At 72.7% G+C, this 114,169-nt stretch carries 99 protein-coding genes, 1 pseudogene and 1 riboswitch (1 of these 101 running past the window's edge); of the genes and pseudogenes, 59 read left to right on the forward strand and 41 right to left on the reverse strand.

What is annotated here, in order from left to right:
* Together ACZ51I_RS24015 and ACZ51I_RS24020 are read left to right on the forward strand one after the other, a co-directional pair.
* Nucleotides 1-360 carry the 3' portion of an RNA polymerase sigma factor gene (locus ACZ51I_RS24015; RefSeq protein WP_468879650.1) on the forward strand. Its footprint begins 855 nt before the window's first position, so the window shows 360 of its 1,215 coding nt (coding positions 856-1,215); its start codon lies off the left edge, out of view; its stop codon occupies nt 358-360.
* Nucleotides 361-369: 9 nt separating this feature from the next.
* The gene (locus ACZ51I_RS24020; protein WP_468879269.1) at nt 370-1,035 is read left to right on the forward strand and encodes a hypothetical protein; all 666 of its coding nucleotides are present in this window, start codon (nt 370-372) and stop codon (nt 1,033-1,035) included.
* Here the strand turns inward: ACZ51I_RS24020 and ACZ51I_RS24025 are convergent.
* Complete coding sequence (locus tag ACZ51I_RS24025; RefSeq protein ID WP_468879271.1) at nt 977-2,164, reverse strand: THUMP-like domain-containing protein; 1,188 nt, start codon at nt 2,162-2,164, stop codon at nt 977-979. The genes ACZ51I_RS24020 and ACZ51I_RS24025 overlap by 59 nt on opposite strands.
* A 129-nt stretch (nt 2,165-2,293) precedes the next feature.
* Between ACZ51I_RS24025 and ACZ51I_RS24030 the strand changes: the two genes are divergently transcribed.
* The 4 genes from ACZ51I_RS24030 to groL all read left to right on the forward strand — a co-directional run bounded on the left by ACZ51I_RS24030 (nt 2,294) and on the right by groL (nt 5,672).
* Nucleotides 2,294-3,208: a polysaccharide deacetylase family protein gene (locus ACZ51I_RS24030; protein ID WP_468879273.1), complete on the forward strand. Its 915-nt coding sequence runs from the start codon at nt 2,294-2,296 to the stop codon at nt 3,206-3,208.
* Nucleotides 3,209-3,237: 29 nt separating this feature from the next.
* Entirely contained in the window at nt 3,238-3,471 is a 234-nt protein-coding gene (locus ACZ51I_RS24035; RefSeq protein ID WP_468879275.1) for a hypothetical protein, read from the forward strand.
* Between the two features lie 146 nt (nt 3,472-3,617).
* Nucleotides 3,618-3,926 (forward strand): co-chaperone GroES, encoded by a 309-nt coding sequence (gene groES, locus ACZ51I_RS24040; RefSeq protein WP_010471835.1) that lies wholly within the window; start codon nt 3,618-3,620, stop codon nt 3,924-3,926.
* A 117-nt stretch (nt 3,927-4,043) separates the two neighbouring features.
* Nucleotides 4,044-5,672 (forward strand): chaperonin GroEL, encoded by a 1,629-nt coding sequence (gene groL / locus ACZ51I_RS24045; protein ID WP_468879278.1) that lies wholly within the window; start codon nt 4,044-4,046, stop codon nt 5,670-5,672.
* 64 nt (nt 5,673-5,736) lie between these two features.
* Here groL and ACZ51I_RS24050 read toward each other — a convergent pair whose 3' ends face one another.
* Complete coding sequence (locus ACZ51I_RS24050; protein WP_468879281.1) at nt 5,737-6,435, reverse strand: ester cyclase; 699 nt, start codon at nt 6,433-6,435, stop codon at nt 5,737-5,739.
* An 82-nt stretch (nt 6,436-6,517) separates the two neighbouring features.
* On the opposite strand from ACZ51I_RS24050, the gene ACZ51I_RS24055 reads away from it, so the two are divergent.
* Nucleotides 6,518-6,661 carry a hypothetical protein gene (locus tag ACZ51I_RS24055; RefSeq protein ID WP_468879284.1) on the forward strand — a complete coding sequence of 48 codons (144 nt, stop codon included), beginning with the start codon at nt 6,518-6,520 and terminating at the stop codon, nt 6,659-6,661.
* Here the strand turns inward: ACZ51I_RS24055 and ACZ51I_RS24060 are convergent.
* The 5 genes from ACZ51I_RS24060 to ACZ51I_RS24080 form a co-directional block, all read right to left on the reverse strand.
* Nucleotides 6,638-7,657 (reverse strand): hydroxyacid dehydrogenase, encoded by a 1,020-nt coding sequence (locus ACZ51I_RS24060; RefSeq protein WP_468879287.1) that lies wholly within the window; start codon nt 7,655-7,657, stop codon nt 6,638-6,640. The two genes, ACZ51I_RS24055 and ACZ51I_RS24060, sit on opposite strands and share 24 nt — an antisense overlap.
* A gap of 17 nt (nt 7,658-7,674) precedes the next feature.
* Entirely contained in the window at nt 7,675-8,529 is an 855-nt protein-coding gene (locus ACZ51I_RS24065; protein WP_468879289.1) for a carbohydrate ABC transporter permease, read from the reverse strand.
* Nucleotides 8,526-9,413 carry a carbohydrate ABC transporter permease gene (locus ACZ51I_RS24070; protein WP_468879292.1) on the reverse strand — a complete coding sequence of 296 codons (888 nt, stop codon included), beginning with the start codon at nt 9,411-9,413 and terminating at the stop codon, nt 8,526-8,528. Before ACZ51I_RS24070 ends, ACZ51I_RS24065 begins: the two co-directional genes overlap by 4 nt.
* Before the next feature lie 4 nt (nt 9,414-9,417).
* Nucleotides 9,418-10,734: an ABC transporter substrate-binding protein gene (locus ACZ51I_RS24075; RefSeq protein ID WP_468879295.1), complete on the reverse strand. Its 1,317-nt coding sequence runs from the start codon at nt 10,732-10,734 to the stop codon at nt 9,418-9,420.
* Between the two features lie 101 nt (nt 10,735-10,835).
* Nucleotides 10,836-11,945, reverse strand: a complete 1,110-nt coding sequence (locus tag ACZ51I_RS24080; protein ID WP_468879298.1) for a substrate-binding domain-containing protein — start codon at nt 11,943-11,945, stop codon at nt 10,836-10,838.
* A 165-nt stretch (nt 11,946-12,110) separates the two neighbouring features.
* Here ACZ51I_RS24080 and ACZ51I_RS24085 point away from each other — a divergent pair, with 165 nt between their 5' ends.
* On the forward strand, nt 12,111-13,940 hold the full coding sequence (locus ACZ51I_RS24085) for a DUF2264 domain-containing protein (protein ID WP_468879300.1): 1,830 nt from the start codon (nt 12,111-12,113) through the stop codon (nt 13,938-13,940).
* A gap of 41 nt (nt 13,941-13,981) precedes the next feature.
* On the opposite strand, the gene ACZ51I_RS24090 is transcribed toward ACZ51I_RS24085, so the two are convergent.
* Together ACZ51I_RS24090 and ACZ51I_RS24095 are read right to left on the reverse strand one after the other, a co-directional pair.
* Complete coding sequence (locus tag ACZ51I_RS24090) at nt 13,982-14,755, reverse strand: SDR family NAD(P)-dependent oxidoreductase (RefSeq protein ID WP_468879302.1); 774 nt, start codon at nt 14,753-14,755, stop codon at nt 13,982-13,984.
* A gap of 28 nt (nt 14,756-14,783) precedes the next feature.
* Nucleotides 14,784-15,458 carry an MOSC domain-containing protein gene (locus ACZ51I_RS24095; RefSeq protein ID WP_468879305.1) on the reverse strand — a complete coding sequence of 225 codons (675 nt, stop codon included), beginning with the start codon at nt 15,456-15,458 and terminating at the stop codon, nt 14,784-14,786.
* 80 nt (nt 15,459-15,538) lie between these two features.
* Here ACZ51I_RS24095 and ACZ51I_RS24100 point away from each other — a divergent pair, with 80 nt between their 5' ends.
* Nucleotides 15,539-16,432 (forward strand): LysR family transcriptional regulator, encoded by an 894-nt coding sequence (locus tag ACZ51I_RS24100; protein WP_468879308.1) that lies wholly within the window; start codon nt 15,539-15,541, stop codon nt 16,430-16,432.
* A gap of 82 nt (nt 16,433-16,514) precedes the next feature.
* On the opposite strand, the gene ACZ51I_RS24105 is transcribed toward ACZ51I_RS24100, so the two are convergent.
* Nucleotides 16,515-16,853: a WhiB family transcriptional regulator gene (locus tag ACZ51I_RS24105; protein WP_468879310.1), complete on the reverse strand. Its 339-nt coding sequence runs from the start codon at nt 16,851-16,853 to the stop codon at nt 16,515-16,517.
* Nucleotides 16,854-17,284: 431 nt separating this feature from the next.
* On the opposite strand from ACZ51I_RS24105, the gene ACZ51I_RS24110 reads away from it, so the two are divergent.
* The 4 genes from ACZ51I_RS24110 to ACZ51I_RS24125 all read left to right on the forward strand — a co-directional run bounded on the left by ACZ51I_RS24110 (nt 17,285) and on the right by ACZ51I_RS24125 (nt 21,616).
* Complete coding sequence (locus ACZ51I_RS24110; RefSeq protein WP_003948568.1) at nt 17,285-17,896, forward strand: response regulator transcription factor; 612 nt, start codon at nt 17,285-17,287, stop codon at nt 17,894-17,896.
* A 243-nt stretch (nt 17,897-18,139) separates the two neighbouring features.
* The gene (locus ACZ51I_RS24115) at nt 18,140-18,742 is read left to right on the forward strand and encodes a sigma-70 family RNA polymerase sigma factor (protein WP_308433031.1); all 603 of its coding nucleotides are present in this window, start codon (nt 18,140-18,142) and stop codon (nt 18,740-18,742) included.
* Nucleotides 18,743-18,882: 140 nt separating this feature from the next.
* The gene (guaB, locus tag ACZ51I_RS24120; RefSeq protein ID WP_468879313.1) at nt 18,883-20,385 is read left to right on the forward strand and encodes an IMP dehydrogenase; all 1,503 of its coding nucleotides are present in this window, start codon (nt 18,883-18,885) and stop codon (nt 20,383-20,385) included.
* Between the two features lie 106 nt (nt 20,386-20,491).
* Nucleotides 20,492-21,616, forward strand: a complete 1,125-nt coding sequence (locus ACZ51I_RS24125; protein WP_467386311.1) for a GuaB3 family IMP dehydrogenase-related protein — start codon at nt 20,492-20,494, stop codon at nt 21,614-21,616.
* A 71-nt stretch (nt 21,617-21,687) separates the two neighbouring features.
* Here the strand turns inward: ACZ51I_RS24125 and ACZ51I_RS24130 are convergent, their stop codons facing one another.
* The 3 genes from ACZ51I_RS24130 to ACZ51I_RS24140 all read right to left on the reverse strand — a co-directional run bounded on the left by ACZ51I_RS24130 (nt 21,688) and on the right by ACZ51I_RS24140 (nt 23,849).
* Complete coding sequence (locus ACZ51I_RS24130) at nt 21,688-22,179, reverse strand: hypothetical protein (RefSeq protein ID WP_468879315.1); 492 nt, start codon at nt 22,177-22,179, stop codon at nt 21,688-21,690.
* Between the two features lie 59 nt (nt 22,180-22,238).
* Nucleotides 22,239-22,505: a hypothetical protein gene (locus ACZ51I_RS24135; RefSeq protein ID WP_468879318.1), complete on the reverse strand. Its 267-nt coding sequence runs from the start codon at nt 22,503-22,505 to the stop codon at nt 22,239-22,241.
* Between the two features lie 102 nt (nt 22,506-22,607).
* Nucleotides 22,608-23,849: a nucleotide sugar dehydrogenase gene (locus ACZ51I_RS24140; RefSeq protein ID WP_468879321.1), complete on the reverse strand. Its 1,242-nt coding sequence runs from the start codon at nt 23,847-23,849 to the stop codon at nt 22,608-22,610.
* Nucleotides 23,850-24,152: 303 nt separating this feature from the next.
* On the opposite strand from ACZ51I_RS24140, the gene ACZ51I_RS24145 reads away from it, so the two are divergent.
* From ACZ51I_RS24145 to ACZ51I_RS24170, 6 genes are all read left to right on the forward strand, one after another.
* Nucleotides 24,153-25,859, forward strand: a complete 1,707-nt coding sequence (locus tag ACZ51I_RS24145) for a glycerol-3-phosphate dehydrogenase/oxidase (protein WP_468879324.1) — start codon at nt 24,153-24,155, stop codon at nt 25,857-25,859.
* Between the two features lie 361 nt (nt 25,860-26,220).
* Nucleotides 26,221-28,635 carry a serine/threonine-protein kinase gene (locus tag ACZ51I_RS24150; RefSeq protein WP_468879327.1) on the forward strand — a complete coding sequence of 805 codons (2,415 nt, stop codon included), beginning with the start codon at nt 26,221-26,223 and terminating at the stop codon, nt 28,633-28,635.
* A 157-nt stretch (nt 28,636-28,792) separates the two neighbouring features.
* Nucleotides 28,793-31,831: a protein kinase gene (locus tag ACZ51I_RS24155; protein ID WP_468879330.1), complete on the forward strand. Its 3,039-nt coding sequence runs from the start codon at nt 28,793-28,795 to the stop codon at nt 31,829-31,831.
* A gap of 112 nt (nt 31,832-31,943) precedes the next feature.
* On the forward strand, nt 31,944-33,683 hold the full coding sequence (locus ACZ51I_RS24160; RefSeq protein WP_468879333.1) for a serine/threonine-protein kinase: 1,740 nt from the start codon (nt 31,944-31,946) through the stop codon (nt 33,681-33,683).
* Nucleotides 33,684-33,836: 153 nt separating this feature from the next.
* Nucleotides 33,837-35,510, forward strand: coding sequence for a succinic semialdehyde dehydrogenase (locus ACZ51I_RS24165; protein WP_468879336.1), 1,674 nt, complete (start codon nt 33,837-33,839; stop codon nt 35,508-35,510).
* Nucleotides 35,511-35,550: 40 nt separating this feature from the next.
* Nucleotides 35,551-37,371: a GMC family oxidoreductase N-terminal domain-containing protein gene (locus ACZ51I_RS24170; protein ID WP_468879338.1), complete on the forward strand. Its 1,821-nt coding sequence runs from the start codon at nt 35,551-35,553 to the stop codon at nt 37,369-37,371.
* 780 nt (nt 37,372-38,151) lie between these two features.
* Here the strand turns inward: ACZ51I_RS24170 and ACZ51I_RS24175 are convergent.
* Nucleotides 38,152-38,445 carry a chorismate mutase gene (locus ACZ51I_RS24175; RefSeq protein ID WP_468879340.1) on the reverse strand — a complete coding sequence of 98 codons (294 nt, stop codon included), beginning with the start codon at nt 38,443-38,445 and terminating at the stop codon, nt 38,152-38,154.
* A 323-nt stretch (nt 38,446-38,768) separates the two neighbouring features.
* On the opposite strand from ACZ51I_RS24175, the gene guaA reads away from it, so the two are divergent.
* The 4 genes from guaA to ACZ51I_RS24195 all read left to right on the forward strand — a co-directional run bounded on the left by guaA (nt 38,769) and on the right by ACZ51I_RS24195 (nt 43,450).
* Nucleotides 38,769-40,370, forward strand: a complete 1,602-nt coding sequence (gene guaA / locus ACZ51I_RS24180; protein WP_468879342.1) for a glutamine-hydrolyzing GMP synthase — start codon at nt 38,769-38,771, stop codon at nt 40,368-40,370.
* A gap of 111 nt (nt 40,371-40,481) precedes the next feature.
* Nucleotides 40,482-41,270 (forward strand): class II aldolase/adducin family protein, encoded by a 789-nt coding sequence (locus ACZ51I_RS24185; protein ID WP_468879345.1) that lies wholly within the window; start codon nt 40,482-40,484, stop codon nt 41,268-41,270.
* Nucleotides 41,271-41,476: 206 nt separating this feature from the next.
* The gene (locus ACZ51I_RS24190; protein WP_468879347.1) at nt 41,477-42,709 is read left to right on the forward strand and encodes a hypothetical protein; all 1,233 of its coding nucleotides are present in this window, start codon (nt 41,477-41,479) and stop codon (nt 42,707-42,709) included.
* 90 nt (nt 42,710-42,799) lie between these two features.
* On the forward strand, nt 42,800-43,450 hold the full coding sequence (locus ACZ51I_RS24195; RefSeq protein ID WP_468879349.1) for a DoxX family protein: 651 nt from the start codon (nt 42,800-42,802) through the stop codon (nt 43,448-43,450).
* Between the two features lie 156 nt (nt 43,451-43,606).
* Here the strand turns inward: ACZ51I_RS24195 and ACZ51I_RS24200 are convergent, their stop codons facing one another.
* Nucleotides 43,607-44,947, reverse strand: a complete 1,341-nt coding sequence (locus ACZ51I_RS24200; protein ID WP_468879351.1) for a PspC domain-containing protein — start codon at nt 44,945-44,947, stop codon at nt 43,607-43,609.
* Between the two features lie 156 nt (nt 44,948-45,103).
* Here ACZ51I_RS24200 and ACZ51I_RS24205 point away from each other — a divergent pair, with 156 nt between their 5' ends.
* Together ACZ51I_RS24205 and ACZ51I_RS24210 are read left to right on the forward strand one after the other, a co-directional pair.
* Entirely contained in the window at nt 45,104-46,366 is a 1,263-nt protein-coding gene (locus ACZ51I_RS24205) for a PspC domain-containing protein (RefSeq protein WP_468879353.1), read from the forward strand.
* Nucleotides 46,363-47,079: a LuxR C-terminal-related transcriptional regulator gene (locus ACZ51I_RS24210; RefSeq protein ID WP_468879356.1), complete on the forward strand. Its 717-nt coding sequence runs from the start codon at nt 46,363-46,365 to the stop codon at nt 47,077-47,079. Before ACZ51I_RS24205 ends, ACZ51I_RS24210 begins: the two co-directional genes overlap by 4 nt.
* A gap of 250 nt (nt 47,080-47,329) precedes the next feature.
* Here the strand turns inward: ACZ51I_RS24210 and ACZ51I_RS24215 are convergent, their stop codons facing one another.
* On the reverse strand, nt 47,330-48,445 hold the full coding sequence (locus ACZ51I_RS24215) for a C40 family peptidase (RefSeq protein WP_468879357.1): 1,116 nt from the start codon (nt 48,443-48,445) through the stop codon (nt 47,330-47,332).
* A 342-nt stretch (nt 48,446-48,787) separates the two neighbouring features.
* On the opposite strand from ACZ51I_RS24215, the gene ACZ51I_RS24220 reads away from it, so the two are divergent.
* Nucleotides 48,788-49,141: a hypothetical protein gene (locus ACZ51I_RS24220; protein WP_468879360.1), complete on the forward strand. Its 354-nt coding sequence runs from the start codon at nt 48,788-48,790 to the stop codon at nt 49,139-49,141.
* Between the two features lie 101 nt (nt 49,142-49,242).
* Nucleotides 49,243-51,693 carry a DNA helicase PcrA gene (gene pcrA / locus ACZ51I_RS24225; RefSeq protein WP_468879363.1) on the forward strand — a complete coding sequence of 817 codons (2,451 nt, stop codon included), beginning with the start codon at nt 49,243-49,245 and terminating at the stop codon, nt 51,691-51,693.
* A 69-nt stretch (nt 51,694-51,762) separates the two neighbouring features.
* On the opposite strand, the gene ACZ51I_RS24230 is transcribed toward pcrA, so the two are convergent.
* Together ACZ51I_RS24230 and ACZ51I_RS24235 are read right to left on the reverse strand one after the other, a co-directional pair.
* Nucleotides 51,763-53,310, reverse strand: coding sequence for a M23 family metallopeptidase (locus ACZ51I_RS24230; RefSeq protein WP_468879365.1), 1,548 nt, complete (start codon nt 53,308-53,310; stop codon nt 51,763-51,765).
* 221 nt (nt 53,311-53,531) lie between these two features.
* Nucleotides 53,532-54,332 carry an esterase/lipase family protein gene (locus ACZ51I_RS24235; protein WP_468879368.1) on the reverse strand — a complete coding sequence of 267 codons (801 nt, stop codon included), beginning with the start codon at nt 54,330-54,332 and terminating at the stop codon, nt 53,532-53,534.
* A gap of 302 nt (nt 54,333-54,634) precedes the next feature.
* Between ACZ51I_RS24235 and ACZ51I_RS24240 the strand changes: the two genes are divergently transcribed.
* A complete protein-coding gene (locus tag ACZ51I_RS24240) occupies nt 54,635-55,042 on the forward strand; it encodes a cobalamin B12-binding domain-containing protein (RefSeq protein WP_384108187.1) in 408 nt (135 codons plus the stop codon).
* 525 nt (nt 55,043-55,567) lie between these two features.
* On the opposite strand, the gene ACZ51I_RS24245 is transcribed toward ACZ51I_RS24240, so the two are convergent.
* Entirely contained in the window at nt 55,568-57,217 is a 1,650-nt protein-coding gene (locus ACZ51I_RS24245; RefSeq protein WP_468879372.1) for a DUF5691 domain-containing protein, read from the reverse strand.
* Between the two features lie 38 nt (nt 57,218-57,255).
* Nucleotides 57,256-58,599, reverse strand: a complete 1,344-nt coding sequence (locus tag ACZ51I_RS24250) for an SWIM zinc finger family protein (protein ID WP_468879374.1) — start codon at nt 58,597-58,599, stop codon at nt 57,256-57,258.
* 221 nt (nt 58,600-58,820) lie between these two features.
* Between ACZ51I_RS24250 and ACZ51I_RS24255 the strand changes: the two genes are divergently transcribed.
* The 5 genes from ACZ51I_RS24255 (at nt 58,821) to sucD (ending at nt 66,076) form a co-directional block, all read left to right on the forward strand.
* Entirely contained in the window at nt 58,821-59,978 is a 1,158-nt protein-coding gene (locus tag ACZ51I_RS24255; protein ID WP_468879377.1) for an ATP-binding protein, read from the forward strand.
* Between the two features lie 86 nt (nt 59,979-60,064).
* Nucleotides 60,065-62,449 (forward strand): DUF5682 family protein, encoded by a 2,385-nt coding sequence (locus tag ACZ51I_RS24260; RefSeq protein WP_468879653.1) that lies wholly within the window; start codon nt 60,065-60,067, stop codon nt 62,447-62,449.
* A complete protein-coding gene (locus ACZ51I_RS24265; RefSeq protein ID WP_468879380.1) occupies nt 62,446-63,597 on the forward strand; it encodes a VWA domain-containing protein in 1,152 nt (383 codons plus the stop codon). The genes ACZ51I_RS24260 and ACZ51I_RS24265 overlap by 4 nt, the downstream gene beginning before the upstream one ends.
* Nucleotides 63,598-63,991: 394 nt before the next feature.
* A complete protein-coding gene (sucC, locus tag ACZ51I_RS24270) occupies nt 63,992-65,170 on the forward strand; it encodes an ADP-forming succinate--CoA ligase subunit beta (protein WP_468879383.1) in 1,179 nt (392 codons plus the stop codon).
* Between the two features lie 21 nt (nt 65,171-65,191).
* Nucleotides 65,192-66,076: a succinate--CoA ligase subunit alpha gene (gene sucD / locus ACZ51I_RS24275; RefSeq protein ID WP_468879386.1), complete on the forward strand. Its 885-nt coding sequence runs from the start codon at nt 65,192-65,194 to the stop codon at nt 66,074-66,076.
* A 102-nt stretch (nt 66,077-66,178) separates the two neighbouring features.
* On the opposite strand, the gene ACZ51I_RS24280 is transcribed toward sucD, so the two are convergent.
* On the reverse strand, nt 66,179-67,561 hold the full coding sequence (locus tag ACZ51I_RS24280) for a sigma factor-like helix-turn-helix DNA-binding protein (protein WP_468879388.1): 1,383 nt from the start codon (nt 67,559-67,561) through the stop codon (nt 66,179-66,181).
* Nucleotides 67,562-67,680: 119 nt separating this feature from the next.
* Here ACZ51I_RS24280 and ACZ51I_RS24285 point away from each other — a divergent pair, with 119 nt between their 5' ends.
* On the forward strand, nt 67,681-69,198 hold the full coding sequence (locus ACZ51I_RS24285) for a cell division protein PerM (protein ID WP_468879391.1): 1,518 nt from the start codon (nt 67,681-67,683) through the stop codon (nt 69,196-69,198).
* A 10-nt stretch (nt 69,199-69,208) separates the two neighbouring features.
* Here the strand turns inward: ACZ51I_RS24285 and ACZ51I_RS24290 are convergent, their stop codons facing one another.
* Nucleotides 69,209-69,991: a hypothetical protein gene (locus ACZ51I_RS24290; RefSeq protein WP_468879394.1), complete on the reverse strand. Its 783-nt coding sequence runs from the start codon at nt 69,989-69,991 to the stop codon at nt 69,209-69,211.
* A gap of 321 nt (nt 69,992-70,312) precedes the next feature.
* Here ACZ51I_RS24290 and purN point away from each other — a divergent pair, with 321 nt between their 5' ends.
* The 3 genes from purN (at nt 70,313) to ACZ51I_RS24305 (ending at nt 74,101) form a co-directional block, all read left to right on the forward strand.
* Complete coding sequence (gene purN, locus ACZ51I_RS24295) at nt 70,313-70,942, forward strand: phosphoribosylglycinamide formyltransferase (protein ID WP_468879396.1); 630 nt, start codon at nt 70,313-70,315, stop codon at nt 70,940-70,942.
* Entirely contained in the window at nt 70,917-72,500 is a 1,584-nt protein-coding gene (purH, locus tag ACZ51I_RS24300) for a bifunctional phosphoribosylaminoimidazolecarboxamide formyltransferase/IMP cyclohydrolase (RefSeq protein ID WP_468879399.1), read from the forward strand. The genes purN and purH overlap by 26 nt, the downstream gene beginning before the upstream one ends.
* A gap of 167 nt (nt 72,501-72,667) precedes the next feature.
* Complete coding sequence (locus ACZ51I_RS24305) at nt 72,668-74,101, forward strand: DUF2079 domain-containing protein (RefSeq protein ID WP_468879401.1); 1,434 nt, start codon at nt 72,668-72,670, stop codon at nt 74,099-74,101.
* Nucleotides 74,102-74,156: 55 nt separating this feature from the next.
* On the opposite strand, the gene ACZ51I_RS24310 is transcribed toward ACZ51I_RS24305, so the two are convergent.
* A complete protein-coding gene (locus ACZ51I_RS24310) occupies nt 74,157-74,759 on the reverse strand; it encodes a hypothetical protein (protein ID WP_468879403.1) in 603 nt (200 codons plus the stop codon).
* A gap of 249 nt (nt 74,760-75,008) precedes the next feature.
* Here ACZ51I_RS24310 and ACZ51I_RS24315 point away from each other — a divergent pair, with 249 nt between their 5' ends.
* The 6 genes from ACZ51I_RS24315 to ACZ51I_RS24340 all read left to right on the forward strand — a co-directional run bounded on the left by ACZ51I_RS24315 (nt 75,009) and on the right by ACZ51I_RS24340 (nt 81,234).
* The gene (locus ACZ51I_RS24315) at nt 75,009-75,869 is read left to right on the forward strand and encodes a bifunctional methylenetetrahydrofolate dehydrogenase/methenyltetrahydrofolate cyclohydrolase (RefSeq protein WP_468879405.1); all 861 of its coding nucleotides are present in this window, start codon (nt 75,009-75,011) and stop codon (nt 75,867-75,869) included.
* A 1-nt stretch (nt 75,870) separates the two neighbouring features.
* Entirely contained in the window at nt 75,871-76,377 is a 507-nt protein-coding gene (locus ACZ51I_RS24320; RefSeq protein ID WP_468879408.1) for a DUF3017 domain-containing protein, read from the forward strand.
* A 630-nt stretch (nt 76,378-77,007) separates the two neighbouring features.
* A complete protein-coding gene (locus ACZ51I_RS24325) occupies nt 77,008-77,997 on the forward strand; it encodes a malate dehydrogenase (RefSeq protein WP_468879411.1) in 990 nt (329 codons plus the stop codon).
* Between the two features lie 193 nt (nt 77,998-78,190).
* Complete coding sequence (locus ACZ51I_RS24330) at nt 78,191-79,933, forward strand: hypothetical protein (protein WP_468879413.1); 1,743 nt, start codon at nt 78,191-78,193, stop codon at nt 79,931-79,933.
* A complete protein-coding gene (locus ACZ51I_RS24335) occupies nt 79,926-80,306 on the forward strand; it encodes a hypothetical protein (RefSeq protein WP_468879415.1) in 381 nt (126 codons plus the stop codon). Before ACZ51I_RS24330 ends, ACZ51I_RS24335 begins: the two co-directional genes overlap by 8 nt.
* Before the next feature lies 1 nt (nt 80,307).
* The gene (locus ACZ51I_RS24340; protein ID WP_468879417.1) at nt 80,308-81,234 is read left to right on the forward strand and encodes a serine/arginine repetitive matrix protein 2; all 927 of its coding nucleotides are present in this window, start codon (nt 80,308-80,310) and stop codon (nt 81,232-81,234) included.
* 366 nt (nt 81,235-81,600) lie between these two features.
* Here ACZ51I_RS24340 and ACZ51I_RS24345 read toward each other — a convergent pair whose 3' ends face one another.
* Entirely contained in the window at nt 81,601-82,329 is a 729-nt protein-coding gene (locus tag ACZ51I_RS24345; protein WP_468879419.1) for an isocitrate lyase/PEP mutase family protein, read from the reverse strand.
* Entirely contained in the window at nt 82,326-82,865 is a 540-nt protein-coding gene (locus ACZ51I_RS24350; protein WP_468879422.1) for a carboxymuconolactone decarboxylase family protein, read from the reverse strand. Before ACZ51I_RS24350 ends, ACZ51I_RS24345 begins: the two co-directional genes overlap by 4 nt.
* Before the next feature lie 47 nt (nt 82,866-82,912).
* Here ACZ51I_RS24350 and pdxR point away from each other — a divergent pair, with 47 nt between their 5' ends.
* Nucleotides 82,913-84,331: a MocR-like pyridoxine biosynthesis transcription factor PdxR gene (gene pdxR, locus ACZ51I_RS24355; RefSeq protein ID WP_468879424.1), complete on the forward strand. Its 1,419-nt coding sequence runs from the start codon at nt 82,913-82,915 to the stop codon at nt 84,329-84,331.
* A 9-nt stretch (nt 84,332-84,340) separates the two neighbouring features.
* On the opposite strand, the gene ACZ51I_RS24360 is transcribed toward pdxR, so the two are convergent.
* Nucleotides 84,341-85,192, reverse strand: coding sequence for a hypothetical protein (locus tag ACZ51I_RS24360; protein WP_468879654.1), 852 nt, complete (start codon nt 85,190-85,192; stop codon nt 84,341-84,343).
* 129 nt (nt 85,193-85,321) lie between these two features.
* On the opposite strand from ACZ51I_RS24360, the gene ACZ51I_RS24365 reads away from it, so the two are divergent.
* The gene (locus tag ACZ51I_RS24365) at nt 85,322-85,612 is read left to right on the forward strand and encodes a hypothetical protein (RefSeq protein ID WP_468879427.1); all 291 of its coding nucleotides are present in this window, start codon (nt 85,322-85,324) and stop codon (nt 85,610-85,612) included.
* Nucleotides 85,613-85,627: 15 nt separating this feature from the next.
* Nucleotides 85,628-86,812, forward strand: coding sequence for a glutathionylspermidine synthase family protein (locus ACZ51I_RS24370; RefSeq protein WP_468879430.1), 1,185 nt, complete (start codon nt 85,628-85,630; stop codon nt 86,810-86,812).
* Between the two features lie 31 nt (nt 86,813-86,843).
* Here the strand turns inward: ACZ51I_RS24370 and rocD are convergent, their stop codons facing one another.
* Nucleotides 86,844-88,049, reverse strand: coding sequence for an ornithine--oxo-acid transaminase (gene rocD / locus ACZ51I_RS24375; protein ID WP_468879433.1), 1,206 nt, complete (start codon nt 88,047-88,049; stop codon nt 86,844-86,846).
* 108 nt (nt 88,050-88,157) lie between these two features.
* Nucleotides 88,158-88,248, forward strand: a riboswitch (ZMP/ZTP riboswitch).
* A gap of 64 nt (nt 88,249-88,312) precedes the next feature.
* On the opposite strand from rocD, the gene ACZ51I_RS24380 reads away from it, so the two are divergent.
* From ACZ51I_RS24380 to ACZ51I_RS24390, 3 genes are all read left to right on the forward strand, one after another.
* Entirely contained in the window at nt 88,313-89,596 is a 1,284-nt protein-coding gene (locus tag ACZ51I_RS24380; protein ID WP_468879436.1) for a serine hydroxymethyltransferase, read from the forward strand.
* Nucleotides 89,597-89,812: 216 nt separating this feature from the next.
* Nucleotides 89,813-90,826: a tryptophan--tRNA ligase gene (trpS, locus tag ACZ51I_RS24385; RefSeq protein WP_468879438.1), complete on the forward strand. Its 1,014-nt coding sequence runs from the start codon at nt 89,813-89,815 to the stop codon at nt 90,824-90,826.
* A 95-nt stretch (nt 90,827-90,921) separates the two neighbouring features.
* Entirely contained in the window at nt 90,922-91,512 is a 591-nt protein-coding gene (locus tag ACZ51I_RS24390; protein ID WP_468879440.1) for a 2'-5' RNA ligase family protein, read from the forward strand.
* Nucleotides 91,513-91,567: 55 nt separating this feature from the next.
* On the opposite strand, the gene ACZ51I_RS24395 is transcribed toward ACZ51I_RS24390, so the two are convergent.
* Both ACZ51I_RS24395 and ACZ51I_RS24400 read right to left on the reverse strand, forming a co-directional pair.
* Nucleotides 91,568-92,323, reverse strand: a complete 756-nt coding sequence (locus ACZ51I_RS24395) for a decaprenylphospho-beta-D-erythro-pentofuranosid-2-ulose 2-reductase (protein WP_468879442.1) — start codon at nt 92,321-92,323, stop codon at nt 91,568-91,570.
* Nucleotides 92,324-92,331: 8 nt separating this feature from the next.
* Nucleotides 92,332-93,708, reverse strand: coding sequence for an FAD-binding protein (locus ACZ51I_RS24400; protein WP_468879445.1), 1,377 nt, complete (start codon nt 93,706-93,708; stop codon nt 92,332-92,334).
* Nucleotides 93,709-94,046: 338 nt separating this feature from the next.
* Here ACZ51I_RS24400 and ACZ51I_RS24405 point away from each other — a divergent pair, with 338 nt between their 5' ends.
* From ACZ51I_RS24405 to ACZ51I_RS24415, 3 genes are read left to right on the forward strand one after another with little or no spacing between them, the layout of a single operon-like run.
* Nucleotides 94,047-94,577 (forward strand): phosphatase PAP2 family protein, encoded by a 531-nt coding sequence (locus tag ACZ51I_RS24405; protein ID WP_468879656.1) that lies wholly within the window; start codon nt 94,047-94,049, stop codon nt 94,575-94,577.
* Nucleotides 94,574-95,524: a decaprenyl-phosphate phosphoribosyltransferase gene (locus ACZ51I_RS24410; RefSeq protein WP_468879448.1), complete on the forward strand. Its 951-nt coding sequence runs from the start codon at nt 94,574-94,576 to the stop codon at nt 95,522-95,524. Before ACZ51I_RS24405 ends, ACZ51I_RS24410 begins: the two co-directional genes overlap by 4 nt.
* Nucleotides 95,525-95,584: 60 nt before the next feature.
* Complete coding sequence (locus ACZ51I_RS24415; RefSeq protein WP_468879451.1) at nt 95,585-96,580, forward strand: YihY/virulence factor BrkB family protein; 996 nt, start codon at nt 95,585-95,587, stop codon at nt 96,578-96,580.
* Nucleotides 96,581-96,926: 346 nt separating this feature from the next.
* Here ACZ51I_RS24415 and ACZ51I_RS24420 read toward each other — a convergent pair.
* Nucleotides 96,927-97,961: pseudogene (locus ACZ51I_RS24420) on the reverse strand (D-alanyl-D-alanine carboxypeptidase); the annotation flags it as partial.
* Here ACZ51I_RS24420 and ACZ51I_RS24425 point away from each other — a divergent pair.
* The 3 genes from ACZ51I_RS24425 to ACZ51I_RS24435 all read left to right on the forward strand — a co-directional run bounded on the left by ACZ51I_RS24425 (nt 97,900) and on the right by ACZ51I_RS24435 (nt 101,173).
* The gene (locus tag ACZ51I_RS24425; RefSeq protein ID WP_359589775.1) at nt 97,900-98,145 is read left to right on the forward strand and encodes an SCO4848 family membrane protein; all 246 of its coding nucleotides are present in this window, start codon (nt 97,900-97,902) and stop codon (nt 98,143-98,145) included. The pseudogene ACZ51I_RS24420 and the gene ACZ51I_RS24425 overlap by 62 nt on opposite strands.
* Nucleotides 98,146-98,181: 36 nt before the next feature.
* A complete protein-coding gene (locus ACZ51I_RS24430; protein ID WP_468879658.1) occupies nt 98,182-99,414 on the forward strand; it encodes a metallophosphoesterase in 1,233 nt (410 codons plus the stop codon).
* Between the two features lie 205 nt (nt 99,415-99,619).
* Nucleotides 99,620-101,173 carry an ABC transporter substrate-binding protein gene (locus ACZ51I_RS24435; RefSeq protein ID WP_468879454.1) on the forward strand — a complete coding sequence of 518 codons (1,554 nt, stop codon included), beginning with the start codon at nt 99,620-99,622 and terminating at the stop codon, nt 101,171-101,173.
* Between the two features lie 9 nt (nt 101,174-101,182).
* On the opposite strand, the gene ACZ51I_RS24440 is transcribed toward ACZ51I_RS24435, so the two are convergent.
* The 4 genes from ACZ51I_RS24440 to ACZ51I_RS24455 all read right to left on the reverse strand — a co-directional run bounded on the left by ACZ51I_RS24440 (nt 101,183) and on the right by ACZ51I_RS24455 (nt 104,190).
* Nucleotides 101,183-101,938, reverse strand: coding sequence for a TetR/AcrR family transcriptional regulator (locus ACZ51I_RS24440; protein ID WP_468879457.1), 756 nt, complete (start codon nt 101,936-101,938; stop codon nt 101,183-101,185).
* 10 nt (nt 101,939-101,948) lie between these two features.
* Nucleotides 101,949-102,374 (reverse strand): thiol-disulfide oxidoreductase DCC family protein, encoded by a 426-nt coding sequence (locus tag ACZ51I_RS24445; RefSeq protein ID WP_468879460.1) that lies wholly within the window; start codon nt 102,372-102,374, stop codon nt 101,949-101,951.
* A gap of 17 nt (nt 102,375-102,391) precedes the next feature.
* Nucleotides 102,392-102,826, reverse strand: a complete 435-nt coding sequence (locus ACZ51I_RS24450) for a hypothetical protein (protein WP_468879462.1) — start codon at nt 102,824-102,826, stop codon at nt 102,392-102,394.
* A 140-nt stretch (nt 102,827-102,966) separates the two neighbouring features.
* Nucleotides 102,967-104,190 (reverse strand): MFS transporter, encoded by a 1,224-nt coding sequence (locus tag ACZ51I_RS24455; protein ID WP_468879465.1) that lies wholly within the window; start codon nt 104,188-104,190, stop codon nt 102,967-102,969.
* A gap of 87 nt (nt 104,191-104,277) precedes the next feature.
* On the opposite strand from ACZ51I_RS24455, the gene ACZ51I_RS24460 reads away from it, so the two are divergent.
* Complete coding sequence (locus tag ACZ51I_RS24460; protein WP_468879468.1) at nt 104,278-104,823, forward strand: MarR family winged helix-turn-helix transcriptional regulator; 546 nt, start codon at nt 104,278-104,280, stop codon at nt 104,821-104,823.
* Between the two features lie 41 nt (nt 104,824-104,864).
* Here ACZ51I_RS24460 and ACZ51I_RS24465 read toward each other — a convergent pair whose 3' ends face one another.
* The 6 genes from ACZ51I_RS24465 to ACZ51I_RS24490 form a co-directional block, all read right to left on the reverse strand.
* Nucleotides 104,865-105,407 carry a hypothetical protein gene (locus ACZ51I_RS24465; RefSeq protein ID WP_468879470.1) on the reverse strand — a complete coding sequence of 181 codons (543 nt, stop codon included), beginning with the start codon at nt 105,405-105,407 and terminating at the stop codon, nt 104,865-104,867.
* An 84-nt stretch (nt 105,408-105,491) separates the two neighbouring features.
* Nucleotides 105,492-106,250: a succinate dehydrogenase iron-sulfur subunit gene (locus ACZ51I_RS24470; protein ID WP_468879472.1), complete on the reverse strand. Its 759-nt coding sequence runs from the start codon at nt 106,248-106,250 to the stop codon at nt 105,492-105,494.
* On the reverse strand, nt 106,250-108,004 hold the full coding sequence (gene sdhA, locus ACZ51I_RS24475) for a succinate dehydrogenase flavoprotein subunit (protein WP_468879475.1): 1,755 nt from the start codon (nt 108,002-108,004) through the stop codon (nt 106,250-106,252). Before sdhA ends, ACZ51I_RS24470 begins: the two co-directional genes overlap by 1 nt.
* A gap of 25 nt (nt 108,005-108,029) precedes the next feature.
* Nucleotides 108,030-108,509 carry a succinate dehydrogenase hydrophobic membrane anchor subunit gene (locus ACZ51I_RS24480; protein WP_468879477.1) on the reverse strand — a complete coding sequence of 160 codons (480 nt, stop codon included), beginning with the start codon at nt 108,507-108,509 and terminating at the stop codon, nt 108,030-108,032.
* Between the two features lie 8 nt (nt 108,510-108,517).
* Nucleotides 108,518-108,898: a succinate dehydrogenase, cytochrome b556 subunit gene (gene sdhC / locus ACZ51I_RS24485; protein ID WP_376589507.1), complete on the reverse strand. Its 381-nt coding sequence runs from the start codon at nt 108,896-108,898 to the stop codon at nt 108,518-108,520.
* Nucleotides 108,899-109,090: 192 nt separating this feature from the next.
* Entirely contained in the window at nt 109,091-109,708 is a 618-nt protein-coding gene (locus ACZ51I_RS24490) for a 2-oxo-4-hydroxy-4-carboxy-5-ureidoimidazoline decarboxylase (RefSeq protein ID WP_468879479.1), read from the reverse strand.
* A 219-nt stretch (nt 109,709-109,927) separates the two neighbouring features.
* Between ACZ51I_RS24490 and ACZ51I_RS24495 the strand changes: the two genes are divergently transcribed.
* From ACZ51I_RS24495 to ACZ51I_RS24505, 3 genes are all read left to right on the forward strand, one after another.
* On the forward strand, nt 109,928-111,553 hold the full coding sequence (locus ACZ51I_RS24495; protein ID WP_468879481.1) for a beta-N-acetylhexosaminidase: 1,626 nt from the start codon (nt 109,928-109,930) through the stop codon (nt 111,551-111,553).
* A 269-nt stretch (nt 111,554-111,822) separates the two neighbouring features.
* Complete coding sequence (locus tag ACZ51I_RS24500) at nt 111,823-112,467, forward strand: DUF4328 domain-containing protein (protein WP_468879483.1); 645 nt, start codon at nt 111,823-111,825, stop codon at nt 112,465-112,467.
* Between the two features lie 66 nt (nt 112,468-112,533).
* Nucleotides 112,534-113,064, forward strand: coding sequence for a hypothetical protein (locus ACZ51I_RS24505; protein ID WP_468879486.1), 531 nt, complete (start codon nt 112,534-112,536; stop codon nt 113,062-113,064).
* 6 nt (nt 113,065-113,070) lie between these two features.
* On the opposite strand, the gene ACZ51I_RS24510 is transcribed toward ACZ51I_RS24505, so the two are convergent.
* Complete coding sequence (locus tag ACZ51I_RS24510; RefSeq protein ID WP_468879489.1) at nt 113,071-113,811, reverse strand: Clp protease N-terminal domain-containing protein; 741 nt, start codon at nt 113,809-113,811, stop codon at nt 113,071-113,073.
* Between the last annotated feature and the right edge of the window lie 358 nt (nt 113,812-114,169).

Genomic DNA, 114,169 nt, shown 5'->3' on the forward strand with positions numbered 1-114,169 from the left:
GCCTGCCACGCACGGGCCGGTTCGTACGAGGCCACGGACTGGGCGACCATCGCCGCGCTGTACGGACGGCTCGGCACCCTGACCCCGTCCCCGGTGGTGCAACTGAACCGCGCGGTCGCCGTGTCGATGACCGAGGGCCCCGCGGCCGCCCTCCGCATCGTCGACGCCCTGGCCGCCGAACCGGCCCTGGCCCGGTACCACTTGCTGCCGAGCGTCCGGGGCGACCTCCTCACCCGCCTCGGCCGTCCCTCGGAGGCCCGGACGGAGTTCGAGCGCGCGGCGGAGCTCACGCGCAACGAGCGCGAACGGGCGCTGCTGCGGGAACGGGCCGGCGAACTCGGGCCGGAGGAGGGGACTTAGGGTTCTCGCATGTCCCCGCGTACGCCGCTGCCTCCGTCGCCCCCGCCCGCCGAGATCCGGAACTGGCCCGACCGGGACGCGCTGCTCGCCGACCGGGCGCTGGCGCTCGACGAGCTGGGCCGGCGGCTGCTTGGCGGCGGGCGGCTCGCGCTGTTCCTGACCTGGTTCCTGATGCTGCAGCTCGGCTGGGGACTGGTCGGGGTGCTGCTCACCTCGCTCGACAGCGCGCTCGTCGACCCGATCACGATGTTCTTGGGGCTGCTCGTGGCCGTGCTCGGCGTCGGTGTGCTCGTCCCGGCGGTGTGGCTGACCGCGCGCTCCCTGCGGCAGGACCGGATCGCGCGCGAGCGGCTCGTGCGGTGGGCGGTCCTCGACCGGCACGGGCCCACGGACGCCCGGCTGCGCGCACCGGTCCTGAGCGCCTGCTGGATGCTGCTGTCCGCCGTGATGTGCGGCTCCGGTCTGTGGGCGGGCTTCGCCGTCCCCGCGGGCACGACCCGGGAGAACGGGGGCTACGGCCTCGTCGCGTACGGCATGGGTGTCGCGTTGATCCTGTGGATCAACGGCCTGATCGGTCTGACCAAGGCCTTCTCCCACTACCGTCTGGCGGTCCGGGTCACGGGCGCGGCGCCGGCCGGCCGATCAGCATCGTCGGGGCTCCCGCGACCCGAGTGAGCAGCACCGTCGCCGCGTTGGGGCCCTTCGGCTTCACCTTGCGGCGGATCTCCTCGGGTTCGACCGCCGAGCCGCGCTTCTTGACCGTGAGGGTGCCGACCTCGCGCTCCCGCAGCAGGGCCTTCAACTTCTTCAGGTTGAAGGGGAGTTCGTCGGTGATCTCGTAGGCCGCGGCGTACGGGGTGGGGACGAGCGTGTCCGCCGTCACGTACGCGATGGTCTCGTCGATCAGGCCGCCGTCCAGCTCCTCGGCCACCTCGGCGACGAGATGCGCGCGGATGACGGCGCCGTCCGGTTCGTACAGATAGCGGCCGACCGGGCGGACCGCCGGGTCGGGCAGCCCCCGGCCCGTCAGGGTGGTCCCGGAGGGCAGGAGCGTGGCCCGGCGGGCGCCCGGTTCCGTGCCGAACCAGAGCACGGCCTCCTTCACGTCCCCGCCGTCCGAGATCCACTCCGCCTCGGCCTCCTCGGGCACCGCCTCGTGCGGGATGCCCGGGGCCACCTTCAGGGCGGCGTGCGGCGCCCGGCGGGCCGCGGCGATCGCCCAGGAGAGGGGCGGGGAGTACGCCTCGGGGTCGAAGATCCTGCCCCGGCCGCCACGCCGCGCCGGGTCGACGAAGACCGCGTCGTACGGGCTCGTGTCGATCTCCGCCACGTCCGCGCACCGGACCTCGATGAGGTCGGCGAGGCCCAGCGCCTCGGCGTTGGCCCGGACCGCCTCGGCGGTCAGCGGGTCGCGGTCGACGGCGAGGACGGAGATCCCGGCGCGGGCGAGGGCGATCGCGTCGCCGCCGATCCCGGAGCAGAGGTCCGCGACGCTGCCGACGCCGAGCGCCTTGAGCCGTGCCGCCCGGTACGTACCGACGGAGGCGCGGGTCGACTGCTCGACGCCGTGCGGCGTGAAGTACATCCGGTACGCGTCCTCGGCGCCGAACTTCGCCACCGCCCGCTGCCGCAGCCGCGCCTGGCCGAGGGCCGCGGTGACCAGCTCGGCGGGGTGGTCGCGGCGCAGCCGGGAGGCGACCGCGAGCTCCTGGGCGGGGTCGTAGTCGCGCAGGGCGGTGAGGAGCGTCTGCCCCTCGGGAGCGAGCAGGGCGGCGAAGGAGGCGAGGTCGGTCACCCGTCCCATTCTGGGCCCTGGAGCGCTGTGGGCCGGCCGGGGGACGGTGACGCGGTACGGCGGTGTCGCGACCCGCGAGGGGCTCTCGCGCTGACAGGATGCGGCGCCATGCAGCTCGTACGACAAAAGGATCAGATGATGGCAAAAGGCGCGCCCCGCCCCCGCCGGACATTCGGGGCGGCGCTCGCCGTGGCCGCCCTCCTCTCCGCCGCCACGGCCTGCTCCGGCGGCGAGGCGCCCGAGCGCCCCGCACCCGCCCCCGCCGCCGGACAGCAGGCCCAGGGTGCGGCCGGCGCCCTCAGCGCGTACGTCGAGAAGGTCCGGGCGCAGCGGGCCGCCCGCGTGCTCGCCGCCAGGAAGTGGGGCCTCGCGAAGGTGCCGCTCGACGCCCCCGCCCCGCCCGCCGTGAAGCCGAGGATCACCACCCGCAAGGGCTTCGAGACGGACGGCGAGGGCCTCCCGCCCGTCTTCACCACCGTGCCGACCAAGCAGAAGGTCGTCTTCCTGACGATCGACGACGGCGCGGAGAAGGACCCCCGGCTGCTGAAGATGATGAACGAGCTCCGGATCCCGTACAGCGCCTTCCTCAGCGACTACGTCGTCAAGGACGACTACGGCTACTTCGCGAGGATGCAGAAGTCCCAGGAGTCCGGCGTCTCCCTGCACAACCACACCCTCCACCACCGCTACCTGCCCGGACTGTCGTACAGCGAGCAGAAGCACGAGATCTGCGGCATGCAGGACGTCATCCAGAAGCGGTTCGGCAAGCGGCCCCCGCTCTTCCGCCCGCCCTACGGCAACTACAACGAGGACACCCTGCGCGCCGCGAAGAGCTGTGGCGTCAAGGCGGTCCCGCTCTGGGCCGCCGAGGCCTTCCCGGACCACATGGAGTGGCGCGAGTGGGACCGGGACCTGCACCCCGGCGACATCGTGCTCACCCACTTCCGCGGCAAGGAGGACTGGAAGGGCACCATGCCCGACATGATCCGCCGGGTGATGAACGTGATCACGGCCAAGGGGTACGCGGTCGCGAAGCTCGAGGACTACGTGTGAGAGCGCGGGAGCGGCGGTGGGTGGCCGCCGTGGCCGTGACCGGAGCGCTGCTCTCCCTCCCGGCCTGCGCCTCCTCGGTCGACCCCATCGAGCGGCTCGGCCGCAAGGCGGCGGAACGGGTGACCCCCCGGCCCTCGCCGGTCCAGCACGTACGGGCGGTGGTGGACCCGAAGCCCTGCGGAAGGGCCGGAACACCCCGTACGGTCGCGCGCATCCTCACGCCACGGAGCGATGAATTGGCACTCCGCTTGACCGAGTGCTAACCGCGGTCATAGTCTCGGCTCTGGCACTCCCCACCGGAGAGTGCCAACACAGCGACGGGCAGGTCCGGCACCCGCGACGACGGATCCACCTGGTCGCCACCTCAGACAGTTAACCCCGTGAGATCTCCGAAGGGGGAGGTCGGATCGTGACGACCACCAGCTCCAAGGTTGCCATCAAGCCGCTCGAGGACCGCATTGTGGTCCAGCCGCTCGACGCCGAGCAGACCACCGCCTCTGGCCTGGTCATCCCGGACACCGCCAAGGAGAAGCCCCAGGAGGGCGTCGTCCTGGCCGTGGGCCCGGGCCGCTTCGAGAACGGCGAGCGTCTGCCGCTCGACGTCAAGACCGGCGACATCGTGCTCTACAGCAAGTACGGCGGCACCGAGGTGAAGTACAGCGGCGAGGAGTACCTCGTCCTCTCGGCTCGCGACGTGCTCGCGATCGTCGAGAAGTAATTCACCGAAGTACCGAAGTACCTGAAGCAGATGCTTTGAGCTGCGCCCCGAGGCCCCTTCCAGGCGCCCCGGGGCGCGGTTCGTTCCACCCGATTCCGAGAGGGCTGAACCGCTCCCATGGCGAAGATCCTGAAGTTCGACGAGGACGCCCGTCGCGCCCTTGAGCGCGGCGTCAACAAGCTTGCCGACACGGTGAAGGTGACGATCGGCCCCAAGGGCCGCAACGTCGTCATCGACAAGAAGTTCGGCGCCCCCACCATCACCAACGACGGTGTCACGATCGCCCGCGAGGTCGAGATCGACGACCCGTACGAGAACCTCGGCGCCCAGCTCGTGAAGGAGGTGGCGACCAAGACCAACGACATCGCGGGTGACGGCACCACCACCGCCACCGTGCTCGCCCAGGCCCTGGTCCGCGAGGGTCTGCGCAACGTCGCCGCCGGCGCCTCCCCGGCCGCCCTGAAGAAGGGCATCGACGCCGCCGTCAAGGCCGTCTCCGAGGAGCTCCTCGCCACCGCGCGCCCGATCGACGACAAGTCGGACATCGCCGCCGTCGCCGCGCTCTCCGCGCAGGACCAGCAGGTCGGCGAGCTCATCGCCGAGGCGATGGACAAGGTCGGCAAGGACGGTGTCATCACCGTCGAGGAGTCCAACACCTTCGGCCTGGAGCTCGACTTCACCGAGGGCATGGCCTTCGACAAGGGCTACCTGTCCCCGTACATGGTGACCGACCAGGAGCGCATGGAGGCCGTCCTCGACGACCCGTACATCCTGATCAACCAGGGCAAGATCTCCTCGATCCAGGACCTGCTGCCCATCCTGGAGAAGGTCATCCAGGCCGGCGCCAGCAAGCCCCTCCTGATCATCGCCGAGGACGTCGAGGGCGAGGCCCTCTCCACCCTCGTCGTCAACAAGATCCGCGGCACCTTCAACGCGGTGGCCGTCAAGGCCCCCGGCTTCGGCGACCGCCGCAAGGCGATGCTCGGCGACATGGCCACCCTCACCGGTGCCACCGTCATCGCCGAGGAGGTCGGCCTCAAGCTCGACCAGGCCGGTCTGGACGTGCTGGGCACCGCCCGCCGCGTGACCATCACCAAGGACGCCACCACCATCGTCGACGGCGGTGGCAACGCCGAGGACATCGCCGGTCGCGTCGGCCAGATCAAGGCCGAGATCGAGACCACGGACTCCGACTGGGACCGCGAGAAGCTCCAGGAGCGCCTCGCGAAGCTCGCCGGCGGCGTGTGCGTCATCAAGGTCGGCGCCGCCACCGAGGTGGAGCTGAAGGAGAAGAAGCACCGTCTGGAGGACGCCATCTCCGCGACCCGCGCCGCGGTCGAGGAGGGCATCGTCTCCGGTGGTGGCTCCGCGCTCGTCCACGCCGTCAAGGTCCTGGAGGGCAACCTCGGCAAGACCGGCGACGAGGCCACGGGTGTCGCGGTCGTCCGCCGCGCCGCCGTCGAGCCGCTGCGCTGGATCGCCGAGAACGCCGGCCTCGAGGGCTACGTCATCACCTCGAAGGTGGCGGAGCTCGACAAGGGCCAGGGCTTCAACGCCGCGACCGGCGAGTACGGCGACCTGGTCAAGGCCGGCGTCATCGACCCGGTGAAGGTGACGCGCTCCGCCCTGGAGAACGCCGCCTCGATCGCCTCCCTCCTCCTCACCACCGAGACCCTCGTGGTGGAGAAGAAGGAAGAGGAGCCGGCGGACCACGGCCACGGCCACGGTCACGGCCACTCCCACTGAGGCCCGTAGCGCACAGCTGAGGCCCGGTGCCCCCGTCGCGGGGGCACCGGGCCTCAGCGCTGCCTCACATCTCCACGGCGCCGAGCTGCCCCATGAGCCCGAGCAGGTCGTACTGCCACCAGCCCTCGACGGCCTTGCCGTCCTCCCGGAAGCGGTGGAGGACCATCCCGGTCATGCTCACCTCCATACCGGTGGGCTGGATCCCCATGAAGTCGCCGACATGGGTGCCGTTCCAGGTCCAGCGGGTGCACACCCGGTCGCCGTCGGCGATCTGGTCCTCGACGGTGAACGTGAAGTCGAACGCCGCCCGCCACATCTCCGCCTCCCGGCGCACCGCGTCCATGCCGTACGCGTCGCTCGGGTTGCTCGGATCGTGGTCGTGGTAGCCCTCGGCGAACACCTCGTCGAGCGGCGGAAGCTCCCCGGGAGCCGAGATCAGCTCGAAGAACCGGCGGGAGGCCGCCTTGTACATCTGCTCGTCCCGGACGACGTCGAGGTCGGTGAAGGTCGGCATCTCGTCACAGAGGGCGACCATCTCCCGGAAGATCCGGTCGGTCTCGGGGAGCTGCGAATTCTGCATGGCCACGTCGTACGAGGGGAACTCGACGATCTCCACGACGTGCGAGGCGTCGGACCGGTCCTTGCCGACGATGCTGTGCGTCGCGGTCCGCTTGCCCTTGGTCTGCTCGACCCACTGATCCATGAGCCGGTTCAGGTCGTCCACGCGACTGGTCTTGCAGTCGATGATCTGTACGAAGGTCATGATGCCTCCCGACCCAAGAGGGGACCCCTCCAGTCTAGGTGGGGTGCATGGAGCGGGCAGGGGAGGCCGACCGCCGGTCGCGGTGACCAACGGGTCGGGCGTCGTCGTCATCGGCGGGGGCCGGGTCGCGAGCGGCGCGGTGCCGGCCGTGCTCGCCGTGGCCCCGGAGGGGCTCCCGCTCGTCCTGGCCGAGGCCGGGCGGCTACGCCGAGCGCCGGAGGTCTGACGCCCGGACCTCCTCCGCGAAGGGTTCGCCGAGGACGTACCTCTCCACCTCCCCGATCGCCTGGTCCGCCATGCGGTGGAGTTCGTTGCCGAGGGAGCCGGCGACGTGGGGGGTGAGGAGGACGTTCGGGAGAGTCCACAACGGCGAGTCCGACGCCGGGAGTTCCGGGTCCGTCACGTCGAGGATCGCGTGGAGTCGGCCCGAGGCGAGGTGGGGGAGGAGGGCGGTCTCGTCGACGAGGGAGCCGCGGGCCGTGTTGATCAGGGTGGCGCCGTCGGGCATCGCGGCGAGCTGGGCGGCGCCGATCATGCGGTACGTGGAAGGCAGTTGGGGCGCGTGCACGGAGACGACCGTGCTGCGGGCGCAGAGTGCGTCCAGGGACACCAGCTCCACGCCCGGTGGCGGGACCTCGACGTACGGGTCGTACAGGAGGATCTCGAAGTCGAAGGGGCGGAGGAGTTCGAGGACCCGGCGGCCGATGCGGGAGGCGCCGACGATGCCGATCGTGCGGCGGTGGTTGCCCCAGTCGGCGGACTCGCCGAGCCAGGCGTGGTCGGTGCGCAGTTCGGCGTACCGCTGGGCCGAGCGGAGGACCCGCTTCCCGGCGAAGAGGATCGCGGCGAGGGTGTACTCGGCGACGGGCAGCGCGTTGGCGGCGGCGGCCGAGGTGACGCGCAGGCCGCGCTCCCAGCAGGCGTCGGTGATGTGGTGCTTGACGGAGCCGGCCGCGTGGACGACCGCCCGCAGACGGGGGGCGCGGTCGAGGACCTCGGCGGTGAGCGGGGTCGCTCCCCAGCAGGTGAGGAGGATCTCGGCCTCGGCGAGGGCGGCGGCGACCCGCGGGCCGGGGGCGGTCAGGTCGTGGGCCACCAGGCGGGGGTCGGTGTGCGCGAGTTCGCCGAGGCGGGTGCGGTGGGCGTCCGTGAGGAGGCGTTCGCCGACTCCGGGACCCATCGCGAGCAGGAGGGAGGGGCGGTTGTCAGTGGTCGGGTGCATCGTTGTACCTGTGCTCCTCATTTGACGCTGCCGGCCGTCAGACCGGCCTTCCAGTGGCGCTGGAGGGAGACGAAGGCGACGACGAGGGGGACGACGGCGAGCAGGGACCCGGTGACGACGAGGGGGTAGTAGCCGGGTTCGGCGTGGGCGTTGCTGTTCCACGCGTACAGGCCGAGGCTCAGCGGATAGAGCTTCTGGTCCGAGAGCATCACCAGGGGGAGGAAGAAGTTGTTCCAGACGGCGGTGAACTGGAAGAGGAAGACGGTCACGAAGCCGGGCATGACCATGCGCAGGCCGATGGACCAGAAGGTGCGCAGCTCCCCGGCGCCGTCGATACGGGCGGCCTCGAGAGCCTCGTCGGGGATGTAGCCGGCGCAGAACACCCGGGAGAGGTAGACCCCGAAGGGGTTGACCAGGACGGGGATCAGGACCGCCCAGTAGGTGTTGACGATGCCGACCTCGCTGGCGAGGAGGTACATCGGCAGGGCGAGCGCGGTGGTGGGGACGAGCACGCCCAGGAGGACGAGGCCGAAGAGCTTCTCCTTGCCCCGGAAGTCGTAGACGTGGAAGGCGTACCCGGCGGCGACGCTGATCAGGGAGCAGGCGAGGGCGCCGAGGCCCGCGTAGAGGAGGCTGTTGGCGTACCAGTGGAAGTAGACGCCGTCGTTGTACTCGGCGAGCCGGGAGAGGTTGCCGCCGAGGTCGAAGCCCTCGAAGGAGAAGGCGTTTCCGGCGAGGAGGCCCCCGGCGTCCTTGGTGGCGGCGGTGAGCAGCCAGACCAGCGGGAACAGCATGTAGACGACGGCGAGGACGAGGGCGCCGTTGACGGCTGCCTTGGAGAGCCAGACGGTGGGGGTACGGGGCTTGCTCACGCGCGCTTCCCCTTCCGGCCGGTCAGTCGCGTCACCGCGAAGGAGAGCAGCGCCGCCGTCAGGGCGAGGAGGACGGAGGCCGCGGCGGCGAGCCCGTAGTCGTTGCGGTCGAAGGCCGCGGTGTAGGCGTACATGTTCGGCGTCCAGGTGGAGGTGACGGCGGAGCCGGTGCCCTTGTTGAGGATGAGCGGCTCGGTGAAGAGCTGGAGGGAGCCGATGACCGTGAAGAGACCGACCATCGCGAGGGAGGCCTTGACCAGCGGGACCTTGATCGCGAAGGCGATGCGCCAGGCGCCCGCGCCGTCGACGGTGGCCGCTTCGAGGACGGAGCGGTCGATGGCCTGGAGGGCGGCGTAGAAGATGACCATGTTGTAGCCGAGCCACTCCCACAGGGCGATGTTGACGACGGACGGCAGGGTGCCCTCGGGGGAGAAGAAGTCGAAGCCGACGCCTCCGGCCTCCATGGCCTGCACGACCGGGCTGAGCTGGGGCGTGTAGAGGTAGACCCAGATCAGGGCGGCGATGATGCCGGGAACGGCGTGCGGCAGGAAGAGCGCGAGCTGGAAGAAGCGGCGGGCGCGGGCGAGCGCCGAGTCGAGCAGGAGGGCGAGGCCGAGGGCCCCGGTGAGCAGCAGCGGGATGTAGAGCAGGCAGTACCCGAGCAGGACGCCGAAGCCCTCGCGGAAGGCCCGGTCACCCAGCGCCGCGGTGTAGTTGTCGAGGCCGGTGAAGACGGTCTCGGTGCCGCCGAAGCCCAGTCCGGACTGCTTCTCGGTGAAGAGGCTGAGCCAGACCGCGTATCCGATCGGCACCACCATCACCGCGGTGAACAGGACGAAGAAGGGCGTCAGCAGGAGTGTGGCAGCGCGGGTGCGGGCCTTCATCGGGTCAGCCCTCGACCTTCAGACCGCGCTTGGTGAGTTCGGCGACGGTGGCGTCGTGGCCTGCCTTGACGGCGTCGGCGATGGCCGGGCCGCCCCGGGCGATCTTGCCGAACTGGTCCTTGATCGCGGTGTTGGTGGTGCCGGTGGTCGGGCCCCAGGCCCAGTTCGGGTTGATGGATGCGCCGGCCGCCTCGAAGAGGGCGTAGATGTCCTGGCCGCCGTAGTAGCCGGCGTCGAAGGCCTTCTTGGCGACCGGGCGCAGGGCAGCGGCGGCGGGGAAGGCGGAGGAGGTGCCGGAGGCGATCCGGGCCTTCACGCCTTCCTCGGTGGTGGACATCCACTCGGCGAAGGTGACGGCCGCGGCCTTCTGCCCGCTGTCCTTGGTGACGGCGAAGGAGGTGCCGCCGAGCATGCCGCTGGCGGGCTTGCCGTCCCAGGTGGGGATGGGTGCGACGGCCCACTTGCCGCTCATCTCGGGCACGTTGCCCTTGAGGACGCCCGCGCCCCAGGAGGCGCCGAGGTAGCCGACGGTGGTGCCGTTCTTGAGGGAGCCGACCCACTCGGGGCTGAAGGAGGCGTCCTTGTGGACGAGATCGGCGTCGAGGAGGCCCTGCCAGTAGGCGGTGACCCTGGTGGTGGCCGGGTCGGTGGTGTTCACCTTCCAGGTGTCGTTCTCGGCCTTGAACCACTGGGCGCCGGCCTGCCAGGCCATGGCCTCGAAGGTGGTCGGGTCGTCGGGGAAGAAGGTGGCGATCCGGGCCTTGGCGTCGGCCTTCCTGACCTGCTCGGCGGCCTTCTTGAACTCGTCCCAGGTGGCGGGGACCTTCACCTTGTACTTCGCGAAGAGGTCCTTGCGGTAGAAGAAGGCCTGCGGGGCGGCGTCGAAGGGGACGGCCCAGGACTTCCCGCCGAGGGTGGTGAGTTCGACGGACTGCGGGAGGAGCTTGGCGCGGTCGGCCTCGGTGAACTGGTCGCCGATGTCCTGGAGGGCGCCTGAGCTCACGAACTCCGGGAGCGAGGAGTACTCGATGGAGACCAGGTCGGGGGCGTTGCCCGCCTTCACGGCGTTGGAGATCTTGGCGTAGCCGCCGGCGGTGCCGGAGGGGATCTCCTCGAACTTCACCTGGATGTCGGTGTGGGAGGCGTTGAAGGCGTCCACGACGTCCTTGGAGCCCTTGGCCCAGCCCCAGAAGGTGATGGTCACGGGCCCCTTGGGCTTGCTTGCGGTGTCGTCACCGCCGCCGCCGCAGGCCGTGAGGACGGCCAGGGCGGTGGCGGTGCCGGCTATGACACGGGACGTTCTGCTCCAAGTACGGGTCACGGCACGGCTCCTGAGGGCGGGGCGGCTGGAGGTTGTGGCCGTGATCCTGTGACCGTTCATGACCGAAGTCAAGAGCGAAAGATTGATTGATCGAAAAAAGATCAGATCGAAGAGGCGGGCCCCCCGCTCGCGCGTGCGCCGCACGAGTCCCGCACCCGCAGCCACGGCAGCAGACTCAGATGCCGCCGCGCCGTGTCCTCGTCGGGGGCCTCCGTGAGCCGCTCCACCAGGAGCTCCGTGGCGTGCCGCCCCACCTGCCGCTTCGGCGGGGCGACCGCCGTCAGCGGGGTGTCCGCCAGGGCGGCGACCTCGTCGTCGTACGCGATCAGGGCCAGGTCCTGCGGCACCCGTACGCCCAGCTCGGCCAGGCGCTGCACGATCTCGATCGCGTCCACGTCGTTGTGGACCAGGGCCGCGCTCGCCAGGCCCGAGCCGACGGCCTCGTGCAGCGCCCGTACCGCCCGCTCGAAGCCCTCCGGATCGGCCTCCGCCGGGACGGAGTCGATGACCGGGCGCGGCTGCTCCAGGCCCAGCGTGCCCAGCGCCTCGGCGTAGCCCGCGCGCACCGCGAGCGCGGTCGGCGAGTCCCCGCGGGCCACGAGCAGAGGCGTCGCGTGGCCGAGCGCGAGCAGATGGCGCAGGGCGAGCAGCACGCCGTGCGCGTGGTCGGAGGAGACCCGGTCCAGGCCGTCGAGCGGGCTGCCGGGCTCGGCGCGGCGCTCCAGGAGGACGGCCGGTACGGGCAGTTCGGCCAGCCAGTCCCCGTAGGCGAGCCGGTCCTCCGGCCCCCGCCAGCCGGGCGCGACGAGGACGCCCTCCGCGCCCGCCGCGAGCAGCCCCTCGGTGCGGGCGCGGTCCTCCTCCGGCCGGTAGTCGGAGATCCGCAGCACGAGCCGCGCCCCGGCGCGGGCCGCCGCCTCGTGCGCCCCCCGGATGACCTCGGCGAAGTAGTACGTGGCCGAGGGGGCGAGCAGGCCGAGGACCAGGCCCTCGCCGGAGCGCCCGCCGCCGGGCGCGCCCTGCCGCCGGGGCCAGGAGACCTGGCCGTGCACCCGGTCGAGCAGGCCCCGGCCGGCCAGGAACTCGACGTCCCGGCGGGCGGTGACGGGGGAGACCCCGAGGCGTTCGGCCAGTTCGGAGACGCGGGCGGTGCCGCGCTCGCGCACCAGGGCCAGCAGTCGGTCGTGTCGTTCGGCAGCACTCTCGCGCACGGCGCAGTTCCCCCTCGCGGTGGTGGTGGGTTCCCGACCCTAACCCAGGAATGATCGAACGATGCCAGTTTCGATCATTCGCTCTGATCCTCTTGACGTTCGATCGGCGTCTGTTGAGGATTCCCGGCGAGGCAGACGCCCTCGCAGGGAGCCCCAGGGAGCATCATGCCCACGCCACCCGAGAACCGTGAGCTCAGCCCGTACACCGGCTGGACCCGTGCCCACTGGGAGGACGCGGCCGACCGTCTCCTCGTCGCCGTACGCCCGTTCGCCTCGCCGGGGCTCGGCCTCATCGACCTCCCCGGCCCCCGCCCCAGCTGGTCCGGCCCCCGCTCCGACGGCCTGGAGGGCTGGGCCCGCACCTTCCTCCTCGCCGCCCTGCGCGTCGCGGGCGCCCACGGTGAGGACCCGGGCGGCCACCTCGACCGGTACGCCGAAGGGCTCACCGCCGGGACCGCCCGACCGGGACGGCTCGACGACCCCGACTCCTGGCCCCTGATGGCCGACACCCGCCAGGCGGTCGTCGAATCGGCCTCGATCGCCCTCGGGCTCCGCCTCACCCGCCCCTGGCTCTGGGACCGCCTCGACGAGCGGACCCGACGACAGGTCGCCGACTGGCTCCTCCCCGCCCTCGGACCGTCCCCCGTCGACAACAACTGGTGGCTCTTCGGCCTCACCGTCGCCGGATTCCTCCAGGACGCCGGGATCGAGACCGACCGCGCCGCCGCCACGATCGACCGCTCCCTCGCCCGGATCGAGGACTGGTACCTCGGCGACGGCTGGTACAGCGACGGCGACAACCGCGCCTTCGACCACTACAACGCCTGGGCGCTGCACTTCTACCCCGTCCTCCACGCCCACCTCGCCGGCGACGAGGACCTCCTCGCCCGGTACGGTCCCCGGCTCCGCGCCCACCTCGACGCGTACGTCCACCTCTTCGACGCGAACGGCGCCCCCGTCCCGTACGGGCGCTCCCTGATCTACCGCTTCGCCGCGGCCGCCGCCCCCTGGCTCGGCACCCTCACCGGCCACACGCCGCTGACCCCCGGCGCCACCCGCCGCCTCGCCTCCGGCAGCCTGCGGTACTTCCTCGACCGCGGCGCCACCGACGAGCGCGGGCTCCTCGGCCTCGGCTGGCACGGCCCGTACCCGCCGCTCGTCCAGGAGTACTCGGGACCCGGCTCCCCCTACTGGGCGTCCAAGGGCTTCCTCGGCCTCCTCCTGCCCGCCGGTCACCCCGCCTGGACCGACTCCGAGGAACCCCTGCCCGCCGAACGCGCCGACACGGTCATCCCCGTCACCCCCGCCGGGCTGCTCGTCCAGACCACCGCCGCCGACGGGCTCGTACGCCTCCACAACCACGGCAGCAACCACGTGGGCAGCACGGCGGGCGGGTCGGACGACCCCGGCTACGCCCGCCACGCCTACTCCACCCGTACGGGACCCAGTACGGGGAGCGCGGCGGCCGACAACCACTTCGCGCTGCTCGTCGACGGCGAGCCCACCCCGCGGGGCCCCGCCGTCCCGGCCGGCACCGGCCCCGACCGGGCCGCCTCCCTCCACCGACCGCAGCCCGGCGTCCGGGTCCTCTCCGCGACCCTCGTCCACGGCCGCGCCGAGCTCCGCGCCCACCTCGTCCTCGGAGCCCCCGAGGGGACCCCCGTACGGCAGACCGGCTGGGCCGTCACCCCCGACGGCCCGCACGCCCAGCTCCACCCGGTCCACGGCTACGGGCCCGGGACCACGGAACTCCCCACCGGGGAAACCCTTCAGGGCCCCGACAGCCGCACCCTCGCCCTGCACGGCGCCACGCGGGGCCCCGCCTCGCTCTTCGTCGCCCTCGCCTCCCTCACCGCCGAGCCCGGCCCGGCCCCCGTGTCTGAGCTCGGCCACGTCCGGGTCACCGGCCCCCACACCCTCACCGTGACCTGGCGGAACGGCCCCACCGCCCGGCTGGACCTCGGCGCGGTGAGCGGGACGACCGCGGCGCCATAGGGCGTACGAAGGAAGCGGTCCGAACGGAAGCCCCGACGGGGCTACTGCGGCCCGTACTTGCGGCCGGCCTTCGAGGAGACCCCGCCGAGCAGGGCGCGCGGCGCCAGCTTCACCACACCCATCAGGGCCTTGTAGCGGGGGTCCGGGATCGACAGGGTCCTCCCCCGCGCCAGGTCCGAGAGCGCCGCCGCCACCAGCTTGTCCGCGTCGAGCCACATCCAGCCCGGGATGTTCTCCGTGCCCATCCCGGCCCGCTCGTGGAACTCGGTCCGTACGAAGCCGGGGCAGAGCGCCATCAGCCGCACCCCGCTGCCCGCGAGGTCCCGCGCCGCGCCCTGGGTGAACTGCACGACCCACGCCTTGGACGCCCCGTACGTGCCCCGGGGCACGAAGGCCGCCACCGAGGCGACGTTCACCACGCCGCCCCGCCCCCGCCGCTTCATCGAGGCGGCGGCCGCCGAGGTCAGCCGCAGCACCGCCTCGCAGTGCACCGTCAGCATCTTCAGCTCGTCGGCCATGGACACGTCGAGGAAGCGGCCCTTGTTGCCGAAGCCGGCGTTGTTCACCAGCAGGTCCACCGGCCGCCTCGGGTCCGAGAGCCGGGCCTCGACGGCGGCGATCCCGTCCTCCTCGGAGAGGTCCGCCGCGAGCACCTCCGCCTCGACGCCGTGCCGGTCGTGCAGCTCGGTCGCCTGCTCCCGGAGCCGCTTCACGTCCCTGGCCACGAGCACGACGTCATGGCCGTCCGCCGCCAGTCTCCGTGCGAAGGCGGCGCCGATGCCCGCGGTGGCGCCCGTAATCAGTGCAGTCGTCATACGGGAAACCTAGTGCCCCGTTCCCCGCCTACGCCTTGGCGTACTTCTCCGTGTACTGGCGGGCGAGCGCGAGGAGTCCGGACTCCATCCACTCCGCCGCGGCCAACGTGCCGGGCAACAGGGCGCGTTCGACGGTCGCGGCGCGGTGCAGGAGCGCCACGGTGATGTCGTGGTCCGGCCGGTGCACCACCGTGATCGGGTCGCCGGCCCGCACCTCGCCCGGCACGATCACCCGCAGCAGCGCCCCCGGACCGGCCTCCGACTGCGTGAACCGCTTCACCCAGCCCTTCTCCTCGATGAAGCCCTGGAACGTACGGCAGGGGATGCGGCCGCCGGTCACCTCCAGGACCACCTCCTCGCCGATCCGCCACCGCTCGCCGATCAGGGCCCCGTTCACGTCGAGGCCCCGGGTGGTGAGGTTCTCGCCGAAGGAGCCGTTGGCCAGTTCGCGGCCGAGCTCCCGCTCCCACAGGTCCATGTCCTCCCGGGCGAAGGCGTACGCCGCCCGGTCGTCACCACCGTGGAAGCGCAGGTCGCAGACCGCGTCCCCGGCGACGCCGCTCCCCCCGACACCGGGCGCCCCCGGCGCCTCGATCCGTACGGCGCTCTCCACGGGACGCTTGTCGATGCCCGTCATTCCCGAGGCGGCGTCGGTGTACTCCACGGGCCTGGCGGGGCCCACATTCACGCTCAGCAAGGTCATGCGGGCACTGTACGGGCGGCGATCTCAAAGCCGCGGGCGAGAACGGACAGCTTCACCCAAGAGTCGCTTATGCTGGACGCATGATCGAGGCCCGCCACCTCCGCGTCCTGCGCGCCGTCGCCGCCACGGGCTCCTTCTCGGCCGCCGCGCGCGAGCTCGGCTGCACCCAGCCCGCCGTCAGCCAGCAGATGAAGGCGCTCGAAGCCTCCGCCGGCACGCCGCTGCTGATCCGTACCGGACGCGAGATGCGCCTCACCGAGGCCGGCGAGGTCCTGGTGCGCCACGCCTCCGGCATCCTCGCCGGGCTCACCGCCGCCGAGGAGGAGGTCGCCGCCATCGCCGGACTCCGGGCGGGCCGCGTGCGCCTGGTGTCCTTCCCGAGCGGCAGCTCCACGCTCGTACCCACCGCGCTCGCCGCGCTGCGCGCCGCGCACCCCGGCACCCGGGTCTCGCTCGTGGAGGCCGAGCCGCCGCGCTCGATCGAGATGCTCCGCGAGGGCGACTGCGACATCGCCCTCGCGTTCCGGTACGGGGCCGGGCAGGCCGAGTGGGACGACCTGGTGGTCCGCCCCCTCCTCGCCGACCGGCTGGTCGGCCTGGTGCCCGAAGGGCACCGGCTCGCCGGGGCAGGGGCGGTCGGCATCGCGGAACTCGCCGAAGAGTCCTGGATCGCGGGCTGCCCGCGCTGCCGCCGCCAGCTCGTGGACGTCTGCGAGGACGCGGGCTTCACGCCGCGCATCGACTTCGCCACCGACGACTACCCGGCGGTGGTGGGCCTGGTCGGCGCCGGTCTGGGCGTGGCCGTCCTGCCGGAGCTGGCCATCGAGTCCGTACGGCCCAAGGGCGCGCGGACCGTGGCCGTGGAGCCGGCCGTGGAGCGGGAGATCGTGGCCCTGACGCTGCCGGACCTCGCGCAGGTCCCGGCCGTCGCCGCCACGCTCGACGAGCTGATGCGCGCCGCCACGCGCGCGTAGCGCCGCACATGACGCACGCGTGCGCGTGGGTCGGTCCGGGTGTGCCGGTGTCAGTTCGCGTGGGGGTTGAGGAAACGTTCCTTCACATGCGCTCCACGATGGGCGTGGCCGACGGGGCCGCCGGTGCCGTCGTGATCAGGCGGTTGCGCGCGCGACCCATGAGTTCTTCGCGTTCGTCCTCGGTGAGGCCGCCCCATACGCCGTAGGGCTCCCGCACGGCGAGTGCGTGTGCCGCGCACTCCGCGCGCACCGGGCACCGCATGCAGACCTCTTTCGCCGAGTTCTCACGCGCACTCCGTGCCGCGCCGCGCTCTCCCTCGGGGTGGAAGAACAGGGAGCTGTCGACCCCGCGGCAGGCCGCGAGGAGTTGCCAGTCCCACAGATCGGCGTTGGGTCCGGGAAGGCGGGAGAAATCTGCCATTGCGCTTGTCCCCTTGCAACCGTGTCGAACGGATAGTGGGCGGGTGGATGGCTGAGGGCCGGGGCTCCTCGTCTCCCCGACAGGTCCAGGCGATACACCTACTGTCTAAGTAGATGTAAATATGACTCATTGCGAATCTAGCCACAGACACTGCGAAAAGGGAAGAAATCCCGCTAAATGGGGCATAGCTTTCGATGTTGGGACGAACGACCCGCGACACTCTCCTCCGCGCACGACCCCTCACGTAGAGTGCCGAAGGTGCCGTCCGACCCGTAACTCTTTCGAGTGACCGTCGTTGAGAGTGCGGAGGCGGTTGAAGGAACAAGCGCTCGGGCAAGTGTCCGAGGGTGTCGACCGCACAGGTGACGATACGTACAGCCCTGGAGGCTCAAGGTGACGCGCAACAGCTGCGAGAGCCGCGGAGGTCACGCATGACATCCGTCCTCGTCTGCGACGACTCCCCGCTTGCCCGAGAGGCGCTCCGCCGCGCGGTCGCGACCGTGCCCGGCGTCGAGCGCGTGACCACCGCGGCCAACGGCGAGGAAGTCCTCCGCCGCTGGGGCGCGGACCGCTCGGACCTGATTCTGATGGACGTGCGCATGCCCGGTCTGGGCGGCGTGGAGACCGTCCGCCGGCTGCTCTCCGCGGACCCGGGCGCCCGCATCATCATGCTCACGGTCGCCGAGGACCTCGACGGCGTCGCGCTCGCCGTCGCCGCGGGTGCCCGCGGCTACCTGCACAAGGACGCCTCGCGCGCCGAGCTGCGGGCCACGGTCACGCAGGCGCTCGCCGACCCGACCTGGCGGCTCGCCCCCCGGCGCCTCCGTTCGGCCGAGATGGGCGCCGCGCCCACCCTCACCGCGCGCGAGATCCAGGTCCTCGAGGGCATGAGCCACGGCCGGTCCAACGCGGAGATCGGGCGCGAGCTCTTCCTCTCGGAGGACACGGTCAAGACCCACGCACGGCGCCTCTTCAAGAAGCTCGGTGCCTCCGACCGGGCGCACGCGGTCGCCCTCGGATTCCGCTGGGGCCTGGTCCGCTGAATCGCAGGTCACCTGCCGTCTCCCCGTCCTCGCCCGCGTCCGTCGTGGGCTGGACGGGGTGGGCTTGTGTCACTTCTCCGCGCGATGCCGCATCCTTGAGATGTGGAGTTCCTCGGGGACGAGTCGATCGAGCGGGAGGGGAGGGCGCGGGAGATGAGTGCCGGCGCACCTGCTCATAACGCTTCGGTGCACAACTACGGACACGGTGCCGCGAACCGAGAGGCGTCGGGGCACCATGGAGCGATGCGCGACGACGAGACCGTGGGTACCCCCATGCCTGCCGGGCAGGGGGAGATCGGCGCGCTCGTGCACCGCGCGGTCGACGGCGACGCGCAGGCCACGCACGATCTGCTCGCGCGCGTCCACCCGCTCGCCCTGCGGTACTGCCGCACCCGCCTCAACCGGCTGCCAGGTGACGCCCGGCACTTCGTCGAGGACCTCGCCCAGGAGGTCTGCGTCGCCGTCCTGATGGCGCTTCCGCGCTACAAGGACACGGGCAGGCCCTTCGAGGCCTTCGTCTTCGCCATCGCCGGACACAAGGTCGCCGACCTCCAGCGCGCCGCCATGCGGCACCCCGGATCCACGGCCGTGCCCTCCGACGAGATGCCCGAGCGGCCCGACGACTCGCTCGGCCCCGAGGAGCGTGCCCTGCTCAGCGACGACGCCGAGTGGGCCAAGAAGCTCCTCGCCAACCTCCCGGAGAACCAGCGCGAGCTGCTCGTGCTGCGAGTCGCGGTCGGACTGACCGCCGAGGAGACCGGCCAGATGCTCGGCATGTCCCCGGGCGCCGTCCGGGTCGCGCAGCACCGCGCCCTCAGCAGGCTCCGCGCCCTGGCCGAGCAGTAAGCCTTGCCGGGCCGCGTCATCCCTTTCGTCCACGTGCGAACGTCCAAAGCTTGCCGCTGATCTTGATCGTGGAATGAGACACCGCTCAAGCCCGTTAGCATGGACATCCCGCACCGATCAAGGCCATTTGGGAAGGTGTCATGACTGCCAACGTCGACGGAGTGCCCGAGAAATTCGCGACACTCGGGCTGACCTACGACGACGTGCTGCTGCTGCCGGGCGCGTCCGAGGTCCTCCCGAACGCGGTCGACACCTCGTCCCGCATCTCCCGCAACGTCCGCGTGAACATCCCGCTGCTCTCGGCGGCGATGGACAAGGTCACCGAGTCCCGCATGGCCATCGCCATGGCGCGGCAGGGTGGCGTGGGCGTGCTGCACCGCAACCTGTCGATCGAGGACCAGGTCAACCAGGTCGACCTCGTGAAGCGCTCCGAGTCCGGCATGGTGACCGACCCGATCACCGTGCACCCGGACGCGACGCTGGCCGAGGCCGACGCGCTGTGTGCCAAGTTCCGCATCAGCGGCGTCCCGGTCACCGACCAGGCCGGCAAGCTCCTCGGCATCGTCACCAACCGCGACATGGCCTTCGAGTCGGACCGCAGCCGCCAGGTGCGCGAGGTCATGACCCCGATGCCGCTGGTCACCGGCAAGGTCGGCATCTCCGGCGTGGACGCCATGGAGCTGCTCCGCCGCCACAAGATCGAGAAGCTGCCGCTGGTCGACGAGGCGGGCATCCTCAAGGGCCTCATCACGGTCAAGGACTTCGTCAAGGCCGAGAAGTACCCGCACGCCGCGAAGGACAAGGAAGGCCGCCTGCTCGTCGGCGCGGCCGTCGGTGCCAGCCCCGAGGCGCTGGAGCGCGCGCAGGGCCTGGCCGCGGCAGGTGTGGACTTCCTGATCGTCGACACGTCCCACGGTCACAACAGCAACGCCCTGAACTGGATGGCGAAGATCAAGTCCAGCGTCGACGTCGACGTCATCGGCGGCAACGTCGCGACGCGTGACGGCGCGCAGGCCCTGATCGACGCCGGTGTCGACGGCGTCAAGGTCGGCGTCGGCCCCGGCTCCATCTGCACCACGCGTGTCGTCGCCGGCATCGGTGTCCCGCAGGTCACCGCCATCTACGAGGCGGCGCTCGCCGCCCGCGCGGTCGGCGTCCCGGTCATCGGCGACGGCGGCCTGCAGTACTCCGGCGACATCGGCAAGGCCCTCGCCGCCGGCGCCGACACGGTCATGCTGGGCAGCCTCCTCGCCGGGTGCGAGGAGTCCCCGGGCGAGCTGCAGTTCATCAACGGCAAGCAGTTCAAGTCGTACCGCGGCATGGGCTCGCTCGGCGCGATGCAGTCCCGCGGCCAGGGTCGCTCGTACTCCAAGGACCGCTACTTCCAGGCCGAGGTGGCCTCGGACGACAAGCTCGTGCCCGAGGGCATCGAGGGCCAGGTGCCCTACCGCGGTCCCCTGGCCAACGTCCTGCACCAGCTCGTCGGCGGTCTGCGCCAGACGATGGGCTACGTGGGCGCGGCCACCATCGAGGAGATGGAGTCCAAGGGCCGCTTCGTCCGGATCACGTCCGCGGGCCTCAAGGAGAGCCACCCGCACGACATCCAGATGACGGTCGAGGCGCCGAACTACAGCAGGAAGTAACACAGCGCGACGCGTGGGGGCGGTTCCGGCATGTGGCCGGAGCCGCCCCCCGCGCGTGTGTCGGGGATACTGGTAGGCGCAGACGTAGAGGGAAAGGCCACACATCGTGACTGAGATCGAGATCGGGCGCGGCAAGCGCGGCCGCAGGGCGTACGCGTTCGACGACATCGCCGTCGTCCCGAGCCGGCGCACCCGGGACCCGAAGGAGGTCTCGATCGCCTGGCAGATCGACGCCTACCGCTTCGAGCTGCCGTTCCTGGCCGCCCCGATGGACTCGGTCGTCTCGCCGCAGACCGCCATCCGGATCGGCGAGCTGGGCGGCCTGGGCGTCCTGAACCTGGAGGGTCTCTGGACCCGGTACGAGGACCCGCAGCCGCTCCTCGACGAGATCGCCGAGATGGACGAGGCGACCGCGACCCGCCGTCTGCAGGAGATCTACGCCGCCCCGATCAAGGAAGAGCTGATCGGGCAGCGCATCAAGGAGGTGCGCGACTCCGGTGTCGTCACCGCCGCCGCGCTCTCCCCGCAGCGGACCGCGCAGTTCTCCAAGGCCGTCGTCGACGCCGGCGTGGACATCTTCGTCATCCGCGGCACGACGGTCTCCGCCGAGCACGTCTCGGGCGCGGCCGAGCCGCTGAACCTGAAGCAGTTCATCTACGAGCTCGACGTCCCGGTCATCGTCGGCGGCTGCGCCACGTACACCGCGGCCCTGCACCTGATGCGCACCGGCGCGGCCGGTGTCCTGGTCGGCTTCGGCGGCGGCGCCGCGCACACCACCCGCAACGTCCTCGGCATCCAGGTCCCGATGGCGACCGCGGTCGCCGACGTGGCCGCGGCCCGCCGCGACTACATGGACGAGTCCGGCGGCCGGTACGTGCACGTCATCGCCGACGGCGGCGTGGGCTGGTCCGGCGACCTGCCGAAGGCGATCGCCTGTGGCGCCGACGCCGTGATGATCGGCTCCCCGCTGGCCCGTGCCACGGACGCGCCCGGCAAGGGCCACCACTGGGGCATGGAGGCCGTCCACGAGGACGTGCCGCGCGGCAAGCTGGTCGACCTGGGCATCGTCGGCACCACCGAGGAGATCCTCGCGGGCCCGTCGCACATCCCGGACGGCTCGATGAACTTCTTCGGCGCGCTGCGCCGTGCGATGGCCACCACGGGCTACAGCGAGCTCAAGGAGTTCCAGCGCGTCGAGGTCACGGTCGCGGACGCGCAGCACAAGCGCTGACGGCCGTCCCGTAGGTATGGAGAGGGGCCCCACACCGGGTGGTGCGGGGCCCCTCTCCGTACGCCCGTGGGTTACCGGGTGGCCTTCTTGGCGCCCGAGAACGCGGCGAAGGCGGCGAGGGCGAAGAACAGGAAGGTCACCGGGTCGAGCTCTTCCTTCCAGGCGGCCTGGAGGACGTCGAAGTGCTCGAAGAAGAGCTCGGTGGCGGAGACGTTCAGCTCCTTGCCGCCCAGGATCGCGAGGGTGATCAGCTGGCCGAGGTAGACCGAGCCGAGCGAGAGCACGGCGCCCGCCACGGGCAGTACCGGGTTGCCGCCACCGGTCTTGCCGGCCGCGAAGCCGACGAGGAAGCCGACGCCCACGGCGGCCCAGCCGATCTCGCGCTCGATGCCCCCGGCGATGCCGCCGTAGGCGACCGCGGCGACGATCGCCGCGACCAGGGCGGCCACCAGGCCGAGGGCCAGGTTGTCGCGGGCGGGGGCCGGCGGCGGGGCCATCGGGTACGGCTGGGGCGCGGCGCCGTCGGCGAACGGGTTGCCGGGCGGCGGAACGGGCTGGCTCATGGTGTGGATCCCCCCAGGGAAACGGTGAAGTGTGGAGAACGGCCGGACGTGAACGCGCGTCAGCCGGCGATGGCCGCGATCAGCGGCGCGAGGATGATTCCGAACCCGACCAGGGACACCAGCCCGCCGGCCACGCGAAAGCCGGTGGCCGTGGCGGTCCGGTCGGGCGGTCCCAGGTCCCCCCTGGCGTGTGCACGCAGTTCCAGGTTGCTCAGGTGCCATCGCTCCAGCCGGACGGCCCAGTTCTTGACGTTCAGTGCGAGGCAGAGGCCGGTGGTCGCCGTCGTCAGGAAGAACACGAGCAGCAGGAGGATGAAGAGAAACACGTACGGCCCCCGGGACGGTGCGCGCGCGGGACGGTGCGCGCGGTGGTCCCGGAGGCTAGCAGTCGCCCATGACAGCGGCATAGGCATTTCGGCGGTCCTCCCTCACAGCCGGTGCGCGGTGCCCGTCGGGGTGGCGCCCCGGGTGTCCAGGAGGAGCTGGGCCTTGACCGCGAGGCCCTGGAGGTCGTACGTGCGGTGGTGCTGGAGAAGGACCGTCAGGTCGGCCTGGGCCGCGGCCTCGTAGAGGGAGTCCGCGCGGGGGACGGGGAGGTCGCGGACGCGCCAGTCGGGGACGTGGGGGTCGTGGTAGCTGACGGCCGCGCCCAGGTCCATCAGGCGGCGGGCGATCTCGTCGGCGGGGGAGCCCTGCCGGTCGGGGAGGTCGGGCTTGTACGTGATGCCGAGGAGCAGGATCCGGGCGGCGCGGGCCGACTTGCCGTGCTCGTTGAGGAGGGTGGCGGCGCGCTGGACGACGTACTGCGGCATGCGCTCGTTGACCTGGCCGGCGAGTTCGACGAGGCGGAGCGGGCGGTGGGGGCCGATCGTGTCGACGGGGAGGCCGTGGCCGCCGACGCCGGGGCCGGGGCGGAAGGCCTGGAAGCCGTAGGGCTTGGTCTCGGCGCAGCGGATGACGTCCCACAGGTCGACGCCGAGTTCGTGGCAGAGGACCGCCATCTCGTTGACGAGGGCGATGTTGACGTGTCGGAAGTTGGTCTCCAGGAGTTTGACCGTCTCCGCCTCGCGGGGGCCACGCGCGCGTACCACCTTGTCGGTGAGCCGGCCGTAGAAGGCGGCCGCGGACTCGGTGCAGGCCGGGGTGAGGCCGCCGATGACCTTGGGGGTGCCGGCATAGCCGTGGGTGCGGCTGCCGGGGTCGAGGCGGCTCGGCGAGTACGCGAGGTGGAAGTCGCGTCCGGCGCGGAGGCCCGAGCCCGTTTCGAGGAGGTCGCGGAGGGGGCCCTCGGTGGTGCCCGGGGGAACGGGTGATTCGAGCAGGACGGTGGTGTGGGGGCGGAGCCGGGCGGCGAGCGCGCGGGCGGCGTCGGTGACGGCGGTGAGGTCGAGGGTGCGGTCGGGGCCGAGGGAGGTCGGGGCGCAGAGGACGGCGGTGCGGACCCGGCCGAGCTCGGCGGGGTCGGTGGTGGGCCGGAAGCTTCCCGAGAGCATCCGGCGGATCTCGGGGGCGGTGAGGGAGCCGTCGACGGGGGAGCGGCCGGCGGCGAGTTCGGCGACGGGGCGTGGGTCGGTGTCGTAGCCGATGGTGTCGATGCCGGCGGCGGTGGCGGCTTGGGCCAGGGGCAGTCCGTGGTGACCGAGGCCGATGACGGCGAGATCAGCGGGCATGGGGGTGGGCCGTCCTTCCCAGTAGCCGGAGGGGACGCGAGGCGCAAGCCCGGTGGACAGAACGGGTCGAGCGCAATGTCAGACTAGGCGTAAATATGACCGATATGCGGCATTGGGAAGCCGAAGGGCGCCGAGTGTTATCCACAGGTCGGTGGCGAGGCGGTGGCTGAAGTCGCCGGGCCGGGACAGAATCGATCTGTGAGCCGGACCACACGGGGCCCGGTTCGCGGCTCGTGTGCGTGCGCCGTATGCGTACGGCGCGTGTCTGTGCGGGACAGACGGGGGACGACGGGAGGCAGCAGCGTGAGGACAGCGACACTGGGACCCGCCGAGCGCGCGGAGGCGCTCGCGGCCATGGCCGAGCGAGAGCTGGACGTGCTGGTCGTCGGCGCCGGGGTGGTCGGCGCCGGAACCGCCCTCGACGCCGCCACGAGAGGGCTCTCCACCGGCATCGTGGAGGCCCGCGACTGGGCCTCGGGCACCTCCAGCCGGTCCAGCAAGCTCATCCACGGCGGCCTGCGCTATCTGGAGATGCTGGACTTCGCTCTCGTCCGGGAGGCGCTCAAGGAGCGCGGACTCCTCCTGGAACGGCTCGCACCCCACCTGGTGAAACCGGTCCCCTTCCTGTACCCCCTCCAGCACAAGGGCTGGGAGCGGTTCTACGCCGGTTCGGGAGTCGCGCTGTACGACGCGATGTCCCTCTCCTCCGGGCACGGCCGGGGACTCCCCGTCCACCGGCACCTCTCCCGGCAGGGCGCCCTGCGGGTCGCCCCCTGCCTCAAGAAGGACGCCCTGGTCGGCGCCCTGCAGTACTACGACGCCCAGATGGACGACGCCCGCTTCGTCACCACCCTCGTCCGCACCGCCGCCTCCTACGGCGCCCGGGCCGCCAGCCGGGCCCGCGTCACCGGCTTCCTGCGCGAGGGCGAGCGGGTCGTCGGCGCCCGCGTCCGGGACGTCGAGGCCGGCGCGGAGTACGAGATCCGGGCCAAGCAGATCGTCAACGCCACCGGGGTGTGGACGGACGACACGCAGGCCCTCATCGGGGAGCGCGGCCAGTTCCACGTCCGCGCCTCCAAGGGCATCCACCTCGTCGTCCCCAAGGACCGCATCCACTCGACCACCGGACTCATCCTGCGCACCGAGAAGTCCGTGCTCTTCGTCATCCCCTGGGGACGCCACTGGATCGTCGGCACCACCGACACCGACTGGGACCTCGACAAGGCGCACCCCGCCGCCTCCAGTGCCGACATCGACTACCTCCTCGAGCATGTGAACACCGTGCTCGCCACCCCGCTCACCCGGGACGACGTCCAGGGCGTCTACGCCGGCCTGCGCCCCCTCCTGGCCGGTGAGTCGGACGCCACCAGCAAGCTCTCCCGGGAGCACACGGTCGCCCACCCGGTCCCGGGCCTCGTGGTCGTCGCCGGCGGCAAGTACACGACGTACCGCGTCATGGCGAAGGACGCCGTCGACGAGGCGGTGCACGGCCTCGGCCAGCGCGTCGCCCCCTGCGTCACCGAGGACACCCCGCTCATCGGCGCCGAGGGCTACCGCGCCCTGTGGAACGCGCGGGCCGGGATCGCCGCCAGGACCGGGCTGCACGTCGTCAGAGTCGAGCATCTCCTCAACCGCTACGGCTCCCTGACGGAGGAGATCCTCGACCTCGTCGCGGCGGACCCCGACCTCGGCCGGCCGCTCACGGCGGCCGACGACTACCTGCGCGCCGAGATCGTCTACGCGGCCTCGCACGAGGGTGCGCGCCACCTCGACGACGTCCTCACCCGGCGGACCAGGATCTCCATCGAGACCTTCGACCGGGGCACACTCAGCGCCCGGGAGTGCGCGGAACTGATGGCACCGGTCCTCGACTGGGACGAGCGCCAGATCGAGAAGGAGGTGGAGCATTACGAGAAGCGGGTGGAGGCGGAGCGCGAGTCGCAGCGACAGCCGGACGACCTGACGGCGGACGCGGCCAGGCTGGGGGCGCCGGACATCGTGCCCCTCTGACAGGACGTCGGGGCGCGACCCGGAAGGAGGCCATGACGAAGCCCAGGACGAGGGGCGTGCTGCCCATCGAGCTGTTCGCGGTCCTCGCCGGGGGGCCTCTGGCGGGACGCACGGGCGGGCGCCCGGGAGTTCCGGCGCGGGGGCTCGGCGGGGACTCCACCAGGACCTCCGTGGGGGACTCCCGGTGGCGGGCGTCGTGTGGGAACCTCGGGGCCGTGCGGAGGCGTCGTATCCCGGAGTGCGGACCCGGGGGCGTCACCCGCCCCGAGGTGAGGGACAATGGCCTCTCTTCCAGGGCGGGTTACCGCATCGCGCGGGAAGCGGCAGACGCGGCGCAGATCAGGGATCGCAGAGGGGACGCATGTCGGAGGCGGAGCAGTCGCGGGACACGGCGAAGGACCCCAGGCGGGACGCCGCCGCGGGGGCCGCGACCGACGGCGACCGAGGAGCGGTTCCGGCCGCGCGTGAACCGGAGCGAGACGCGGAGGACGCGCAGGCCGGCCGGGGTGCACAGGACCCGGAGGGCGGGCGCGAGCCGGAGCGGAGCGTCGAGGACGCGAAGCCCGGGGAGGCCGCGAAGTCGGCGGAGTCCGGGAGGTCCGCGGGGCCGGTGAAGGCTGCGCGCCCCGCGAAGTCCGGGGAGGCCGTTTCCGATGTGAAGGGGTCTCAGGACGCGCCGTCCGACAGGGCGGCGGATTCCGGCGCGCGCGGGAACGCGGCCGGGAACGGGCCCGGGGCCGGTGGTGACGACGCCCTCGCGGGCGGGCGGTTGCGCGGGACCGAGCCGTCGACCGGACGGGCCGGTTTCGGCGCGGGCGACGGCGACGGCGAGAGCGACCGCGGGACCGGCACCGGTACCGTGCGGGGCGCCGACAAGCTCCGCAAGACGCCGGTCGGTGAAGGCCGGCTGCTCGCGGGCCGTTACCGGCTCGGCGCGGTCCTCGGGCGCGGCGGCATGGGCACCGTGTGGCGCGCCGTCGACGAGACCCTCGGCCGGACCGTCGCCGTCAAGGAACTCCGCTTCCCCACGAGCATCGACGAGGACGAGAAGCGACGCCTCATCACCCGGACCCTGCGCGAGGCGAAGGCCATCGCCCGGATCCGTAACAACGGCGCCGTGACGGTGTACGACGTCGTCGACGAGGACGACCGCCCGTGGATCGTCATGGAACTCATCGAGGGCAAGTCCCTCGCCGACGCCATCCGTGAGGACGGCACCCTCACGCCCCGGCGCGCCGCCGAGGTCGGCCTCGCCATCCTCGACGTGCTGCGTTCGGCGCACCGCGAGGGCATCCTGCACCGTGACGTGAAGCCGTCCAACGTGCTGATCGCGGAGGACGGCCGGGTCGTCCTCACCGACTTCGGCATCGCCCAGGTGGAGGGCGACCCCTCGATCACCTCCACCGGCATGCTCGTCGGCGCCCCCTCGTACATCTCCCCGGAGCGCGCCCGTGGCCACAAGCCCGGCCCGGCCGCCGACATGTGGTCGCTGGGCGGCCTCATCTACGCGGCGGTCGAAGGCAGCCCGCCGTACGACAAGGGCTCGGCGATCGCCACCCTCACGGCCGTGATGACCGAGCCGGTCGACCCCCCGAAGAACGCCGGCCCCGAGCTGGAGCAGGTCATCTACGGCCTGCTCGCCAAGGACCCGGCGCAGCGGCTCGACGACGCCCGCGCCCGGGTCCTGCTGCGGGCCGTGCTCGACGCGCCCGAGACGCCGCCCGTGGCCTCGCCCGAGGTCACCGCCGTCGTACCGCTGCCGCCGCGCCCCGAGCGGGCGCCGGCGACCCCGGCGGCCGGCAAGGGACCCGACGCCGCCGCCGAGCGGATGCTGGGCGCGCTGAAGTCCGTACGGAACGCCGCGGCCTCCGCGAAGGCCGAGCCGAAGCAGGCGCCGAGGCTCGCGACCGAGCCGCTGCGGGGCGGCGGCAGGCCCGCCCCCGCCCGCGCGCCGCTGACGGACGTCGTGCCGCGGCGCACCCTCGTGATCATCGCCGCCGTCGCCGTCCTCGCCATACTCGGGACGATCCTCGCGGTCTCCCTCGGCGGGGGCGACGAGGGCGACCAGGGCAAGGGAGGCGGCGGCAGCACGGCCTCCGCCGGCGCCTCGGCCGGAGGGGCTGACGGGTCGGGCGGCGCGAGCGGTTCCGGCGGCACCCAGGGGCAGTCCTCCGGCGGCCCCGGCCAGCAGGGCGGCACGCAGCCCGGCGGCGACGGCAGCACGGGATCGACGGGTACCGACGGCACGACGGGGTCCACGGGCGGGCAGGACGGCACCACGCCCTCCGGGAAGCCCGGCGGGGGCACGGGCGCGCGGCTGCCCGCCGGCTACACCGTCGTCACCAGCGACCGGTTCCACTTCTCTATGGCGATGCCCTCGTCCTTCAAGCTCCGCTCGATCCCGGGGTACGCCCTCGGCGGGATATTCAGCGAGAGCGGCGGCTTCCCGCGCGTCCAGGTCGACTACAACGACAGCCCGAAGGACAACGCGGCGAGCGCCTGGGAGCTCGCCCGGTACGGCGTGGCCGCCACCAGCCAGGACTACAAGCACCTCGGCATACGGCCGGTCTCCTACAAGGGCTATCCGACCGTCGCCGACTGGGAGTTCGAGCGCACGCAGAAGGGCGTCCGCGTCCATGTGCTCAACCGCGGCTTCAAGGTGGACGCCTCGCACGGCTACTCCATCATGATCAGCTGCGCGGCGGCCCAGTGGGACGGCGCTGAGTGCAGGACGCTGCGGGAGACGGCGTTCGCCACGTTCAGCCCCAAGGACTGACCTTGCCACGTATCGTGAGGTTCGCGGACCGAACGCAGCCGAACAGAGCCGTCAACTGCGCGGTGCCGGACCGGAACTGACGGCCCCGCGTGATCCCGCCCGATCCCGAGGGATCTCGCGGGCCGCGGGGGACAGCGTGCGCGCGTGGGGAGGCGTCGTGGACGACTACGCGGGAAGGGTGCTCGCCGACCGCTACCGCCTGCCGCTGCCGCCGGCGGACGCCGACGCGTACGAGCCGGTGGAGACGCGCGCCTTCGACACGTACAGCGGGCAGGAGGTCCTGGTCCGCCAGGTGCCGCTGCCGGAGTTCGTCGACGCCGAGGTGCTCGACGGCCGGGACGATCCCGGCAGTCCCCACGGCGGTGCGGGCCCGGCCACCCGCCGGCCGGCCGAGCCCGTCGTGCGCCGGGCGATCGAGGCGGCCCAGGCCGCCGCGCAGATCCCCGACCATCCCCTGCTCGACCAGGTCTTCGACGTCTTCGCGGAGGCCGGCTCGCTGTGGATAGTGAGCGAGCGCGTCGCGGCGAGACCACTGGCCGCGCTCCTCACCGAGCGGCCCCTCAACCCGTACCGCGCGGCCGAGATAGGTGCCGACGTCCTCACCGCCCTGCGCGCGCTCCACGCCCACGGCTGGGTCCACCGGAACATCACCTCCCGCACCGTGCTCGTCTGTGACGACGGCCGCGTGGTCCTCAGCGGCCTCGCGGTGGGCGCCGCCGAGGAGGCCCTCTGCGGCTACGCACCGGTTCCGGAGCCGGGCGACGAGTTCGAACCGCAGCCGTTGCCGCCGTCGTCTTCGCTGGCCGGCCGGCCGGCGGCGCACGAGCCGGAGGCGCCTGAGGAGTACAGCTCTGAGGCGTACGGCTCCGAGGAGTACGGCTCCGAGGCGTACGGCTCCGAGGCGTACGGCTCCGAGGAGTACGAGGCCGAGGGATACGGCTCCGAGGGATACGGCTCCGAGGGGTACGCGCGCGAGGCGCATGACCCTGAGGTGTACGAGCCCGCGCCGCCCTACGCTCCCGAACAAGCCGAGGAGTACGGCTCCGACCGCTACGGCGCCGAGGCGTACGAGGCCGAAGGGGACGAGGAGTACGAGGAGGCCGAGGGGCGGCTCCTGTACGGGGCGGACGAGGACGGCGAGCCGCACCCGCCCGCGCCCGACCGCCAGGACCCCACCGCCCCCGACCCCTACGGCGCCGACCCCTACGCCCCCGACCCCTACGGGCGGGCCACGCCCCCCGCCGAGACGCAGCCCGTGGTCGCGCCGCCCACGGCCGACGTGCGGGCCGCGCGGGCCGGGGCCATCGCCGCGTACCGCGCCGGTGCGCGAGCCGCCGCCCGGCTCGGCGAGACCGGGGCGCTCCCCGTGCAGCGCCCGGCGCCGCCGGAGTCCCCCGAGCCGCCCCCGACGCCGACGGCGCAGGCGCCCGGCGCGCCCGAGCCGCAGTGGTGGGCGCGGGTGGCGGACGACGAGGACGACGAAGACGACGGCGACGAGCCGTACGGCGGCGGCCCGCAGACCGGCCCGCCGCCGCGCGTGATGCTGGCCGGCAGTTGGAGCGACGGCCCGCACGCCGCGCGGGACGGCTCCGGGCCGATCCCGGCCGGTGGCGGCCCCGTACTGCCCGGTTCGGGCCGCCCGGCCCTGCCCGCCGGGTACACGGCGGCGACCCCGGACCCCGCGCGCCTCCCGGCCCCGGCCGCCCGACGGGACGACACGCCGCTCGCGATCCCGGCACAGGCGCACCGGGGTCCGACCACGCGGCTCGCCGCCGAGCGGGCCCGCCAGACCCGGATCGCCCTCGTCGGCGCCGTCACCGAGCGCTGGGCGCCCGAGCAGGCGGGCCCCGTGCACGAGAACTGGCGCCTCGCCCCGCCCATCGGCCCCGCGACCGACCTGTGGGCGCTCGGCGCGCTCCTCTACCGGGCCGTCCAGGGCCACGCCCCGTACCCCGAGGACAGCGCGGCCGAGCTGGTCCAGCTGGTCTGCGCCGAGCCCCCGGCCTTCGCCGAGGAGTGCGGGCCCCTGCGTCCGGTCGTGGAGTCCCTGCTGCGTCAGGACCCGACCGAGCGGCCCGACTTCGAGGAGCTGCGCGGCTGGCTGCGGTCCCTCGTCCGCTCGGCGCCGGAGCCGGAGGCCGGGCTCGGAGTCGTACCGCTGCCGTCCTTCGACCAGGCCCGGCTGCCGATCGTGCGCCGGCGCGGCGAGCTCGTGCGCCGGTGGCGCGGGGGAGCGGGGGCGGGCCGCCACCGCCACAAGCGCGGCAAGGACCCGCGCCCCGCGACCCGGCACCAGGACCCGCCGGCGCATGAGCACGACCGCGAGTACGGCCACGAGTACGGCCACGCGCCCGTACAGCCGGATGACCGCGAGGAGTTCCGGGACGGCTTCCGCGAGGAGTACGACGGCGAGATCCCGCAGCGCGCGTCGCGCCCCCCGCGCGCCCCCCGGTCCACCGCGCGCCGGTCGGCCTCCTTGGCGCCGGGATCCCCGGGCGCCCTGGGCCGTACGCTCCTGGTCCTCGTCCTCCTCCTGCTCGCCGGGGCCGTCGCGTACGCCGTCCTCTTCATGCCGGGCGACGGCGAGCAGTCCCGTACGCCGACCACGCCCACGACCGGCCCGTCCGTGCCTACGGAGGCGCCTGCCGAGCCGCCGACGAAACCGAGCACGACACACAGCGCGAATCCGAGCACCCGTCAGACCACCACCCCGCCCCCGGCCGACCCTTCGGCCCCCGCTCTCGCCGCCGGGTACGAGCTGCGCCGGGACCCGGAGGGCTTCCGGATCGGGGTCCCGAAGGGCTGGCGGCGCAGCCCGATCAACGACGCCGGCCAAGTGCGCTACACCAGTGGTGACTTCACTCTGATCGTCGTCCCCGGCCGGGACAGCGTCCGGGACAACGGCGCGGACCCGCTGGAGTACCAGAGCGCCAAGGAGCGCGAGCTGGAGCCGTTCCGCTCGACCAGCTGGTCGCAGGTGGAGAAGACCCGCCGGGTCGACATCGGCCGGACACCGACGGCCGAGGGGTCCTACACCTGGCCGGACAGCACGGGCCGCGTCGTGTTCGTGCGCAACCTCGCCCTGATCGACGGCGGCCGGTACCACGTCGTCCAGGTCATCGGCCCGGAGAGCGAGCGCGACAAGGTGTCCGAGATCTACGAGCAGGCCACGAAGGCGTTCCGCCCGGGACGCTGACACGTCTGTCCCACCGGCCCCCGGTCACAGTGCTGTTCCTATGACCGCCCCGAGGTTCCGCCGCCCCCGCCCTCCTCCGTAACCTGGCATCAGAAGGAACGGGCGGGGGCAAGTGGAACATTCTCAGAGCACAGGGGCGGGGCTGCTGCTCGCCGGTCGCTACCGGCTGGGCGAGTCCATCGGGCGCGGCGGCATGGGCAAGGTGTGGCGCGCGCACGACGAGGTCCTGCACCGCGTGGTGGCGGTGAAGGAACTGACGGCGGGCCGGTTCGTGGCCGAGGCCGACCGGCTCGTGCTGCACGCCCGTACGCAGAAGGAGGCGCGGGCCGCCGCGCGGATCACGCACCCGGGCGTGGTGACCGTCCACGACGTCCTGGAGCACGACAACCGGCCGTGGATCGTGATGCAGTACGTCGACGGGCCCTCGCTCGCCGACGCCGCCAAGGAGGCCGGCACGATCGAGCCCCGCGAGGCGGCCAGGATCGGGCTGCACGTCGTCGGCGCGCTGCGCGCCGCGCACGCGGCCGGGGTGCTGCACCGGGACGTCAAGCCGGGCAACGTGCTGCTCGCGCGGGACGGGCGCGTCCTCATCACCGACTTCGGGATCGCGGCGATCGAGGGGGACTCGACGATCACGCGGACCGGCGAGATCGTCGGCTCCATCGACTATCTGGCGCCCGAGCGGGTGCAGGGCGGCGACCCGGGCCCCGCCTCCGACCTCTGGTCGCTCGGCGCCACGCTGTACACGGCGGTGGAGGGCACCTCGCCGTTCCGCCGCACCTCCCCGATCAGCACCATGCAGGCCGTGGTGACCGAGGAGCCGCCGCACCCCGGGAAGGCGGGTCCGCTGGCCCCCGTCATCGTGGCCCTGCTGCGCAAGGACCCGGCGCAGCGGCCGCGCGCGGACGAGGCCGAGCGGATGCTGCTCGACGCGATGGAGGGGCGTGCGCCGACGGCGGCCCAGGCGTACGTGCCGACCCAGCGCGTGGCCAGGGAGGACCTGGACACGGCGGCGGGCGCGCACGGCCCGGGCGGCGACGCGCGTACGGCGGACGGTACGGGCACGACCGGCGGTACGGCCACCGGTACGGAGAGCCTCGCCGGCAGGCCGCCGAAGGCCACCGCGCAGTGGCCCCACCCGGCCCAGCCCGCCCAGCAGCCCCACCCGTCACACGCACCCCACCAGCCCCCCGGTCCGCACGGGCCCGCCACTCTCGCCCCCGCCTCCCCGCACGCCTCCGGCCGAGGCCGCTGGCGTTCCGCCGTCCTCACGGCGCTGCTCGCCGGGGTGGTCGCCGGCGGTGCCGTCTTCGCCGCCATGAACTACGCGGGCGGCGACCGCGACGGCGGACGGACGACGGCGACCTCCCCCGCCGTCCAGAAGGACGCCGGCGACGGCGTCCCGGCCGGCTGGCACCGCGTCGACGACCCGAAGGGCTTCAGCCTCCTCGTACCCGACGGCTGGAAGCGGCAGACGGAGGGCGACCAGGTCGACTACACCCCGGACAACGGCCGTCACCGCATCCGGATCAGCATCGACGAGAGCCCCGACTTCGAGAACCCGTACATGCACGCCCTCGACCTGGAGCGCCTCCTGGAGAGGCGCATGAACTACCAGCGGGTCAAGCTCAACCAGACCACCTATCGCGACCAGGTCCGCTCCTGTATCTGGGAGTTCAGCTGGACCGAGAAGAAGGACTTCCCCGGCCCGCGGCACGCGATCGACCAGATGTACTACGAGGACGACGGCACCGAGTACGCCCTCTACATGTCCTCGCCGGAGTCGAGCTGGGAGACCACCCGGCAGCAGTTCGACATCGTCGTCCAGCACTGGCGTGCGCCGGGGGACTGAGGGGGCGGAAGAATCTCCGCGCCCGGCCTCCGGCGGCCGTAAGGCCCTGATCAGGACTTATGTGCCAGTGATCGCTGGCGCGATGTGTGTGGACGGTGAAAACGCGTTACCGACGGGTACCCAAAGGTCGGAACGCGGCCTACGCTCGCCCTCATGACGGACTCGCAGGCCCCCGCCGCCCTCACGGTTCCCGCCGACGCCGACACCGCTGCCGAGGCGTCCCGCCCGGCCGTGCCCGTCGGCGCCACCAACCCGGTCGCGCCCGCGCCCGCCGGCGCGAGGACCGCCGCCGACGTCGTGACGCCCGACCTGGTCGCCCGGCTCACGCGCGGAGTCGTCGGCTCCGGCCGTACGGCCAACCACACCCCCTTCACCGGGGAGAAGCTGGCCGACCTGCCCGAATCCACCCCCGAGGACGTCGCCGAGGCCTTCACGCGCGCGCGTGCCGCCCAGGCCGCCTGGGCCGCCACCCCGGTCCGGGCCCGCGCCGCCGTCCTCCTGCGCTTCCACGACCTCGTCCTCCAGCGGCAGGCCGAGGTCCTCGACCTCATCCAGCTGGAGACGGGCAAGGCCCGCCTGCACGCCCACGAGGAGGTGCAGGCGGTGGCCGTCGCCGCCCGCCACTACGGCCGCAAGGCCTCCTCGTACCTGCGCGCCAGGCGCCACACCGGTGTCGTGCCGACCCTGACCAAGGTCACCGAGCTGCGCCAGCCGCGCGGGGTCGTCGGTCAGATCGCCCCCTGGAACTACCCCCTGGAGCTCTCCGTCGGCGACGCGCTCCCCGCGTTCGTCTCGGGCAACGCCGTCGTCATGAAGCCCGACACGGAGACCGCGCTCACCGCGCTCTGGGCCCGAGACCTGCTCATCGAGGCCGGACTCCCCGCCGAGGTCTTCCAGGTCGTACTCGGCGACGGCCCGGTCGTCGGCCCCGAGGTCGTCAAGCACGCCGACTACGTCTCCTTCACCGGCTCCACCCGCACCGGCCGCGAGGTCGCCCAGGGCGCCGCCGCCCGGCTCGTCGGCGTCTCCCTCGAACTCGGCGGCAAGAACGCCATGCTCGTCCTGAAGGACGCCGACATCGAGAAGGCCGCCGCCGGAGCCGTCCGCGCCTGCTTCTCCTCCGCGGGACAGCTGTGCATCTCCATCGAGCGGCTGTACGTGCACGAGTCCGTCGCCGACGCCTTCCTCGACCGCTTCGCCGCCCGCACCAGGGCCATGCGCCTCGGCAACTCCCTCGCGTACGGGGCGGACATGGGTTCCCTCGTCGGCGAGCGGCAGCTGGAGACCGTCACGAAGCACGTGGAGGAGGCCGTCGCCAAGGGCGCCACGCTCGTCACCGGCGGCGTCGCCCGCCCCGACATCGGCCCCCTCTTCTACGAGCCGACCATCCTCGACGGCGTCGAGGCCCCGATGGCCGTCTGCGGCGAGGAGACCTTCGGCCCCGTCGTCTCGATCTACCGCTTCCGCGACGAGGACGAGGCCGTCGAGCTCGCCAACGCCACCCCGTACGGCCTCAACTCCTCCGTCTGGACGAAGGACTCCCGCCGGGGCCACGCCGTCGCGGCCCGGCTGCGCACCGGCACCGTCAACATCAACGAGGGGTACGCCCCGGCCTACGGCAGCGTGCAGTCCCCGATGGGCGGCATGAAGGACTCCGGGCTCGGCCGCCGCCACGGCTCCGAGGGCATCCTCAAGTACACCGAGGCGCAGACCGTCGCCCAGCAGCGGCTGATCCCCCTCGCGCCCTCCTTCGGGATGGACGACGAGAAGTACGCCGCGTTCATGAGCGTGTCCCTGAAGGCGATGAAGGCCCTGCGCCTGCGCTGACGCCCGCTTCCTTTTCACACCGTCTCGTACGAGGAGAGCCATGACCGCGGTACCCCCTGCCCAGAATCAGGACGAGGACAGCTCGTACGACTACGACGTCCTCGTCGTCGGCTCAGGCTTCGGCGGTTCCGTCACCGCCCTCCGCCTCACCGAGAAGGGCTACCGGGTCGGCGTCCTGGAGGCCGGCCGCCGCTTCACCCGCGCGACCCTGCCGAAGAACTCCTGGGACGTGAAGAACTTCCTGTGGGCCCCCGCCCTCGGCCTCTACGGCCTCCAGCGCATCCACCTGCTCGGCAACGTCATGGTCCTGGCGGGCGCCGGCGTGGGCGGCGGCTCCCTCAACTACGCCAACACCCTCTACGTACCGCCCAAGCCCTTCTTCGACGACCCGCAGTGGAAGGACATCACGGACTGGCAGGACGAGCTGCGGCCGTACTACGACCAGGCACAGCGCATGCTCGGGGTCCGCCTCAACCCGACGATGACCCCCTCCGACGTGCACCTCAGGTCCGCCGCGCAGGCCATGGGCATCGGCGACACCTTCCACATGGCCCCGGTCGGCGTCTTCTTCGGGGACGGCCGTGACGCCGTCGGCGGGGACGGGGTCGGCAGCGCGAAGGCGGAGCCCGGCGGCGAGGTCCCCGACCCGTACTTCGGCGGCGCGGGCCCGGCCCGGCGCGCCTGCACCGAGTGCGGCGAGTGCATGACCGGCTGCCGCCACGGCGCCAAGAACACCCTCAACGAGAACTACCTCTACCTCGCCGAGAAGGCGGGCGCCACCGTCCACCCCATGACCACGGTCGTCACCGTCACCGAGGACTCCCGGGGCGGCTTCGCGGTGAAGACCCTGCCCACCGACAACCGGAAGAAGGGCAAGGGGCGCACCTTCGCCGCCCGCCGGGTGGTGATCGCGGCCGGCACGTACGGCACGCAGACCCTGCTGCACCGCATGAAGGACAGTGGACTGCTGCCCCGGATCTCCGACCGGCTCGGCGAGCTCACCCGCACCAACTCCGAGGGCCTGGTCGGCGCCCAGACCACCGACCGCCGCTACCGCAGGAAGCACGGCAAGGAGAAGGCCGACTTCACCAAGGGCGTCGCCATCACCTCCTCGGTCCACCCCGACGCCAACACCCACATCGAGCCCGTGCGGTACGGCAAGGGCTCCAACTCGATGGGCAGCCTGACCGTCCTCCAGGTGCCCTACAGCGCCCACCGGGTCCGCGCCTGGTTCCTCAACCTGCTCAGACACCCCGCGCTCGCCGTCCGCTCGCTCTCCAACCGGCACTGGTCCGAGCGGACCATCATCGGCCTGGTCATGCAGTCCCTCGACAACTCCCTGACGACCTACCTCAAGCCCGGCGGCCTCGGAAAGGGCCTGCTCACGGCCCGCCAGGGGCACGGCGCGCCGAACCCGGTCCAGATCCCGGAGGCCACCCAGGCCGCCACCCTCCTCGCCGAGGAGATCAACGGCTTCGCCGGCTCCAACGTCGGCGAGCTGATGGGCACCCCGCTGACCGCGCACTTCCTGGGCGGCTGCCCGATCGGCGCCGACGGCTCGACCGGCGTCATCGACCCGTACCACCGGCTCTACGGCCACCCGGGGATCTCCGTCGTCGACGGCGCGGCCGTCTCCGCCAACCTCGGGGTCAACCCGTCCCTGACGATCACGGCCCAGGCGGAGCGCGCCATGTCGTTCTGGCCGAACAAGGGCGAGGAGGACCCGCGCCCGCGGCAGGGGGAGGCGTACGTACGGCTCTCGGCGATCGAGCCGAAGTCCCCCGCCGTCCCGTCCGAGGCCTTCGGCGCCCTGAGGCTGCCGTTCCTGGGGATGCCGGCGGTCCCGCCGAGGAAGGACTGACGATCACGGCATGGAAGAGGCGCTGCACCCCCCTCCGAGTGCAGCGCCCCTCCAGCTTTGGTGTTGCTGCATAGATGACCCTCGGACCCGTCGATTGGTTGTAGCGGTTGCACAGGATCTTTGTGTGACGCGCGTCACGTTCGATCGGCGGGCGTGAGGAGCCGGGCCTGCCGGGCGGCGGGCGGCGGGCGGCGGGCGTTGGGCGTTGGGCGAGAAGGGCATGGAGAAGGGCCCCGCGCTCGCGATTCCGGTCGCGGCACGGGGCCCTCGGGTCGGCACCGGTGTCAGGGCAGCGGCGGTGCCGAGCGGAGCGGCGCCGGGGGGTTGCGCCGCGAGGGGAGGAGATCAGGGATCAAGAATCCGGGATCAGGGTCGGGATCTGGGATCAAGGATTTGGACCAAGGAGATCTCGGATCAGGGATCTGGGATCAGGGATCTGGGACCAGGGATCACAACGGGAAGATCGGGAGATCCGGCCGGTTTGCGGCCGGCCCCGGGCGTCCCCGGGACCGACCGCCTTTCTCGGTGACCGGGCTGCTGTCCCCTGCTGTCCGGTCACGCGCGCTGGTGCGAGGTCCCACGACGCACCGGAGAGGTACGCCACACGCCCCAGCGAAGCCACGCGTGGTTTTTCTTTCGGGCCCGCCCCTGGCTGGCACGGACACCCGGACCAACGAAGCCCGGCCGGAGCCGGTCACGCGCCGTACGGGTGAGAGCGGCCCCGAACTCGGGTGCGGGAACCCACCCGGGCGCGTCGCCCGGCCACGGCCGCCGAGTCCCTCAGACACGGCCCCGGCACAGCTCCAGCATCGTCATCGCGAGCGCCGTGCCCGGCTTGCCCAGGGCGTCCCGGTAGTGGCCGAGGACCTCCATCTCGCGGGTCAGGTTCACCCGGCGGCCGCCGGAGGAGATCCGGGCCTCCTGGATGACGGCCGACACGGCCATCCGTTCCTGGATCAGGCCGATGATCCGGTCGTCCAGGGCGTCGATGCGCTCCCGGGCGTCGCCGATCAGCGACGCGGCCTCGTCGGTGCGGGCGCCGGTCTTCTCGGTGATCGCGGTGTTCGTCGTCATGGTGGGGCTCCTCTGGGTGTCGGACGCCCTGGGGCGACACGGCCCGGAGAAAAGCAGAACGCCCCGGGCCTTGTCGGCCCGGGGCGCCTGGGAAGTCGCTTGTCAGTAGCTCAAGCAGCACGACCATGGCAGCCGGTGGGCCGGTTGCCATAGGTAAAGACGAAGATCGCGTGCGTGCTCATGGCGGCAGTATGCACCCCTTCGTGACCTCCGGGACAACCCGGGTTCGGATGGTGAGACGAAAAGCGACACCGGCGCGCCGGTAGAATCGACAAATAGCCCCCCTTCGGGGGAACCTCTCCTACCGCCGGAAGGCCGCCGTAGTGTCATCAGCGACTCCCGCTGCCGCGCCCGACGTCTCCAACCCGGACGTAGTCCTCGTTGTCGACTTCGGCGCCCAGTACGCCCAGCTCATCGCCCGTCGCGTCCGTGAGGCGCGGGTCTACAGCGAGATCGTCCCGTCCACCATGCCGGTGGCCGAGATGCTGGCCAAGAACCCGAAGGCGATCATCCTCTCCGGCGGCCCGTCCTCCGTGTACGCGGAGGGCGCCCCGCGCCTCGACCGCGCGCTGTTCGAGGCGGGCGTCCCCGTCTTCGGCATGTGCTACGGCTTCCAGCTGATGGCGACGACCCTCGGTGGCACCGTCGACAACACCGGCGCCCGCGAGTACGGCCGGACCCCGCTGCACGTCTCCAAGGCCGGCTCCACCCTCTTCGAGGGCACCCCGGTCGAGCAGTCCGTGTGGATGTCGCACGGCGACGCCTGCTCCGCCGCCCCCGAGGGCTTCACCGTCACCGCGTCCACGGACGTCGTGCCGGTCGCCGCCTTCGAGAACGACGAGAAGAAGCTGTACGGCGTCCAGTACCACCCCGAGGTGCTGCACTCCACGCACGGCCAGCAGGTCCTCGAGCACTTCCTCTACCGCGGCGCCGGCCTCGAGCCCAGCTGGACCACGGGCAACGTCATCGAGGAGCAGGTCGCGGCCATCCGCGCCCAGGTCGGCACCAAGCGCGCCATCTGCGGTCTCTCCGGCGGCGTCGACTCCGCCGTGGCCGCCGCGCTCGTGCAGAAGGCCATCGGCTCCCAGCTCACCTGCGTGTACGTCGACCACGGCCTGATGCGCCAGGGCGAGACCGAGCAGGTCGAGAAGGACTTCGTCGCCTCCACCGGCGTGAACCTCAAGGTCGTCGACGCCCAGGAGCGGTTCCTCACCGCCCTCGCCGGGGTCTCCGACCCGGAGACCAAGCGGAAGATCATCGGCCGCGAGTTCATCCGCGTCTTCGAGCAGGCGCAGGCCGAGATCATCGCCGAGTCGGCGGGCACCGGCGAAGAGGTCGCCTTCCTCGTCCAGGGCACGCTCTACCCGGACATCGTCGAGTCCGGCGGCGGCACCGGCACGGCCAACATCAAGTCCCACCACAACGTGGGCGGCCTCCCCGAGGACCTGGAGTTCGAGCTCGTCGAGCCGCTGCGCCAGCTCTTCAAGGACGAGGTCCGCATGGTCGGCCAGGAGCTCGGCCTGCCCGAGGAGATCGTCCACCGCCAGCCGTTCCCCGGCCCCGGCCTCGGCATCCGCATCGTCGGCGAGGTCACCAAGGAGCGCCTGGACCTGCTGCGCGAGGCCGACGCCATCGCCCGCGAGGAGCTCACCGCGGCCGGTCTCGACCGTGAGATCTGGCAGTGCCCGGTCGTCCTGCTCGCCGACGTCCGCTCCGTGGGCGTCCAGGGCGACGGCCGCACCTACGGCCACCCGATCGTGCTGCGTCCCGTCTCCTCCGAGGACGCCATGACGGCCGACTGGTCGCGCCTGCCCTACGAGGTGCTCGCCAAGATCTCGACCCGCATCACCAACGAGGTCGCCGACGTGAACCGTGTCGTCCTCGACGTCACGAGCAAGCCGCCGGGCACCATCGAGTGGGAGTGATCGCTTCCGCACGCCGTTGAAGCCGCCGCCCCTGACGTCAGGGGCGGCGGCTTCGTCGTGTTCACGCCCGGGCTCTGGTGCCTTGACCGGCCGGGCGTTACCTTCCGGCGCATGAGCGTGATACCGGACCCCGTCCCCGTCGAACGGCTCCACTTCGCCCTGCCGCCCGTCCACGCGACGGCCGAGGAGGAACGCGCCCACCGCAAGCAGCGGCTCGCCGGCGCGCTCCGGCTCTTCGGACGGCTCGGGTACGAGGAGGGCGTCTCGGGCCACATCACCGCCCGCGACCCGGAACACCTGGACTGCTTCTGGGTGAACCCCTTCGGGGCGCCGTTCGAGGAACTCACCGCCAGCGACCTCGTCCTGGTCAACGGCGACGGCCAGGTCCTCCTGGGCGGCCACCACGTCAACCAGGCCGCCTTCACCGTCCACGCCCAGGTCCACCGGGCCCGGCCCGACGCCGTCGCCGTCGTCCACACCCACTCCGTCCACGGACGGGCCCTCGCCGCGCTCGGCGAACTCCTCGAACCGATCACCCAGGAGGCCTGCGCCTTCTACCAGGACCACGCCCTCTACGACGCCTACACCGGCGTCACCGTGGACGCCGAGGAAGGCCGCCGGATCGCCGTCGCCCTCGGCACCTTCAAGGCGATCGTCCTCCGCAACCACGGGCTGCTCACCGTCGGCACCTCCGTCGACGCCGCCGCCTGGTGGTTCATCGCCCTGGAACGCTGCGCCCAGGTGCAGCTGGCCGCGCGGGCCGCCGGCAAGCCGGTGCTCATCGACCACCGCGAGGCCGTCGCCACCCGCGAACAGCTCGGCAGCGACCTCGTCGCGTGGATCAACTACCAGCCCCTCTGGCGCAGGATCAGTCGAACGGACCCCGAACTCCTGTCGTAACACCATCGCTTCACCCTTCTGTACGTCAATGAGATGGCGCGGCAATCACTCTCCGGCGGGGCGCACGCGGCAGGCGCGCGAGCCGCCGGTACGGCACAATTCCGTGGAACCAACGGCTGGTTGGCCCTCCGGGGCGCGCCCGGACGCATACACGCGGATCGAAGCGGATCGAAGCGGGCCGTGAAGAGAGCTCGGGAGTGAGCACCGTGGCGGTTCAAGAGGCGAGACAGTACGGCGAGCACGCGGCGGCCTGTGCCGGCTGCGCCCACTGCGGCCAGACCGGGCACCGGCGCGCCGTCGCCGCCTTCCTGGCCCGGCGCGACGAGCTCGCCGCCGGGCACGGCGTACCGGCGGCCGTCGCCCACTCGCCGGTCGCCGCCCGCCAGTGGGTCTCCGACGAGCTCGCCCAGTCCGCCCGGGCGGTGGCCGTGCGCGGCCGGGAGGCCGGACACGCCTGGTTCGACCGCGTGCGGCGCGGGGGCCTCGGCGTCGTGTGGGGCGCCGTTCTCGCCCTCCTCCTCGGCGAGGCCCTCACCGCCGTCGACAACGGCTGGACCGGCGCCCGCACGGCGGGCCTCTGCACCGCCCTGGTCCTCGCCGTCCCACTCAGCGCCGCCGCCCACGCCCACCGGGCCCGCGGCGGTCTCCTCGCCCCGCTGATCGGCGAGGACAACCGGCTCTCCACCACCCGCGCCGTCGCGGCCGGCTGGCTTCTGCTCCTCGGTTTCACCCTCCTCTTCCTGGCCTTCCGGTCGCCGGGCGCGACCGCCTTCGGTCTCGCCCGGGGCGCCGGCCTGCTGACCGTCCTCGCCGTCGTCGCCGCCGTCGCCGTCACCGCCCGTCTCGTCGTGGTCCTGGGGATCGCGGCCGGCCGTCTCCAGAAGGTGCGCGCGGACCGACCGCGCGCCGCCGACCTGGTCTGCGACGACAGCGGCCGGGCAGCCCTCGCCGATGTCCAGTACCTCCTCGTCTCCACCGCCGTCCTCGCCCTGGCTGCCGTCGGTCTGGGCCTCGACCCCGACCGGCTCCCCGAGGTGCCCTGGTCCCTCGTGCTGCTCGTCGGCGTCTCGGCGGCCTGGTACCTCGCCGCGAAGTGCACCGAGGGCGTCCGGCCCACGATCCACTCCGTGGTCCGGTCCCGGGAGGCGGGCGACCTCGACGCCCCGATCCGTACGGGTGACGACATCGAGATCCGCGGCTGCGGCTTCGTCCCGCCCGGCGCCGGCGCCCCCGAGCCGCTGACCCGTCTGGTCGTCCGCATCGGTACCGTCCACGCCCACGTCCCGCTGGTCCCGGTCCCGGGCGGCTTCGCCAACCCCACCGACGCGGCCCTGACCGTCCCCCTCCCGGCGGACGTGGAACCTGGCCGGGTGGAGGTCTCGGTCGTCACGGTGGCGGGCGTGGAGACCAACCGGGTCACGATCGACGTCGTGGACTGAGCATCCGGCCTCCCTTCCGTGTTCCCCGCGCCGGATGCGAGGAGAATCGTTCCGCGAACAGTCGTACGGGGCGTGGAGAGGTGACCGACGATGACGGGCCAGACGGAGCGACCGAACGACCCGAACGACGACTGGACCGGGGCCGACGGCCTGGGTGGCAAGGGCTCGGGCGGCAGTCGTGGCTCGGACGGGCCCTACGTCCCGGCCGGCAACGGCGACCCGGACGGGCCCGGCGGTGCGGGCGGCGGGCGTTTCACCGAGCGGACGGCCACCTTCGATCAGTGGAGGGCGACCGCCTCCCGCTACGCACTCCTTCCGTTGCGGATCTTCCTCGGGGTCACCTTCCTCTACGCCGGACTCGACAAGCTCACCGACTCGGGCTTCTTCGCCGACACCGGCAGCGGCTCCATCGGCGAGATGATGCGCGGCGTGCGCGACAGCTCCGCGCTCCCCGCCCTCGTCGACCTCGCCCTCAAGAACCCGCCCGGCTTCGGATACGCCATCGCCTTCGGTGAACTCGCCGTCGGGCTCGGGACCCTCTTCGGTCTCTTCGCCCGGCCGGCGGCGCTCGGCGGCGCACTGATCTCGCTGAGTCTCTGGCTGACCGTGAGCTGGCAGGTGCAGCCGTACTACCTCGGCAACGACCTGGCCTATCTGATGGCCTGGCTCCCGCTGCTGCTGGCCGGGGCCCCGGTGCTCTCGCTGGACCGGCTCCTCGCCGAACGGCGCCGTATTCGATAGGCGACCCAGGTCGCGAGGGCGGCCGTGCCCAGGCCGCCGCAGAGCACGGGGATCACCGTGTACCACGGCGTCGTCCAGGCGCCGGTGGCGTCGCCCGCGTAGACGGCGGCCAGGGCGAGGGCGGTCAGGCCGGCGAGCAGCCGGCCGGGGCGGAACTCATGAAGCAGCACGGGTGACCTCCACCTGTCCGAGTCCGACCTCCAGCGAGAGGTCCAGGGCGCCCGCCGGGGTGGTCCCGGCCGGCGGATCGAGCGTCCGGGTCACGTCACGGTCCGGCGCGATGTCGATGTCGCCGGCGGGCGCGCCCGGCAGTTGCAGATCGCCCACGCCCACCTGGGCGTGCAGCCTCACCACCGCGCTCTTCGGCACGATCACCTTGAGCCGGCCGGCGCCCACCCCGGCGCGCGTCTCCACCGTCGTGCCGGCCGGGAGCGGGAGCCGGGAGAGGTCGAGCGTGCCGACCCCGGTGCCCAGCTCGTAGTCCGGCTGCACGGCGGCGACCGAGGCGGGCCGCCACGTCTCGCGTACCCATTCCGTACTGATCCGGGCGGGCAGCGCCGAGGCCAGTGCCAGCAGGCCCGCCGTGACCACGGTCAGGAACACCGTGCCGAATCCGGTCCGTCCGAGGAAGCTGCTGACGACGAGGCCCAGGCCGAACACCGCGAGCGCGGCGGCCAGACCGGTCTGCAGGCTGGTGCCCAGCGGGTGGGTCTCCCACGTCAGGCCGGTGCCGAGACCGCCCGCGAGCAGGGCGAGCAGGAACACGAGCCCTCCGATGGAGAGCGGGCTCCGGCGGATGGAGGGCGTCGGCCGTCCGGGCGCCGACGGGCCGGGACCCCACTGACTGCCCGGCTTCGGCACCTCGCCGTTCACCCGGCCGTCCTCGTCGAGGATCCCGTGCGGGCCCCACAGATAGCCGACGGCGATCTTGCCCGTCGAGCCGTCCTTGACGATGGGGTCCTTCCACCACGAGGGGGACTCGAAGAGCGGAGGGGCCTTCGTCTCGGGCGGCGCCTCGGCGACCGCGAGGACGGCGGCGGTGTCCGGTCTGCCCTCGGCCTCGCCGCTGCCGCGCCGCCGCTGTGACCAGACCGCCGCCCCGCCCAGCGCGAGCGACAGGGTCAGCGTGAAGCCCAGCACCTCCCCGCTGTGCAGCGTCGACAGGAAGATCCCGCAGCCGATGAGCGCCATCAGCAGAGCCGCCAGGGAGGCCCCGGACACCCGGCCCATCAGCAGTCTGCGCCCCTCGCTCTCCTCCTCGCCCGCGAGCGGGATCAGCAGCCACGCGAAGCCGTAGAACACCAGCCCCAGGCCGCCCGCGACCGCCAGCACGCCGATCACCACCCGGAATATCACCGGGTCGAGGTCGAAGTGCCGCCCCAGGCCTCCGCAGACGCCACCCACGACGTTGCTTCCGCGCGAGCGCCGGAGCGGCGGGGCGGGATCGGCCTCCGCCGGCGGCGGGGCCTCGTGCTGCGAAGGCATCGAACTCGTCATGTCTCCATGGTGACGGCCCGTGACGTCCCGCGGCACCGGGACCGACCCTGGCCCGACCCTGATATTCGAGGAGCTGCCGCCCCCGAGTCCTTACCAGGGACGATCTCAGGGCCGACCCTGATGTCCCGGGCAGGTCCCTCGTGTGACGATCGGTGCATGTCCGCAACCGCTCGTGTCACCGAGACCGACGAACCGCCCGTGCGCAGGCTCTACCGGAGCGCCGACGGGCGGTGGCTCGGCGGTGTCGCCCGCGGCCTCGCGGGACACCTCGGCCTGCCGGTCGTGTGGGTGCGCGCGCTCTTCGTGGTGCTGTCGTTCTCGAACGGCCTCGGCATCGTGCTCTACGCGGTCTTCTGGATCGTCGTCCCCCTCGGCGTCGGCGGCAGGTCCGCCCCGCGCTCGCTCTTCGAGACCACCTCGGACGGTCGCCGCAGACTCCGCAAGCCCGACCGGGGCCAGGTCGTCGCCCTGATCGCGCTCGGCATCGGCCTCGCGGCCCTCGTCGGGAACATCAGCGTCGACAACGAGACCGGCCGCTACATATGGCCGTTGGTGCTGATCGCCGTCGGCGTCGTCCTCGTCTGGCGCCAAGCGGACAACGCCCGCCGGGCCAGCTGGACCGACCCCGGCCGCCACAAGCGCGCGCTCCAGCTCGTCCGCGGCCTCGTCGGCGTCGGCCTGGTCGGCACCGGACTCGCGGTCTTCCTGGTGGTCCGCGGCTCCGTCGCCCAGCTCGGGACGGCCGTCACCGCCGCTGTCGCGGTCCTCACCGGCATAGCACTCCTCGCCGGCCCCTGGCTGGTCCGCATGTCGCAGGACCTCAACGACGAGCGGACCATGCGCATCCGCGCCCAGGAGCGCGCCGAGGTCGCGGCCCACGTCCACGACTCCGTGCTGCACACCCTGACCCTGATCCAGCGCAACGCCGACGACGCCGGCGAGGTGCGCCGCCTCGCCCGCGCCCAGGAGCGCGAGCTGCGGAACTGGCTCTACAAGCCCGAGGGCACCGGCAGGGACGAGGAGCCGGAGACCCTCGCGGAGGCGGTGAAGAGAGCGGCGGCCGAGGTCGAGGACAAGCACGGCGTCCCGCTGGAGGTGGTCGTCGTCGGCGACTGCCCCCTCGACGAGAAACTGACCGCGCAGATGCAGGCCGCGCGCGAGGCGATGGTCAACGCCGCCAAGTACGGTGGCGAGGGCGGGGCCGTTCAGGTGTACGCCGAGGTGGAGGGCCGCACGGTCTTCGTCTCGGTGCGGGACCGGGGACCGGGTTTCGATCTGGACGCGGTGCCCGAGGACCGGATGGGCGTACGAGAATCGATCATCGGCCGTATGCAGCGCAACGGCGGTACGGCGCGGCTGCGGTCACCGCAGGGCGGGGGCACCGAAGTGGAGCTCGAGATGGAGAGGGCGGACGGATGAGCGACGAGACCGGAGCGACGACCGGAACCGATGCGGGGGCGCCGGGCACGGAGCGCCGGGTGCGGGTGGTGCTCGTCGACGACCACCGGATGTTCCGCACCGGGGTCCAGGCCGAGATCGGCCGGACCGACGTCACCGGCGTCGAGGTGGTCGGCGAGGCCGCCGACGTCGACCAGGCGGTCACGGTCATCACCGCGACCCGCCCCGAGGTCGTCCTCCTCGACGTGCACCTGCCGGGCGGCGGCGGGGTCGAGGTGCTGCGGCGCTGCGCGAGCCTGATGGGCGCGCACGAGGACCCGGTCCGTTTCCTGGCCCTGTCGGTCTCGGACGCGGCCGAGGACGTCATCGGGGTGATCCGGGGCGGTGCCCGCGGCTATGTCACCAAGACGATCACCGGTACCGACCTGGTCGACTCGATCTTCCGCGTCCAGGAGGGCGACGCCGTCTTCTCGCCGCGTCTCGCCGGCTTCGTCCTGGATGCCTTCGCGTCGACGGACGCGCCCCCGGTGGACGAGGACCTGGACCGGCTCACGCAGCGGGAGCGGGAGGTGCTGCGGCTGATCGCCCGGGGCTACGCGTACAAGGAGATCGCCAAGCAGCTCTACATCTCGGTGAAGACGGTCGAGTCGCATGTCTCGGCGGTGCTGCGGAAGCTCCAGCTCTCCAACCGCCACGAGCTGACCCGCTGGGCCACCGCCCGCCGCCTGGTCTGAGCCCGCGGGGTACGGGCCCGCAGGTCCGGGTCCCGCAGGTCCGGGTCCCGCCGTCCGGGGTCGGCCCGGGTCCTGGGTCCGCCCGGACCGGGTCCGCCGGGTCCGGGTCCGCCGGGTCCGGCTCTGGCCGGGCTGGGTCCGCCCGGTCGGGGCCCGCCGGGCCCGGGTCCGAGTCAGGCGGCCTGGGGATCCGCCCGGTCGGGGTCCGCCCCGGCTGGGGTTCGCCCCGGCTGCGGTTCGGCCGGGCTGCTCAGCCGACTCGGGTCGCTCCGGCGAAGGGCATCTCGTCGATGGGGGCGATCCGCACCGGGGCGCCCGGCCGGGGGGCGTGGATCATCTGGCCGCCGCCGATGTAGAGCCCCACATGGCTGATCCCGGAGTAGAAGAAGACCAGGTCGCCGGGGGCGAGCTGGGAGCGGGAGACCCGCTGGCCGGCGTTGATCTGCGTGTACGTCGTGCGGGGCAGGGAGATGCCGGCCGCGCGCCAGGCGGCCTGGGTGAGTCCGGAGCAGTCGTAGGCGGAGGGGCCCGTCGCCCCCCACACGTACGGCTTGCCGAGCTGGGCGCGGGCGAAGGAGACGGCCGCGGCGGCGCGTCCCTCCGGGGCGGTCACCGGTTCGCGCTCGCCTCCGGAGGAGCGGTCGGCCCGCGCCGTCGGGTGGCTGTCGGCGGGGCCTGTCCCGCTCGGGCCGCCGGCCTGCGTCGAGGCGCCGGAGCCTGCTCGGGCGGCGGCGGCCGCCTCGTACCGCGCGCGCTCCTCCTCGGTCAGCCGGGCGAGCAGCGTCCTGGCCTCCGACAGCTTGCCGACCACGGCCGCCTTCTGCCGCCGCAGCTCCCCCTCGTGCCGGCGCAGCGCGGTCAGTTTCCCCTCCGACTCGCCGCGCAGCTGCCGGATCGCGGCGAGCCCGCGCCGTACGGCCGTGACGGCGGCCGCCTGCCGGTCCCCGGCCTTCTCGGCGAGCGCGGCCCGCTCCAGGTACTGGTCGGGGTCTGAGGTGAGGGCGAGCTGCACGGCGGGGTCGAGCCCGCCCGAGCGGTACTGGGCGGCGGCCATGGCCCCGAGCCCGTCGCGGGCGGTGTTGAGCCGCTCGGTCCTGCGGGCGGCCTCGTCGCGCAGCCGGTCGAAGGCGGCGCGCGCCTCGTCGGCCTTCTCCTTCGCCCCGTTGTACCGCTCCGTCGCGACCTCGGCCTCCTCGTAGAGCCGGTCGACCTTCGCCTTGACCTGGGCGCTGGTGGGCCGGGGGTCCGCGTGTCCGGACCCTTCGAAGAGCGTCGCCGTGGCCGCAGAGGCGAGGGCGAGGGTGGCGGCGGTACGGACCGCCTGACCGCCGAGGAGGGACTGTCTGGTCTTGCGGTGCGCTGCCACGAGGGCGGGTCACATCCTCTTCCCTGGGGGACGGTGGCCGCCGGGCCGGCGGCGGGCCGTACAGGGGAGACGGACCGCCGCCGGGTTTTCTCGGCGGGGGTGACCGACAACCGCCGGACCGCCGGCGGTGGTGGGGAGCCGGCCACCTGGTGGAGGACGCTAAACCTGGGGTCACGGCAGGACGGGGAGTTGACCGCTATTGACGACAGTTGACGTATCGGGGACCGATCTCGTTCGGCTGGAGTGAGGGGTCGGGGGCATTCCGGCGGCCGTCCGACCGAAGTGCCGGAAGGGGTGGACCCGGCCGGAGAGGGGTGCTAGAGCCCCGGTTAGGCTCCGCCCATGGACGTACTCATCAATGTCTTCGTCGCCCTGCACATCATCGGTATCGCCTCCCTCCTCGGCGGCTTCCTCACCCAGATGAAGGCGATGGGCGCCGGTACGGCCCGCTTCAGCCCCGCGATGCTGCACGGCGCGCTGACCATGCTGGTCACGGGCGTCGCGCTCGTCGGCCTGAACCAGGCCGACGACCAGACCGTGAACAACCTCAAGATCGGCATCAAGCTGGCGATCCTCGTCGTGATCCTCGGCCTCGTGTACGTGAAGCGGGACGAGGAGAAGGTCGACAAGGGTCTCTTCGCCGCCGTCGGCGGCCTGACCATGGCGAACATCTTCATCGCGACCCTCTGGGTGTGAGACGCGACGCCCCGGGTGTGAGCCGTTCCGCACCCGGGACGGCAAGGAGGGCCCCGAAGGCGGGCCCGGATGTCGGTGGGGCGTCCTAGACTCGTGAGGCGATGAGCAGCCTCTTTGACGACAGCTTCCTGGCCGGCCTCCAGAACCACTCCTCGGAGGAGCACCCGCCCCACCCCGAGGACGACGAGCACGGCTCCCCGGCCACGGAGGAGGTCCCGCACGACCTCTTCGGGGAGCACTTCGACGTGCCCCCGCCCGCCCGGGAGACCCACTACCGCGACGGCCACCCCCGGCCCGTCGTGGACGCCGCCGCGCTCCTGGAAGGGCTGAACGAGCAGCAGCGCGCCGCCGTCGTCCACACGGACACCCCCCTGCTCATCGTCGCCGGCGCCGGCTCCGGCAAGACCCGGGTCCTCACCCACCGCATCGCCCACCTCCTGGCCACCCGGCACGTCCACCCCGGCCAGATACTGGCGATCACCTTCACGAACAAGGCCGCCGGTGAGATGAAGGAGCGCGTCGAGCAGCTCGTCGGCCCGCGGGCCAACGCGATGTGGGTCATGACCTTCCACAGCGCCTGCGTCCGCATCCTGCGCCGCGAGTCGAAGAAGCTCGGCTTCACCTCCTCCTTCTCGATCTACGACGCCGCCGACTCCAAGCGGTTGATGTCGCTGGTCTGCCGGGACCTGGACCTCGACCCGAAGAAGTTCCCGCCGAAGTCGTTCAGCGCCAAGATCTCCAACCTCAAGAACGAGCTGATCGACGAGGAGACCTTCGCCGACCAGGCCGTCGACGGCTTCGAGAAGACGCTCGCCGAGGCGTACCGGATGTACCAGGCACGGCTGCGCGAGGCCAACGCCCTGGACTTCGACGACATCATCATGACGACGGTCCACCTGCTCCAGGCGTTCCCCGACGTCGCCGAGCACTACCGCCGCCGCTTCCGCCACGTCCTCGTCGACGAGTACCAGGACACCAACCACGCCCAGTACACCCTCGTACGGGAGCTCGTCGGCACCGGCTACGAGGACCTCGGCCCCGCCGAGCTGTGCGTCGTCGGCGACGCCGACCAGTCGATCTACGCCTTCCGCGGCGCGACCATCCGCAACATCCTCCAGTTCGAGGAGGACTACCCGGACGCGACGACGATCCTCCTGGAGCAGAACTACCGCTCCACCCAGACGATCCTCTCCGCCGCCAACGCCGTCATCGAGCGCAACGAGTCCCGCCGTCCCAAGAACCTGTGGACGAACGCGGGCGCGGGAGCGCGGATCACCGGCTACGTCGCCGACACCGAGCACGACGAGGCCCAGTTCGTCGCCGACGAGATCGACCGGCTCACCGACGCGGGCGAGGCCAAGGCCGGGGATGTCGCCGTCTTCTACCGGACGAACGCCCAGTCCCGTGTCTTCGAAGAGATCTTCATCCGCGTCGGACTGCCCTACAAGGTCGTCGGCGGCGTGCGCTTCTACGAGCGCAAGGAGGTCCGGGACGTCCTCGCGTACCTGCGCGTCCTCGCCAATCCCGAGGACAACGTCCCGCTGCGCCGCATCCTCAACGTCCCCAAGCGGGGCATCGGCGACCGCGCCGAGGCGATGATCGACGCCCTCTCCCTGCGCGAGAAGATCACCTTCCCGCAGGCCCTCAAGCGGGTCGACGAGGCGTACGGCATGGCCGCCCGCTCGGCGAACGCCGTGAAGCGGTTCAACGCGCTCATGGACGAGCTGCGCACGGTGGTCGAGTCCGGTGCCGGACCCGCCGTCGTCCTGGAGGCCGTCCTCGAGCGGACGGGTTACCTGGCCGAGCTCCAGGCCTCGACCGACCCGCAGGACGAGACCCGGATCGAGAACCTCCAGGAACTCGCGGCCGTCGCCCTCGAGTTCGAGCAGGAGCGCGGCGAGGAGCCCGCGACCCTCGCCGAGTTCCTGGAGCAGGTCGCGCTCGTCGCGGACTCCGACCAGATCCCCGACGAGGACGAGGAGGGCCGCGGCGTCATCACCCTGATGACCCTGCACACCGCCAAGGGCCTCGAATTCCCCGTCGTGTTCCTCACCGGCATGGAGGACGGCGTCTTCCCGCACATGCGCGCGCTCGGGCAGGCGAAGGAGCTGGAGGAGGAGCGGCGCCTCGCGTACGTGGGCATCACGCGCGCGCGTGAGCGGCTCTATCTGACCCGCTCGTCGATGCGCAGCGCCTGGGGCCAGCCCTCGTACAACCCGGCCTCGCGCTTCCTGGAGGAGATCCCGCCCGCGTACCTGGAGTGGAAGCGGACCGGTCCGATGGCCAAGCCCGCCGGGCCGACCTCGGGGATCACCTCCGCGCTCTCCTCCTCCCGCTCGCGCTCCGGCCCCTCCGGCTTCGCCACCCGGCGGGCCGGTGAGAAGCCGGTGATCTCGCTCCAGGTCGGCGACCGGGTCACGCACGACCAGTTCGGCCTGGGCACGGTCATGACGGTGACCGGTGCGGGTGCGGACGCCCAGGCGACGATCGACTTCGGCGACGAGAAGCCGAAGCGGCTGCTGCTGCGGTACGCGCCGGTCGAGAAGCTGTAGTCACGCGGTGACGAGCAGGGGCCCCGGCGGACGTCCGCCGGGGCCCTTCGTCGTACGTAGGGGGGAAGTTCAGCTGGTGGGGTCGAGGCCGTGGCTGCGCAGCCAGGCCAGCGGGTCGATCGCGGAGCCGCCGCCGGGCCGGACCTCGAAGTGGAGGTGCGGGCCGGTGGAGTTGCCGGAGTTGCCGGAGTAGGCGATGACGTCGCCGGCCTTGACGTAACCCGAGCGGATCTTGGTGCTGCTCAGGTGGCAGTACCAGGTCTCGGTGCCGTCGGGGGCGGTCACGATCGCCATGTTGCCGTAGGCGCTGTTCCACTGCGTGCGGACGGTGCCGTCGGTCGCGGCCATCACGGGGGTGCCGTACTGCACGGGGAAGTCGATGCCCGTGTGCACCGACATCCAGTTGACGCCCGACTGGCCGAAGCGCGCGCTGAGCTGGTGAAGCTTCACCGGCAGCAGGTACTTGGGGCGCATGGCCTCCTTGCGGGCCGCCTCCTCCTCGCGCTTCTTCTTCTCGGCCGCCTGGCGGGCCCGGAGGTCGATGCGCTCCTGGGTGCGGCTGGCGCGGTCACCGAAGTCGCGGGCGTCTGCGCTGAGCGCGGCCAGCTGGGTGTCGAGCGCGCTGTTGGCGGCGACCTGCTTGACCGAGGCCGGGTCGGCGGCGGCGAGCGAGGTCGTGTCGTCCTGCTGTGCGCCGGCCGTGTCGGGGCTGGTGAGGCCGCTGACGGAGGCGGCGGCGATTCCGGCGACCCCCATGACACAGGCGGAGGGGACGGCGACGGTCAGCAGCGCGGACCGTTTGGCGGGGGTGCGGCGCCGGCCGCGGCTGCCACCGGAGGAACGGCGCACGGGGCGGCCGGCGACGGGGGAGTCCGTACGGAGCTCGACGGCGGGCTCGTCGGTCGGTTCGTCCACGTCGTTCCGGTACGCGTCGTCCTCGCCGTCCTCAAGGGATTCGACGGTTTCGAAGGTGTCCGGGGCTCCGGCCTCGGCCGGGTCGGAAGCGCTTCCCTCGTGCTCCTCGGATCCGTCCGGGAGGTACTCGAAGGCGAACTCGGCGGTGTGCTCGGACTGCGGGGTGTACTGCTGGGGGACGACCGGCTCGGGCTCCGGGGTCGCGTGGTTCCACGCGGTCGCGTCGAAGGTGCCGGTCTCGGTCGCGAAGGCGGGGGCGGCCCACTGTCCGGTGGCGTCGTAGGCCTCGTAACCGTACGCGCCCTGGGCGGCGTAGGTGCCGGCGTGGGCGGTCTCGTACTGGCCGGTGTGCTGGGCCTCGGTCCAGGCGGAGGCGTCCCACTGTCCGGTGGTGTCGCACTGCGGGGCGGTGGCCCCGTACGCGCCGGTGGCGTCGTAGGAGGTGGCGGCGGGGTTCCACTGGCCCGTGGTGTCCCACTGGCCGGTCGTGTCGTACTGCCCCGTGGTGTCGTACTGCCCGGTGGTGTCGTACTGCCCCGTCGTCGCGTACGTCCCGGTGGCCGCGTACTGCCCGAGGTCCCACTGGCCGCTGTGGTCGGCCTGGCCCTCGGGGTAGGCGCCGAACAGCGGGTCGATGGCGAAACTGCCGGTGGTGTGGGCGCCGTCTCCGACGTACCCGGCGTGGGGGTGCTGGTCGTTCACCAACGTCTCTCTCGCCTCGGCAGCAGGACCAGTCCGGGGCGGGCCCGTGAGGGGTGTCCCGGGGGTAAGCAGTGGCGCGACTGTACCCGGCGGTACGCGCGGCGGACAATCTTCGGCGGGGTTTGGAGCCGCAGGAAACGGGCAATCGGTCGTGTTTTGCCAGGTCGGGTGGAGAGCCTTGGCCTTGTGTTCGATGAACGTTCGAAGAACGGTGTCGCGTGTCAGGCGACGGAGCTGGCCCCGGGTTCCTCCTCGCACGTCCCGGAGAGGGGCGGTTCACCGGCGTCGAGGGCCTCGCGGACCCCGGCGGCCACCGTCGGATGCACCGGCAGCGCGAGATGGCCGATTCCGCTCACCCGCACGTTGTGCACGAGCAGGTCGGGGTGGTCGAGACGGGCCGTCTCGACCGGCACCATCACCTGGTCCAGATCGCTCCAGAAACTCACGAACCGGGTCCGGCAGCCGGGCGCGGGCCCGGCGAGAGCCCGCAGGACCTCCGAACCGGGCCGCATCTGCCGCACCAGCGGATGCGCGTCGGCGAGCGGAGCCACCGTGGTGCCCGCGTGCGGCGTGCCGAGCATGACCAGGGTGCGCACCCGGGTGTCCCCGCCCAGGCGCTGCACGTAGTAGCGGGCGATGAGCCCGCCGAGACTGTGCCCGACGATGTCGACCTCGGCGTGCCCGGTGCGGGCGCGGATCTCGTCCACCCGGCGGCCCAGCAGTTCGGCGGCGGCCCGCAGGTCGCAGGTGAGCGGGGAGTAGTTGAGCGACTCGACACAGTGACGGCCGCTCCGGGTGAGGGAACGGCGCAGCATGACGAAGACCGAACGGTTGTCGACGAGGCCGTGCAGGAGCACGACCGGGCGGTTGCTCCGGGTGGCCGTCGTGCCCGTCGGGGCGGTCGCGGCGGGGGCGAGCCGCTCCGCGAGGATCCCGGACGGGTAGAGGACGAGATGGCCGGTGAGGATCGCGGCCTCCAGCGCGGTGGCCTTCATGAGGGCGGTGACCTTGGTGAACTCCATGGCCGGACCTCCCGAACGGCACGCGGGGCCGAACGGAAAGCCGGTCCGCCGTGCCCTCGCGCCGCACGGAGGGCGGCACGGGGGCGCGGCGACCTCGTCGCGGCTCCCTTTGCGACCGGCCCCGCTCGCGGCTGGTGGGCCCAGACGGAGGGCCCGGAAGCGGGGACGGCGCAGAGCGAACATGTCCCACGTGTGATTTCCCCCTCGCTCGCCTCCGCGAAACGGCCGGGTGCGAGATGCTGGGGATAACGTTCGTTCACCTCCCCGGCAATCAGGCGCGGGGGTCGCATGTGGAGGCAGTGATGGGTGTGAGCGGTCCGATCCGCGTGGTCGTCGCCAAGCCGGGTCTCGACGGCCACGATCGCGGGGCCAAGGTGATCGCGCGGGCGCTCCGCGACGCCGGCATGGAGGTCATCTACACCGGACTCCACCAGACGCCCGAGCAGATCGTCGACACCGCGATCCAGGAGGACGCCGACGCGATCGGCCTCTCGATCCTCTCCGGAGCGCACAACACGCTGTTCGTGAAGGTCCTGGAGCTGCTCAAGGACCGCGACGCGGAGGACATCAAGGTCTTCGGCGGCGGCATCATCCCCGACGCGGACATCGCGCCGCTGAAGGAGAAGGGCGTGGCGGAGATCTTCACGCCGGGCGCGACGACCGCGTCCATCGTCGACTGGGTCAACGCGAACGTCCGCGTCGCCGCGTAGTCCGTTGCGCGGTGCTCAAACGGCGCCGACAGGGCCCTCCCGGAACGGGGAGGGCCCTGTCGCCGTTCCGGCGGGACGCGCCCCCGGGAGGCTCATCGGGCCGCCGCCCTCAGGGGCCGAGCGGCGGGTAGGGGGCGGCCGACGGCCCGAGGCAGGCGACGGTACGGGTTCGGGCGGCGGCGCGGGCTCGGGCGGCGGCGCGGGGTTCAGGCGGTGGCGCGGGCTTGGTCGGCGGTGCGGGGTTCAGGCGGTGGCGGGCTCGGGCGGCGGCGCCGGTTCGGCCGACGGTGCGGGCTCGGGCGGCGGCGCCGGTTCGGCCGACGGTGCGGGCTCGGGCGGCTGCGCCGGTTCGGCCGACGGTGCGGGCTCGGGCGGCTGCGCCGGTTCGGCCGACGGTGCGGGCTCGGTCGGGCGGTGCGGGTTCGGGCCACCGTACGGAGCCGGATGGCGGCTCAAGGGCGGGCGGTGACGCCAGGTGGGGCGGCCGTACGGGGCCGGGTGGCGGCCGCAGGCGGGCGACGCCACTCAGACCGATGGTGTCTGCGTGAGTTCCGCGTGCATCGTCGCGCGGAGGTGGAGCGTGGAGACCAGGCGCTGGAATGCCTCGGCCCAGTAGTCACCCGCGCCGGGGGAGCTGTCCTCCGCCTCGTCGGGGCGCGCCGTCAACGACTCCAGCAGCCGCGCCGCCGCCGGGTCGAGGCAGCGCTCCGCCAGCCCCATCACTCCGCTGAAGCTCCAGGGATAACTGCCCGCCTCCCGCGCGATGTCGAGGGCGTCGATCACCGCCACGCCGAGCGGCTCCGCCCAGGGGACGGCACAGACACCGAGCAGCTGGAACGCCTCCGAAAGGCCGTGGGCAGCGACGAACGAGGCCACCCAGCGCGCGCGTTCCTCCACGTGCAGCGTCGACAGGAGCTGGGCGCGCTCGGCCAGGGACGAGGTGCCGGGGCCCGTCGCGGGCGGGACCGCCGGGGAACCGAGCAGCGCGCGCGACCACGCCGGGTCCCGCTGGCGCACGGCGGCCCGGCACCACGCCGCGTGCAGCTCGCCCTGCCAGTCGTCCGCGACCGGCAGCGCCACGATCTCCTCCGGGGAGCGTCCCCCGAACCTGGCCGCCCAGGACCCCAGCGGCGCCGCCTCGACGAGCTGGCCCAGCCACCAGGAACGCTCGCCCCGGCCCGCCGGAGGCGTCGCCACCAGGCCGTCCCGCTGCATCGCCGCGTCGCATTCGTGCGGGGCCTCGACGGCGATCGTGGGTGTCGGGGCGGTCCGGTCCAGACCCACGCAGGTGGCGGCCCGGCCCGCCATCCGGCCCGCGAACGCGGAGGCCGGCAGGGCCGAGAGCAGCTCGGCGGCGGTGGCCCGCACATTACGGCTCCGGTCGCCGAGGGCCTCCTCCAGGAACTCCTCGTCGGCGTCGGAGAGTCCGGTCCGCAGCGAGTCCAGGAACATCAGCCGGTCCTCCGCCCGCTCGGCGGACCAGGTGGACGCGAGCAGCGCGAGACCGGCGGCGGCATCCTCGGTCCGTACGGCGGAGAGCAGAGCGACGCGTTCGGCGAACAGGCCCTCCTCCCACAGCGCTCGGACCCCGTCCGCGTCCCTCGGTGACGGGAGGCCGCCGCCGCCCGCGCCCGTGCCCCGGAGGGCGAACCTCCACTCGGGGTTGAGCCGGGCCAGCCACAGTCCGCGCGGACCGGCGAGACGGAGGGCCTGGGGCCGCAGATCCGTACGGGCCCTGGCCGCGTCGAGCAGCGCGGGCAGCGCGGCGGGCGATGCCTTGTAACCGTGCTGGTTGGCGAGGGCCAGCCATTGCGGCAGCAGTTCGGCCAGGTCGGGGGCGGCCCCGCGCCGACCGGCGGGCGAGGGCGCGGCCCGGCCGGCGAGCAGCTGGTCGAGGCGGAGCCGAGCGGCCTCGGGCAGCGGCGGGCGGGGATCGTCCGGTGCGGGCTCCGGCAGGGGTGCGGCGGGCCCGGGCCGCAGCCCCGCCCTGCGCCGTACGGTGTGCAGCGCGGCCGCGTCGAGCAGGGCACCCGGCATGTCCCGGTCCGCCGCTGAGCCCGCGAGCCCGGCGGGGGACCGTCGGTCAGTGCCCAGCATCGCCGCGCTGACGAGCTCCTCCCAGAGCCGGGTGGACGCGTCGGCGCCGTCGGCGGAGGTGGTCGTGGTCGTGTCCATCGGGCTCCTCCCGTGGGTCGGTCCGCGGTGACCGTGCGTCATATGAGGGGCACCGTCTCGCCCGGGGTCTCCGGTGACCAGGCGGCGAGCGGGGTGAACCCGCGGTGCCCGCACTCTCCGAAGACGGTCACCGGCGCGCCGCCGGACAGGGCGATCAGGCGCCACAGGCCGGGTCGCGACTGGGCGGCGGGCGTGAGGGGCAGCGCCTCGCGGCCGTCGGCGTCGGCGAGCTGCCAGCCGTACTCCGCGCGTGCCGGTACGACCCCGCTCAGCGTCACGGGCCAGGAGTCCAGCCACGGGTCCTCGCCCAGCGCGCGGCCGTACGCGTCGAGCGCCGCGCCGACCGGGCCGCCCGTCGGCGGGGCGACGGGGCCCGCGACCGGGACGAACCGCTCGCCCGGCTCCGCCCGCACCTGGCCGGAGCCGGTGTGCGGGGTCAGCTCGCCGTCGAGCAGCGCGCCCACCGGGAGCGCGAGCCGGGGCGCCCTGCCCGCCGCGCCGAAGGAGAGGAGGAGCGCGGTGCGCCCGGTCGCCGTGCCGTGCAGCCAGATCCGCCGCGTCGTCAGCCGGGCGTCGGCCGCGTCGTACTGCGCGAGGACCAGCCAGTGGTCGCGCACCGGGACGCCGTCGGCCGGGGCGGTGAGGCCCACCCGGGTCCGCACCGTCGACGCGAACGGCGCGGGCAGCCGGTCCGCCGACAGCCACGCCCGGTCGAGGAGATGGGTCAGCGCGCACTCCTCCAGGAGCCGCACGGGCCAGCCCGGCCCCGAGGCCGGTATCGCCCCCAGCTCCCGGACCCGCCCGGCGAGCCCCGGCGCCTGGGCGTCGACCATGCGGGCCGCCGTCTCCTCCCACAGCCCGTACCCCGCCTGCCCGGCTGCGGCAAGACCGCCGCGCAGCAGGTCGGCCAGCCGCTGCTCCAACTCCTGCGCGCCCGAGGTGATCCGGGCCGCCCTGCGCTCGGCCCGGCGGCGCGCCGCCTCCGGGTCCGCCGCCCCCGGGGCGGCCTCCCCGGCACGCCGGCCGGCGCCCGCGGCCCGGTCGCGCCGCGCCGTGAGCCACGCGGCGGCCCAGTCGGGGGCGGGGGCGCCCTCGGCGGCGATCCCGTCCGCCGCCCGCAGCAGCAGCAGGCCAAGGGCGTGCTTGCAGGGGAACTTCCGGCTGGGGCAACCGCAGGAGTACGCCGGCCCCGTGGTGTCGACGACCGTCCGGTACGGCGTGCTTCCGCTGCCCTTGCACAGGCCCCAGACGGCGCCGTCCCCGCACCCGGTCTCCGACCAGGGCCCGGCCGTGCCGAGCTTGCTCCCCGCTCTGCGCGACGCTTCGTCAGGAGCCAGTGCCAGCACCTGATCCGCCGTCCAGCGCACCCCCATGGCATTCATGTCCTCGACGGTAGGGGCCGCCACTGACAATGCCCCTGACCCGGCGGTTCCAGGAGGGGGCGAGCAGGCGACGGCGGGCGGCCGCGTCGGCGTCCCCCCCCGTCGTGGGCTGACCCTTCCTCACCCCCTCCGACCGGCCCTGACCAGCGGTGACATCCGATTGTCAGTGGCATGGTGCACGGTGGATCGCACAGCAGGTCGAACGATCTGGAGGGGGATCCATGACCGTGCCCGAAACCATCGCGAAGCCCGGTTCCGGTGTCGAGACGGACGCCGGCCCGGGACGGCCGCAGACCACCGCCGAGGTCCTGCGGCCGCACGCGGAGCAGGCCTTCGCCCACGAACTCGCGGCCCTCGCCGCCGCCGACGACCGGCCCAGGCCCGCCCGCTGGCGCCTCTCGCCGTGGGCAGTCGCCACCTACCTCCTGGGCGGCACGCTCCCCGACGGGACCGTCATCACCCCCAAGTACGTCGGACCGCGCCGCATCGTGGAAGTCGCCGTCACCACGCTCGCCACCGACCGGGCCCTGCTCCTCCTCGGTGTCCCCGGCACAGCCAAGACCTGGGTCTCCGAGCACCTCGCCGCCGCCGTCAGCGGCGACTCCACCCTCCTCGTCCAGGGCACCGCCGGCACGCCCGAGGAGGCCATCCGGTACGGCTGGAACTACGCGCGGCTCCTCGCCCACGGCCCCAGCCGGGACGCGCTCGTCCCCAGCCCGGTGATGCGCGCGATGTCCCTGGGCATGACCGCCCGGGTCGAGGAGCTCACCCGCATCCCCGCCGACGTGCAGGACACGCTCATCACGATCCTGTCCGAGAAGACCCTGCCCCTCCCCGAGCTGGGACAGGAGGTGCAGGCCGTCCCCGGCTTCAACCTGATCGCCACCGCCAACGACCGTGACCGCGGCGTCAACGAGCTCTCCAGCGCGCTGCGCCGCCGCTTCAACACGGTCGTCCTCCCACTGCCCGCGACCCCGGAGGCCGAGGTCGACATCGTCGCCCGCCGGGTCGAGCAGCTCGGACGCTCTCTGGAACTGCCCGCCCTGCCCGACGGCGTGGACGAGATCCGCCGGGTCGTCACCGTCTTCCGCGAGCTGCGGGACGGGGTCACCACCGACGGCCGGACGAGGGTCAAGTCCCCCTCGGGGACGCTCTCCACCGCCGAAGCCATCTCCGTCGTCACCGGCGGACTCGCCCTCGCGGCCCACTTCGGCGACGGCGTCCTGCGCCCCGCCGACATCGCCGCCGGCATCCTCGGCGCGGTCGTCCGCGACCCGGCGGCCGACCGGGTCGTCTGGCAGGAGTACCTGGAAACGGTCGTGAGGGAGAGAGACGGCTGGAAGGACTTCTACCGCGCCTGCCGCGAGGTGAGCGCATGACACCCCTGGACACGGCCCGCACCCCGGCGACGGCCCCCGCCGCGCCGGGCCCCGGCGGTGGCCGCGCGCCGCGGTCAGGCCCCGCCATGCCGGGCCCTGCCGTCGGCCGCACCCCGGAGACGGCCCCTGCCGTCCGCGGGACCGCCGCCGCCGGTCGCCCGGGGCCCGGCGGCCCGTCGGAGGCCGGCCCCCGGCGGAGTGGGGGCGGTGCGGTGCGGGGTGGGGCCCTGCTGCTCGGGGTGCGGCATCACGGGCCCGGGTCCGCGCGGGGGGTGCGGGCCGCGTTGGAGGCGGAGCAGCCCGCCGCGGTGCTCGTCGAGGGGCCCGCCGAGGCCGACGCCCTCGTGGCGCTCGCCGCGGACCCGGACATGCGCCCGCCCGTCGCGCTGCTCGCCCACGCCGTGGACGACCCGGGGCGGGCCGCGTTCTGGCCGATGGCCGCGTTCTCGCCCGAGTGGGTCGCGATCCGCTGGGCCCTCGACCACGGTGCCGCCGTCCGTTTCATCGACCTGCCCGCCGCCCACACCCTTGCCGCCGCCGACCCCACCTGGAGCGACGGGGAGGACGAGGTGAGCGGGAGCGACCCACGGATCGACCCCCTGGCCGAACTCGCCGCGGCCTCCGGGTACGAGGACGCCGAGCGCTGGTGGGAGGACGTCGTCGAGCTGCGCGGGGACGACGAGCCCACCGCCCCCTTCGAGGCCCTCGCCGAGGCCATGGGCGCCCTCCGCGAGACGTACGGACACGGCGGCCACCCCCGCGACCTCGTCCGCGAGGCGCACATGCGGCTCCGGCTGCGCGACGCCCGCAAGGAGTTCGGGGACTCCGTCGCCGTCGTCTGCGGCGCCTGGCACGTGCCCGCGCTCACCCGCGGGACCACCGTCGCCGCCGACAGGGCCCTCCTGAAGGGCCTGCCCAAGGTGAAGGCCGAGCTGACCTGGGTCCCGTGGACCCACCGCAGGCTCGCCCGCCGCTCCGGCTACGGCGCCGGAATCGACGCGCCCGGCTGGTACGGACACCTCTTCGCCGCCCCCGACCGGCCCCTCGAGCGCTGGATGACCCGGGTCGCCGGCCTCCTCAGGGCCGAGGACCACCCCGTCTCCTCCGCCCACGTCATCGAGGCCGTCCGCCTCGCCGAGACGCTCGCCGCACTCCGCGGCCGCCCCCGCCCCGGCCTCGACGAGACGACCGACGCCGTCCGCGCCGTCCTCTGCGAGGGCTCCGACATCCCGCTCGACCTCGTCCGCGACCGCCTCGTCGTCGGCGACGTCCTCGGCGAGGTGCCGCCCGCCGCCCCCGCCGTACCGCTCCAGCGCGACCTGACCCGCCGCCAGCGCACCCTGCGCCTCAAGCCCGAGGCCCAGGAGCGCGAGCTCGGACTCGACCTCCGCAAGGAGACCGACGGCGAGCGCAGCCGCCTGCTGCACCGGCTGCGCCTCCTCGGCGTCCCCTGGGGCGAGCCGGCCGCCGGGCGGGCCGGCACGGGCACCTTCCGGGAGACCTGGCGGCTGCGCTGGGAGCCCGAGCTGCACGTCCGGGTCGCCGAGGCCGGAGTCTGGGGCACCACCGTCGAGACCGCCGCCACCGCCAAGGCCGAGTCCCGCGCCCTCGCCGCGACCACCCTCACCGACATCACCGCCCTCGCCGAGCAGTGCCTCCTCGCCGGGCTCACGGACGCGCTGCCCCTCGTCATGCGGGCACTCGCCGACCGGGCCGCGCTCGACACCGACGTCGCCCACCTCGCCGACGCCCTCCCCGCCCTGGCCCGCTCCCTGCGCTACGGCGACGTCCGCGGGACCGGCACGGCGGCCCTCGGCGAGGTCGCCGCCGGGCTCGCCGAGCGGATCTGCGTCGGCCTCCCGCCCGCCTGCGCCGGCCTCGACACCGACGCCGCCACGCAGATGCGGGACCGGCTCGACGCCGTCCACACGGCGATCGGCCTCCTCCCGGACCGCCCCGACCTCGGCGACCGCTGGGCCGGGACGCTGCGCCGGCTCGCCGACCGCCACCGGATACCGGGCGTCCTCCGGGGCCGGGCCGCCCGGCTCCTGCTCGACGAGGGACGGATCGGTGACGGGGAGGCCGCCGTGCTCATGAGCCGCGCCCTCTCACCCGGCACCCCGCCGGCCGACGCCGCCGCCTGGATCGACGGATTCGTCGGCGGGGCCTCCGGGGGCGGACTGCTCCTCGTCCACGACGAGCGCCTCCTCGGTCTGGTCGACGCCTGGCTGACCGATGTACCGGAAGAGGCGTTCACCGACGTCCTGCCCCTGCTGCGCCGCACCTTCTCCGCGTACGAGAAGGGGGTGCGCCGCGCCCTCGGGGAGCTGGCCGCCCGGGGCCCCCGGTCCGGCGGGCCTGGGCTCTCCGCGCCCGGCACGCCCGGCTTCGCCCCCACCCCCGACCCCGAGCGTGCGGACGCCGTCCTGCCGCTCCTCCACCTCATCCTCGGAACGGAGGCCACCCCATGAGCAGGACCACCACCGACGACGAGCGGCTGCGGCGCTGGCGGCTGGTCCTGGGCGGCGGGGAGGCCGACGGCACCGGCCGGACGCTCACCGGAACCGACGCCGCCATGGACGGAGCCCTCACCGCGCTCTACGACCGCGCCGGCAAGGGCGGGAGCGGCCACCGCTCGGCCGGGCTCGGCGCCTCCGCGCCCTCCGTCGCCCGCTGGCTCGGCGACATCCGCAGGTACTTCCCCAGCTCCGTCGTCCAGGTCATGCAGCGCGACGCGATCGACCGGCTCGGGCTCGCCACCCTGCTCCTGGAGCCGGAGATGCTGGAGGCCGTCGAGCCCGACGTGCACCTCGTCGGCACCCTCCTCTCCCTCGGCAGGGCGATGCCGGAGACGACGCGGGAGACCGCCCGCGCCGTCGTCCGCAAGGTCGTCGACGACCTGGAGAAGCGCCTCGCCACCCGCACCCGCGCCACCCTCACCGGCGCGCTCGACCGCTCCGCCCGGATCAGCCGCCCCCGCCACCGCGACATCGACTGGGACCGCACGATCCGCGCCAACCTCAAGAACTACCTGCCCGAGCACCGCACGGTGGTCCCCGAGCGGCTCGTCGGCCACGGCCGCTCCTCCCGGGCGGTCAGGAAGGAGGTGGTGCTCTGCGTCGACCAGTCGGGCTCCATGGCCGCCTCCGTCGTCCACGCCGCCGTCTTCGGCGCGGTGCTGGCCTCCCTGCGCTCGCTCGCCACCCGCCTCGTCGTCTTCGACACCTCCGTCGTCGACCTGACCGAGCAGCTCGACGACCCCGTCGACGTCCTCTTCGCCACCCAGCTCGGCGGCGGCACCGACATCAACCGCGCCCTCGCCTACTGCCAGTCGAGGATCACCCGCCCCGCCGACACCGTCGTCGTCCTCGTCAGCGACCTGTACGAGGGAGGCATCCGCGACGAGATGCTGAAGCGGGTCGCGGCGATGAAAGCCTCCGGCGTCCAGTTCATCGCCCTGCTCGCGCTCTCCGACGAGGGCGCCCCCGCCTACGACCGGGACCACGCCGCGGCCCTCGCCGCGCTCGGCGCCCCGGCCTTCGCCTGCACCCCCGACCTGTTCCCGGAGATCATGGCCGCCGCCCTGGAGAAGCGTCCGCTCCCCGTACCCGAGCCCTGACCGCTGCGGAATCCGTCGCCGCCGGACCACCCGCAGGGGTGCCCCCGAGCCGACTGAGGCTCATATCACACCCGTACCGCGACGGGCCTCATCCCGGCGACCGGCGCGTCGTGAGGGCCCCGAAGGCCAGTCCACGCCCGCCACCAGGGCCCCCGGGCCGGCCCCGCCACCCCTACGGACAGCCCCCTGACCCGTACGGTCTGTGACCCGTATCACCGCCCCGGTGTGAGCTGCGATTTAGGGACCCACGGCCCACGGGGATAACCTGCGAGACGGACATGCCGCGTCCACGGACTCCGTGCACGCCTCCCTTGTGACAGCGCAGTCACGTTGCCCTTCGCGGCACGCCCACGCAGACAACGAACCGCGATCATCAGAAAAGGGACGGACGCGCGTGGACCTGTTCGAGTACCAGGCGAGGGACCTCTTCGCCAAGCACGGTGTACCGGTGCTGGCCGGTGAAGTCATCGACACGCCTGAGGCGGCGCGCGAGGCCACCGAGCGTCTTGGCGGCAAGTCGGTCGTCAAGGCGCAGGTGAAGGTCGGTGGCCGAGGCAAGGCCGGCGGCGTCAAGCTGGCCGCCACCCCGGACGAGGCCGTCGCCCGCGCGACGGACATCCTCGGGATGGACATCAAGGGCCACACGGTCCACAAGGTGATGATCGCGGAGACCGCTCCGGAGATCCTCGAGGAGTACTACGTCTCGTACCTCCTCGACCGAACCAACCGCACCTTCCTCGCCATGGCGTCCGTCGCCGGTGGCATGGACATCGAGGAGGTCGCCGCGACGACCCCCGAGAAGCTCGCCAAGGTGCCGGTCGACTCCAACAAGGGCGTCGACATCGAGAAGGCCCGCGAGATCGTGGCCCTGGCGAAGTTCCCGGCCGACGTGGCCGAGAAGGTCGCCGAGGTCCTCGTGACCCTGTGGGACACCTTCGTCGCCGAGGACGCGCTCCTCGTCGAGGTCAACCCGCTGGCCAAGGTCGCCTCCGGCGACATCCTGGCCCTGGACGGCAAGGTGTCCCTCGACGAGAACGCCGACTTCCGTCAGCCCGAGCACGAGGCGCTCGAGGACAAGGCCGCAGCCAACCCGCTCGAGGCTGCCGCCAAGGCCAAGGGCCTCAACTACGTCAAGCTCGACGGCGAGGTCGGCATCATCGGCAACGGCGCCGGCCTGGTCATGTCGACCCTGGACGTCGTCGCGTACGCCGGTGAGAACCACGGCGGCGTGAAGCCGGCCAACTTCCTCGACATCGGCGGCGGCGCCTCCGCCGAGGTCATGGCGAACGGCCTGGAGATCATCCTGGGCGACCCGGACGTCAAGTCCGTGTTCGTCAACGTCTTCGGCGGCATCACCGCCTGTGACGAGGTCGCCAACGGCATCGTGCAGGCCCTGGAGCTCCTCGCCTCGAAGGGCGAGGAGGTCAGCAAGCCGCTGGTCGTGCGCCTCGACGGCAACAACGCGGAGCTGGGTCGCAAGATCCTGTCGGACGCCAACCACCCGCTGGTGCAGCGCGTGGACACCATGGACGGAGCGGCCGACAAGGCCGCCGAGCTCGCGGCTGCGAAGTAAGGGACGAGGGACACCAGAGCCATGGCTATCTTCCTCAACAAGGACAGCAAGGTCATCGTCCAGGGCATGACCGGTGCCACGGGCATGAAGCACACCAAGCTCATGCTGGGTGACGGCACCAACATCGTCGGCGGCGTGAACCCGCGCAAGGCCGGCACGACCGTCGACTTCGACGGCACCGAGATCCCGGTCTTCGGCACGGTCGCCGAGGCGATGAAGGAGACCGGCGCCAACGTCTCGGTCCTCTTCGTGCCGCCGGCCTTCGCGAAGGCCGCCGTCGTCGAGGCGATCGACGCCGAGATCCCGCTCGCCGTCGTCATCACCGAGGGCATCGCCGTCCACGACTCGGCCGCGTTCTACGCGTACGCCGTGGACAAGGGCAACAAGACCCGCCTCATCGGCCCGAACTGCCCCGGTCTCATCACCCCGGGCCAGTCCAACGCCGGCATCATCCCGGGCGACATCACGAAGCCGGGCCGCATCGGCCTGGTCTCGAAGTCCGGCACGCTGACGTACCAGATGATGTACGAGCTCCGTGACATCGGCTTCTCGTCCGCCGTCGGCATCGGTGGCGACCCGGTCATCGGCACCACGCACATCGACGCCCTCGCGGCGTTCGAGGCGGACCCCGACACCGACCTGATCGTCATGATCGGTGAGATCGGCGGCGACGCCGAGGAGCGCGCGGCCGACTTCATCAAGGCCAACGTCACCAAGCCGGTCGTCGGCTACGTCGCGGGCTTCACCGCGCCCGAGGGCAAGACCATGGGCCACGCCGGCGCCATCGTCTCCGGTTCCTCCGGCACCGCCCAGGCGAAGAAGGAGGCCCTCGAGGCCGCCGGCGTCAAGGTCGGCAAGACGCCGACCGAGACGGCCAAGCTGGCGCGCGCCATCCTCGCGGGCTGAACGGGCTGACACGCACAGCAGCCTGACAGGCAGTACGTGAGCGGGCCCCGCCCCTCCCGGGAGACCGGGTGGGGGCGGGGCCCGCTCACGTGCGTCCGGCGGCTATTCGACCGCGGGGACCAGCCGCTCGGGGCCCGGGTTCGGTTCGGAGCGCAGCTTCTCGCGCAGCTCCAGGTCCTCCGGGCGGAGCTTCTGCGGGCCGCCGCGCATGGGCACCCCGTTGACGGACTCGCCGGGGACGTTCACCGGGATGTAACGGGTCGGCGCGGTCGCCGCCGTGACACCGGTGACCCCGATGAGGACGGCCGTCACCCCGAGCACCGCCCGCGTCCAGGTGCGGGTCCGGCGCTCGCTGCCCGTCCGGACCGCGCGCGCGGGCGGCAGGGTCGCCGTCGGCGCCTCCGCGACCAGCGCGCTCAGACGTCGGTGCAGGGCCTCCGGCTCGGCGAGCTCGGGAACCCGCTGCCCGATGACCGTACGGGCGTGCAGCAGCCGGTGGGCGGCGGCGGGCGTGCTCGCCTCCGTCTCGGCCGCCGTCTCCGGCAGGTCGAGGCCGAGCCCGTCATAGAGCAGGACGGTCCGGCGGTACGGCGGCGGCAGTTCGAGGAGCGCGCCGAGCAGCGCCCGGCGGCTCGCGTCGGTCGGCGGGGCGTCGGGGTGCTTGTGGGCGCGGCGCAGCCGGTGCCAGGGGGAGAGGGCGTACTCGTGCGCCGTCGCCCGCACCCAGCCCACCGGGTCCGCGTCCACGGCGACCTCGGGCCAGTGCTGCCAGGCGTAGTGGAAGGCGTGCTCGACGGCCTCGCGGGAGAGCCGGCGGCGCCCGGTGAGCAGGTAGGTCTGGTGGACGAGGCCGGGCGCGGCGTACGCGTACAGCGCGTCGAAGGCTTCTTCGGGCGTGAGGACGGGCCCGGTGGGGACGGGCTCGGCGGTGGCGGCCGGCCCCTGATGCGCGGGGGCCTGTCCCGCCTCCGGTTTCAGCCGCTCCGGCGGCTGCGCCGGCGGCTTCGAGGAGCCTTTGCGGGCGGGGCCCGGAGCGATGCCGGGGAGCGGGGCCGGGCCTCGCGGCGGCTTGGCGGCCCGCTTGACGGCGGCCTTGGGACGGACGTTCGCGGAAACCGATGCCCATGCCGATGCCGACGTCTGCGAAGGGGCCGACGCCTGGGGCTGGGGCTGGGTCTGTGGCTGAGCCTCCGGCCGGGGCGGCTGGGCCTCGTCCCCGTCCTGCGCCTGTCTCTCCGGTCGTGGTGGCTCGGCCGGGGGCGGCCCCGCCGACTCGGGGGCGCCGAGCAGTCGGGCGTACGCCTCGCGCTTGCGGCCCCGGGGAGCGGAGCGCCCGGTCTCCCATGCCCTGACCGTGGCCTTCGTGACGCCCATGGCCTCGGCGACCTGCTCCTCGCTCAGGGCGAGGGCCTCACGCAACCTGCGCCGCTCCTTCGGGGTCGGCAGGGTGACGGAGGGTGCGGAATCCGCGGTGCTCCGGCTCATCGGTGTCGACCTCCCGCAGAGCTGCTCTGGGCGGAAAAGTACATAAACGTATATTGAGCGACACAACGGAGGTTTGCCTGTTACGCGGTAAAAGCGCGTGTCGTTGGCAGCATGACCCCGTGACCCACGTGACCCAGCATCCCCTGGTCCACGGCGGCCGTTCCGCCGCGCTCGCCACCGCCTGCGTCCGGGGCGGGGTCGCCGCCGGGCTCGGTCTCGGCGCCCTCGCGGTCCTGGTGATCGCGGCCTGGATCAGCTCCCCGTACCCCGACAGCGGACCCGTGGGCGCGCTGCACGTCGCCGCCGGTCTCTGGTTGCTCGCCCACGGCGTGGACCTCGTCCGTGCGGACACGCTGACCGGCCTGCCCGCCCCCCTCGGCATCGTCCCGCTGCTGCTCGCCGCCCTGCCCGTCTGGCTTGTCCACCGGGCCGCCCGCGACACCCTCGAGGCGGCGGACGACGGGCTGCGGCCGCGACCCTCCCCCGGCGGCCTGGTCGCAGCCGTCGCCGGGGGATACCTGCTGGTCGCGGCCGCCGTGGTGGTCTACAGCGAGAGCGGACCACTGCCCGCCGACCTCGTCACGGCCGGATTCTGGCTGCCCGCCGTCGTCACCGGCGCGGCGGGAGCGGGCGTCTGGACGGCGCTCGGGCGCCCGCTGCCCGGGCAGCCGCAGGCGGCCGCCGCCCTGCGTGCGGCGGGGCTCGGGACCCTGACGCTGCTCGCCGGCGGAGCGGTGGCCGCGGCGGTCTCCCTCGCCTGGCACGCGGACCGGGCGCAGGCCTCGTTCGACGGCCTCGCGGGGGAGTGGTCCGGTCGGGTGACGGTCCTGCTGCTCGTCCTGGCGCTGCTGCCGAACATGGCCGTCTGGGGAGCCGCGTACGGCCTCGGGCCGGGCCTCGCCCTCGGTACGGGCGCGCTCGCGACCCCGCTGGGTCTCTCCGGCGACCCGGCCGTGCCGCCCTTCCCGCTCCTGGCGGCGCTGCCCGCCGACGGGCGCGGCACCTGGGTCCAGTGGGCGACCGCGGCGGTGCCGCTGGCCGCCGTCGTGGTCCAGGGCCACCGGGTGGGACGCGCGGCACGGACCTGGGCGCCCCGGGACACGGCCCTGGCCGCGCTCGGCGCCGCCTGGGGCTGCGGGGCGGCCGTCGCCGTTCTGGCGGCCGCGGCGGGCGGCCCGCTCGGCAGCGGCCGGCTCTCGGTGTTCGGCCCCGTGTGGTGGCAGGCGGGCGCGGCCGCGGTGCTGTGGGGAGCCTGCGTCGGGGTGCCGGCGGCGTTGGGGGTACGGGCCTGGGGCCGCCGGACACCCCGCTCCATGAGGCCCCGGTCCGCCTCGGTGCCCCCGCCTGCGCCTGCGCCTGCGCCTGCGCCTGCGCCCGCTCCCGCGCCCGTGTCCGCGCCCCTCGCGTCGGCCGCCGCACCCGGAGCCGACGAGGCGGACGCCGGCGCGCCGGAGACCTCGGCGGCACCGGAGGCAGGGGCGGGCCGGGCCCCGGAGAGCGACGCGCGCACCGACCCGCACCCGGACCGGTACACCCCCTCGTACGCCGACCCCTTCGGAGACCCCGGGTACGAGCCGTACGACTACCTCCCGGCGGCCTGGGAACCCTCCCCGCCGCCGCCCGGCTCCACCGACTGACGCCCGGCGGCTACTCCCGTACCCCGAAGCCCGCGCGCAGCGGCTTCGGCAGGAGGTCGTTGCAGGCCAGCTCGCCCGCGTGGGTCAGGGCGTCGTCGCGGCACTCGTAGAAGTCGCGGTAGACGAGCTGCAGGGTGAAGCCCGCGGCGACGATCATCAGGGCCAGGCTCGCCGCGACGAGACCGCTGATCGCCGCGGTCCGCATCGAGCGGAGCGGAGCGAGCGCGGCGGACGCGCCCTGCCCCGAGGGCCGGCCGGGCGCCCCGGCCGCCGGCTGTTCCTGAGCGGAAGCCGCCGGGGGAGCAGTCGAGGACGGGGGCTGTGATGTCGGCGACGGTTCCCCGGCCGCCTTCGGCTTGGTGCGCAGCGAGCTGATCGCCCAGTACAGGCCGAGGGCGCCGAGCAGCAGCGCCAGCTCCGGGATGTCGAAGATCGCGAAGAAGAAGGCCCACATGCCCGAGAGGATCGCGTACCGCGCCCGTCGCTGCGCCGGGTCCGTCGGGTCCCAGCGCAATCCCGGGCCCCGCCCGGACCCGCCGCCCTGCCCGGGTCCGCCCTCCGGCCCGCCCTGACCGCCTCCCCGGCGCTCCGGCCCCCGGCCGAAACCGTCCTGGGAGGGGCCCGGCTGGCGCGGGCTCCAGCGGCCGTCGGACGGCCCCGACGAGTCGGGGGCACCGGACGACGAGTCGTCGTCCGAGCCCTCCGGTCGCCGCGGCTGCCACGGCTGATCCGGCCGGCCCTCGGGCGGCGGCGCGAACGGGTTGTTGTCGTCCGTGGACTGGCGTTCCGGCATCTGCTGAACGTCTTCCCTCTGTCGTCTCGACCCCGGCCGCGCCCGTCGGCGTGGCCGTGGTCTCCGCTGCTGTCTCGTGCTGTCTCGTCTGCTGCTCGTCCGCCGAGACGTCCGCCGCCCGAACCCGCCCCCGTACCCGGCCGGTCCGGTGCGCGTCCGGCTTCGGACCCTGACGCTACCGCCCTGCTCCGCCCCCGTCCCGTGGGGGCCGTCCCGTGTGCCGGTATCGTTGCTGACGGTCGAGCCATTCGTAGGGTTCCCCGTATCGAGCGGCACGATTCGTTCGTACGACCGCACAAACACCACGGAAAGAGTGACCCAGTGGCTGCCGCCCGCCTCGTCGTCCTGGTCTCCGGGTCCGGTACCAATCTGCAGGCCCTCCTCGACGCCATCGCCGCGGACCCCGAGGGCTACGGCGCCGAGATCGTCGCCGTCGGTGCCGACCGCGACGCCATCGTCGGCCTGGAGCGCGCCGAGCGTGCCGGGCTGCCGACCTTCGTGTGCAAGGTCAAGGACCACGCGACCCGCGGGGAGTGGGACCGCGCGCTGACCGAGGCCACCGCGGCGTACGAGCCGGACCTCGTCGTCTCGGCCGGTTTCATGAAGATCGTCGGCAAGGAGTTCCTCGCCCGCTTCGACGGCCGGGTCGTCAACACCCATCCGGCGCTGCTGCCCAGTTTTCCCGGTGCCCACGGGGTGCGTGACGCCCTCGCCTACGGCGCGAAGGTCACCGGGTGCACCGTCCACTTCGTCGACGACGGCGTCGACACCGGCCCGATCATCGCCCAGGGCGTGGTCGAGGTGCGGGATGAGGACGATGAAGCCGCTCTGCATGAGCGCATCAAGGAAGTCGAGCGCTCGCTGCTCGTCGACGTCGTGGGGCGTCTCGCCCGGCACGGCTACCGCATTGAGGGACGAAAGGTTCATGTCGGTGAACACGGACACCGTTAAGCCCATCCGCCGCGCGCTGGTCAGCGTCTACGACAAGACGGGGCTCGAAGAGCTGGCCCGCGGTCTGCACGAGGCCGGTGTCGAGCTCGTCTCCACCGGCTCCACCGCCGGGAAGATCGCCGCCGCCGGGGTTCCCGTCACCAAGGTCGAGGAGCTGACCGGCTTCCCCGAGTGCCTCGACGGGCGCGTCAAGACCCTCCACCCGCGCGTGCACGCCGGCATCCTCGCCGACCTGCGCCTGGAGTCGCACCGCGAGCAGCTCGCCGAGCTCGGGGTCGAGCCCTTCGACCTGGTCGTCGTGAACCTCTACCCCTTCCGCGAGACGGTCGCCTCCGGCGCCACCCCGGACGAGTGCGTCGAGCAGATCGACATCGGCGGCCCGTCGATGGTCCGCGCCGCGGCCAAGAACCACCCGTCGGTCGCGATCGTCACCAGCCCCGAGCGGTACGCCGACGTGCTCGCCGCCGTCAAGGCCGGCGGCTTCGACCTGACCGCCCGCAAGCGGCTCGCGGGCGAGGCCTTCCAGCACACCGCCGCGTACGACGTGGCCGTGGCCTCCTGGTTCGCCGACGACTACGCCGCGGCGGACACCGTGTCCGACAGCTCCGCGGGCGGCTTCCCCGACTTCCTGGGCGCCACCTACGAGCGGAAGAGCGTCCTCCGGTACGGCGAGAACCCGCACCAGGGCGCCGCGCTCTACGTCGACGGCACGGGCGGCCTCGCCGAGGCCGAGCAGCTGCACGGCAAGGAGATGTCGTACAACAACTACACGGACACCGACGCCGCGCGCCGGGCCGCGTACGACCACACCGAGCCCTGCGTCGCGATCATCAAGCACGCCAACCCGTGCGGCATCGCGGTCGGCGCCGACGTCGCCGAGGCCCACCGCAAGGCGCACGCCTGCGACCCGCTGTCCGCGTTCGGCGGCGTCATCGCCGTCAACCGCCCGGTCTCCGTCGAGATGGCCGAGCAGGTCGCGGAGATCTTCACCGAGGTCCTCGTCGCCCCCGGCTACGAGGACGGCGCGGTCGAGATCCTCGCCAAGAAGAAGAACATCCGCGTCCTGAAGGCCGAGGGCGCCCCGGCGAACCCGGTCGAGGTCAAGCCCGTCGACGGCGGCGCCCTCCTCCAGGTCACCGACCGCCTCCAGGCCGAGGGCGACGACCCGGCGAACTGGACCCTCGCGACCGGCGAGGCCCTCTCCGCCGAGGAGCTCGCCGAGCTCGCCTTCGCCTGGAAGGCCTGCCGCGCGGTCAAGTCCAACGCGATCCTGCTCGCCAAGGACGGCGCCTCGGTCGGCGTCGGCATGGGCCAGGTCAACCGCGTCGACTCCGCGAAGCTGGCCGTCGAGCGGGCGGGCGAGGAGCGGGCACGCGGTTCGTACGCCGCCTCCGACGCCTTCTTCCCCTTCCCCGACGGCCTGGAGATCCTCACGGCCGCCGGCGTGAAGGCGGTCGTGCAGCCGGGTGGCTCGGTGCGGGACGAGCTGGTCGTCGAGGCCGCGCGGAAGGCGGGCGTGACGATGTACTTCACGGGCACGCGCCACTTCTTCCACTGAGCCTCGTCCGGCCCTCGTCTCCTGAGGACGGTGACGGACGGCCCGCCGGTACCCCGAGGTACCGGCGGGCCGCTCCCGTTCCCGGCAGCCTGCGACAGATCCGCCGAACGGGTGGACTCTGGTCTAATGGGTTGCTCTTTTGTCGGCCGCCGGTAGTGGGGAACGTGGTGTTGGACGTACTGAACAGACCCGCTGCGGAGACCACCGACGCGGAGTCGTCCGACGGCCTCGCCCCGGCCCCGATCCGCCCGTACCTGATTCTCGCGGGCGTCCTCTGCGGCCTGTACTTCCTCTACTCCTGGGTCCAGTACGCGCACTTCCGCACGCCCTCCTGGGACCTCGGGATCTTCGGGCAGTCGGTCCGGGCCTACGCCGAGTTCCGCGCCCCCGTCGTCGACATCAAGGGCCCCGGCTTTCCCATACTCGGCGACCACTTCAGCCCGGTCACCGCGCTGCTCGCGCCGCTCTACTGGATCTGGCCCTCGCCGGTCTCCCTGCTCTTCGGGCAGGCCGCGCTCTTCGCCGCCTCCGCCGTCGTCGTCGGCCGCACCACCCAGCAGATCCTCGGCAGCCGGGCCGCCGGCATCGGGCTGACCGTCGCGTACGGCCTCTCCTGGGGGCTCCAGGAGGCCGTCAAGTCCGACTTCCACGAGATCGCCTTCGCCGTCCCCCTCCTCGCCCTGACCTGCCGGGCCCTGCTCCTCGGGCGCTGGACCGCGGCCGCCGCCTGGTCCGCCCCGCTCGTCCTCGTCAAGGAGGACATGGGGCTCACAATCGCCATGGTCGGCGCGGTCCTCTTCCTCAAGGGGCGGAAGCGGCTGGGCGCCGCCCTGGCCGGCTTCGGCGTGGCGGCCTTCGCGCTGACGGTCCTCGTCCTGATCCCGGCGGCGAGCCGGCTCGGCCGGTACGACTACTGGGCCAAGATCGAGAAGACCGGCCAGGGCACGGACACCTCCTTCGGCCAGGTCATCGGGGACGCCCTCGCCTCGGGCGAGCGGTGGGAGATGGTGTTCTACCTGCTCGCCATCACCGGCTTCCTCGCCCTGCGCTCCCCGCTGGTCCTGCTCGTGCTGCCGACCCTGGGCTGGCGCTTCCTCTCCCAGGACGCCAACCACTGGGGCATGCACTGGCACTACAGCGCGATCCTGATGCCGGTCGTCTTCCTGGCCCTCGTGGACGGCGTCCGCGCGGTCCGCACCTCACCGCGCGCCTGGCTCGTCTCGTACGGGAAGGTCGTGATCCCGGTCGCGACGGCGGTCGCGCTCGTCCTCGCCGCGAACCTGCCGCTGCGGGAGCTGATGAAGCCGGAGACGTACCGGACGGACACGAGGACCCTGGAGGCGCGGGCGGCGGTCGACGCCGTGCCGGAGGGGGCGAGCGTCGAGGCGGACGTCTCGCTCCTGGCCCACCTCACCGCGGACCACCGGGTGTACTGGGTGGGCACGTCGAAGGGCGCCACCCCGGATTTTCTCGCCTTCGACCTGCGGGGCTGGGGTCAGCAGGTGTCGGACCCGGCGCAGCTGGCCTCGCAGCTGCACCCGGAGGCGCGGTACGAGATCACGTACCGCTCGGACGGCTTCGCGGTCCTCGAGCGGCGGTGACCACGCGTGAGGGGGCGGGGTCCGAACGGACCCCGCCCCCTCACGCGTATCGGGCTCAGTACTGCTGCTTGTTCCGGTTGAACCAGGCCGAGCCGTCCGACTTCGCCACGAAGACGATGATCAGGACGCCCAGGGCGAGGCTCACGATGCCGAGCGGCAGCGAGAAGAGGCTGAACAGGACCGCGAACGAGGCCCAGACGATCACGCCGATCCGGACGCCGTTGCCGCCCGTCTTGAACTTGGCGGCGAGCACCATGCCGAGGACGGCGAAGATCAGCGAGACGATGCCGGCGCCGATCATGATGCCCTGGCCCATGTCGGCGAAGGCCTGGGTGTCGGCGGACGAGGCGCCCGACTTCTCGAGCTCGCTGTCGAAGGCGAAGGAGAAGGCGATCGCCGCGAAACCACCGAGCACGTTGAAGGCGCTCATGATCCACAGCATCACGCGCGCGCCCTTGACGCCGCCCGGCATCTCCATGGCCGCGCCCGGGTAGCCGCCGCCGTACGGCGAGACCGGCGGGGCCGCCGGGTAGCCGTAGCCCTGCTGCGGCACGCCCTGCGGCGCCTGCTGGGGGTAGCCGTAACCGGGCTGCTGGCCCTGGCCCTGGCCCTGTCCCTGCGGCTGGCCGTAGGGGTTGTTCGGGTCGCCGAAGCTCATCGCGGGGTTCCTCCGTGAATTTCTCTGTGCGGGGACGACGCGGCCCGCGCGGAGGACTTTCACGGCATTTCAGCGGATTCCCCCCGGCACTTTCCGCGGTACTACGCCGGTCATCGTCGTCGCACCGTCGACTTCTTGTCCAGTCGGTACGTCATGGAGTTGTGCAGATGCAACCTGTCGTTCCGTATCGCCGGCCCCTGCGCACGAGCGAATTGGAACAACGCGGGGGTCATCCGGGAGGATGTCTCCATGAGCGCCCAGATTCTCGATGGCAAGGCCACCGCAGCCGCGATCAAGTCCGATCTGACCGTCCGTGTGGCGGCCCTCAGGGAGAAGGGCATCACGCCCGGCCTCGGCACGGTCCTGGTCGGCGACGACCCGGCCAGCCAGAAGTACGTCGCCGGAAAGCACCGCGACTGCGCGGAGGTCGGCCTCGCGTCCATCCAGCGCACGCTGCCGGGCACCGCCACCCAGGAGGAGATCGAGGCGGTCGTACGGGAGCTCAACGAGGACCCGGCCTGCACCGGCTACATCGTCCAGCTGCCGCTGCCCAAGGGCATCGACGAGAACCGCGTCCTTGAGCTGATGGACCCGGAGAAGGACGCGGACGGCCTGCACCCGACCAACCTCGGCCGGCTCGTCCTCAACGAGCCCGCCCCGCTGCCCTGCACGCCGAACGGCGTCATCACCCTGCTCCGCCGCCACGGCGTGGAACTCAACGGCGCCGAGGTCGTCGTCGTCGGCCGCGGTGTCACCATCGGGCGGTCGATGCCGCTGCTGCTCACCCGCCGCTCCGAGAACGCCACCGTGACCCAGTGCCACACCGGCACCCGGGACCTCGCGGCGCACCTGCGCAACGCCGACATCATCGTCGCGGCGGCCGGCGTGCCGCACCTGATCAAGCCCGAGGACGTGAAGCCGGGCGCGGCCGTCCTCGACGTCGGCGTCTCGCGCAACGCCGAGGGCAAGATCGTCGGCGATGTGCACCCGGGCGTCGCCGAAGTGGCCGGCTGGATCTCCCCGAACCCCGGCGGCGTGGGCCCGATGACCCGCGCCCAGCTCCTCGTCAACGTCGTCGAGGCCGCCGAGCGCGCGGCCGCGGCGCTCTGAGGTGACGTCCGGGACCCCGGGGGCGCCCGGGAACCCGGAGGGGACGGAGCCCACGGACGCCCAGGGCGCCACGGGCCCCGCGGGCGCCGTGGACTCCGGTGCGACGGGTGGTCCGCGGCGGCGGCCGCCCACCGTCACCACCGACACCGCGCGCCCCGAGGGCGGCGGCCGGGCGGCCCCCGGCGACGCCCCGGCGCCCGCGCGCCAGTGGCCGCTGCTCACGGTCCTCGTGCTCGCCGGGCTGGGGCTCCTCGTGGTGGGGACGGACCCGTTCCCGCAGGCCTTCCGGGTGGGGGCGATCCTGGTCGGCGCCGCGCTCCTCGTGGGCGCGGCGATGCGCCGGGTGCTGCCGTCCGTCGGCATGCTGGCCGTCCGCTCCCGCTTCACGGACATGATCACGTACGGGGTGATGGGTGGCCTGATCGTGCTGCTCGCGCTCATGGTGCAGCCGGAGCCCTGGTTGCGGATCCCGTTCCTGGAGGACGTACTCCACCTCACGGTGACGTGACGTCCGGATCGTGCGGAGCGGCGCCCGCCCTCTCCCCCGTGGGAGGGCGGGCGCCGTCCTGTTCAAGGGTCATGTACGTGCCAAGGTCGGTTCAAGCTCCGTCGGTGCGCTGTGGCACGGAAGTGACCATTCCGCTACCTCGGCTCCGCATCCGGGCGGGCGTCGCCGCCGGAACCGCCCTCCGTCGGGGAGGCGGGGAGGAGGGCCACACCTGCCTGGCCGGAAGTCGCTGCCGCGCGAACTCGACCCGGACACCCGGGCGTTCACGGAACGGCTCCGGTGTCTGGCCGGCCGCAGCCGTCTCGGCATCGCGGCCGTCACCTCCGGCACCGACACCGCGGCGGCGGACCCGGACGCGCACACACCGATGCTCGCCGTCGCCTCGGCCGCCGACGCGCGCGCGTGCGGCACGCTCGCGAACGGCCGCGCGGGCCGCACCGACGGCAGGTCATGACCGTGCCCGGACGGGTGGCAGTGAGCCGCACCACAAGGGGGTGGGGATTCGGGAGGGCCCGGGTCGGATAGCCTGACCGCTGGATATCTCTTCATGTCGAGACACCGATCGATCAAGAGAGCTATCCCGCACCAGGGGCAGGGACCCCCACCGCCAGCTGTCTTACGGAGATCGCCATGACCCGCACTCCCGTGAATGTCACCGTGACCGGCGCGGCCGGCCAGATCGGCTACGCGCTGCTCTTCCGCATCGCCTCCGGCCACCTGCTCGGCGCGGACGTGCCGGTCAAGCTGCGCCTCCTCGAGATCCCGCAGGGCGTCAAGGCCGCCGAGGGCACCGCCATGGAGCTCGACGACTGCGCGTTCCCGCTGCTCAAGGGCATCGACATCTTCGACGACCCGAACCAGGGCTTCGAGGGTGCCAACGTCGCGCTGCTCGTCGGCGCCCGCCCCCGCACCAAGGGCATGGAGCGCGGCGACCTGCTCGCCGCCAACGGCGGCATCTTCAAGCCGCAGGGCAAGGCCATCAACGACCACGCCGCGGACGACATCAAGGTCCTCGTCGTCGGCAACCCGGCCAACACCAACGCCCTCATCGCCCAGGCCGCCGCCCCGGACGTGCCGGCCTCGCGCTTCACCGCGATGACCCGCCTGGACCACAACCGCGCGCTGACGCAGCTGGCCCAGAAGACCGGCTCCTCCGTCGAGGACATCAAGCGCCTCACCATCTGGGGCAACCACTCCGCGACGCAGTACCCGGACATCTTCCACGCGGAGATCGCCGGCAAGAACGCCGCCGAGGTCGTCAACGACGAGGCGTGGCTGGCCGACACCTTCATCCCGACCGTCGCCAAGCGCGGCGCCGCGATCATCGAGGCCCGTGGCGCGTCCTCCGCCGCCTCCGCCGCGAACGCCGCCATCGACCACGTCCACACCTGGGTCAACGGCACCGCCGCGGGCGACTGGACCTCCATGGGCATCCCGTCGGACGGCTCCTACGGCGTCCCGGAGGGCCTCATCTCCTCCTTCCCGGTCGTCTGCAAGGACGGCGAGTACGAGATCGTCCAGGGCCTCGACATCAACGAGTTCTCCCGCGCCCGCATCGACGCCTCCGTGCAGGAGCTCGCCGAGGAGCGCGACGCGGTCCGCGAGCTCGGCCTCATCTGAGCCACCGGCTCGGTCCCGACCGAAGCCGATCCCGGCTCCACAAACCCGGCGCCCCCGGGCCGTACGACCGACCGTACGGCCCGGGGGCGCCGTTTTTCGTGCCGACACGGAAGCCCCCGCTCCCCTATGCTTTTCCACCGGTCCCGGCCAACTCGGCCGATCACGTGGACCGTTCCAATGATTCGGGGGAGTTGTGGCGCAGTCGTCCGTACCTCACCAGCCCGGCGGACCGCCGTCCGCCCTCGACCCGCGCCGCTTACCGGCCGCCAGCGAGGCGACCCGGCTGCTCTGCGCCGGCACGTACCTCGACGACGGATTCCGCGACGCGGTCATCGACCAGCTGTACGTCCACGAGGAACGCTTCGCCGCGCCCTCCCTCGGCTACGACGCGAGCCGCGTCCTCGCCCACGCGCTGCGCGCCCGCCGCGTCGAACTCGCCTGGGCCGCAGGCATCCTCGCCCTCTGGATCGTCGCGATCCCCCTCACCAAGGGCCTGATCGCGCTTCTCCTCGCACCTTTCCTGGTGCTCGGCGTCGCCCGCTGGGTGCGCGGCACGTCCGCCACCGCCACCACCCCCGTCTACCGGCTCGTCGCCGGCTTCCTGCTGCGGTGGTACGGCCGGCTCTTGTTCCTCCAGTCCGCGCTGTTCCTCCTCTTCCTCGTCCTCGGCGACGACGAGTCCGGCGGCGAGTACCTCGGCGACGTCGCCGAGACGGGCGAGTTCCTCGACCTCGCGGTCAGCCTCACCGCCCAGGAGCTGTGGGGCGTCGGCAAGCTGGAAGCGTGGATCACCATCGCCGTGCCGCTCCTCGTGGCCTGGGCGGTCGCCACCCAGCGCGGCCAGTTCGCCCGCGCGCTCACCCAGGAACTGTCCCGCGAGCGCTTCGCCGACCAGCGCTCCGACCCGGCCGAACAGGCCGAGGGCGCCCGCTTCCGCCGCCTGCGCGACCGGATCCGCGTCGAGCAGCACGCCCGGCTGATCATGTACGGCTCCGACGTCCCGTTCTGCGGCGCCGGCTCCCCGTACGAGCCCTGGTCGCTCTCCGTCGAGCTGCGCCCCCGCAAGAACCTCGACGGCAAGGCCCCCGAACCGCTCGACAACAGCGCCGTCCTGCGGCACGTCGTCCCGCTCCTGGAGGCACTCCGCGTGCCCTCCCCGCACGGCTCGCCGCAGCTCCAGGCCGCCGTACGGGACCGGCTGCGCGAGCTGGAGATCGACGAGGTCGTCTTCCTGCCCGTCGACGGACTGCCGGCCCGCGCGGCCGCCCCATACACCCCCGAGGGCTTCGAGGCGCACCGCTCGGGCGCCATCGAGGAGGGCGGCGAGACCCGCCGTCACTTCCTCCGCATCCGCGTCGGCGGCTGGGGCGAGGAGATCGTCACCACCGTCTTCGTCCGCGTCCACACCCAGGGCGGCATGCTGATGCTGGAGGTCGCCCCGCACGTCCTGCGGCCGGTGAAGCCGCTCTACCGGTACGCCGACCGGGTCGCCCACCGCTATCTGCACAACCACCACTTCGGCAAGGCCGTCTGGGCGCTCGGACAGACCCCGCGCTCGGCCGGACAATCCGTGGTGACGCTCTGGCGCTCGCTCGTCCACGTCTGGCGGGTCCTCACCGCCGGTCACGCCAACGCGCTGCCCGAGGGACCGTGGATCTCGGTCCGCGAGCTCGGCTCCGACGACGAGGCCTCCCTGTTCCAGGAGATGGACGTCAGCCGCTACCTGAAGAGCGTGCAGGACCGGGTCGCGAACGGCGTGACGATCGCACTGCGCGAAGCCGGCTACGAGACCGCCGAGTTCGAGCAGAAGATCATCCATGTCGCCGAGGGCGGCACGTTCATCGAGAACACCAAGGGGAACGTCACCGTCGGGCACCACAACACCGTCACCAGCAAGACCTTCACCACGACCACGACCGGAGGCGACCGTGGCTGAGACAGGGAACTCCCGCGACCGTGGCGGCATTCACGTCACCAACACCAGCGGCAACGTCACCATCGGCGACCAGAACACCGTCACCAGCACGGTGAACGGCACCCCGCCGGCCCGCGACCCCCGGCAGGAGGAGCTGCTCCTGGCCATCCGCCGGTTCCGCGCGGACCTGGAGGGCGTCGTCCCCTCCGAGCAGACGGCCGCGCTCGACGCCGAACTCGCCGACGCCGAGGACGAGATCGAGGGCACCGGCCGCGCGGGCACCGGTCGCCTGGCAGCCCTGCGCCGCGCCCTGACGGACGCGGGCGCGGTGGCGGGGATCCTCGCCTCGGGCGTGGCCGTGGGGCAGGCCGTCGGCGCCCTGCTCGGAGGATGAGATGAGCGGGTACGGGGGCGGTCCGGCGGGCGGGGCGCGCTGGAACGACGAGACGCAGAGCTGGGAGAGCGGGGGAGCGGGGAGCGCGCCGGAGGGCCCACCGCCGCTGCCGCCCCTGCCGCCTTCGCCTCCGCCGGAGTACGCGCCGCCGCCTGCGCCGGTGTACGGGCCGGAGTACGGGCCCTCGTACGTGCCGGAGACCGGCGGCTGGCACGACCCCGGGCTTCCCGCCCCGTCGCCCCCTTCGCGGCTCCGGCCCCGGGTCGTGCTGGCGGCCGTCCTGGCGGCGGCCGTCCTGGCGGCGGGTTCCGTGAGCGCCTGGCTGGTCTGGGGGAGGCAGGAAAGCGGGAACGGCGGCCCGGCGGCGGGCCCTCCGGCCTCCGTCTCGGCGGCCCCGTCGGAGACGGAGGACCCGCCGTCCGAGTCCCCGTCGCAGACGCCCTCGCCCACCGGGTCGTCCACTCCCATGGACGACGTGCCCCCGCCCGGCTACCGGGCCCAGGAGGACGTGAAGGGGTTCACGATCGCGGTCCCCGAGGGCTGGAACCGCACCGAGTCGGACCAGGGCGTGTTCTACAACGCGCCGGACGGGCGGAGCCTGGTCCAGGTCTTCGTCGTCCAGGAGGCGGGCATGACGCCGTACGAGGCGCTGCGCGGGGCCTCCGAGGACGGCAAGGCGAACAAGCCGGGCTACGAGGAGCTCAGCCTCGAACGGGTCACGGGCGAGGCGGGCGCGCCGGCGGACTCCGCCGAGCTGGTCTACGCGTACGACCGCGCGGGCGGCCGCCGCAAGGTCGTCGACCGCGCCTTCACCGCCGCGGACGGCACCCACTACGCGATTCTGGCGGCGGGCCCGGAAGCGGACTGGCCGAAACAACGGGAGGTCCTCCGCGTGGCCCTGGACTTCTTCACCCCGGGCCGCCACTGACGGGCGGCGCCGCCCCGCAGTGACCGCCGCCCCGCCGCCGGGGGCCGTTGCCTCGCCGTTGGCAACAGCCGGGGCGGTGCCCCGGTCGTTCCGCTGGGGCGGAACGGTTGGGCACAACGGACGGCGCCCCTTTGCCGGGCCTAGGCTCCCGCGCCCTGACCCGCACCGGGCCGGGACCGCGCCCGCCTTCGTGGTGCGGGTCCAGGCGCGGAAGGCGGAGGCGCCACTGAGGGCGCCGTCCCGTGTGCCCACCCTCCCCCAAGCTCTCGGCTTCGCTCGAGCAGGGGGGGACCCCCATCGCCCTGCGGGACGCCTGCCCACATGGGCGCGTGGCGCCCCCGCGGGTGGTCCCTGGCGCGGAGGTCCTCAGATGGTGGCCGTCGACCCGAGATGCCTCGCCAAGGCCGACACGTTCTCCAGCGTCCGCCGCAACAGCCCGTCCCCGAACGTGATTCTCGTCGCGCCCAGCCGGCCGAGTTCGGCGAAGGGCGGGCCGCCCGGCAGGGCGAGGGCGTTGAGGGGGAGGTCGCCGAGGGCCGCGCGCAGGGCCGGGAGGTCGGTGGGTGGGGCCGCGATCGGATAGACGCAGTCCACGCCCGCCTCCGCGTACCGCACGGTCCGCTCCACCGCCTCCTTCAGCGGTTCGGCCACCCCCCGGACGTACACGTCCACGCGCGCGTTGACGAAGAGCCCGGGACCCGCCACGGCCCGGACCTCCGCCAGCCATTCCGCATGCGCCCGCGGGTCCTTGAGCGTCCCGTCGGGACCGGTGTCCTCCAGGTTGACGCCGACGGCGCCGGACTCCCGCACCCGCTCGACGAGTTCGGCCGGCGGAAGACCGTAGCCGCCCTCCAGGTCCGCCGTGACGGGTACGGAGACGGAGCGGACGATCCGCGCCACGGCGGCGAACATCTCCGCCGGAGGGGTCGCCCCGTCCTCGTACCCCAGGGAGGCGGCGATCCCGGCGCTCGGCGTGGCGAGCGCCGGATACCCGGCCGCCTCGAAGACGCGGGCACTCGCCGCGTCCCACGGGCCCGGGAGCACCAGCGGGCCGGGCCCGCCCCGGTGGAGGGCCCGCAACTCCTCGGCGCTCACGCGGGGCGGGGGGTGTAGTGACCGGGCGTCATCCGGGTGGTGACGCCGATCCGGTTCCAGGCGTTGATCGTGACGATCGTGGCGACGACCCGGGCGAGCTCCGTCTCGTCGAAGTGGGCGGCGGCCGCCGCGTACACCTCGTCGGGCACGAAGCCGTCGGTGAGGACGGTGACGGCCTCGGTCAGTGCGAGCGCCGCGAGTTCGCGCTCGGTGTAGAAGTGCCGGGACTCCTCCCAGGCGGAGAGCTGCACGATCCGCTCGACGCTCTCACCCTCGGCCAGCGCGTCCTTGCTGTGCATGTCGATGCAGAACGCGCAGCGGTTGACCTGCGAGGCCCGGAGCTTGATCAGGTGGTAGAGGGTCGGGTCCATGTCCTTCGCGGCCGCCGTCTCCAGGCGGATCATCGCCCGGTAGAACTCGGGGACGCGCTCGGCGAAGGGGAGTCGGGGCGCGTGCTCATGGGCGTACGGGGGCTGCTCGTGCTGCTCGGTCCTCGGCTCGGTCCGCTCTGCCGATACCGTCGTGGTCGTCGTCATGCGGACCACCGTACGAAGCCGTTGGCGCAGCTGTATGGTCCATTTCCATGGTGAACGACTGGGCCACTTTCGGGGCCGACCTCCACCTGGAACTCCGCGGCACCCGGCTCCGCGCGGGCCTGATGGACGCCCTGCGGGAGGCGGTCCGCAGCGGACGCCTGGAGGCCGGCACCCGGCTGCCGTCCTCCCGCCAGCTCGCCGCCGACCTCGGCATGGCGCGCAACACCGTCGCCGACGCCTACGCCGAGCTGGTCGCCGAGGGCTGGCTCACCGCCCGTCAGGGCTCCGGCACCCGCGTCGCCCGCCGCACCGCGCCCCGCACCCCGGCGCCGTCCACGCTGCCGCCCCCGCCGACGGGCGCGGGCCGGGCCCGGCCCGTCGCGCCCGCGCACAACCTGAGGTCCGGCACCCCCGACCTCGCCTCCTTCCCGCGCGCCGACTGGCTCAAGGCGTACCGCCGGGCCCTCACCACAGCCCCCCACGAAGCCTTCGGCTACGGAGATCCGCGCGGCAGGCCCGAACTGCGCGCCGTCCTCGCCGAGTACCTCGCCCGCGCCCGGGGCGTGCACGCCCGGCCCGAGCGGATCGTGATCTGCTCCGGCTTCGTGCACGGACTGATGCTCATCGGCCAGGTGCTGCGGGCCAGGGGTGTGCGGGACGTGGCCGTCGAGTCGTACGGACTCGGGCTCCACGACGGCCTCCTGCGGCGTGCCGGACTCGGCACCCCCGCCCTGGCCTTCGACGAGCGCGGCACGAGGACCGAGGAGCTGGCCGGCCTCGACGGCTGCGGGGCCGTCCTCATGACGGCCGCCCACCAGTACCCCCTGGGCGGCGCGCTGCCGCCGGACCGGCGGGCGGCGGTCGTCGACTGGGCACGTGCCTCCGGCGGCCTCGTCCTGGAGGACGACTACGACGGGGAGTTCCGCTACGACCGGCAGCCGGTCGGCGCGCTCCAGGGGCTCGACCCCGAGCGCGTCGTCTACCTGGGCACCGCCAGCAAGTCCCTCGCGCCGGGCCTGCGCCTCGCCTGGATGGTCCTGCCGCATGACCTGGTGGCCGAGGTCGTGGCGGCGAAGGGGGCCGTGGACTGGTCGTCGAGCGCGCCGGACCAGCTGGCGTTCGCCGAGTTCCTGGGCTCGGGGGCGTACGACCGGCACGTACGGGCGATGCGGCTGCGCTACCGGCGCCGTCGTGACCAGCTGGTGGCGGCCGTCGCCGCGCACTCGCCGGAGACCCGGGTCAGCGGCATCGCGGCCGGCCTGCACGCGGTCCTTGCCCTCCCGCCCGGCACCGAGCAGGCCACCTTGCGGGCCGCCGCCTGGCGCGGGCTCTCCGTCCAGGGCGTCAACCAGTTCCGCCGCCCCACGGTGCCGTCCACCCTCGACGGCCTCGTCGTCGGCTACGCCACGCCCCCCGACAGCGGCTGGCAGGGCGCCCTCCAGGCGCTGTGCGGGGTGCTGCCGTGAGGGCCGCGGTCACGGCCTGACGACCGGGTCCGGTGCCGGGTCCGGGTCCGGGTCCGGAGCCGGTGCCTCGCCGAAGCGGGCCAACGTCAGGGAGCCCGCCACCGCCACCGCGAAGCCCGCGATCGCCAGCCAGCCCAGCCCGTCCCGCGTACGGTCCCCGAGCCAGGCCACACCGACGATCGCGGGGCCGATCGTCTCGCCGAGGACCGTGCCCGCCGTCGCCGTGGTCACCGAGCCGCGCTGGAGCGCCGAGGTCAGCAGCAGGAACGCGGCCCCGCCGCCGACGAGGAGCGCGTACCAGGCGGGATCGGCGAAGTCGACGCCGTCGATCAGCCGGACCGCCACCTCCACCACCCCGAAGCCGAAACCGGCCCCGAGGCCGAGGAGCAGCGCCCGGGGCCGCTCCGGCAGCCGGCCCGCCGCGACGCCGAGCAGCAGGACTCCGAACGAGATCCCGAGCAGCGCCCAGCGCAGCGCCTCCGAACCGTCCCGGTGACCCTCCTCGCCGGAGGCCAGCGCCAGCATCGCGAGCCCCGCGCAGACCACGGCGACGGCCGCCCACTCCACCCGGCTCAGCCGCACCCGCAGCACCCGCGAGGCGATGACCGCCGTGACCGCCAGGCTCGCGGCGAGCGCCGCGCCCACCATGTAGATGGGCAGCGTCCGCAGGGCCACGATCTGCAGCGCGAAGCCCAGACCGTCCATCCCGAGACCGGCGAGATACCGCCACTGCCGCAGGGCCCGCCACATCAGCGCGACATCGACGCCACCGCCCGTCCCCGGCCGCGTGGCGCGGGCGGCCATCGCCTGGAGGACCGAGGCCGCGCCGAAGCACACGGAGGAGGCGAGCGCACAGATCATCCCGAGAAGCACGAAACGACTCTAGGGCGTGAGGCCGGAAACCACCGGCCTACACTGTGCGGTCGCGGCGCGGTCGCGCGGGCGGGCACGGGTGGGCGCCGGAAACGCGGTGAAGGGGAGGCGACGGACATGCGCAGGCTGAGGTCGAGCACGGTGGTGCTCGGCGGGATGGGTGTGCTCGCGGCGACGATCACCGCGTGCGGTTCGGAGCCGGACAGGCGGTGCGTGGACCCGCTGACCCGGGAGGAGCTGCCCAGCTACGAGTGCCGGAGCGGTGGCGACGACGACAACGGCTCCACCCACCGCGGCTCGTACTACTACGGCGGTTCCGTCCGCGACAAGCGCGTCAGCGGCGGCAGCTTCGACAAGACCGCCGTCGACACCGGCGGCTTCGGCTGCTCCGGCAGCGGCGGCGGCTGAGGCGGGCACGGCACCGTGGAACGCCACACCATCGAGCCCCGGCCCGGCTGGCAGCAGACGGTCGAGGAACAGGGACTGGTCTATCCGCTGACCCGCCACCCGGACGGTTCGCTGCGCCCGTACTGGGACGAGAGCGCGTACTACTCCTTCTCGCTGCCCGAGGTCGAGGCCCTGGAGGAGGTCGTCGAGGAGCTGCACGCGATGTGCCTGGCGGCCGCCGCGCACATCGTCGAGCACGACCGGTTCGCCGAGCTCGGGATCACCGATCCGAAGCTGGCGGGGCTCGTCGCCGAGTCCTGGCGGCGCCGCGCCGAACTCCCCTCCCTGTACGGCCGCTTCGACCTGCGCTACGACGGCGAGGGCCCGGCCAAGATGCTGGAGTACAACGCCGACACCCCGACCTCGCTCGTGGAGGCCGCGAGCCCGCAGTGGTTCTGGATGGAGGAACGGTTCCCCGGCGCCGACCAGTGGAACTCGCTCCACGAGCGGCTCGTCGCCGCCTGGAAGCGCCAGGCCCCCCTCCTGCCGCCCGGCCCCGTCCACTTCGCCCACTCGGACGGCGACGAACTCGGAGAGGACCTGATGACGGTCGCGTACCTCCGCGAGACCGCCCAGCAGGCCGGGCTCGACACCGAGGCGCTCTCCGTCGAGCGGATCGGCTGGGACCGGCTCTCGCGCCGCTTCGTGGACGACCGGCTCCGCTTCATCCGCAGCTGCTTCAAGCTCTACCCGTGGGAGTGGCTGACCACCGACCGCTTCGGCCGGTACGTCCTGGACACCCTCGACAACGGCGGCGGCACCGGCACGACCTGCTGGATCGAACCTGCCTGGAAGATGCTCCTCTCCAACAAGGCGCTCCTCGCGATCCTGTGGGAGCTGAACCCGGGCCACCCGAACCTCCTGCCCGCCCACCTCGACGGGCCGCGCGAACTCGCCTCGACCACGGGGTGGGTCGCCAAGCCGCTGCTCGGCCGCGAGGGCGCGGGCGTCACCCTGCACGAGGCCGGTACGGAGCCCTTCGTACGGGACGGGGAGCCCTGCTGCTACCAGGAGCTGGCCCCGCTGCCCGACTTCGACGGCAACCGGGTGGTGCTCGGCGCGTGGGTCGTCGAGGACGAGGCGGCGGGGCTGGGCATCCGGGAGTCGGCGGGCCTCGTCACCGACGAGTACGCCCGCTTCCTCCCGCACGTCATCCTCTAGGAGGTGTCCCGGGTGTCCTGGGCGCTTCCGCTCACTCCGACAGAACGCCCCTCAACTGCTCCAGACCCCAGTCCAGATCCTCCTTCGAGATGACCAGCGGCGGGGCGATCCGGATCGTGGAACCGTGCGTGTCCTTCACCAGGACCCCACGCTCCATCAGCTTCTCCGAGATCTCCCGGCCCGTGCCCTTGGACGGCACGATGTCCACCCCGGCCCACAGCCCGCGCCCGCGCACCGCCTCCACCGCGCCGCCGCCCACGAGCAGCCCCAGCTCGGCGTGGAGGTGCTCGCCCAACTCCGCCGCCCGCTCCTGGAACTCACCCGTCCGCAGCATCGCGATCACCTCAAGGGCCACCGCGCAGGCCAGCGGGTTCCCGCCGAACGTCGACCCGTGCTCACCCGGCCGGAACACCCCGAGCACCTCACGGTCGGCCACCACCGCCGACACCGGCACCACCCCGCCGCCCAGCGCCTTCCCCAGGATGTACACGTCGGGCACCACACCCTCGTGCTCGCACGCGAACGTCCGCCCCGTCCGGCCCAGACCCGACTGGATCTCGTCCGCCATGAACAGCACGTTCCGTCGGCGCGTCAGCTCCCGCACCCCCGCCAGATAACCGGCCGGCGGGACCAGGACCCCCGCCTCCCCCTGGATCGGTTCGAGCAGCACGGCCACCGTGTTCTCGGTGACCGCCGCCTCCATCGCCGTCAGGTCCCCGTACGGCACGATCTCGAACCCCGGTGTGTACGGCCCGTAGTGGTCCCGCGCCTCGTGGTCCGTGGAGAAGCTCACGATCGTCGTCGTCCGGCCGTGGAAGTTGTTCGCCGCGACCACGATCTTCGCGTGCCCGTCCGGCACGCCCTTCACCTCGTACCCCCACTTCCGGGCGGTTTTCACGGCCGTCTCGACCGCCTCCGCCCCCGTGTTCATCGGCAGCACCGCCTCCTTCCCGCACAGCTCCGCGAGCTGCGCGCAGAACTCGGCGAACCGGTCGTGGTGGAAGGCGCGCGAGGTCAGCGTCACCCGCTCCAACTGCGCCTTGGCGGCGTCGATCAGACGCCGGTTGCCGTGCCCGAAGTTGAGCGCCGAGTACCCGGCGAGCATGTCGAGATAGCGGCGCCCCTCGACATCGGTCATCCAGGCTCCGTCCGCCGAGGCGACGACGACCGGAAGGGGGTGGTAGTTGTGAGCGCTGTGCGCGTCCGCGGAAGCGATGGCGTCTTCTGTCCTCGGCACGGGATCTCCGTTCGTCCTGCGGCTCGGGGGGTACGTGTGGCCCCCTTCTTATCGTCGCTCGGATGCCGGACGGGGAAACCTCGGCGACGGCGCGCCAGCTACCCTGGAGCCACGCACGGCGACTGGCGTACGGGGAAGCGACCCCGGGGGAGCCGCGCGCGTACCACCACACGAGGTGCCGCTCGCCTGGGCATCACGGGCCCCTGGTCCCGTGCGCACCTCAGCCCCGGGACCGTTCCGCCGAACGCCCGGAGGACACCGGCATGACCACCCCGCAGCAGCATCCCGCGCTCGCCGCCGCCGACCCCGAACTCGCCGCACTCGTCGGCGCCGAGGAACGGCTGCAGGCCGAGACCCTGCGCCTCATCCCCAGCGAGAACTACGTCTCCGCCGCCGTGCTCGAAGCCTCCGGCACCGTCCTCCAGAACAAGTACAGCGAGGGCTACCCCGGTCGCCGCTACTACGAGGGCCAGCAGAACATCGACCAGGTCGAGACCCTCGCGATCGAACGCGCCAAGGGCCTCTTCGGCGTCGACCACGCCAACGTCCAGCCCTACTCCGGCTCGCCGGCCAACCTCGCCGTCTACCTCGCCTTCGCGCAGCCCGGCGACACCGTCATGGGCATGGCCCTGCCCATGGGCGGCCACCTCACCCACGGCTGGGGCGTCTCCGCCACCGGCAGCTGGTTCCGGGGCGTCCAGTACGGCGTCCGCCAGGCCGCGGTCTCCGACGGCGGGGGCCTCATCGACTTCGACCAGGTCCGCGACCTCGCCCTCAAGGAGCGCCCGAAGGTCATCTTCTGCGGCGGCACCGCGCTGCCCCGCACCATCGACTTCGCCGCCTTCGGCGAGATCGCCCGCGAGTCCGGCGCCGTCCTCGTCGCCGACGTCGCCCACATCGCCGGCCTCATCGCGGGCGGCGCCCACCCGTCCCCGGTCGGCCACGTCGACGTGATCTCCACGACCACCCACAAGACCCTCCGCGGCCCGCGCGGCGCCATGCTGATGTCCACCGAGGAGCACGCCAAGGCCCTCGACAAGGCCGTCTTCCCCGGCCTCCAGGGCGGCCCCCACAACCAGACCACCGCCGCCATCGCCGTCGCCCTCCGCGAGGCCTCCCAGCCCTCCTTCCGCGACTACGCCCACGCCGTCGTCGCCAACGCCAAGGCCCTCGCCGAGGCGCTCCTCGCCCGCGGCTTCGACCTGGTCTCCGGCGGCACCGACAACCATCTGATCCTGATCGACCTCACCCCCAGGCAGGTCCCGGGCAAGATCGCCGCGAAGGCCCTCGACCGGGCGGGGATCGTCGTGAACTACAACACCGTTCCCTACGACCCGCGGAAGCCCTTCGACCCCTCCGGCATCCGCATCGGCACCCCTTCCCTCACCTCCCGCGGCCTCACCACGGACCACATGGCCACGGTCGCCGACTGGATCGACCGCGCTGTCACCGCCGCCGGCACCGGCGACGAGGACACCCTCCGCGCGATCCGCGCCGAGGTCGCCGACCTGATGGCCACCCACCCGGCCCCGGGCCTCCCGGTCTGACCACGGCCGCCGGGCGGTCCCGCCGCCCGGCCGCCGACCCGCCGACCGCACTGTGTTCCTGGTCTCATCGGCGACGATCCTCAGCGGCCGGGCCCGGAACGCCGCGCCCTCCTCGAAACGCCCGAACGGCCGGTACGCGTTGAAGAAGGCCCGTCCTCACGCTCTCGGTACACCGGCAGTCGGGGATCGGTTCCCACACCTGAGAGAATGATGTGCATGGCCTCTGACAGTCCCCGTGTGCTCTCCGGAATCCAGCCCACCGCAGGCTCGTTCCACCTCGGCAACTACCTCGGCGCCGTCCGCCAGTGGGTCGCCCTCCAGGAGACCCACGACGCCTTCTACATGGTCGTCGACCTGCACGCGATCACGGTCCCGCAGGACCCCGCCGAGCTGCGCGCCAACACCCGGCTCGCCGCCGCCCAGCTCCTCGCCGCCGGTCTCGACCCGGAGCGCTGCACCCTCTTCGTCCAGAGCCACGTGCCCGAGCACGCGCAGCTCGGCTGGGTCATGAACTGCCTCACCGGCTTCGGCGAGGCGTCCCGCATGACCCAGTTCAAGGACAAGTCCGCGAAGCAGGGCGCCGACCGCGCCACCGTCGGCCTCTTCACGTACCCGATCCTCCAGGTCGCGGACATCCTGCTCTACCAGGCCAACGAGGTCCCGGTGGGCGAGGACCAGCGCCAGCACATCGAGCTGACCCGCGACCTCGCGGAGCGCTTCAACGGCCGCTTCGGCGAGACGTTCACGATCCCCAAGCCGTACATCCTCAAGGAGACGGCGAAGATCTACGACCTCCAGGACCCGACGATCAAGATGAGCAAGTCGGCGTCCACGCCGAAGGGTCTCATCAACCTCCTGGACGAGCCGAAGACCACCGCGAAGAAGGTCAAGAGCGCCGTCACCGACACCGACACGGTGATCCGCTTCGACCCGGTGAACAAGGCGGGCGTCTCCAACCTGCTGACGATCATGTCCACGCTCACCGCCACGTCCGTCGAGGACCTGGAGAAGAGCTACGAGGGCAAGATGTACGGCGCGCTCAAGACGGATCTCGCCGAGGTCATGGTGGACTTCGTCACGCCGTTCCGGGCCCGCACGCAGGAATACCTGGACGACCCGGAGACGCTGGACTCGGTCCTGGCCAAGGGCGCGGAGAAGGCCCGTGCCGTCGCCGCGGAGACGCTCGCGCAGACGTACGAGCGGATGGGCTTCCTGCCCGCCAAGCACTGAGTCCTGGGACCCTGGCCACGAGGGTGGTGCAGGACGCACACTGGCGGCTGCACCACCACACACCGACTCGACGACGGACGACGGAGGAGAACGACGTGGGGACCGTAACGCTCGGCGTTTCGATCGCGGTCCCGGAGCCCTACGGCAGCCTGCTCCAGGAGCGGCGCGCCGGCTTCGGGGACCCTGCCGCGTACGGCATCCCCACGCACATCACCCTGGTCCCGCCGACCGAGGTCCCCGAGGAGCGGCTGCCGGAGATCGAGACCCACCTCGCGGGTGTCGCCGCCGACCACCAGCCCTTCCGGGTCCGTCTCAAGGGCACCGGGACCTTCCGCCCGCTCTCCCCGGTCGTCTTCGTGAAGCTGAAGGAGGGCGTGTCCCTCTGCAACCGGCTCCAGCACCGGATCCGGGACGAGGCGGGGCCCCTCGTCCGTGAGCTCCAGTTCCCGTACCACCCGCACGTCACGGTGGCGCACGGCATCTCCGAGGAGGGGATGGACCGGGCGTTCGAGGAGCTCGCGGGGTACGAGGCCGCCTGGGTCTGCCGCTCCTTCGCGCTGTACGAGCAGGGCCGGGACGGGATCTGGCGGAAGCTGTGCGACTACGAGTTCGGCAGCGGCCGCCCGATCTCGGCCGTCCCCGCGCAGGGCGGCAGCCCGGTCGACACACCGACGCCGACGGCCTGAGCCGTACGACCCGGCCCGGAGCCGGCCGTACGACCCGGCCAGAGCCCGCCGTACGTCACACCGGCAGGCGCCGGAACAGCGGCCTCGGCACGTGCCGTACCGCCGCCATCACCATCCGCAGCGCCCCCGGCACCCACACCGTCTCCGAGCGACGCCGCAGCCCCAGCTCGATCGCGCACGCGACCGCCTCCGGGGTCGTCGCGAGCGGCGCCTCCGCGAGCCCGGCCGTCATCTTCGAGCGCACGAACCCGGGCCGTACGACCATGACGTGCACGCCCGTGCCGTGCAGCGCGTCCCCGAGGCCCTGGGCGAAGGCGTCGAGCCCCGCCTTCGACGAGCCGTAGATGAAGTTCGCCCGGCGGGCCCGCTCGCCCGCCACCGAGGAGAGCACCACCAGGGAGCCGTGCCCCTGCGCCTGGAGCGCGCCCGCGCACACCAGACCGGCCGAGACGGCGCCCGTGTAGTTGGTCTGCGCGACCCGGACGGCGGCGAGCGGGTCGGACTCGTCGCGCGCCTGGTCGCCGAGGACCCCGAAGGCGAGCAGCACCATGTCGATGTCCCCCTCGGTGAAGATCTTCCCGAGCCGCTCCTCGTGCGACTCGGTGTCGAGCGCGTCGAACGGCACCGTGTGCACGTCCGCCCCCAGGACGCGCAGCGATTCGGCGGCGGCCGTGAGGGCGGGGGAGGGGCGGCCGGCCAGCCAGACCGTGCGGGTGCGGCGCGCGATCAGCCGGCGGGCGGTGGCGAGCCCGATCTCGGAGGTGCCGCCGAGGACGAGCAGGGACTGCGGGGCACCGAAGGCGTCCTTCACGTGAACTCCTAGAGGTCGAGACGGCGGGCCAGGTCCGAGGTGAAGACGGCCCGGGGGTCGAGCGCCGCGCGCAGCGCCCGGAACTCGTCGAGCCGGGGGTACATCGCGGCCAGCGTCTCCGGCCGGACCCGTGAGTCCTTCGCGAGGTAGACCCGGCCGCCCGCGCCCACGACCTCCTCGTCGAGCGCGTCCAGGAAACGCCCGAGACCGGGAAGGCCGGTGGGGAGGTCCAGGGCGAGGGTCCAGCCGGGGAGGGGGAAGGACAGCCAGCCGGGATCGCCCGCGCCGAACCGTTTCAGTACGGCGAGGAACGAGGGGCAGCGCCGGTCCGCGATCCGCCGCACGATCCGCCGGACGGCGTCCTCCTGCCCGTACGGGACCACGAACTGGTACTGGACGAACCCCTCGGGCCCGTAGATCCGGTTCCAGTGCGGGACGCCGTCGAGGGGGTGGAAGAAGGCCGGCAGCGACTGGAGACGGCCGGTCTCGGCGCGGGGGGCCCTGCGGTACCAGAGCTCGTTGAAGAGTCCGACGGACGTCCGGCCGAGCAGCCCCGTGGGGACGTACGGCGGCGGGGCGGGCAGCCGCCCCGGCCGGAAGCCGAGCGGCGCGCGGCGGGCCCGGTGACGGCGGGGCAGAGCGTCGTACGGGGCGTGGTCGCCGCGCGTCAGGACCGCGCGGCCGGTGGCTGCGCCCCGGGCGAGCAGGTCGATCCAGGCGACGGAGTAGCGGTACGCGTGGTCGGTGGCGGTGAGCCGGGCCATCAGTTCGTCGAGGCCCGGGACGCGCTCGGTGTCCACGCGCATGAGGGAGGTCTCGACGGGCAGCAGCCGCAGGGTGGCGGAGAGGATCACGCCCGTCAGGCCCATGCCGCCGGTGGTGGCGTCGAAGAGCGGCGTCCCGGGCAGCACGGTCCGGATCTCGCCGTCGGCGGTGAGGAGTTCGAGCGCGGTCACGTGCCGGCCGAAGGAACCCGAGACGTGGTGGTTCTTGCCGTGGATGTCGGCGCCGATCGCGCCGCCGACGGTCACGTACCGGGTGCCGGGGGTGACCGGGACGAACCAGCCGAGCGGCAGCAGCGCCTCCATCAGCCGGTGCAGGCTCACGCCCGCCTCGCAGACGACGAGCCCGGCGGTGGTGTCGACGGCAAGGATCCGGTCCAGGCCGGTCATGTCGAGGACGGTGCCGCCGGCGTTCTGAGCGGCGTCGCCGTACGCGCGGCCGAGGCCGCGGGCGACGGCGCCCCGGGAGCCGCAGGCGAGAACGGCCTCGACCGCCTCGGCGCGACCGCGGGGCCGGTGCACGCGCGCGAGGGTCGGGGCGGTGCGGCCCCAGCCGGTGAGCGCTTCGCAGTCGTCGTCCAGGACAAGGGTCTCGACAGCCATGGAGGTGACCGTATAGCCGTGTCTACGGCTTATGCCGGTATTGGGTGGCGGTTCGTCGAAATGGGTGATTAAACGAGTGTCAGGAAAGAGACCTCGCGCCCTGGCCCGCGGCCCGCGTCAGAGTCACCGTGACCGACTCGAACGGCGAAGCCCGACAGGGGGCATCACGGATGCGTGACGCGAGACCGGCCGCACCCGAGCGGCCTGGAGGCGAGGCCTCCGCCCCGTGGGCCGGGGGCGCGGCCGGGGCTTCGGGCGGGTGGCCCGCGGCCCCGGACCGGCCACCCGTCCCCCCGCCCGGCCGTGCGGGGCCGGCGGGCGGCGACCCGGGCTGGGTCCTGGCCGAGCGGCGCGTCCTCGACGCGCTGCGCGCCTGCGGCCACCGGCCCGGCCTCGCCGTCGCCGCCCGGGGCCTCTCCCTCGGCGGTGAGCACGGCGCCCTCTGGCTGGCCGCAGGGCTCACCGCCGCCGCCGTCGACCGCCCGCGCCGGAACGGCTGGCTGCGGGGCACCGCCCTGATCGCCACCGCGCACCTCGCGAGCATGGGCCTCAAACGGCTCGTACGGCGGCCCCGGCCGGCCCCGGACACGTACCAGCCCCTCGTGCACACCGCCGGCCGGCACTCCTTCCCCAGCTCCCACGCCACCTCCTCCGCCGCCGCGGTCGTCGCCTTCGGCGCGCTCCACCCCACCGCCGGCCGGCTCGCCGCCCCCCTCGCCGCCGCGATGTGCCTCTCCCGCCTGGTCGCCGGCGTCCACCACCCCGGTGACGTCGCCGCCGGCGCCCTGCTCGGCGCCGCCACGGCCGCGGCGGGCCGCCGCCTCCTCCGGGGACCGGGCACGCGCGCGCGTGGGGAGGGCCTGTCGTGAGTGAGCGGGTCGGGGCCGCCGTCCTCGACGCGCCCGCCGTCGTACGGGACACGCCCGCGCGTGCGCACGGCGGCCGAGCGCTGGGGCTGCTCAGGACCGCCCGGCCCCGTCAGTGGGTCAAGAACGTCCTCGTACTCGCCGCCCCCGCCGCCGCGGGACGGCTCGACTCCTGGCAGACCGGGACCCGCCTCGCGCTGGTCTTCGCGCTGTTCACGGCCGCCGCCTCCGCCGTCTACCTCCTCAACGACGCGCGCGACGCCGAGGCCGACCGCGCCCACCCCGCCAAGTGCCGCCGCCCGGTGGCCTCGGGCCAGGTCCCCGTCGCCCTCGCCGGCGTCACCGGGGCCCTGCTCGGCCTCGGCTCCGCCGTCGCCGCCGCGCTGCTGTGCGGCCCGCTGACCTCCGCCCTGCTCGTCGCGTACCTCGCCATGCAGGTCGCGTACTGCGTCCGCCTCAAACACGTCCTCGTCGTCGACCTCGCCGTCGTCGCCACCGGCTTCCTGATGCGGGCGATGATCGGCGGGGTGGCGCTCGGCATCCCGCTCTCCCGCTGGTTCCTCATCACGACCGGCTTCGGCGCGCTCTTCATGGTCGCCGCCAAGCGGTACTCCGAGGCCGTGCAGATGGAGGGCGCCGAGGGGGCGACGCGGGCGCTGCTCACCCAGTACACGACGGGGTACCTGCGGTTCGTCTGGCAGCTGGCGGCCGGCGCCGCGGTCCTCGGGTACTGCCTGTGGGCCCTGGAGTCGGGCGGCCCGGCGGAGGCGTCGCTGCCGTGGCGCCAGCTCTCCGTGGCCGCCTTCGTCCTCGGGGTCCTGCGGTACGCGGTCTTCGCCGACCGGGGCACGGCGGGCGCGCCCGAGGACGTCGTCCTGCGCGACCGGCCGCTCGCCGTCATCGGCCTGGCATGGGCCGCGATGTACGGGATGTCGGTCGCGGGTCTGTGAGCTCCGGCGGGGGATTCTCTTACCCGGGACATCCGACGGCGCGAGGAGTGGACGTACGACATGGACTGGCTGACCAAGCTGCCCGTCATCGGCCCCTGGGTCACGCGCCTGATGCGGACCCACGCCTGGCACTCGTACGAGACCCTCGACGCGGCGCACTGGACCCGGCTCGCCGCCGCCATCACCTTCGTCTCCTTCGTCGCCCTCTTCCCGCTGATCACGGTCACCGCCGCGATCGGCGCCGCGCTCCTCACCGACGACCAGCTCGACCGGATCGAGCAGAAGCTCGGCGACCAGGTGCCCGGGATCTCCGACCAGCTGGACATCGGCGGACTGGTCGCGAACGCCGGCACCGTCGGACTCGTCGCCGGCGCAGTCCTGCTGGTCACCGGCATCAGCTGGATCGGCTCCATGCGGGAGTGCCTGCGCGCGGTGTGGGGCCTCGACGACGTCGAGGGCAACCCGATCCTGCTCAAGGCCAAGGACGGGTTGATCCTCGTCGGCCTCGGCGGCGTCGCGCTCGCCTCGCTCGCCGCGTCCTGGCTCGGCTCCACCGCCGTCGGCTGGAGCGCCGACCGGGTCGGCATCTCGGGCGAAGGGGCGGGCGGCGTCCTGCTCCAGGTCGCGGCCGTCCTCGTCGCCGTCGTCGCCGACTTCCTGGTCCTGCTGTACGTGCTGTCGCTGCTGCCGGGAGTCGAACCGCGCCGCCGGGACCTCGTGGTGGCGGCGCTGATGGGCGCGGTCGGCTTCGAGCTGCTGAAGCTGCTGCTCGGCGGCTATATGAAGGGGGTCGCGGCGAAGTCGATGTACGGGGCGTTCGGCGTACCGGTCGCCCTGCTCCTCTGGATCAACTTCACCGCGAAGCTGCTGTTGTTCTGCGCGGCGTGGACGGCTACGGAGTCACGTCGGCAGAGCCCGTCGAGCCAGGAGACGCCTCAGGAGCCGGACCAGGAGACGCGGCCGGAGCCTGATCAGGAGTCGCACCCGGAGCCTCCTCCGGGGACGGCGGACGGCGACGACGCGCCGTCGACGCGGCCAGCGGCCAGCGGCGGTTGACCAGGAGGACGGCGGCGGCCAGGAGCAGGAGAACACCGCCCGCCACGGCCAGCGCGATCCCGACCCCGCCGGACTTCTGGGCGGTGGCGGCCGCGTGGAGCGCCTCCCGCGGGGCGTCCTTGCCGGGCGCGGGAGCCGTGACCTCCTGCGGGGCGGCGGAAGGGTTCGTACGTTCCGAGACGGGCGGCACGAGTTCACCCACCGGCGTCACCTTCCCGGAGGCCGCGAAGCCCCAGTCGAGCAGCCGGGCGGCCTCGCGGTAGACCGCGTGCTGCTCCTTCGAGGAGGGGTTCATGACGGTGACGAGCAGGACCCTGCCGTTGCGCTCCGCGACGCCCGTGAAGGTGGCGCCCGCGTGCGTGGTGTTGCCGTTCTTGACCCCGGCGATGCCCGGGTACGGGGCGACGCCGAGGTCGCCGGTGAGGAGCCGGTTGGTGTTCTGGATCTCGAAGGTCTCGCGCTTCTTGCCCGGCTTGGCCTCGCCGGGGAAGACGGCGCGGGGCGTGGCGGCGTACTCGCGGAAGTCCGCTTTCTGCATGCCGTGGCGGGCGATGAGCGTGAGGTCGTACGCGGAGGAGACCTGGCCCGGGGCGTCGTAGCCGTCCGGGGAGACGACGTGGGTGTCGAGGGCCTGGAGCTCGGCCGCGTGGGCGTTCATGTCGGTCACGGTCTGGACGAGACCGTTGTTCATGCTGGTCAGCACGTGCACGGCGTCGTTGCCGGAGCGGAGGAAGACACCGAGCCACAGGTCGCGGACGCTGTAGGTCTGCTTCTCCTTGAGGCCGACCAGGCTGGATCCGGCCCCGACGCCGGCCAGGTCCTGGTTGGTGACCAGATGGTTCTGGGTCTTGTTGGAGAACTTCGGCAGCAGCGTGTCGGCGAAGAGCATCTTGAGCGTGGACGCCGGGGCGAGCCGCCAGTGCGCGTTGTGCGCGGCGAGGATCTGCCCGCTCTCCGCGTCCGCGACGATCCAGGAACGGCCGGACAGCTCCTTCGGCAGCACCGGGGCGCCGGGGCCGAGCTGCACCTGCGTCCCGGGCCTGCTGAGCAGGGAACCGCCGACGCTGGACATCACGGCGGGAGGCTTGGGCTGCTGGTCCTTCCCGTCCTTTCCGTCCTTCCCGTCGGCGTGGGCCACGGGCGCGGCGACGACGAGCGGCAGGAACACAGCAGCGGCGACCGCCCAAGCGGTCTTCTTCGAAGCAGACACGGTCAGGAACGTACAGGTACGCATGATCGATCCGAACCCCGGCAGGCGGTTCGCCCGCGCTCCTCCACCCGGAAGCGGGGGCCGAGGGGACGACGGTGATACTGGGGGCATGAAGCTCAGCCGCCGCGTCTCCTGGTTCCTGCTCGCCTTCGGGGTGTGGTCTTGGTTCATCTGGGTCACCTTCGTCAAGAACCTGTGGAACGACGGGAGCGGCCTCGCCTTCGACGACGCCGGCGACCCGACGGCCTACTTCTGGGTTCATCTGCTGCTTGCCGTCACGTCCTTTGTCCTGGGGACGGTGATCGGCGTGATCGGGTTGCGCGGGGTGCGCGCCGCGCGCCGCGCGGACGCGTAGAGGGGTTCCGGGGGCGTGGTCGTCTTTCTCCTGGTCATGGTCGTGGTACTCGCGCTGCTCGGCGCGGTCCACTGGTACGTATGGCGGCGTCTCGTGCGGGACGTCACGGTGACCGGGAGCCCGGCACGCCGGCTCGGTACGGGCGCCGTCGTGGTCCTGCCGATGCTCTCCCTCGCGGCCCTGGTCTCCTCGCGGGCGGGCGCGCCCTTCCCGGTCCAGCAGGCGGTCGCCTGGCCGGGCTTCCTCTGGCTCGCCGTGCTCCTGTACCTGGTCCTGGCCCTGCTCGTCGGCGAGGCCGTCCGGCCGCTCCTGCGGGCATGGACGCGTCGGCGCGCGGTCGCCGTCGCGGAGCCCGTACCCGCGCCGCGGGCCGTACCCGTGCCCGACGTCGCACCCACCCCTGAGCCCGTGCCCGACGAGCCTGCGCCGCCGTCCGCCGAGCCCTCCCGGCGGCTGTTCGTCTCCCGCGTCGTCGCGGGGTCCGCCGCCGCCGTCGCCGTCGGGACCGTCGGGTACGGCACGTACGGCGTGCTGCGCGGGCCCCGGGTCAAGCGGGTCACCGTCCCGCTCGCCAAGATCCCGCGCGCCGCGCACGGCTACCGGATCGCCGTCGTGTCCGACATCCACCTCGGCCCGATCCTGGGCCGCGCCCACACCCAGCGCATCGTGGACACGATCAACGCCACCCAGCCCGACCTGATCGCGGTCGTCGGCGACCTCGTCGACGGGACCGTCGAGAACCTCGGCCCGGCCGCCGAGCCGCTCGCCCGGCTCCGCGCGCGCCACGGCTCCTTCTTCGTGACCGGCAACCACGAGTACTTCTCGGGCGCCGACGCCTGGGTCGAGCACGTCCGCGAGCTCGGCCTGCGCCCGCTGCGCAACGCGCGCGTGGAGATCCCGGCCGGCTTCGACCTCGCCGGCGTCGACGACGTCGCCGGGGAGAGCGAGGGGCAGGGCCCCGACTTCGGGCGGGCCCTCGGCGACCGCGACCGGGCCCGCGCCGCCGTGCTCCTCGCGCACCAGCCGATCGTCGTCCACGACGCCGTACGCCACGGCGTGGACCTCCAGCTCTCCGGTCACACCCACGGCGGCCAGCTCTGGCCCGGCAACCACCTCGCCGAACTGGCCAACCCGACCGTCGCCGGGCTGGAGCGGTACGGGGACACCCAGCTGTACGTCTCACGGGGCGCGGGCGCCTGGGGGCCCCCGGTCCGGGTCGGGGCGCCCTCCGACATCACGATCGTGGAACTCGCCTCGAAACAGGCCTGATCGGAATCCGTCACACCCCGCGCCGAGGGCGGTACGTGCCGCTCATCGACCCGAACTCCCCCATCCCGGACATTTGCCCGTGCTGTGACAGTCCGCTGTGAAAGTTTTCTCTTCCGGTTGTGAAACCCGTGTGATGGGATGCGCTCATCGCGACGTTTCCGGGGGCCGTCGCATCTGGGGTGGTACCTAAAAAAGGAAGCACGGCATGCGGTCGACGGTCCGTCTGCGGATCCTCATCACTTGTGGAGTTCTGGTGGCCGCCGGCGTGGGGGGCTGGCAGCTCCTGCCCTCCGACGACGCCCGGACGGATCCGATCACCGTCGGCACGACCGACGAAGTGACCTCGCTCGACCCGGCCGGTGCCTACGACGCCGGCTCCTGGGCCATGTACAGCAACGTCTTCCAGTCCCTGCTGACGTTCAAGCCGGGCCTGAGCCAGCCGGTCCCGGACGCCGCCGAGAGCTGCAAGTTCCTGGGCACCCGGCTCACCACGTACCGGTGCACCCTCCGCGACGACCTCACCTTCGCCAACGGGCGCAAGATCACCGCCGAGGACGTCACGTACTCCTTCGAGCGGATGCTGCGCATCAAGACGGACGTCGGTCCGCAGCCGCTCTTCCCGACCCTGAAGAGCGTCTCGGCCGAGGGGCGTACCGTCACCTTCCACCTGAGCGGCCGGGACGCCACGTTCCCGCTGAAGGTGGCCACGGGCGCCGGCTCGATCGTGGACAAGGACCAGTACCCGGCCGACAGGTTGCGGACGGGTACCGCGGTCGACGGCTCGGGGCCGTACGTCCTCAAGGAGTACAAGGAGGGCGAGTCCGCGCTCCTGGAGCCCAACCCGAAGTACAAGGGCGCCGTCACCAGGGCCGGTCACACCGTCCTCGTGAAGTACTTCGGCCAGTCCGCGGAGCTCGCCGCCGCCTGGAAGGCGAAGAACGTCGAGGTGACGCACCGGCAGCTCCCGCCGGAATTCGTCTCGACCCTGGACAGCGAGGACGGGACCCGGATCACCGAGGCGGAGAGCGCCGAGATCCGCAACCTCAACTTCAACGTCCGGCCCGGCTCGCCCATGGCGGACAAGGCCGTACGGCAGGCCGTCGCCGCCGTGCTCGACCGCCCGGCGATCACCGAGGGCGCCTACAAGGGCACGGTCGAGCCGCTGTACTCCCTCGTCCCGCAGGGCTTCGTCGGCCACAGCACCGCCTTCTTCGACCGTTACCCGGAGCCGAGCGGGAAGAAGGCCGAGGCCCTCCTGAAGGACGCCGGGGTCACGACGCCGGTGTCGTTCACCTACGGCTTCCGCAAGGACGCCGCCTACGCCGCCGAGGCCGCCGAGATCAAGCGGCAGCTGGAGGAGACCGGCCTGTTCGAGGTGAAGGTCGTCGAGGCCGACTGGCAGAGCTTCCAGAAGGGGTACGCGAAGGGCGCCTACGACGCCTACCCCGTCGGGTGGCTCCCCGACTTCCCCGACTCCGACAGCTTCACCGCGCCGCTCGTCGGCACCGACAACACCCTGCACAACGGTTTCTCCAGCAAGCGGATCGACGCCCTGATCTCCTCGACGCAGCAGTTCAGCGACCGGGGCCGGGCGACGAACGACTTCAGGGAGATCCAGAACGAGGTCGCCGCCGACGTCCCGCTCGTGCCGCTGTGGCAGAAGAAGGACTACGTCCTCTCCACGGAGGCGGTCGCCGGCTCCCAGTACCTGTCGGACGGCACGGGCATCTGGCGCCTGTGGGAACTGAGCTGGATCTAGGGCTCCTGGCTACGGCTTGGAGGCGGACCGCTTCGTGGGCTTGCCCGAGGCCGCCATCCCTGCCGCCGTCGGCATGAAGTCGGAGAGCAGTTCGTGCGTCTCCTTGACCAGCGGGCGCAGGATCCGGAAGCGGGAGAGCGAGATCGCACGGGCGGTGACCGGCGCGAGACGCTCCACCAGGCGCCGGCTGTTCGCCGCGCCCTCCGAGCGGTCGTACACCCAGAACAGCACCAGGCCCATCTGCTGGAGCCACAGCAACTGCGGCAGTGCCTCCCGCAGTTCCGGGTCGACCTTGACCGAGGCGCCGGAGATGACCCGCCGGTGCACCTCGATCGCGGCCTCGCGCGGACCCTCCGACTCGGGGGAGAAGGGGCTGAGCGGGCTGTCCGGGTCGGCGGCGTTCTTGAAGAACTGGGCCGCGAACTCGTGGTACGGCTCCGCGATGTCGAGCCAGCCGAGGTAGACCCCGCGGATCCGGGCGGTCAGGTCCTTCTCGGGACCGGTCAGGATGGGCTCGACGGCAGTCTGGTGCTCCTCGGCGATCCGGTCGTAGAAGCCCTGGACGAGGTGTTCCTTGGAGGAGAAGTAGTAGTACGCGTTGCCGACGGAGACTCCGGCCTCCTGGGCGATGGCCCGCATCGTCGTCTTGTCGTAACCGCGCTCCTGGAACAGCCGGAGCGCGGTTTCGAGGATGAGCGTGCGGGTCTGCTCGCTCTTGGGGGCCTTCTTGTCGTCGGCCTTCTTCTCTTCCTTCACGTCCTTCACAGGGCCGAGCCTAACCGGGCGGACGAGGCACCTCGCAGCGCCCGCCCTCGCAGGACCCGCCGTCCGTCCGCGGCCCCTTGAGTGCCTCGCGCCACCTGGCCGCCGCGAGGACGGTCATCCTGGCGAAGGGCTGTCCGGCGGGGGTGGCCAGCCAGTGGGCCCTGGCCCGGTGGTCGGCCAGGGCCCAGAGGCAGACGATCCAGGCGGAGGTCTCCCGGTAGACCTGGCCCCGGTCCCCGATCACGGTGATCTCCCGCAGGGTCGTGGCGTGGTCGAGGGCCGGGAAGAGGCGCCGTGCCTGGTGCGAGCCGGCCGGTACGAGGTCGAGCGGGACGAGTTGCCGCTGGCGCAGCAGCCAGTGCCTGAGGTGCACGCAGAGCGGGCAGTCGGCGTCGTACAGCACGGTCAGGCGTCCCACGGGGGTCGTGGGCTGCACCGGGGCCGACACCGTGGTCAGCCCTGCGGCGCGGGCGGGGCCCAGGGGCCGCGCTTGGGGGCCGTGGTCCAGCCCTGGGGGCCGACGGGGGGCACCTGTTCGCGCTCCATGACGCCGCGGCGGCGGATCTTGTTGAGCACGTACACGTTCGCGAGGTGCATCACGCCGAGGACGAGCAGGACCACTCCGAGCTTGACGGAGAGGGCCTCGAAGAGGGCCCGGGCGTCGAGGACGGCCGCGTCCTGGCTCAGGTAGAGGGCGACGAAGCCGAAGTTGACGAGGTAGAAGCCGACCACCAGGAGGTGGTTGACGGCGTCCGCGAGCTTCTCGTTCCCGTGCAGGACGTCGGAGAGGAAGATCCTTCCGTTGCGGCTGAGTGTGCGGGCGACCCAGATGGTGAGGGCCACGCTGATCAGCAGGTAGAGGATGTACGCGACGACAGTGAGGTCCATGCCCCACGCTCCCTTGAACGCGTTCAAAAGCTGGCAGTCATGACTGTAGACCCACTCTTGAACGTGTTCAAGTCGCTCCGTGAAGAGTCTCCTTCCGGGCGGAAGCCGTGGACCGGGGCCCCGGCCCCCGCTGAACGGGCCTACCTGAAGCGCCTCACGCCCGGCACCAGCGCCGTCCCCAGGCAGCACCCGCCCACCACCACCGCCGCGACGGTCAGCGGCACTTGGGAGCCCCACGCCGAGGCCGCGAGCGGGGCCAGGGCGTACCCCAGGGGCATCGCGGCGAGCGAGAGCAGCCAGTCGTACGAGGTGACCCGGGCGAGCGCGTGGACGGGCACCGCGCGCTGGACGGCCGTCTCCCACACGGGGGAGAGGAAGCCGAGGCCCGCCTGCGCGATGCCGTAGGCCGCGATCGTCAGCGGCGCGGGCGCGGCGGCGGCGAGCAGGGCGAGCGGCAGGGCGTACGTGGCGAGGCCGATGTTCGCCGCGAGGACCGGGCGCCGGGGGCGGGCCCGGTCGGCGAGCAGCGCGCCGAGGAGGAAGCCGACGGCGCCGACCTGGAGGAGGACGACCCAGGTGGTGCCGCCGCCGAGCCGGTCCACGGCGATGGCGGGCCCGAGGGTCATGAGGACGGCGGCGGCGCCGTTCCAGGCGCTGTGGCCGATGAGGCTGGCCCAGTACCAGTCGCGGGAGCGGACCTCCTGCCAGCCCTCGGCGAGGTCGGCGCGGAGCGAACGGCGCGGGACCGGGACCCGCTTCACCCGAACGGCGGTCAGGAGCAGGGCGCTGACGGCGAAGGTGGCAGCGTCGAGGACGAACGCCCAGCCGGGGCCCACGGTCAGGACCAGGGTGCCGGCGAGCGCGGGTCCGGCGAGCCGGGAGGCGCTCTGGGCGACGCCCATCGCCGCGTTGGCCCGGTGCAGCGACTCCTCCGGCACCGTGCCCTTCACCAGCGGCGAGCCGGTCGGCATCGCGAAGGCCCCGGCGGCGCCGCCGAGCGCCTCGGCGACCGCGAGGACGGCGAGGCTGGGGGCGCCGCCGAGCAGTTGGAGGCCGACGAGGAGCTGGGTGGCGCAGCGTACGAGGTCCGTGGTGAGGGCGACCGTACGGGCGTCGAAGCGGTCGCCCACGACGCCTCCCAGGGGCAGCAGGAGCAGCTTGGGGATCATCGCGCAGCCGAGGACCAGGGCGAGCGCCGAGGTGGAGCCGGTGGCCTCGAGGACGGCGAGGGCGAGGGCGGCGGGGATGGCGGCGTCGCCGAGGAGGGAGAGGGCGCGGCCGGTGAAGAGGAGGCGGAAGGAGCGGGTGCGGAGGGGGTGGGGAGCGGGCGGGGCCGTGACGGGGCGCACGGGGGCGGTGGGCATGAGCCGCAGAGTATTTCGGTACCGAATAATTCGTCAACGAAATACTTCGGCAGGGGCCGGGTGCCCGTGCCGACGTACGATCAGCCCATGGCCCCCGACGAGGAACAGCAGGAACCGCGGACCCCGCGCGACTGGACCGACGAGCACGTCGCCCGCTGGCAGCCCGTCCTGCCCGGCCTCGACCCCGTCGTCGAGGGCGCGGTCACCCGCATGAAGAAGCTCTCGGTCCATCTGCGCCGGGTCAGGGAGCAGTCCCTCGTCGACTTCGACCTGGAACGCCACGAGTTCGACACCCTCCACAAGCTCGCGGGGCGCGGCGGCAGCGCCGCACCCTCCGAACTCGCCCAGGACCTCGACCTGGCCCCCGCCTCCGTCTCCGGGCGCCTCGACGCCCTGGAGAAACGCGGCTTCGTCCGCCGTACCCAGTCCACGACCGACCGGCGCCGGGTCGTCGTCGAACTCACCGCCTCCGGGCGCGAGACCTGGCTCGGCGCGATGGACGTCCTCGGTCACGAGGAGGAGCGACTGCTCGGCGTCCTCAGCCCCGAGGAGCGCGAGCTGCTCAACGACATGCTGCGCCGGATCATGACCGAGGCCGAGGCGGGCGGCCCCGCCCACGGCTGGCACGCCTGACGGTCATCCCTGGGCCCCGGTGCTCCTGGGCCCCGGGTTCCTCACATGCTCAGCGAGCGCGCGTAGTTGAGCTGTCCCATGACCCAGTGGATGGTGTCCGGGCCCGTCGCCGGGATCATCGTCGAATGGTGGCGGCCGCCGCTGGTGACCGTGACCTGGATGAAGCCGGTCGTGGTCTTCTCCTTCATCAGCAGGAACAGCAGGCCGAGCAGACAGAAGATGAAGAAGATCACGGCGAGGACGATCGCCACGGTCGGCATCTTCTCCTCGGTCCGCGACATGTCCATCGCGTTCCACACGGCGCCCTTGAGGGGCATGTTGCCGGCCGGCGTGATGATCTGGTCGCCGACCACGGTGATGTCACCGAGGCTCAGCAGCGGCGCCCCGCCGCCCGCCGGAGCGTGCTGCGGCGGCAGCTGCACGCCGCCCGGCAGGGTCGGCTGGTAGGGCGGAGGCGTCTGCGGGTACCCGTACCCGGGCGTCGCGTCCTGCGGGTATCCGTACGCCGGGCCCCCGGGCGCGCCGCCCTGCTGCCCCGGCCCCCACTTGTACTCACCGTCCGCGTAAGGGTTCGGCTCGCTCATCAGTCCCCGTCCTTCACAAAGAAAAAAGCCCGCTCCTGCACGCCGCAGCGTACAGAAGCGGGCCGGAACACCGAACCGCTCGGGTCAGAAACGACGCGTGATCAGCGCGCGCTTCACTTCCTGGATCGCCTTGGTGACCTCGATGCCACGCGGGCACGCGTCCGTGCAGTTGAACGTCGTGCGGCAACGCCACACGCCGTCCTTGTCGTTCAGGATCTCCAGGCGCTGCTCGCCCGCCTCGTCACGCGAGTCGAAGATGAAGCGGTGCGCGTTGACGATCGCGGCCGGACCGAAGTACTGGCCGTCGTTCCAGAAGACCGGGCAGGACGAGGTGCACGCGGCGCACAGGATGCACTTCGTGGTGTCGTCGAAGCGCTCGCGGTCCTCGGCGGACTGCAGACGCTCACGCGTCGGCTCGTTCCCCTTGGTGACCAGGAACGGCATGACGTCCCGGTACGCCTGGAAGAACGGCTCCATGTCCACGACCAGGTCCTTCAGGACCGTCAGGCCCTTGATGGCCTCGACCGTGATCGGCTTCTCGGGGTTGATGTCCTTGATCAGCGTCTTGCAGGCAAGCCTGTTCTTGCCGTTGATCCGCATCGCGTCCGAGCCGCAGATGCCGTGCGCGCACGAGCGACGGAAGGTCAGCGTGCCGTCGACGTCCCACTTGATCTTGTGGAGGGCGTCGAGCACACGCTCCTTCGGGTCGATCTCGATCTGGAAGTCCTCCCAGACCGCGGCGTCCGACACCTCGGGGTTGAAGCGGCGGATCCGCATCGTGACCGTGATGTACGGGGAGGCGGCGGATTCCTTCTCCACCTTGTCCAGTACGGGAGTAGCCATCAGTACTTACGCTCCATCGGCTGGTAGCGGGTCTGGACGACCGGCTTGTAGTCGAGACGGACGGTCTCGGAGCCGTCCTCGCCGACCTCGCGGTACGCCATGGTGTGGCGCATGAAGTTGACGTCGTCGCGGTTCGGGTAGTCCTCGCGGTAGTGACCGCCGCGGGACTCCTTGCGCGCCAGGGCCGAGACGGCCATGACCTCGGCCAGGTCGAGCAGGTTGCCCAGCTCGATGGCCTCGAGCAGGTCCGTGTTGAAGCGCTTGCCCTTGTCCTGGACGGACACGTTCAGGTAGCGCTCGCGCAGCTCGGCGATCTTCTCGACGGCCGTCTTGATGGTCTGCTCCGTGCGGAACACCATCACGTTGGCGTCCATCGTCTCCTGGAGCTCGCGGCGCAGGTCGGCGACCCGCTCGTTGCCCGTGGAGTTGCGCAGCCGCTCGACCTGCTCCTCGACGAACGACGCCGGGTTCTCCGGCAGCTCGACGAAGTCGGCCTTGGCCGAGTACTCGGCGGCGGCGATACCGGCGCGCTTGCCGAAGACGTTGATGTCGAGCAGCGAGTTGGTGCCCAGGCGGTTGGCGCCGTGCACCGACACGCACGCGACCTCACCGGCGGCGTACAGGCCCGGGACGACCGTGGTGTTGTCGCTGAGGACCTCACCCTGGACGTTGGTCGGGATGCCGCCCATGGCGTAGTGCGCGGTGGGCTGGATCGGGATCGGGTCCGTGTACGGCTCGATGCCGAGGTACGTACGGGCGAACTCGGTGATGTCCGGGAGCTTGGCGTCGAGCTGCTCCGGCGGAAGGTGCGTCAGGTCCAGGTAGACGTGGTCGCCCTCGGGGCCGCAGCCGCGGCCCTCGCGGATCTCCGTGTAGATGGAGCGGGAGACGACGTCACGGGACGCGAGGTCCTTCATGACCGGCGCGTACTTCTCCATGAAGCGCTCGCCGTCCTTGTTGCGCAGGATGCCGCCCTCACCGCGGGCGCCCTCCGTCAGCAGGATGCCCATGCGCCAGATGCCCGTCGGGTGGAACTGGAAGAACTCCATGTCCTCCAGGGGCAGACCGCGGCGGTAGCAGGCGGCCTGGCCGTCACCGGTCAGGGTGTGCGCGTTGGAGGTCACCTTGAAGAACTTGCCGGTGCCGCCGGAGGCGTAGATCACGGCCTTCGCCTGGAAGATGTGGATCTCGCCGGTGGCCAGCTCGTACGCGACGACGCCGGCGGACTTCTTGACGCCGTCGACCTCGGTGATCAGCTGGTCCAGGACGTAGAACTCGTTGAAGAACTCCACGCCCTCCTTGACGCAGTTCTGGTACAGCGTCTGGAGGATCATGTGGCCGGTGCGGTCCGCGGCGTAGCAGGACCGGCGGACCGGGGCCTCGCCGTGGTTGCGGGAGTGACCGCCGAAGCGGCGCTGGTCGATGGTGCCGTCCGGGGTGCGGTTGAACGGCAGGCCCATCTTCTCCAGGTCGAGGACGGCGTCGATGGCCTCCTTCGCCAGGATCTCGGCGGCGTCCTGGTCGACCAGGTAGTCACCGCCCTTGACCGTGTCGAAGGTGTGCCACTCCCAGTTGTCCTCCTCCACGTTCGCCAGTGCGGCGGCCATGCCGCCCTGCGCGGCGCCCGTGTGGGAGCGGGTCGGGTAGAGCTTCGTCAGCACGGCGGTGCGGCTGCGCTTCGTCGCCTCGATGGCGGCGCGCATGCCGGCGCCGCCGGCGCCGACGATGACGGTGTCGTACTTGTGGATCTTCATGACGTGGATTACCTCAGCCCCGTGCCTAGCGGATGTTCGGGTCGAAGGTGAAGATCACCAGCGTGCCCAGAAGGATGGTGAACACCGTGGCGGTGTACAGCAGGCCCTTGAGCCACAGGCGCGTGTTGGCCCGCTCCGCGTAGTCGTTGATGACCGTACGGAGGCCGTTGGCGCCGTGCAGCATGGCGAGCCAGAGCATCAGCAGGTCCCAGACCTGCCAGAACGGGGACGCCCAGCGGCCGGCCACGAAGGCGAAGCCGATCTTGGTGACGCCGCCGTCCAGGAAGAGCTGGATCAGCAGGTGGCCGAGGACCAGGACGACGAGGACCACGCCCGAGAGGCGCATGAAGAGCCACGCGGCCATCTCGAAGTTGCCGCGGGTCGCGCGCGGGGTCCTGCCCGTGCGCTTGCGGGGGGCCTCGATGTACGGCGCGGGGTTGTCCACGTCGTAGTGCGCGCCGCCCTCGACGGGGCCGATCGCAGCGGAGGTCGTGTCAGCAGACATGAGTGGCGTCAGCTCCCGAACAGTTCACGTGCGGCGTGGCCGAGGACCGGGTAAAGCGAGAAGGCCATCAGCACGACCCAGATGCCCACGACGGTCCAGAGCATCTGCTTCTGGTAGCGCGGGCCCTTGGACCAGAAGTCCACGGCGATGACCCGGAGGCCGTTCAGCGCGTGGAAGAGGATGGCGGCGACGAGACCGTACTCGAGGAGAGCGACGATCGGCGTCTTGTAGGTCGCGACGACCTCGTCGTACGCCTCGGGGGAGACGCGGACGAGAGCGGTGTCCAGCACGTGTACGAACAGGAAGAAGAAGATGAGGACGCCGGTGACTCGATGAGCCACCCAGCTCCACATTCCTTCCCGGCCGCGGTACAGCGTTCCAGCCGGCACGGAAAAACCCTCCGGGAGCGGGGATCAGGGTCGGCCGGCTTCTCTGTCGGTCTGACCCGGCCGGGTACGGTCCACCGGCCCCGGTCATCGTAGCGACGACTTGTCGGTTCGCTCGCGCGGGGTCCATCGGTGTGATCAAACAGGCACGGACGGGCTATCACACAGACCGGAATCGCCGTATTCCGGACGAGATCACGGCCCGGAGTGTCGCGGTGTGAGCCCCTCGGCCACCCGGAAGGCCAGCCGGGCGCGGGCGAGCCGCCTGAGTTCGTCGGCGGCGATGACCCGTTCCTCCTCCGCTTCGTTGCCGAGACGTGACCGGATGCCTGCCAAAACCTGGTCGAGCCGCTCCCCGGGGCGCACTCCGTCGAGGCTGATCACGAACGCGTGTCCGAAACTGCTCTCGTACGCGGCGTGGGCGGCCCGTAGCGCGGTCCGGGCGGCCGGCGGGGCGTCCGGGTGCGGCAGCGCGGAGGACTCGGCGGCCAGGGCCTCGTCGAGATCGGCGCGGGACAGGTCGTAACCGGCCTCGTCGGCGGCGGCGAGCAGCGCGTCCACCGTCGGGTACGGGCGGTGGGCCGCCACCCGTTCGGCCCAGCGCGTGCTGTGGCAGCAGGACAGCAGCAGCGCCACGGCCTCGGCGGGCGGGGCCGCGTTGAACCCGACGAGACCGCCGGTGTGCCGGGCGTGGGTCTGCTGGGCGGGTATGGCAGGCGCGTCCGTGGAGCCCGGCTTCCGGCAGGGGGTGTGGGTGTCGCTGGTCAGCGTGGGCTCCGGTACTCCGGGACGGGTGGGGTGGACGTGACGCAACGTTATCGACGGGATGGGGGAAGTGTCCGACGGATGCGCGAATTTCACCCGGAAGGGAGAGTTTCGGAACAGATGATGGACGACCGGCTTCCGTCCCGGCGACCGGGTTCCGCTCCCGCACTGGGCGGGGGCCGTCCCGCCACCGGGTGAGGGCCGCCCCCGCGACCGGCTCCCGTTACGCCGACTGGTGGGACGGCCATCCGTAGGGGAGGATTCCGAATGATGCGGTACTCCATCCGGGGACCTCGCCGAGGCCCCGCCCTCCTGGCGACCGCGGTGGCGCTGGCCACCGTGGCGGCCTGCTCGAACGGCGCCGCGTCCGGCCCGTCCGGCCCGTCCTCCACGGGCGCGTCCGCGAGCGCCGCGCCCACGAGCGCCCCGCCGCCCAGCCCGACGCCGACGCCCACGCCCTCGAAGAACTACCCGCTCTCCACCGCGCCGCGGACCGTCCCCGCCGTCCGTTCCCACGAGGCCGCCCGTGGCCCCGGCTGGAAGCCCGCGCCCACGGGCGGGGTCGTCCTCGCCGCGAACAGCGAGGCCCTCGCCGACGAGGGGCAGCTGCTCGCCGGGGAGCTCGGCATCCCCTACCGCGGCGCCGCCGCGGCCGGACCCGGGGACGTCGAACTGGCCCTGGGCGGGACGGGCGCCCCCGAGTCGTACGCCCTGACGGTCACGGGCGGCCGCGTCCGGATCGCCGGCCCCGACGAGGCCGGGGTCTTCTACGGCACCCGCACCCTCAAGCAGTCGGTCAAGGCCACCGGCGCCATGCCGGAGGGGACCGTCACCGACCGGCCCGCGAAACCGCAGCGCGGACTCATGGTCGACATCGCCCGCAAGCACTTCACCGCCGCCTGGCTCGAGGACCGCATCCGGGAGATGGGCGACCTCAAGCTCAACCAGCTCGGGCTGCACTTCTCCGACGACCAGGGCTTCCGGATCGAGTCCGAGAGCCACCCGGAGATCGTCTCCGCTCAGCACCTCACCAAGGCCGAGGTCCGCCGGATCCTCGCCCTGGCGGCGAGCCGCCACATCACGGTGATCCCCGAGATCGACTCGCCGGGGCACCTCGGCGCCGTCATCGCCGCCCATCCCGGGCTCCAGCTCGTCAGCGCGAGCGGCCGGGCCCCGCGCGGGACCGTCGACATCGCGAACCCGGACGCGGCGAGGATCGTCGACGAGCTGCTGCGCGAGTACACCCGGCTCTTCCCCGGCGCGTACTGGCACCTCGGCGCCGACGAGTACGTCGCCCTCATGGCGAAGAACCCCGAGGTGAGCTACCCGGGCCTGGCGCGGGCCGCGCGGGCGAAGTACGGGCCGAACGGCCGCGTCCAGGACCTCGCCACCGGCTGGCTCAACGACCGCGCCGCCGTCGTCCGGCCCACCGGCAAGACCCTCAAGGCCTGGAACGACGGCTTCTTCACGGGCGGAGTGGCCAGCCCGGACAAGGACATCGAGGTGGAGTACTGGACGGGCCGGGAGATCGGCGCCCGGCAGCCCGTCTCGTACCTGAGCGCGGGCCGCAAGCTGGTCAACCTCAACGACGACTACCTCTACTACATCCTCGGCGAGCCCAACCGGTTCCCGTACCCCACCGGCCGCCGGATCTACGAGGAGTGGACCCCGCGCGTGGTCCGCGGCTCCACCCCCGTGCCGGCGCGGTACGACCCCCAGATCCTCGGCGCCCGCTTCGCGGTCTGGTGCGACCTGTCCGGGGCGCAGACGCAGGCGCAGGTGGCTGCCGGCATCCGCCTCCCCCTCGCGGCCCTCGCCCAGAAGGTCTGGGACCCGACGAAACCGACGCTGACCTGGGCGGAGTTCAAGGCGCTGGCGGCGCAGGTGCGCTGAGCTGGGTTTCGCGCGAGCTGTACGCGAACCTCACGGCTTACGACGCGCTGTACCTGGCGCTCGCCGAGGGGTACGACGTGCCGCAGGTGACGAGCGACGGCCGGGACGGCGCGCGCGCCACGTGCGCGGTCGAGGTGTTCAACGACGGGACCCACCGGGTGGAGTGAGGCCTGGCGCCTCCATTTTTGTCGTGGACGCGACCGCTCCGGATCCCGTAGGTTCCCCCGGCGGCCGCCGAGTGGCCGCCGCGCGTTCCTGGGGGGAACCACTTGCTCACGCTCAAGAATCCGAACGGCCTCGCGAAGGCCGTCGTGGCCCTGTTGGCCGGAAACATCTTCTTCGACGTCCTGCTCGGTGTGATCGAGGCCCGCTGGCTGATGGCCGACGCGATGCCTTACACCTTCGATCCGGCCGTGTTCGGGCCGGTCGACCTGAACGTGGCCTACAGCATGGCGTTCACGCTGTTCGCGGCGACCGTCGTCGTCTTCGTCATCTGGTTCCACCGGCTGCGGAACAACGCCGAGGTCTGGGCCGGCGATCTGCAGGGCCGGAAGCCCGGCTGGGCCTTCGGCGGCTGGTTCGTCCCGGTCGGCAACCTCTGGATCCCGCGGGTGATCGCCGTCGACATCTGGCGGGCCAGCCGCCGGCAGCCGTATGCCGCTGACGGTGCCCGGGAGCTGACGCTCCTGAATGCCTGGTGGGTGTTCTGGATCGCCGACTGGGTCGTCGACAGGATCGCCACGCAGGTGTACAAGCACGCCGAGACGCTGGAGGCCTACGACGCCGCCGCCGGCTGGGCCCTTGCGAGCTACGTCGTCGACATCGTCGCCGCCGTCCTCGCGATCCTCGTCGTCCGGCGTCTGACCTCTATGCAGCACGCCAAGGCCACTGGCATGATTCCGGCCGCGCAGTGACGAAAAAGCGCCCCTCGGCGCAGTAGGGGAAGTACTGCGTCCGCATCGGGTGGCGAGGAGGCGTCCATGACGTCCGTGACGAGCACGAGCCTGCAGGACCTCTTGGACCGCGCCGACACCCGCGGCCTCGCGGCCGCCGGGCTCGCGTGTCTCGACCGGTGCCTGCCGCTGCTCGCCCCCGACCGGGGTGAGGTGCTGCGGCCGGTGTGGGCCGCGGTGGCGCGCGGGGACGGCGGGGCGTGGGCCGAGGCCGTCGGCAAGGCCCGTGCCGAGCTGGACGGCGCGGGGGGCGAGGACGCGGACGCCGGCGGGATCGTCACGATGGTGCGCGCGATGCTCGACGGTGTTCCCGCCGAGTGGGCCGAGGAGCCCCTGCGGGCCTGGGCCGGGCGGTGTTCGTCGGTGGCGCTCACCGTGCACCGCCTGTACGACGCGACGGAGGCCGGCCCGCTCCACGACGGCGAGCTCCGCCGCCAGCAGGCCGCCCTCGAAGCGGTCGCCCACGGCCCGACCGGACTGCGCCGGGCGCGTGAGCTCTCCGTCGAGGGCGGCCGGGTGCTGCGCGCGGTCGTCTCCCGCCGGGCCCGCACCGCCTGAGGGCCGCTACTCCTGCTCGGGCGCCTGGATCGCGACCGAGGCGATCACCTCGGCGATCTCCCGCTCCGCCGTGGCCTTGTCCAGGCCGAGGCCGCTCAGCACGCCCTGCCCGTCCTCGTGCTCCAGGAGGGCCAGCAGGATGTGCTCGGTGCCGACGTAGTTGTGGCCGAGGCGCAGGGCCTCGCGGAACGTCAGCTCCAGGACCTTCTTCGCGTCCGCGTCGAACGGGATCAGCGGCGGGATCTTCTCCGCCTGTGCCGGCAGGGTCGGGGTCACCGCGGCGCGCACGGCCTCCTCCGTCACGTCGTGCCCGGCCAGCCAGCGCATGGCGAGCGACTCGGGCTCGGCGAGCAGGCCGAGGACGAGGTGACCCGGCACGATCTCCGCGTGGGCGGCCGTCCGGGCTTCCTCCTGTGAGGCCACGACCACTTTGCGGGCGCGCGGGGTGAAGCGGCTGAACCCGGCGTTCGGGTCCATCGTGGAGGCGTCGGGGTCCTTCGGTACGAACCGCTTCTGGGCCGCCTGGCGGGTGACGCCCATGCTGCGGCCGATGTCTGTCCAGGAGGCACCGGAGCGCCGGGCCTGGTCCACGAAGTGGCCGATGAGGTGGTCGGCGACGTCGCCGAGGTGGTCCGCCGCGATGACCGCGCCGGAGAGCTGCTCCAGGGCGTCGGTGTGGACCTTCTTGATCGCTTCGATGAGCTCGTCGAGACGGACGGGGACATTCATGCCGACTGGATTCGTCATGAGGCAACCTTAGGTTGACACCCCGCTACTGTCAACGACTAGTTGACACCTGGAGGGCGTACTGCACCCCCGGCACCCGGAAGATCGCGAAAAAGAGTGAGAAATCAGCGGAGAAGAGGGGGAAATGGGAGACGACCGAGGCCGCCACCCCCCACAGGAGAGGCCCCGGTCGTCGCCCACGGAGCCGCAGCACGGCTCCGTACTCCTATCAGCGCCAGGTGTGCGGTTTCTGTCACACCCTCAAGGCCCCCGGAGGTTGCGAGTTGTACAAAGACCCCGGGCCGCGTGGACGTGACGCCGCGACACGACGTAGCGTGCAGGTGCGCGAGGCAGCGTGGCGGTGATGACCAGCCGCGAA

This window comes from Streptomyces sp. NPDC034084, assembly GCF_055575535.1.

Coding starts and splice junctions, on each gene's coding strand:
- ACZ51I_RS24020 (WP_468879269.1), top strand. CDS start 370: ATGTCCCCGCGTACGCCGCTGCCTCCGTCGCCCCCGCCCGCCGAGATC.
- ACZ51I_RS24025 (WP_468879271.1), bottom strand. CDS start 2,164: ATGGGACGGGTGACCGACCTCGCCTCCTTCGCCGCCCTGCTCGCTCCC.
- ACZ51I_RS24030 (WP_468879273.1), top strand. CDS start 2,294: ATGGCAAAAGGCGCGCCCCGCCCCCGCCGGACATTCGGGGCGGCGCTC.
- groL (WP_468879278.1), top strand. CDS start 4,044: ATGGCGAAGATCCTGAAGTTCGACGAGGACGCCCGTCGCGCCCTTGAG.
- ACZ51I_RS24050 (WP_468879281.1), bottom strand. CDS start 6,435: ATGACCTTCGTACAGATCATCGACTGCAAGACCAGTCGCGTGGACGAC.
- ACZ51I_RS24060 (WP_468879287.1), bottom strand. CDS start 7,657: ATGCACCCGACCACTGACAACCGCCCCTCCCTCCTGCTCGCGATGGGT.
- ACZ51I_RS24070 (WP_468879292.1), bottom strand. CDS start 9,413: ATGAAGGCCCGCACCCGCGCTGCCACACTCCTGCTGACGCCCTTCTTC.
- ACZ51I_RS24085 (WP_468879300.1), top strand. CDS start 12,111: ATGCCCACGCCACCCGAGAACCGTGAGCTCAGCCCGTACACCGGCTGG.
- ACZ51I_RS24090 (WP_468879302.1), bottom strand. CDS start 14,755: ATGACGACTGCACTGATTACGGGCGCCACCGCGGGCATCGGCGCCGCC.
- ACZ51I_RS24095 (WP_468879305.1), bottom strand. CDS start 15,458: ATGACCTTGCTGAGCGTGAATGTGGGCCCCGCCAGGCCCGTGGAGTAC.
- ACZ51I_RS24100 (WP_468879308.1), top strand. CDS start 15,539: ATGATCGAGGCCCGCCACCTCCGCGTCCTGCGCGCCGTCGCCGCCACG.
- ACZ51I_RS24105 (WP_468879310.1), bottom strand. CDS start 16,853: ATGGCAGATTTCTCCCGCCTTCCCGGACCCAACGCCGATCTGTGGGAC.
- ACZ51I_RS24110 (WP_003948568.1), top strand. CDS start 17,285: ATGACATCCGTCCTCGTCTGCGACGACTCCCCGCTTGCCCGAGAGGCG.
- ACZ51I_RS24115 (WP_308433031.1), top strand. CDS start 18,140: ATGCGCGACGACGAGACCGTGGGTACCCCCATGCCTGCCGGGCAGGGG.
- guaB (WP_468879313.1), top strand. CDS start 18,883: ATGACTGCCAACGTCGACGGAGTGCCCGAGAAATTCGCGACACTCGGG.
- ACZ51I_RS24130 (WP_468879315.1), bottom strand. CDS start 22,179: ATGAGCCAGCCCGTTCCGCCGCCCGGCAACCCGTTCGCCGACGGCGCC.
- ACZ51I_RS24140 (WP_468879321.1), bottom strand. CDS start 23,849: ATGCCCGCTGATCTCGCCGTCATCGGCCTCGGTCACCACGGACTGCCC.
- ACZ51I_RS24150 (WP_468879327.1), top strand. CDS start 26,221: ATGTCGGAGGCGGAGCAGTCGCGGGACACGGCGAAGGACCCCAGGCGG.
- ACZ51I_RS24165 (WP_468879336.1), top strand. CDS start 33,837: ATGACGGACTCGCAGGCCCCCGCCGCCCTCACGGTTCCCGCCGACGCC.
- ACZ51I_RS24170 (WP_468879338.1), top strand. CDS start 35,551: ATGACCGCGGTACCCCCTGCCCAGAATCAGGACGAGGACAGCTCGTAC.
- ACZ51I_RS24175 (WP_468879340.1), bottom strand. CDS start 38,445: ATGACGACGAACACCGCGATCACCGAGAAGACCGGCGCCCGCACCGAC.
- ACZ51I_RS24185 (WP_468879345.1), top strand. CDS start 40,482: ATGAGCGTGATACCGGACCCCGTCCCCGTCGAACGGCTCCACTTCGCC.
- ACZ51I_RS24195 (WP_468879349.1), top strand. CDS start 42,800: ATGACGGGCCAGACGGAGCGACCGAACGACCCGAACGACGACTGGACC.
- ACZ51I_RS24200 (WP_468879351.1), bottom strand. CDS start 44,947: ATGACGAGTTCGATGCCTTCGCAGCACGAGGCCCCGCCGCCGGCGGAG.
- ACZ51I_RS24205 (WP_468879353.1), top strand. CDS start 45,104: ATGTCCGCAACCGCTCGTGTCACCGAGACCGACGAACCGCCCGTGCGC.
- ACZ51I_RS24210 (WP_468879356.1), top strand. CDS start 46,363: ATGAGCGACGAGACCGGAGCGACGACCGGAACCGATGCGGGGGCGCCG.
- ACZ51I_RS24220 (WP_468879360.1), top strand. CDS start 48,788: ATGGACGTACTCATCAATGTCTTCGTCGCCCTGCACATCATCGGTATC.
- pcrA (WP_468879363.1), top strand. CDS start 49,243: ATGAGCAGCCTCTTTGACGACAGCTTCCTGGCCGGCCTCCAGAACCAC.
- ACZ51I_RS24235 (WP_468879368.1), bottom strand. CDS start 54,332: ATGGAGTTCACCAAGGTCACCGCCCTCATGAAGGCCACCGCGCTGGAG.
- ACZ51I_RS24240 (WP_384108187.1), top strand. CDS start 54,635: ATGGGTGTGAGCGGTCCGATCCGCGTGGTCGTCGCCAAGCCGGGTCTC.
- ACZ51I_RS24245 (WP_468879372.1), bottom strand. CDS start 57,217: ATGGACACGACCACGACCACCTCCGCCGACGGCGCCGACGCGTCCACC.
- ACZ51I_RS24250 (WP_468879374.1), bottom strand. CDS start 58,599: ATGAATGCCATGGGGGTGCGCTGGACGGCGGATCAGGTGCTGGCACTG.
- ACZ51I_RS24255 (WP_468879377.1), top strand. CDS start 58,821: ATGACCGTGCCCGAAACCATCGCGAAGCCCGGTTCCGGTGTCGAGACG.
- ACZ51I_RS24260 (WP_468879653.1), top strand. CDS start 60,065: ATGCCGGGCCCTGCCGTCGGCCGCACCCCGGAGACGGCCCCTGCCGTC.
- ACZ51I_RS24265 (WP_468879380.1), top strand. CDS start 62,446: ATGAGCAGGACCACCACCGACGACGAGCGGCTGCGGCGCTGGCGGCTG.
- sucD (WP_468879386.1), top strand. CDS start 65,192: ATGGCTATCTTCCTCAACAAGGACAGCAAGGTCATCGTCCAGGGCATG.
- ACZ51I_RS24280 (WP_468879388.1), bottom strand. CDS start 67,561: ATGAGCCGGAGCACCGCGGATTCCGCACCCTCCGTCACCCTGCCGACC.
- ACZ51I_RS24290 (WP_468879394.1), bottom strand. CDS start 69,991: ATGCCGGAACGCCAGTCCACGGACGACAACAACCCGTTCGCGCCGCCG.
- purH (WP_468879399.1), top strand. CDS start 70,917: ATGTCGGTGAACACGGACACCGTTAAGCCCATCCGCCGCGCGCTGGTC.
- ACZ51I_RS24310 (WP_468879403.1), bottom strand. CDS start 74,759: ATGAGCTTCGGCGACCCGAACAACCCCTACGGCCAGCCGCAGGGACAG.
- ACZ51I_RS24315 (WP_468879405.1), top strand. CDS start 75,009: ATGAGCGCCCAGATTCTCGATGGCAAGGCCACCGCAGCCGCGATCAAG.
- ACZ51I_RS24325 (WP_468879411.1), top strand. CDS start 77,008: ATGACCCGCACTCCCGTGAATGTCACCGTGACCGGCGCGGCCGGCCAG.
- ACZ51I_RS24340 (WP_468879417.1), top strand. CDS start 80,308: ATGAGCGGGTACGGGGGCGGTCCGGCGGGCGGGGCGCGCTGGAACGAC.
- ACZ51I_RS24350 (WP_468879422.1), bottom strand. CDS start 82,865: ATGACGACGACCACGACGGTATCGGCAGAGCGGACCGAGCCGAGGACC.
- pdxR (WP_468879424.1), top strand. CDS start 82,913: ATGGTGAACGACTGGGCCACTTTCGGGGCCGACCTCCACCTGGAACTC.
- ACZ51I_RS24360 (WP_468879654.1), bottom strand. CDS start 85,192: ATGATCTGTGCGCTCGCCTCCTCCGTGTGCTTCGGCGCGGCCTCGGTC.
- ACZ51I_RS24365 (WP_468879427.1), top strand. CDS start 85,322: ATGCGCAGGCTGAGGTCGAGCACGGTGGTGCTCGGCGGGATGGGTGTG.
- ACZ51I_RS24380 (WP_468879436.1), top strand. CDS start 88,313: ATGACCACCCCGCAGCAGCATCCCGCGCTCGCCGCCGCCGACCCCGAA.
- trpS (WP_468879438.1), top strand. CDS start 89,813: ATGGCCTCTGACAGTCCCCGTGTGCTCTCCGGAATCCAGCCCACCGCA.
- ACZ51I_RS24400 (WP_468879445.1), bottom strand. CDS start 93,708: ATGGCTGTCGAGACCCTTGTCCTGGACGACGACTGCGAAGCGCTCACC.
- ACZ51I_RS24415 (WP_468879451.1), top strand. CDS start 95,585: ATGGACTGGCTGACCAAGCTGCCCGTCATCGGCCCCTGGGTCACGCGC.
- ACZ51I_RS24425 (WP_359589775.1), top strand. CDS start 97,900: ATGAAGCTCAGCCGCCGCGTCTCCTGGTTCCTGCTCGCCTTCGGGGTG.
- ACZ51I_RS24430 (WP_468879658.1), top strand. CDS start 98,182: ATGGTCGTGGTACTCGCGCTGCTCGGCGCGGTCCACTGGTACGTATGG.
- ACZ51I_RS24435 (WP_468879454.1), top strand. CDS start 99,620: ATGCGGTCGACGGTCCGTCTGCGGATCCTCATCACTTGTGGAGTTCTG.
- ACZ51I_RS24450 (WP_468879462.1), bottom strand. CDS start 102,826: ATGGACCTCACTGTCGTCGCGTACATCCTCTACCTGCTGATCAGCGTG.
- ACZ51I_RS24455 (WP_468879465.1), bottom strand. CDS start 104,190: ATGCCCACCGCCCCCGTGCGCCCCGTCACGGCCCCGCCCGCTCCCCAC.
- ACZ51I_RS24460 (WP_468879468.1), top strand. CDS start 104,278: ATGGCCCCCGACGAGGAACAGCAGGAACCGCGGACCCCGCGCGACTGG.
- ACZ51I_RS24465 (WP_468879470.1), bottom strand. CDS start 105,407: ATGAGCGAGCCGAACCCTTACGCGGACGGTGAGTACAAGTGGGGGCCG.
- ACZ51I_RS24470 (WP_468879472.1), bottom strand. CDS start 106,250: ATGGCTACTCCCGTACTGGACAAGGTGGAGAAGGAATCCGCCGCCTCC.
- sdhA (WP_468879475.1), bottom strand. CDS start 108,004: ATGAAGATCCACAAGTACGACACCGTCATCGTCGGCGCCGGCGGCGCC.
- ACZ51I_RS24480 (WP_468879477.1), bottom strand. CDS start 108,509: ATGTCTGCTGACACGACCTCCGCTGCGATCGGCCCCGTCGAGGGCGGC.
- ACZ51I_RS24495 (WP_468879481.1), top strand. CDS start 109,928: ATGATGCGGTACTCCATCCGGGGACCTCGCCGAGGCCCCGCCCTCCTG.
- ACZ51I_RS24505 (WP_468879486.1), top strand. CDS start 112,534: ATGACGTCCGTGACGAGCACGAGCCTGCAGGACCTCTTGGACCGCGCC.
- ACZ51I_RS24510 (WP_468879489.1), bottom strand. CDS start 113,811: ATGACGAATCCAGTCGGCATGAATGTCCCCGTCCGTCTCGACGAGCTC.